The organism is Citrobacter sp. CF971, assembly GCF_006385635.1.
GTDB classification, from domain to species: domain Bacteria; phylum Pseudomonadota; class Gammaproteobacteria; order Enterobacterales; family Enterobacteriaceae; genus Citrobacter; species Citrobacter freundii.
Genome location: NZ_CP041051.1, coordinates 2,590,406 through 2,705,748, shown reverse-complemented (window position 1 = coordinate 2,705,748; position 115,343 = coordinate 2,590,406). Strand labels below are relative to the sequence as shown.

108 protein-coding genes, 2 tRNA genes, 3 other RNA genes, 2 pseudogenes and 1 other annotated feature (1 of these 116 cut by a window edge) are annotated in these 115,343 nt (G+C 50.7%); of the genes and pseudogenes, 65 read left to right on the top strand and 50 right to left on the bottom strand.

Translation table 11 applies throughout. The features are described from left to right. The 3 genes from prs to lolB all read right to left on the bottom strand — a co-directional run. A protein-coding gene (gene prs / locus E6P06_RS16510) for a ribose-phosphate diphosphokinase (RefSeq protein ID WP_001518537.1) crosses the window boundary here: on the bottom strand, positions 1-881 show its 5' portion. It extends 67 nt beyond the left edge of the window; only the first 881 of its 948 coding nucleotides appear in the window; the start codon lies at positions 879-881; its stop codon lies off the left edge, out of view. Between the two features lie 266 nt (positions 882-1,147). Further along, positions 1,148-1,999, bottom strand: a complete 852-nt coding sequence (ispE, locus tag E6P06_RS16505) for a 4-(cytidine 5'-diphospho)-2-C-methyl-D-erythritol kinase (protein WP_032935447.1) — start codon at positions 1,997-1,999, stop codon at positions 1,148-1,150. After that, on the bottom strand, positions 1,996-2,619 hold the full coding sequence (lolB, locus tag E6P06_RS16500; protein WP_032935449.1) for a lipoprotein insertase outer membrane protein LolB: 624 nt from the start codon (positions 2,617-2,619) through the stop codon (positions 1,996-1,998). The genes ispE and lolB overlap by 4 nt, the downstream gene beginning before the upstream one ends. A gap of 211 nt (positions 2,620-2,830) precedes the next feature. Here lolB and hemA point away from each other — a divergent pair, with 211 nt between their 5' ends. The 6 genes from hemA to kdsA are packed head-to-tail and all read left to right on the top strand — an operon-like array spanning position 2,831 to position 8,135. Then, positions 2,831-4,087 carry a glutamyl-tRNA reductase gene (gene hemA, locus E6P06_RS16495; protein ID WP_003020789.1) on the top strand — a complete coding sequence of 419 codons (1,257 nt, stop codon included), beginning with the start codon at positions 2,831-2,833 and terminating at the stop codon, positions 4,085-4,087. A 41-nt stretch (positions 4,088-4,128) separates the two neighbouring features. Continuing rightward, positions 4,129-5,211: a peptide chain release factor 1 gene (gene prfA / locus E6P06_RS16490; RefSeq protein ID WP_003020786.1), complete on the top strand. Its 1,083-nt coding sequence runs from the start codon at positions 4,129-4,131 to the stop codon at positions 5,209-5,211. Then, positions 5,211-6,044 carry a peptide chain release factor N(5)-glutamine methyltransferase gene (prmC, locus tag E6P06_RS16485; protein ID WP_060854807.1) on the top strand — a complete coding sequence of 278 codons (834 nt, stop codon included), beginning with the start codon at positions 5,211-5,213 and terminating at the stop codon, positions 6,042-6,044. The genes prfA and prmC overlap by 1 nt, the downstream gene beginning before the upstream one ends. Further along, positions 6,041-6,433, top strand: a complete 393-nt coding sequence (sirB2, locus tag E6P06_RS16480; RefSeq protein WP_003020779.1) for an invasion regulator SirB2 — start codon at positions 6,041-6,043, stop codon at positions 6,431-6,433. Before prmC ends, sirB2 begins: the two co-directional genes overlap by 4 nt. 2 nt (positions 6,434-6,435) lie before the next feature. Then, entirely contained in the window at positions 6,436-7,245 is an 810-nt protein-coding gene (gene sirB1 / locus E6P06_RS16475; RefSeq protein ID WP_003020775.1) for an invasion regulator SirB1, read from the top strand. A gap of 35 nt (positions 7,246-7,280) precedes the next feature. After that, positions 7,281-8,135 (top strand): 3-deoxy-8-phosphooctulonate synthase, encoded by an 855-nt coding sequence (gene kdsA, locus E6P06_RS16470; RefSeq protein ID WP_003020772.1) that lies wholly within the window; start codon positions 7,281-7,283, stop codon positions 8,133-8,135. Between the two features lie 98 nt (positions 8,136-8,233). On the opposite strand, the gene chaA is transcribed toward kdsA, so the two are convergent. Beyond that, a complete protein-coding gene (gene chaA / locus E6P06_RS16465) occupies positions 8,234-9,334 on the bottom strand; it encodes a sodium-potassium/proton antiporter ChaA (RefSeq protein WP_003020769.1) in 1,101 nt (366 codons plus the stop codon). A 403-nt stretch (positions 9,335-9,737) separates the two neighbouring features. Here chaA and E6P06_RS16460 point away from each other — a divergent pair, with 403 nt between their 5' ends. After that, on the top strand, positions 9,738-10,433 hold the full coding sequence (locus E6P06_RS16460) for a gamma-glutamylcyclotransferase (protein WP_003020766.1): 696 nt from the start codon (positions 9,738-9,740) through the stop codon (positions 10,431-10,433). 54 nt (positions 10,434-10,487) lie between these two features. On the opposite strand, the gene E6P06_RS16455 is transcribed toward E6P06_RS16460, so the two are convergent. After that, complete coding sequence (locus E6P06_RS16455; protein WP_003020763.1) at positions 10,488-10,733, bottom strand: DUF1883 domain-containing protein; 246 nt, start codon at positions 10,731-10,733, stop codon at positions 10,488-10,490. Between the two features lie 262 nt (positions 10,734-10,995). Further along, positions 10,996-11,349: a DsrE/DsrF/TusD sulfur relay family protein gene (locus E6P06_RS16450; protein WP_003020761.1), complete on the bottom strand. Its 354-nt coding sequence runs from the start codon at positions 11,347-11,349 to the stop codon at positions 10,996-10,998. A gap of 175 nt (positions 11,350-11,524) precedes the next feature. Between E6P06_RS16450 and E6P06_RS16445 the strand changes: the two genes are divergently transcribed. Further along, positions 11,525-12,910 carry a YchO/YchP family invasin gene (locus tag E6P06_RS16445; RefSeq protein WP_042270433.1) on the top strand — a complete coding sequence of 462 codons (1,386 nt, stop codon included), beginning with the start codon at positions 11,525-11,527 and terminating at the stop codon, positions 12,908-12,910. A 21-nt stretch (positions 12,911-12,931) separates the two neighbouring features. Here E6P06_RS16445 and narL read toward each other — a convergent pair whose 3' ends face one another. Continuing rightward, on the bottom strand, positions 12,932-13,582 hold the full coding sequence (gene narL, locus E6P06_RS16440; protein ID WP_003020756.1) for a two-component system response regulator NarL: 651 nt from the start codon (positions 13,580-13,582) through the stop codon (positions 12,932-12,934). Next, entirely contained in the window at positions 13,575-15,371 is a 1,797-nt protein-coding gene (gene narX / locus E6P06_RS16435) for a nitrate/nitrite two-component system sensor histidine kinase NarX (RefSeq protein ID WP_016150350.1), read from the bottom strand. Before narX ends, narL begins: the two co-directional genes overlap by 8 nt. Positions 15,372-15,711: 340 nt before the next feature. Here narX and E6P06_RS16430 point away from each other — a divergent pair, with 340 nt between their 5' ends. From E6P06_RS16430 to narI, 5 genes are all read left to right on the top strand, one after another. After that, positions 15,712-17,103, top strand: coding sequence for a NarK family nitrate/nitrite MFS transporter (locus E6P06_RS16430; RefSeq protein WP_003020752.1), 1,392 nt, complete (start codon positions 15,712-15,714; stop codon positions 17,101-17,103). 514 nt (positions 17,104-17,617) lie between these two features. Beyond that, positions 17,618-21,361: a nitrate reductase subunit alpha gene (locus E6P06_RS16425; RefSeq protein ID WP_119174263.1), complete on the top strand. Its 3,744-nt coding sequence runs from the start codon at positions 17,618-17,620 to the stop codon at positions 21,359-21,361. Continuing rightward, entirely contained in the window at positions 21,358-22,896 is a 1,539-nt protein-coding gene (gene narH / locus E6P06_RS16420) for a nitrate reductase subunit beta (RefSeq protein WP_003020747.1), read from the top strand. The genes E6P06_RS16425 and narH overlap by 4 nt, the downstream gene beginning before the upstream one ends. Further along, on the top strand, positions 22,893-23,603 hold the full coding sequence (gene narJ, locus E6P06_RS16415; protein WP_003020745.1) for a nitrate reductase molybdenum cofactor assembly chaperone: 711 nt from the start codon (positions 22,893-22,895) through the stop codon (positions 23,601-23,603). Before narH ends, narJ begins: the two co-directional genes overlap by 4 nt. Then, on the top strand, positions 23,603-24,280 hold the full coding sequence (gene narI / locus E6P06_RS16410; RefSeq protein WP_003020743.1) for a respiratory nitrate reductase subunit gamma: 678 nt from the start codon (positions 23,603-23,605) through the stop codon (positions 24,278-24,280). Before narJ ends, narI begins: the two co-directional genes overlap by 1 nt. 236 nt (positions 24,281-24,516) lie before the next feature. On the opposite strand, the gene E6P06_RS16405 is transcribed toward narI, so the two are convergent. From E6P06_RS16405 to E6P06_RS16375, 7 genes are all read right to left on the bottom strand, one after another. Beyond that, positions 24,517-24,648: non-coding RNA, RtT sRNA (locus tag E6P06_RS16405), on the bottom strand. 44 nt (positions 24,649-24,692) lie between these two features. After that, positions 24,693-24,824, bottom strand: a non-coding RNA gene (locus E6P06_RS16400) — RtT sRNA. A 44-nt stretch (positions 24,825-24,868) separates the two neighbouring features. After that, positions 24,869-24,953, bottom strand: a tRNA-Tyr gene (locus E6P06_RS16395). Positions 24,954-24,989: 36 nt separating this feature from the next. After that, a non-coding RNA gene (locus tag E6P06_RS16390) (RtT sRNA) lies at positions 24,990-25,121 on the bottom strand. A 44-nt stretch (positions 25,122-25,165) separates the two neighbouring features. Further along, positions 25,166-25,250: transfer RNA gene (locus tag E6P06_RS16385), tRNA-Tyr, on the bottom strand. Between the two features lie 156 nt (positions 25,251-25,406). Next, the gene (gene purU, locus E6P06_RS16380) at positions 25,407-26,249 is read right to left on the bottom strand and encodes a formyltetrahydrofolate deformylase (RefSeq protein WP_003020737.1); all 843 of its coding nucleotides are present in this window, start codon (positions 26,247-26,249) and stop codon (positions 25,407-25,409) included. A gap of 55 nt (positions 26,250-26,304) precedes the next feature. Beyond that, positions 26,305-26,760, bottom strand: a complete 456-nt coding sequence (locus E6P06_RS16375; protein WP_016150345.1) for a YchJ family protein — start codon at positions 26,758-26,760, stop codon at positions 26,305-26,307. Positions 26,761-26,871: 111 nt separating this feature from the next. Between E6P06_RS16375 and rssA the strand changes: the two genes are divergently transcribed. The 3 genes from rssA (at position 26,872) to galU (ending at position 30,000) form a co-directional block, all read left to right on the top strand. Further along, on the top strand, positions 26,872-27,783 hold the full coding sequence (gene rssA, locus E6P06_RS16370) for a patatin-like phospholipase RssA (RefSeq protein WP_003020732.1): 912 nt from the start codon (positions 26,872-26,874) through the stop codon (positions 27,781-27,783). 90 nt (positions 27,784-27,873) lie between these two features. Then, positions 27,874-28,887, top strand: a complete 1,014-nt coding sequence (gene rssB, locus E6P06_RS16365) for a two-component system response regulator RssB (RefSeq protein ID WP_139935457.1) — start codon at positions 27,874-27,876, stop codon at positions 28,885-28,887. 204 nt (positions 28,888-29,091) lie between these two features. Beyond that, on the top strand, positions 29,092-30,000 hold the full coding sequence (galU, locus tag E6P06_RS16360; protein ID WP_003020727.1) for a UTP--glucose-1-phosphate uridylyltransferase GalU: 909 nt from the start codon (positions 29,092-29,094) through the stop codon (positions 29,998-30,000). 136 nt (positions 30,001-30,136) lie between these two features. Here the strand turns inward: galU and hns are convergent, their stop codons facing one another. Next, positions 30,137-30,550, bottom strand: a complete 414-nt coding sequence (hns, locus tag E6P06_RS16355; RefSeq protein WP_003020723.1) for a histone-like nucleoid-structuring protein H-NS — start codon at positions 30,548-30,550, stop codon at positions 30,137-30,139. 610 nt (positions 30,551-31,160) lie between these two features. On the opposite strand from hns, the gene tdk reads away from it, so the two are divergent. Continuing rightward, the gene (tdk, locus tag E6P06_RS16350) at positions 31,161-31,778 is read left to right on the top strand and encodes a thymidine kinase (RefSeq protein ID WP_003020720.1); all 618 of its coding nucleotides are present in this window, start codon (positions 31,161-31,163) and stop codon (positions 31,776-31,778) included. 237 nt (positions 31,779-32,015) lie between these two features. Here the strand turns inward: tdk and adhE are convergent, their stop codons facing one another. Further along, positions 32,016-34,694, bottom strand: coding sequence for a bifunctional acetaldehyde-CoA/alcohol dehydrogenase (gene adhE, locus E6P06_RS16345; protein WP_003020717.1), 2,679 nt, complete (start codon positions 34,692-34,694; stop codon positions 32,016-32,018). 487 nt (positions 34,695-35,181) lie between these two features. On the opposite strand from adhE, the gene ychE reads away from it, so the two are divergent. The 7 genes from ychE (at position 35,182) to E6P06_RS16305 (ending at position 43,106) form a co-directional block, all read left to right on the top strand. Next, positions 35,182-35,829 (top strand): NAAT family transporter YchE, encoded by a 648-nt coding sequence (gene ychE, locus E6P06_RS16340; protein ID WP_003020714.1) that lies wholly within the window; start codon positions 35,182-35,184, stop codon positions 35,827-35,829. A gap of 771 nt (positions 35,830-36,600) precedes the next feature. Beyond that, positions 36,601-38,232 (top strand): oligopeptide ABC transporter substrate-binding protein OppA, encoded by a 1,632-nt coding sequence (oppA, locus tag E6P06_RS16330; protein ID WP_003844005.1) that lies wholly within the window; start codon positions 36,601-36,603, stop codon positions 38,230-38,232. Positions 38,233-38,354: 122 nt separating this feature from the next. Next, positions 38,355-39,275: an oligopeptide ABC transporter permease OppB gene (gene oppB, locus E6P06_RS16325; RefSeq protein WP_003020708.1), complete on the top strand. Its 921-nt coding sequence runs from the start codon at positions 38,355-38,357 to the stop codon at positions 39,273-39,275. A gap of 14 nt (positions 39,276-39,289) precedes the next feature. Beyond that, a complete protein-coding gene (gene oppC / locus E6P06_RS16320) occupies positions 39,290-40,198 on the top strand; it encodes an oligopeptide ABC transporter permease OppC (RefSeq protein ID WP_003020701.1) in 909 nt (302 codons plus the stop codon). An 11-nt stretch (positions 40,199-40,209) separates the two neighbouring features. After that, on the top strand, positions 40,210-41,223 hold the full coding sequence (oppD, locus tag E6P06_RS16315) for a murein tripeptide/oligopeptide ABC transporter ATP-binding protein OppD (RefSeq protein ID WP_003833364.1): 1,014 nt from the start codon (positions 40,210-40,212) through the stop codon (positions 41,221-41,223). After that, positions 41,220-42,224 (top strand): murein tripeptide/oligopeptide ABC transporter ATP-binding protein OppF, encoded by a 1,005-nt coding sequence (gene oppF / locus E6P06_RS16310; protein ID WP_003020696.1) that lies wholly within the window; start codon positions 41,220-41,222, stop codon positions 42,222-42,224. The genes oppD and oppF overlap by 4 nt, the downstream gene beginning before the upstream one ends. Before the next feature lie 45 nt (positions 42,225-42,269). Then, on the top strand, positions 42,270-43,106 hold the full coding sequence (locus E6P06_RS16305; RefSeq protein WP_003020693.1) for an ion transporter: 837 nt from the start codon (positions 42,270-42,272) through the stop codon (positions 43,104-43,106). 37 nt (positions 43,107-43,143) lie between these two features. On the opposite strand, the gene E6P06_RS16300 is transcribed toward E6P06_RS16305, so the two are convergent. Together E6P06_RS16300 and cls are read right to left on the bottom strand one after the other, a co-directional pair. Continuing rightward, positions 43,144-43,473: an HI1450 family dsDNA-mimic protein gene (locus tag E6P06_RS16300; RefSeq protein ID WP_003020691.1), complete on the bottom strand. Its 330-nt coding sequence runs from the start codon at positions 43,471-43,473 to the stop codon at positions 43,144-43,146. Between the two features lie 34 nt (positions 43,474-43,507). Next, a complete protein-coding gene (cls, locus tag E6P06_RS16295; protein ID WP_003020687.1) occupies positions 43,508-44,968 on the bottom strand; it encodes a cardiolipin synthase in 1,461 nt (486 codons plus the stop codon). Positions 44,969-45,110: 142 nt separating this feature from the next. On the opposite strand from cls, the gene E6P06_RS16290 reads away from it, so the two are divergent. Next, a complete protein-coding gene (locus E6P06_RS16290) occupies positions 45,111-45,284 on the top strand; it encodes a YciY family protein (RefSeq protein ID WP_003020684.1) in 174 nt (57 codons plus the stop codon). A 50-nt stretch (positions 45,285-45,334) separates the two neighbouring features. Here the strand turns inward: E6P06_RS16290 and E6P06_RS16285 are convergent, their stop codons facing one another. Then, positions 45,335-45,631 carry a YciI family protein gene (locus E6P06_RS16285; RefSeq protein ID WP_003020675.1) on the bottom strand — a complete coding sequence of 99 codons (297 nt, stop codon included), beginning with the start codon at positions 45,629-45,631 and terminating at the stop codon, positions 45,335-45,337. A gap of 215 nt (positions 45,632-45,846) precedes the next feature. Here E6P06_RS16285 and tonB point away from each other — a divergent pair, with 215 nt between their 5' ends. Continuing rightward, positions 45,847-46,575: a TonB system transport protein TonB gene (gene tonB, locus E6P06_RS16280; protein WP_168150127.1), complete on the top strand. Its 729-nt coding sequence runs from the start codon at positions 45,847-45,849 to the stop codon at positions 46,573-46,575. Between the two features lie 64 nt (positions 46,576-46,639). Here tonB and yciA read toward each other — a convergent pair whose 3' ends face one another. The 4 genes and pseudogenes from yciA to E6P06_RS28005 form a co-directional block, all read right to left on the bottom strand. Continuing rightward, on the bottom strand, positions 46,640-47,041 hold the full coding sequence (yciA, locus tag E6P06_RS16275; RefSeq protein WP_003020670.1) for an acyl-CoA thioester hydrolase YciA: 402 nt from the start codon (positions 47,039-47,041) through the stop codon (positions 46,640-46,642). Positions 47,042-47,206: 165 nt separating this feature from the next. Beyond that, entirely contained in the window at positions 47,207-47,746 is a 540-nt protein-coding gene (locus E6P06_RS16270) for a septation protein A (RefSeq protein WP_003020667.1), read from the bottom strand. Positions 47,747-47,800: 54 nt separating this feature from the next. After that, positions 47,801-48,544, bottom strand: a complete 744-nt coding sequence (locus tag E6P06_RS16265; protein WP_003020663.1) for a YciC family protein — start codon at positions 48,542-48,544, stop codon at positions 47,801-47,803. 28 nt (positions 48,545-48,572) lie between these two features. Then, positions 48,573-48,659 (bottom strand): annotated as a pseudogene (locus E6P06_RS28005) (YkgJ family cysteine cluster protein); the annotation flags it as partial. 283 nt (positions 48,660-48,942) lie between these two features. Here E6P06_RS28005 and ompW point away from each other — a divergent pair. Then, entirely contained in the window at positions 48,943-49,581 is a 639-nt protein-coding gene (gene ompW / locus E6P06_RS16260; protein WP_003833354.1) for an outer membrane protein OmpW, read from the top strand. Positions 49,582-50,148: 567 nt separating this feature from the next. Continuing rightward, the gene (locus tag E6P06_RS16255) at positions 50,149-50,865 is read left to right on the top strand and encodes a YebC/PmpR family DNA-binding transcriptional regulator (protein WP_003020658.1); all 717 of its coding nucleotides are present in this window, start codon (positions 50,149-50,151) and stop codon (positions 50,863-50,865) included. Positions 50,866-50,937: 72 nt separating this feature from the next. Here the strand turns inward: E6P06_RS16255 and E6P06_RS16250 are convergent, their stop codons facing one another. Then, entirely contained in the window at positions 50,938-51,375 is a 438-nt protein-coding gene (locus E6P06_RS16250; RefSeq protein ID WP_233622600.1) for a hypothetical protein, read from the bottom strand. A 260-nt stretch (positions 51,376-51,635) separates the two neighbouring features. Here E6P06_RS16250 and E6P06_RS16245 point away from each other — a divergent pair, with 260 nt between their 5' ends. Together E6P06_RS16245 and E6P06_RS16240 are read left to right on the top strand one after the other, a co-directional pair. Then, positions 51,636-51,911, top strand: a complete 276-nt coding sequence (locus tag E6P06_RS16245) for a hypothetical protein (RefSeq protein ID WP_048232137.1) — start codon at positions 51,636-51,638, stop codon at positions 51,909-51,911. Positions 51,912-52,097: 186 nt separating this feature from the next. Then, positions 52,098-53,570 carry a GGDEF domain-containing protein gene (locus E6P06_RS16240; protein WP_032935568.1) on the top strand — a complete coding sequence of 491 codons (1,473 nt, stop codon included), beginning with the start codon at positions 52,098-52,100 and terminating at the stop codon, positions 53,568-53,570. Positions 53,571-53,602: 32 nt separating this feature from the next. On the opposite strand, the gene trpA is transcribed toward E6P06_RS16240, so the two are convergent. The 6 genes from trpA to trpL all read right to left on the bottom strand — a co-directional run bounded on the left by trpA (position 53,603) and on the right by trpL (position 60,271). Further along, a complete protein-coding gene (gene trpA / locus E6P06_RS16235) occupies positions 53,603-54,409 on the bottom strand; it encodes a tryptophan synthase subunit alpha (protein ID WP_003020647.1) in 807 nt (268 codons plus the stop codon). Beyond that, positions 54,409-55,602, bottom strand: coding sequence for a tryptophan synthase subunit beta (gene trpB, locus E6P06_RS16230; RefSeq protein ID WP_003020645.1), 1,194 nt, complete (start codon positions 55,600-55,602; stop codon positions 54,409-54,411). The genes trpA and trpB overlap by 1 nt, the downstream gene beginning before the upstream one ends. Before the next feature lie 10 nt (positions 55,603-55,612). Further along, positions 55,613-56,971 (bottom strand): bifunctional indole-3-glycerol-phosphate synthase TrpC/phosphoribosylanthranilate isomerase TrpF, encoded by a 1,359-nt coding sequence (gene trpCF / locus E6P06_RS16225; RefSeq protein WP_003843991.1) that lies wholly within the window; start codon positions 56,969-56,971, stop codon positions 55,613-55,615. A gap of 3 nt (positions 56,972-56,974) precedes the next feature. Continuing rightward, the gene (gene trpD / locus E6P06_RS16220) at positions 56,975-58,570 is read right to left on the bottom strand and encodes a bifunctional anthranilate synthase glutamate amidotransferase component TrpG/anthranilate phosphoribosyltransferase TrpD (protein WP_003020639.1); all 1,596 of its coding nucleotides are present in this window, start codon (positions 58,568-58,570) and stop codon (positions 56,975-56,977) included. Continuing rightward, positions 58,570-60,132, bottom strand: a complete 1,563-nt coding sequence (locus E6P06_RS16215; protein WP_139935455.1) for an anthranilate synthase component 1 — start codon at positions 60,130-60,132, stop codon at positions 58,570-58,572. The genes trpD and E6P06_RS16215 overlap by 1 nt, the downstream gene beginning before the upstream one ends. A 23-nt stretch (positions 60,133-60,155) precedes the next feature. Further along, positions 60,156-60,250, bottom strand: a sequence feature (Trp leader region). Then, positions 60,227-60,271, bottom strand: a complete 45-nt coding sequence (gene trpL / locus E6P06_RS16210) for a trp operon leader peptide (RefSeq protein ID WP_191229385.1) — start codon at positions 60,269-60,271, stop codon at positions 60,227-60,229. (Overlaps the previous feature by 24 nt.) Before the next feature lie 135 nt (positions 60,272-60,406). Between trpL and rnm the strand changes: the two genes are divergently transcribed. From rnm to rluB, 3 genes are all read left to right on the top strand, one after another. Next, on the top strand, positions 60,407-61,285 hold the full coding sequence (gene rnm, locus E6P06_RS16205) for an RNase AM (protein WP_058842698.1): 879 nt from the start codon (positions 60,407-60,409) through the stop codon (positions 61,283-61,285). After that, entirely contained in the window at positions 61,282-61,902 is a 621-nt protein-coding gene (locus tag E6P06_RS16200; protein ID WP_003020628.1) for an L-threonylcarbamoyladenylate synthase, read from the top strand. The genes rnm and E6P06_RS16200 overlap by 4 nt, the downstream gene beginning before the upstream one ends. Before the next feature lie 100 nt (positions 61,903-62,002). Beyond that, complete coding sequence (gene rluB / locus E6P06_RS16195) at positions 62,003-62,878, top strand: 23S rRNA pseudouridine(2605) synthase RluB (RefSeq protein ID WP_003020625.1); 876 nt, start codon at positions 62,003-62,005, stop codon at positions 62,876-62,878. A gap of 83 nt (positions 62,879-62,961) precedes the next feature. Here rluB and cobO read toward each other — a convergent pair whose 3' ends face one another. Together cobO and E6P06_RS16185 are read right to left on the bottom strand one after the other, a co-directional pair. Then, positions 62,962-63,552, bottom strand: coding sequence for a cob(I)yrinic acid a,c-diamide adenosyltransferase (cobO, locus tag E6P06_RS16190; RefSeq protein WP_003840707.1), 591 nt, complete (start codon positions 63,550-63,552; stop codon positions 62,962-62,964). Continuing rightward, positions 63,549-64,310, bottom strand: coding sequence for a YciK family oxidoreductase (locus E6P06_RS16185; RefSeq protein ID WP_003843987.1), 762 nt, complete (start codon positions 64,308-64,310; stop codon positions 63,549-63,551). The genes cobO and E6P06_RS16185 overlap by 4 nt, the downstream gene beginning before the upstream one ends. A gap of 221 nt (positions 64,311-64,531) precedes the next feature. Between E6P06_RS16185 and sohB the strand changes: the two genes are divergently transcribed. Continuing rightward, positions 64,532-65,578: a protease SohB gene (sohB, locus tag E6P06_RS16180; RefSeq protein ID WP_003843986.1), complete on the top strand. Its 1,047-nt coding sequence runs from the start codon at positions 64,532-64,534 to the stop codon at positions 65,576-65,578. Positions 65,579-65,688: 110 nt separating this feature from the next. Here sohB and E6P06_RS16175 read toward each other — a convergent pair whose 3' ends face one another. After that, a complete protein-coding gene (locus E6P06_RS16175; protein ID WP_003020616.1) occupies positions 65,689-65,940 on the bottom strand; it encodes a YciN family protein in 252 nt (83 codons plus the stop codon). A gap of 398 nt (positions 65,941-66,338) precedes the next feature. Between E6P06_RS16175 and topA the strand changes: the two genes are divergently transcribed. From topA to acnA, 5 genes are all read left to right on the top strand, one after another. Beyond that, entirely contained in the window at positions 66,339-68,936 is a 2,598-nt protein-coding gene (gene topA / locus E6P06_RS16170; protein WP_003840713.1) for a type I DNA topoisomerase, read from the top strand. Between the two features lie 208 nt (positions 68,937-69,144). Then, entirely contained in the window at positions 69,145-70,119 is a 975-nt protein-coding gene (cysB, locus tag E6P06_RS16165) for an HTH-type transcriptional regulator CysB (protein WP_003020610.1), read from the top strand. 314 nt (positions 70,120-70,433) lie between these two features. After that, positions 70,434-70,574, top strand: coding sequence for a YmiA family putative membrane protein (locus E6P06_RS16160; protein WP_213083937.1), 141 nt, complete (start codon positions 70,434-70,436; stop codon positions 70,572-70,574). A gap of 2 nt (positions 70,575-70,576) precedes the next feature. Further along, positions 70,577-70,747, top strand: coding sequence for a hypothetical protein (locus tag E6P06_RS27660; protein WP_008322403.1), 171 nt, complete (start codon positions 70,577-70,579; stop codon positions 70,745-70,747). 308 nt (positions 70,748-71,055) lie between these two features. Further along, on the top strand, positions 71,056-73,731 hold the full coding sequence (acnA, locus tag E6P06_RS16155; RefSeq protein WP_003843985.1) for an aconitate hydratase AcnA: 2,676 nt from the start codon (positions 71,056-71,058) through the stop codon (positions 73,729-73,731). Between the two features lie 49 nt (positions 73,732-73,780). On the opposite strand, the gene ribA is transcribed toward acnA, so the two are convergent. Continuing rightward, the gene (ribA, locus tag E6P06_RS16150) at positions 73,781-74,371 is read right to left on the bottom strand and encodes a GTP cyclohydrolase II (RefSeq protein ID WP_003020601.1); all 591 of its coding nucleotides are present in this window, start codon (positions 74,369-74,371) and stop codon (positions 73,781-73,783) included. Between the two features lie 202 nt (positions 74,372-74,573). On the opposite strand from ribA, the gene pgpB reads away from it, so the two are divergent. The 5 genes from pgpB to yciH all read left to right on the top strand — a co-directional run bounded on the left by pgpB (position 74,574) and on the right by yciH (position 78,227). Then, positions 74,574-75,338, top strand: a complete 765-nt coding sequence (pgpB, locus tag E6P06_RS16145) for a phosphatidylglycerophosphatase B (RefSeq protein WP_003020598.1) — start codon at positions 74,574-74,576, stop codon at positions 75,336-75,338. A gap of 149 nt (positions 75,339-75,487) precedes the next feature. Further along, positions 75,488-75,796, top strand: coding sequence for a LapA family protein (locus tag E6P06_RS16140; RefSeq protein ID WP_003020595.1), 309 nt, complete (start codon positions 75,488-75,490; stop codon positions 75,794-75,796). 6 nt (positions 75,797-75,802) lie between these two features. Further along, positions 75,803-76,972 carry a lipopolysaccharide assembly protein LapB gene (lapB, locus tag E6P06_RS16135; protein ID WP_003020592.1) on the top strand — a complete coding sequence of 390 codons (1,170 nt, stop codon included), beginning with the start codon at positions 75,803-75,805 and terminating at the stop codon, positions 76,970-76,972. Between the two features lie 190 nt (positions 76,973-77,162). Further along, on the top strand, positions 77,163-77,900 hold the full coding sequence (pyrF, locus tag E6P06_RS16130) for an orotidine-5'-phosphate decarboxylase (RefSeq protein WP_003840720.1): 738 nt from the start codon (positions 77,163-77,165) through the stop codon (positions 77,898-77,900). Next, positions 77,901-78,227 (top strand): stress response translation initiation inhibitor YciH, encoded by a 327-nt coding sequence (yciH, locus tag E6P06_RS16125; RefSeq protein WP_003843984.1) that lies wholly within the window; start codon positions 77,901-77,903, stop codon positions 78,225-78,227. It abuts the gene before it with no gap. Between the two features lie 91 nt (positions 78,228-78,318). On the opposite strand, the gene osmB is transcribed toward yciH, so the two are convergent. The 7 genes from osmB to fabI form a co-directional block, all read right to left on the bottom strand. Next, on the bottom strand, positions 78,319-78,537 hold the full coding sequence (gene osmB / locus E6P06_RS16120; RefSeq protein WP_003020583.1) for an osmotically-inducible lipoprotein OsmB: 219 nt from the start codon (positions 78,535-78,537) through the stop codon (positions 78,319-78,321). Between the two features lie 268 nt (positions 78,538-78,805). Beyond that, the gene (locus E6P06_RS16115; protein ID WP_003020580.1) at positions 78,806-79,558 is read right to left on the bottom strand and encodes a DNA-binding transcriptional regulator YciT; all 753 of its coding nucleotides are present in this window, start codon (positions 79,556-79,558) and stop codon (positions 78,806-78,808) included. 95 nt (positions 79,559-79,653) lie between these two features. Further along, entirely contained in the window at positions 79,654-79,836 is a 183-nt protein-coding gene (locus tag E6P06_RS16110) for a hypothetical protein (RefSeq protein WP_003020577.1), read from the bottom strand. Between the two features lie 182 nt (positions 79,837-80,018). Beyond that, positions 80,019-82,010, bottom strand: a complete 1,992-nt coding sequence (gene pdeR, locus E6P06_RS16100; protein ID WP_139935454.1) for a cyclic di-GMP phosphodiesterase — start codon at positions 82,008-82,010, stop codon at positions 80,019-80,021. Positions 82,011-82,274: 264 nt separating this feature from the next. Continuing rightward, on the bottom strand, positions 82,275-84,209 hold the full coding sequence (locus tag E6P06_RS16095) for an exoribonuclease II (RefSeq protein WP_003840726.1): 1,935 nt from the start codon (positions 84,207-84,209) through the stop codon (positions 82,275-82,277). An 89-nt stretch (positions 84,210-84,298) separates the two neighbouring features. Continuing rightward, positions 84,299-85,444, bottom strand: a complete 1,146-nt coding sequence (locus E6P06_RS16090) for a carboxymuconolactone decarboxylase family protein (protein WP_139935453.1) — start codon at positions 85,442-85,444, stop codon at positions 84,299-84,301. A gap of 197 nt (positions 85,445-85,641) precedes the next feature. Further along, the gene (gene fabI, locus E6P06_RS16085; protein WP_003020565.1) at positions 85,642-86,430 is read right to left on the bottom strand and encodes an enoyl-ACP reductase FabI; all 789 of its coding nucleotides are present in this window, start codon (positions 86,428-86,430) and stop codon (positions 85,642-85,644) included. Positions 86,431-86,872: 442 nt separating this feature from the next. On the opposite strand from fabI, the gene E6P06_RS16080 reads away from it, so the two are divergent. Next, positions 86,873-87,562, top strand: coding sequence for an EAL domain-containing protein (locus E6P06_RS16080; protein ID WP_044700140.1), 690 nt, complete (start codon positions 86,873-86,875; stop codon positions 87,560-87,562). Between the two features lie 37 nt (positions 87,563-87,599). Here the strand turns inward: E6P06_RS16080 and sapF are convergent, their stop codons facing one another. The 5 genes from sapF to sapA are packed head-to-tail and all read right to left on the bottom strand — an operon-like array spanning position 87,600 to position 92,882. Continuing rightward, complete coding sequence (gene sapF, locus E6P06_RS16075; protein WP_003020558.1) at positions 87,600-88,406, bottom strand: peptide ABC transporter ATP-binding protein SapF; 807 nt, start codon at positions 88,404-88,406, stop codon at positions 87,600-87,602. A gap of 1 nt (position 88,407) precedes the next feature. After that, on the bottom strand, positions 88,408-89,400 hold the full coding sequence (gene sapD, locus E6P06_RS16070) for a peptide ABC transporter ATP-binding protein SapD (RefSeq protein ID WP_003020556.1): 993 nt from the start codon (positions 89,398-89,400) through the stop codon (positions 88,408-88,410). Beyond that, positions 89,400-90,290: a peptide ABC transporter permease SapC gene (gene sapC / locus E6P06_RS16065; protein ID WP_003020550.1), complete on the bottom strand. Its 891-nt coding sequence runs from the start codon at positions 90,288-90,290 to the stop codon at positions 89,400-89,402. The genes sapD and sapC overlap by 1 nt, the downstream gene beginning before the upstream one ends. Then, positions 90,277-91,242 carry a peptide ABC transporter permease SapB gene (gene sapB, locus E6P06_RS16060; protein ID WP_003020545.1) on the bottom strand — a complete coding sequence of 322 codons (966 nt, stop codon included), beginning with the start codon at positions 91,240-91,242 and terminating at the stop codon, positions 90,277-90,279. Before sapB ends, sapC begins: the two co-directional genes overlap by 14 nt. Beyond that, positions 91,239-92,882: an ABC transporter substrate-binding protein SapA gene (sapA, locus tag E6P06_RS16055; protein ID WP_003843978.1), complete on the bottom strand. Its 1,644-nt coding sequence runs from the start codon at positions 92,880-92,882 to the stop codon at positions 91,239-91,241. The genes sapB and sapA overlap by 4 nt, the downstream gene beginning before the upstream one ends. A gap of 311 nt (positions 92,883-93,193) precedes the next feature. On the opposite strand from sapA, the gene E6P06_RS16050 reads away from it, so the two are divergent. Next, positions 93,194-93,517, top strand: a complete 324-nt coding sequence (locus E6P06_RS16050) for a hypothetical protein (RefSeq protein WP_003840736.1) — start codon at positions 93,194-93,196, stop codon at positions 93,515-93,517. A gap of 8 nt (positions 93,518-93,525) precedes the next feature. On the opposite strand, the pseudogene E6P06_RS16045 reads toward E6P06_RS16050, so the two are convergent. Both E6P06_RS16045 and pspF read right to left on the bottom strand, forming a co-directional pair. After that, positions 93,526-93,813, bottom strand: a pseudogene (locus E6P06_RS16045) (pentapeptide repeat-containing protein); the annotation flags it as partial. 44 nt (positions 93,814-93,857) lie between these two features. Then, a complete protein-coding gene (gene pspF, locus E6P06_RS16040) occupies positions 93,858-94,847 on the bottom strand; it encodes a phage shock protein operon transcriptional activator (protein ID WP_161799276.1) in 990 nt (329 codons plus the stop codon). A gap of 155 nt (positions 94,848-95,002) precedes the next feature. On the opposite strand from pspF, the gene pspA reads away from it, so the two are divergent. The 15 genes from pspA (at position 95,003) to E6P06_RS15965 (ending at position 109,413) form a co-directional block, all read left to right on the top strand. Beyond that, complete coding sequence (pspA, locus tag E6P06_RS16035; protein ID WP_003020532.1) at positions 95,003-95,671, top strand: phage shock protein PspA; 669 nt, start codon at positions 95,003-95,005, stop codon at positions 95,669-95,671. A 54-nt stretch (positions 95,672-95,725) separates the two neighbouring features. Further along, entirely contained in the window at positions 95,726-95,950 is a 225-nt protein-coding gene (gene pspB, locus E6P06_RS16030) for an envelope stress response membrane protein PspB (protein ID WP_003843975.1), read from the top strand. After that, a complete protein-coding gene (pspC, locus tag E6P06_RS16025; RefSeq protein WP_003020497.1) occupies positions 95,950-96,309 on the top strand; it encodes an envelope stress response membrane protein PspC in 360 nt (119 codons plus the stop codon). The genes pspB and pspC overlap by 1 nt, the downstream gene beginning before the upstream one ends. Positions 96,310-96,317: 8 nt before the next feature. Next, positions 96,318-96,548, top strand: a complete 231-nt coding sequence (gene pspD, locus E6P06_RS16020; protein WP_003020493.1) for a phage shock protein PspD — start codon at positions 96,318-96,320, stop codon at positions 96,546-96,548. A gap of 164 nt (positions 96,549-96,712) precedes the next feature. Next, positions 96,713-98,419, top strand: a complete 1,707-nt coding sequence (locus tag E6P06_RS16015; RefSeq protein WP_071891853.1) for a sugar phosphorylase — start codon at positions 96,713-96,715, stop codon at positions 98,417-98,419. A gap of 16 nt (positions 98,420-98,435) precedes the next feature. Further along, positions 98,436-99,728, top strand: a complete 1,293-nt coding sequence (locus E6P06_RS16010) for an ABC transporter substrate-binding protein (RefSeq protein WP_057101435.1) — start codon at positions 98,436-98,438, stop codon at positions 99,726-99,728. A gap of 20 nt (positions 99,729-99,748) precedes the next feature. Then, positions 99,749-100,630, top strand: coding sequence for a carbohydrate ABC transporter permease (locus E6P06_RS16005; RefSeq protein WP_003840754.1), 882 nt, complete (start codon positions 99,749-99,751; stop codon positions 100,628-100,630). Beyond that, entirely contained in the window at positions 100,617-101,459 is an 843-nt protein-coding gene (locus tag E6P06_RS16000) for a carbohydrate ABC transporter permease (protein ID WP_003020474.1), read from the top strand. Before E6P06_RS16005 ends, E6P06_RS16000 begins: the two co-directional genes overlap by 14 nt. A 27-nt stretch (positions 101,460-101,486) precedes the next feature. Beyond that, positions 101,487-102,539, top strand: a complete 1,053-nt coding sequence (locus tag E6P06_RS15995) for a zinc-binding alcohol dehydrogenase (RefSeq protein WP_139935452.1) — start codon at positions 101,487-101,489, stop codon at positions 102,537-102,539. 16 nt (positions 102,540-102,555) lie between these two features. Continuing rightward, positions 102,556-103,344: a sugar phosphate isomerase/epimerase gene (locus E6P06_RS15990; protein WP_044710889.1), complete on the top strand. Its 789-nt coding sequence runs from the start codon at positions 102,556-102,558 to the stop codon at positions 103,342-103,344. A 10-nt stretch (positions 103,345-103,354) separates the two neighbouring features. Then, complete coding sequence (locus E6P06_RS15985) at positions 103,355-104,410, top strand: Gfo/Idh/MocA family protein (RefSeq protein WP_044710888.1); 1,056 nt, start codon at positions 103,355-103,357, stop codon at positions 104,408-104,410. Continuing rightward, positions 104,407-106,683 carry a glycoside hydrolase family 65 protein gene (locus E6P06_RS15980; protein ID WP_139935451.1) on the top strand — a complete coding sequence of 759 codons (2,277 nt, stop codon included), beginning with the start codon at positions 104,407-104,409 and terminating at the stop codon, positions 106,681-106,683. The genes E6P06_RS15985 and E6P06_RS15980 overlap by 4 nt, the downstream gene beginning before the upstream one ends. After that, positions 106,680-107,348, top strand: a complete 669-nt coding sequence (gene pgmB / locus E6P06_RS15975) for a beta-phosphoglucomutase (protein WP_139935450.1) — start codon at positions 106,680-106,682, stop codon at positions 107,346-107,348. Before E6P06_RS15980 ends, pgmB begins: the two co-directional genes overlap by 4 nt. Positions 107,349-107,358: 10 nt before the next feature. Then, positions 107,359-108,441, top strand: a complete 1,083-nt coding sequence (locus tag E6P06_RS15970) for an ABC transporter ATP-binding protein (protein WP_044700116.1) — start codon at positions 107,359-107,361, stop codon at positions 108,439-108,441. 66 nt (positions 108,442-108,507) lie between these two features. Then, entirely contained in the window at positions 108,508-109,413 is a 906-nt protein-coding gene (locus E6P06_RS15965) for an OmpG family monomeric porin (RefSeq protein ID WP_046670756.1), read from the top strand. Positions 109,414-109,445: 32 nt separating this feature from the next. On the opposite strand, the gene E6P06_RS15960 is transcribed toward E6P06_RS15965, so the two are convergent. Further along, positions 109,446-110,456 (bottom strand): LacI family DNA-binding transcriptional regulator, encoded by a 1,011-nt coding sequence (locus E6P06_RS15960; RefSeq protein ID WP_139935449.1) that lies wholly within the window; start codon positions 110,454-110,456, stop codon positions 109,446-109,448. A gap of 228 nt (positions 110,457-110,684) precedes the next feature. Here E6P06_RS15960 and pspE point away from each other — a divergent pair, with 228 nt between their 5' ends. The 4 genes from pspE to tyrR all read left to right on the top strand — a co-directional run bounded on the left by pspE (position 110,685) and on the right by tyrR (position 115,292). Beyond that, positions 110,685-111,002 carry a thiosulfate sulfurtransferase PspE gene (pspE, locus tag E6P06_RS15955; RefSeq protein WP_003020447.1) on the top strand — a complete coding sequence of 106 codons (318 nt, stop codon included), beginning with the start codon at positions 110,685-110,687 and terminating at the stop codon, positions 111,000-111,002. A 142-nt stretch (positions 111,003-111,144) separates the two neighbouring features. Next, positions 111,145-112,542, top strand: a complete 1,398-nt coding sequence (locus E6P06_RS15950; protein WP_003020444.1) for a YcjX family protein — start codon at positions 111,145-111,147, stop codon at positions 112,540-112,542. Next, entirely contained in the window at positions 112,539-113,600 is a 1,062-nt protein-coding gene (locus E6P06_RS15945) for a YcjF family protein (protein ID WP_139935448.1), read from the top strand. Before E6P06_RS15950 ends, E6P06_RS15945 begins: the two co-directional genes overlap by 4 nt. Positions 113,601-113,747: 147 nt before the next feature. After that, positions 113,748-115,292, top strand: a complete 1,545-nt coding sequence (gene tyrR, locus E6P06_RS15940; RefSeq protein WP_032935606.1) for a transcriptional regulator TyrR — start codon at positions 113,748-113,750, stop codon at positions 115,290-115,292. The last annotated feature ends 51 nt before the right edge of the window (positions 115,293-115,343 follow it).

Here is a 115,343-nt window from a genome sequence, read left to right as displayed (position 1 = left end):
CCCGACAGGGTCAATGTACGCACGTTTGGCAGTGCTTTGATTTCGTCAGTCAGTGGAATAGTGTCACAGACAACGACTTCATCAATAACAGAGTTGCGCAGGTTGTTTGCCGCATTACCTGAGAAGATCGGGTGGGTTGCGTAAGCAAATACGCGTTTTGCACCACGTTCTTTCAGTGCTTCTGCTGCTTTGCACAGCGTACCGCCGGTATCGATCATGTCATCAACCAGCACGCAGTCACGACCTGCAACGTCACCAATAATGTGCATCACCTGAGAAACGTTCGCACGCGGGCGACGTTTGTCGATGATAGCCATATCGGTATCGTTCAGCAGTTTAGCGATAGCGCGGGCACGCACGACGCCACCGATATCTGGAGAAACCACAATTGGGTTGTCCAGGTTCAGCTGCAGCATGTCTTCTAACAGGATCGGGCTACCGAATACGTTATCAACCGGTACATCGAAGAAGCCCTGGATCTGTTCAGCATGCAGGTCAACGGTGAGGACGCGGTCAACGCCAACGCTGGACAGGAAATCAGCGACGACTTTAGCGGTAATCGGTACACGAGCGGAACGTACGCGACGATCCTGACGTGCATAGCCGAAGTAAGGAATAACGGCGGTGATACGGCCTGCGGAAGCACGGCGCAGCGCATCAACCATAACGACCAATTCCATCAGGTTGTCGTTAGTAGGGGCACAAGTGGACTGGATGATGAAAATATCACCACCGCGTACATTTTCATTAATTTGTACGCTGACTTCGCCGTCGCTAAAGCGACCTACAGCGGCGTCGCCGAGTGAAGTGTACAGGCGGTTGGCAATACGTTGTGCTAGTTCCGGGGTGGCGTTACCAGCAAAAAGCTTCATATCAGGCACGAGAAGAACCTCAGGCATGCGTCCATTGGTGGAAAGAATCTGCCGAAAACTGTGCGGGCCAGGCAGTATCCTCTCCATGCGGTGTATTAAAGAGCGCGATGCAACGTCTGGAACAGGGTGACGTTGTCACCGCAACTCAGCTTGCCCGGCTTACTCCTTATCCTTCGTGTTTCATGTTCGCTGGCATCAATTCCTCACACCAGTCACATACTTTTGTATGCTCCTGGCGGTTTGTCATTTCGCCATCTTCCTGAAACCAGAAGGATTTAGAGTAACGCTCTGTGCAATGGGGAGAGGTTGACGCCTTTCGCCACAAAGCCTTTGAGCCATTCCGGGGCTTGCTCAAGCACCTGGCGAGCACGAGACTCAGTGTCAAATTCAGCAAAGACACAAGCCCCTGTACCAGTCAGGCGCGACGGCGCGTATTCTAACAGCCAGGAAAGCGCCGCATCAACCTCGCGAAAACGTTTTCTTGCGATAACCTCGCAATCATTGCCGAATTCACATTTTAGTAACGTTTTTATTGACCTTTTTGGCGTGTTGCGCGGGAGGTCGGGATCGTTAAAAATCACCGGTGTCGGAATGCTGACTCCCGGGTGAGCAACCAGATACCACTTTTCTTCAGGCTCGACCGGCGTCAGAATTTCTCCAACACCTTCGGCAAAGGCCGCATGGCCGCGCACGAACACGGGAACATCCGCCCCTAGGGTTAAACCGAGTGCCGCCAGTTCATCAATCGAAAGTCCACACTGCCAGAGATGGTTAAGCGCCACCAGAACGGTTGCCGCATTTGATGAACCACCGCCGAGGCCGCCGCCCATCGGCAGGCGTTTGTCGATACTGATGTCCGCACCGCTCCCTTTGGGAAGGCGATTGCTTTCAGATGCTACCTTCATCAGCAAACGTGCCGCACGGACGATCAGGTTGTCTTCGTGCGCAACGCCTTCCACCGGGGTTAACAGGCGAATTTCGCCGTCGCCACGCAGCGCAATATCTATCGTGTCGCCATAATCAAGAAACTGAAATAGCGTTTGCAGCGAGTGGTAACCGTCCGCACGTTGCCCGGTGATGTATAAAAACAGATTCAGTTTTGCCGGAGAGGGCCAATGAGTCATCATTTCACAATCCAGTTGTCCATTTTCAGCTTAATACGCTGGGAGCCGTCCGACAGCTCCATGTTTGCCGGCATCGCTGGCTGGGTTTTGCTGTCGTAGCCGCTATAGACCACTTTCCAGTTTTTACCGTCTTTGCTGTAATTCACTTCACTTAGACGGTATTGATCATCGAGTTTGTAATCGGTGGCATCTCCCGGCAGACCAAGGATCCACTGGCGCAGGCTATTCAATGGGATAGGCATGCCAGTCAGTTTGCCGATCATCTCTTCAGCGTCGTCGGCAGTGTAGTGCTTGCCTTTGTTATCGACCAGTTCGACGTTGCCCGGCTGCGCATTGAGTTCCAGTTCAGTGCTGCCCAGTGGGTTGGTCAGCAGGAGACGATAGCGATCCTGACCGGTTTGCTGCCAGAAAAAGCGGGCATACACTTTCTGTTGATCGGAAATATAGGCAAACGCACCGCGCGTCTGATATTGGTTCAGGGCGCGTACTTCCTGCTGGTGCTGGCGCCACTGCGGGGAATCGGGGCTTTTGCCGGGACCTTTCGGCGCGTTGAGGGTACAGGCACTAAGAACCAGGGCCGCAAGGGGCAGCAGGCGAATCAGGCGAAAATCAGGCAGGGTCATAATGATGACAAATCCTTGAGATACGTTGCAGTTATAACTCTCAATGCTAGCGCCACCATCTGACATCGTCTACGTTCAAGTTATCTTAAATCGCTTAAATTTGTGCACTAAGCTATTACTCCAAAAGGGGTCAGTCTCTTTTATTGACCGCACGCATCCTGTATGATGCACCCAGTCTAACCTTATCAACGCTGGTACTATTCCCGCACACATGACCCTTTTAGCGCTTGGTATTAACCATAAAACGGCACCTGTATCGCTGCGAGAACGCGTAACGTTTTCGCCGGATACGCTCGATCAGGCGCTGGACAGCCTGCAAGCGCTGCCAATGGTGCAGGGCGGGGTAGTGCTGTCGACGTGTAACCGCACAGAGATTTACCTCAGCGTGGAAGAGCAGGATAACCTGCGAGAAGCGCTGATTCGCTGGCTGTGCGAATACCATAACCTCAATGAAGAAGACCTACGTAATAGCCTGTACTGGCACCAGGACAACGACGCCGTCAGTCATTTGATGCGCGTTGCCAGTGGTCTGGATTCACTGGTGCTCGGTGAACCGCAAATTTTGGGGCAGGTGAAAAAAGCATTTGCGGATTCGCAAAAAGGCCACCAGAACGCCAGTGCGCTGGAGCGCATGTTCCAGAAATCATTCTCTGTTGCTAAACGTGTACGTACAGAAACTGACATCGGTGCCAGCGCCGTGTCGGTGGCGTTTGCCGCCTGTACTCTGGCGCGGCAGATATTTGAATCGCTCTCAACGGTAACCGTGCTGTTAGTCGGTGCGGGCGAAACCATCGAGCTGGTAGCGCGACACTTGCGCGAGCATAAAGTGAAGAAGATGATCATCGCCAACCGTACGCGCGAGCGTGCGCAGGTGCTGGCGGATGAAGTCGGCGCCGAGGTGATTTCACTGAGTGATATCGACGCGCGTTTGCAGGATGCCGATATCATTATCAGTTCTACTGCCAGTCCGCTGCCGATTATCGGTAAAGGAATGGTGGAACGCGCGCTTAAAAACCGTCGCAATCAGCCTATGCTACTGGTGGATATCGCCGTACCGCGCGATGTCGAGCCGGAAGTGGGTAAATTGTCTAACGCCTATCTGTACAGCGTTGATGACCTGCAAAGCATCATTTCGCATAACCTGGCCCAGCGCAAAGCGGCGGCGGTGGAAGCCGAAACGATTGTGGAGCAGGAAGCCAGCGAGTTTATGGCCTGGCTACGCGCCCAGGGCGCAAGCGACACTATCCGCGAGTATCGCAGTCAGTCAGAACAGATCCGTGATGAACTGACCGCTAAAGCGTTGGCCGCTCTTCAGCAGGGCGGTGATGCGCAAGCCATTATGCAGGATTTGGCCTGGAAACTGACCAACCGCCTGATCCATGCACCAACCAAATCACTTCAACAGGCCGCCCGTGACGGGGATAGTGAACGCCTGAATATTCTGCGCGACAGCCTCGGGCTGGAGTAGCAGCACACCAATCTTATTTTTTACAGGGTGCATTTACGCCTATGAAGCCTTCTATCGTTGCCAAACTGGAAGCCCTGCATGAACGCCATGAAGAAGTTCAGGCGCTGCTCGGTGATGCGGGTACTATCGCAGATCAGGATCGCTTTCGTGCGCTGTCGCGCGAATATGCGCAATTAAGCGATGTCTCTCGCTGTTTTACGGACTGGCAACAGGTTCAGGAAGATATCGAGACGGCTCAGATGATGCTCGACGATCCTGAAATGCGTGAAATGGCGCAGGATGAACTGCGCGAAGCAAAAGAGAAATGCGAGCAGCTGGAACAGCATCTGCAGGTCCTGCTGTTACCTAAAGACCCCGATGACGAACGTAACGCCTTCCTCGAAGTGCGTGCGGGAACCGGTGGTGATGAAGCGGCGCTGTTTGCCGGCGATCTGTTCCGCATGTACAGCCGTTACGCTGAATCGCGTCGCTGGCGGGTAGAGATCATGAGCGCCAGCGAAGGCGAACATGGCGGGTTTAAAGAAGTTATTGCCAAGATTAGCGGCGAAGGCGTTTACGGGCGACTGAAATTTGAGTCCGGCGGCCATCGCGTGCAGCGCGTACCTGCGACGGAATCGCAGGGGCGTATTCATACTTCTGCCTGTACGGTCGCTGTCATGCCGGAACTGCCGGATGCCGAACTGCCGGACATCAACCCGGCCGATCTGCGTATTGATACCTTCCGTTCATCAGGCGCGGGCGGTCAGCACGTTAACACCACCGACTCCGCAATCCGTATTACCCACTTACCGACCGGTATCGTGGTGGAATGCCAGGACGAACGTTCACAGCATAAAAACAAAGCCAAAGCGATGTCGGTGCTGGGGGCGCGAATTCGTGCCGCCGAAGTGGCAAGACGTCAACAGGCAGAAGCCTCTGAACGTCGTAACCTGTTGGGCAGCGGCGATCGCAGCGATCGTAACCGCACCTATAACTTCCCGCAGGGTCGTGTGACCGATCACCGCATTAACCTGACACTCTACCGTCTGGATGAAGCGATGGAAGGCAAACTGGATATGCTGATTGAGCCGATTGTCCAGGAATACCAGGCCGACCAACTGGCGGCGTTGTCCGAGCAGGATTAATGGATTATCAGCACTGGCTGCGTGAAGCGATAAGCCAATTACAGGCAAGCGAAAGCCCGCGACGTGACGCCGAGATTTTACTCGAGTTTGTCACCGGTAAGGGGCGCACCTTTATTCTGGCGTTCGGCGAAACGGTGTTAACCGAGGCGCAGCGTCAACGGCTCGATACATTACTGGAACGCCGTCAGCGGGGTGAGCCGGTGGCACATCTGACCGGCGTGCGCGAGTTCTGGTCGCTGCCGCTGTTTGTCTCTCCGGCTACGCTTATTCCACGCCCGGATACTGAGTGTCTTGTTGAGCAGGCGCTGGCTCGTCTGCCTGCCTCTGCGTGTCGTATTCTCGATTTGGGAACCGGTACGGGCGCCATCGCGCTGGCGCTGGCAACTGAGCGTCCGGATTGCGCGGTGACCGCGGTTGACCGCATGCCCGATGCCGTGGCGCTGGCAACTCGCAACAAACAGCATCTGGCCATCGACAATGTTTGCGTGCTGCAAAGCGACTGGTTCAGCGCTTTGCAGGGGCAGCAGTTTGACATGATTGTCAGCAATCCGCCGTATATCGACGAACAGGACCCGCACCTGGCGCTTGGCGATGTACGTTTTGAGCCGCTATCGGCACTGGTGGCGGGCGAGCAGGGTATGGCGGATATCGTGCATATCATTGACCAGTCTCGACACATGCTAACGCCCGGCGGATATCTGTTGCTGGAGCACGGCTGGCAGCAGGGACAGGCAGTCCGCGACGCCTATACTCATGCTGGTTACCAGGCGGTTGAAACCTGCCGCGACTATGGCGGCAACGAGCGAATTACGCTTGGACGCATCCCATCATGAGTACCTTCAGCGTGTTACTCAACGTCCATCTCATCAGCATTGCGCTTTCTGTTGGTCTGTTAACGCTGCGTTTTTGGTGGCGTTACACCGATTCGCGCCTTGCCTGCGCGCGCTGGACGCGCATCGTGCCGCCGGTTGTCGATACCGTTTTATTACTCAGCGGCATAGCGTTAATGGTTAAAGCGCACATCCTGCCATTCACTGAGCACGGGACATGGCTGACTGAAAAGCTGTTTGGGGTTATCATTTACATCGTTTTGGGTTTTATTGCGCTCGATTATCGTCGGGCGCGCAGTCAGCAGGCGCGATTAGTCGCATTTCCGCTGGCACTGGTGGTGCTGTACATCATCATTAAACTCGCCACCACAAAAATACCGTTACTGGGGTAAGCATGAGGTCGTTAGCTGATTTCGAATTTAATAAAGCGCCATTGTGTGATGGGATGATCCTGGCGTCGGAGTCTATCCGTCTGGATTTTCCAACACAAACTGTGTATGACGAACTGGAACGTCTGGTTAGTCTGGCGCAAGAAGAAATTAGCCAGCTCCTGTCTCAGGATGAGCAACTGGAAAAACTGCTGGCACTTTTTTACGGCGAATGGGGGTTTACGGATACCCACGGCGTCTATCGTCTTTCTGATGCATTATGGCTTGACCAGGTACTGAAAAATCGTCAGGGCAGCGCCGTATCTCTGGGCGCTATCTTGTTGTGGATTGCCAACCGACTGGAGCTACCGCTGGTGCCGGTGATTTTCCCGACACAACTCATCCTGCGTATTGAATCGCTCGATGGCGAAATGTGGCTAATCAATCCGTTCAATGGCGAAACGTTAAATGAGCACACGCTGGAAGTGTGGCTGAAGGGGAATATCAGCCCGGTCGCGGAGCTGTTTAACGAAGACCTGGATGAGGCGGATAATGCAGAAGTAATCCGCAAGCTGCTCGACACGCTGAAATCATCGCTGATGGAAGAGCGGCAAATGGAGCTGGCGCTGCGTGCCAGCGAAGCACTATTACAGTTTAATCCTGAAGATCCGTATGAAATACGCGATCGTGGATTAATCTACGCGCAGCTCGAGTGTGAACATGTTGCGCTGACCGATTTAAGTTATTTCGTTGAGCAGTGTCCGGAAGACCCGATCAGCGAAATGATTCGTGCGCAGATTAATACTATTTCGCACAAGCAAATTGTATTGCATTGATTAATGACACTTTACCTACCGTTTAAGGCGATCCTATGAAACAAAAAGTGGTTAGCATTGGCGACATCAACGTGGCAAATGACCTGCCGTTCGTGCTGTTTGGCGGAATGAACGTGCTGGAATCCCGCGATCTGGCGATGCGCATTTGTGAGCACTACGTAACCGTTACTCAAAAGCTGGGTATCCCTTACGTGTTCAAAGCCTCCTTTGATAAAGCCAACCGTTCTTCCATCCACTCTTACCGTGGACCGGGCCTTGAAGAAGGGATGAAAATCTTCCAGGAACTGAAGCAGACTTTTGGCGTAAAAGTGATCACCGACGTTCACGAAGCCAGCCAGGCGCAGCCTGTTGCTGACGTGGTGGATGTGATTCAGCTGCCGGCATTCCTCGCGCGTCAGACCGATCTGGTGGAAGCGATGGCGAAAACCGGTGCCGTTATCAACGTGAAGAAACCGCAGTTCGTAAGCCCTGGCCAGATGGGCAATATCGTGGATAAATTCCATGAAGGTGGTAACGATAAGGTTATTCTGTGCGACCGTGGCGCGAACTTTGGTTATGACAACCTGGTTGTAGACATGCTGGGCTTCAGCGTGATGAAGAAAGTCTCCGGCAACTCACCGGTGATTTTTGACGTTACCCATGCGCTGCAATGCCGTGATCCGTTTGGCGCAGCAAGCGGCGGTCGTCGTGCGCAGGTTACCGAACTGGCTCGCGCCGGTATGGCGGTAGGTCTGGCGGGTCTGTTTATTGAAGCGCATCCGGATCCAGCCAATGCGAAATGCGATGGCCCATCCGCGCTGCCGCTGGCAAAACTGGAACAGTTCCTGACGCAGATTAAAGCGATTGATGACCTGGTGAAAAGCTTCGACGAGCTGGATACTGAGAACTAATTCATTTTGTGTGCCTGATAGAGCTTGCGCTTATCAGGTATACGAAAGGAAATAAGAAGCCGGACCCGACAAGTTATGTCGGTGTCCGGCTTTTTTCATCAGGCAAATATCGTCATCAGATAGGCGATAAACAGCGCCAGATGTGCCGCACCGTTAAGCACATTGGTGCGTCCGGTGGAAAAAGAGATATGGCACAGTACCAGTGAAGAAACCATCACAATCATCTCTGGCGCGCCCAGCGCAAACACCAAATCATTCCCGGTTGCCCATGCGATCAGCGTCACCACTGGTACGGTTAGTGAAATAGTGGCTAATACTGAACCGAAGAACAAATTCATCGCCCGCTGTACCTGATTGCTCAGAACCGCTTTCAGCGCGCCCAGCCCTTCAGGAGAGAGGATGAGTAACGCAACCAGGAAACCGGTAAAGGCCACTGGGGCATTCAGTTCAGTCAGCAAGGTCTCCAGTGGGCTGGCGTTCATCTTGGTTACGGCAATAACGGCGATCAGATGAATGATAAGCCAGGCGGCGTGCCACATATTGCTGTGTGCTGATGGCTTGCCGTGATGCGGGTCGTCATCGTCGCCTTCATCTTCATGCTCGTAAATGAACAGGCTTTGGTGCGTTTTGGTTTGAATCAGTAAAAATACGCCGTACATCGCTGCAGAAATTAATGCTACCAGCAGCGCCTGGGCGGTAGTGAAATTCGCTCCCGGTAACGCCATTGGGAACACCAGTACAATAATGGCCAGTGGGAACAGGGCAATTAAATACTGTTTAATACCAAACAGATTCATATACTGAGTAGCAAATTTACGGCCACCCAATAGTAACGAAAAACCGACCAGACCGCCGGTGACGATCATAATGATTGAGTACAACGTGTCGCGCATGAGCGTAGGTGCAGCATCACCGGTCGCCATTAATGCGGAGATTAAGCTGACTTCGAGAATAACGACGGACAGGCTGAGGATCAGTGACCCGTAGGGTTCGCCAAGTCGATGTGCTAATACATCCGCATGACGGACAACGCTGAATGCGCTGCTTAATATACCAATAAGGGCCAGCGCATTAATACCGATGACCACTGGTAGTGACTGACTGCTCCCCCAGAAGAACAGGACTACCAGCGCCAAAATCGGGAAGACGAGAGAGGTCTCCTTGTGGCGGGTTTTTACCGCCTCATGTACTTGTGTCATTGAACTAATTCTCCATCTCTGCAGGTATTTATAATTATAAAAGTATTAAAGAATGTAAAAAATAACAGATCTTTCGGTATTTCCGATCTAGTTTTACGTAATTTTACGGCATGGACCAATTTTTGCATCCAAGCGGATAAAATTGCATATCTTGTTTATAGAGTATTTAAATAACAAAGCATTAGATTTTAACGTCAACAAAAATTGCTGATACTACTGATACAAATGATAGTGCAGAGCTTAGCAACGCGAGAGGATATAAAGTGCCGTTGACGCTTTGTTGCCTTGCAAGCTAGCGGCGAATTGCCTATTGTCCAGCTATTGGTTTCAAAATGAGCAGTAAAAAAGCCCGGAAGGCGTCAAAAAAGTTGTCGCAGGGAAGCAGCAGTGGCGGAGGTGTAAGGTGTTAACGCGTGATTTTTTATTGAATGCCGACTGTAAGACGGCATTTGGTGCTATTGAAGAATCACTACTCTGGTCAGCGGAACAACGGGCAGCCTCACTGGCGGCCACGCTTGCTTGCCGACCCGATGATGGACCGGTGTGGATCTTCGGTTATGGATCGTTGATGTGGAATCCGGCCTTAGAGTTTGATGAGTCCTGTACCGGGACGTTAGTTGGCTGGCACCGTGCTTTTTGCCTGCGCCTGACGGCGGGGCGAGGAACGGCGGGTCAGCCAGGACGCATGTTGGCCTTGAAAGAGGGCGGACGCACTACCGGTGTAGCCTACCGCTTACCTAACGCATCGCTCGAACAAGAGCTTTCTTTACTGTGGAAGCGTGAAATGATCACCGGATGCTATCTGCCCACCTGGTGCCAGTTGGCGCTGGATGATGGTCGGACGGTGAACGCGCTGGTCTTTATTATGGATCCTCGCCACCCGCTGTTTGAGTCAGACACGCGCGCGCAGGTGATTGCGCCGCTTATCGCTGCGGCGAGCGGACCTTTAGGCACCAACGCCCAGTATTTGTTCTCGCTGGAACAAGAGCTGGTCAAGTTGGGGATGCAGGATGACTGTCTTAACGATCTGGTGATCACGGTCAAACGATTGTTGGGAGAGAATCTGCCGGAAGGCGTTATGCGGCCAGGGTTTGCCTGAATCCAGCCGGGAACTGAATGCCCGAAAGCCAGGCGCTTTTCGGGCAATTAACGCTTAGGCTGCAATATAACTTATTGAATGCTCTAGCGACTGGCTGTGGCTGTCGATCAGCACATTCCAGATGCCGGTGTAGGGCACGGTCAACCATGCGTTATCACGATCCTGCACGCTTAAGATGTCGGACTGCGTGTCTTTGACGTGATTTTTCTCGCTCATCAGATGGATGTGACAGCGCTCGGAACAGCGCACAACCACCGTATCGCCACCAAATAACTTTAAACTTGCCTTCACTAATGCCATTTTTCACCCCGTTCTTGAAAACAACGTACTTTCTGTCGAAAGTGCTGCGTGATGTTGTTCACATTTCACTCATTGCATAACACCAAAGGGGGAGCAACGGGATGCTGATTTTGATCAAAAAATGGCATAACGATTAAACAAAAGTGACAAAATCCCTCAAAAGGATTGAAAGGGCGTGCTAACGTTCAACGCAACCGCGCCCATCTACGATTAAATCCGGAAATTATCGACACTTTCAGTGTGCTTGCCTGAAAGCGGTGTATCAGAAGGTCAGCACTTTATCTGCAGCCAGCGTCCATTGAGCCAGTTCAACCAGCGTGCCGACGGCTACTCCGTCAATTAACGGCAGCGTGGTGATTCCACGGCCATCGGTGCAGGTTTTGCACAGTTTGACCGGCACATTTTGCGCCGTCAGAATCTCCAGCATTTGCTGAATATTGTATCCTTCCGCGGGTTTTTGACCACGCAATCCCGCGGTTACCGCGTCCGACATTAAAAACAAACGCAGATCGAGATCCCCTTCCTGCTCGCGCAAGGCGATAGCCAGACGTAGGCTGTTGAATAACGATTCGCTTCCATAGGCTGCACCGTTCGCGACGATCACTATCTTTTGCATTTTTACTCCTTTTGCTGCATGTGAGCGTTAAAAACTGACACGTATGTTACACCTATTTCTAGATGCCAGGATAATGCCGAAAAAGGAAGGAAGGGCTGAAAATCAATACTGAAGACGTTATGGTTTAAGATAAGTATGCCGCTGTGGCTAATAGATATAAGAAACCACTAACGATTTGAGCCGTATTATTTATTTATCTCTCGCTGTATTTGCACTCTTGCCGTTGGCAGGCGGTACTGCCAGCGCGCAATCGTCATTTATTCACCAGGCGGAAAACCCTTTCGATAACAATAGTGATGGCTTGCCCGATCTTGGTATGGCGCCGGAGTCGCGGGCAGGCGAAAAGCACTTTGCCGAAATGGTCAAAGCGTTTGGTGAAGCCAGCATGACCGATAACGGGCTTGATACAGGTGAACAGGCGAAGCAGTTTGCGTTTGGCCAGGTGCGCGACAGGGTCAGCGAACAGGTGAATCAGCAATTGGAATCCTGGCTCTCTCCCTGGGGAAACGCCAGCGTCGGGTTGCAGGTGGATAACGAAGGCAGCTTTACCGGGAGTCGGGGAAGTTGGTTTATCCCGTGGCAGGACAATCAACGTTATCTCACATGGAGCCAGTTGGGGCTGACGCAACAGGACGGAGGCCTGGTCAGTAATGCGGGGATTGGGCAGCGCTGGGTTCGTGACGGTTGGTTACTGGGTTACAACACCTTTTATGACAACCTGCTGGATGAGAATCTGCCTCGGGGAGGCGTGGGGGCAGAGGCGTGGGGTGAATACCTCCGTTTATCTGCTAATTACTATCAACCGTTGTCCTCCTGGCAGGATCGTTTTGCAACTCAAGAACAACGGATGGCCCGGGGATACGACCTGACCGCGCAAATGCGCATGCCGTTCTATCAACATCTCAATACCAGCGTCAGCGTGGAGCAGTATTTTGGTGACCAGGTGGATCTGTTTCATTCCGGAACCGGGTACCACAATCCTGTGGCGGTGAATCTGGGATTGAGCTATACGCCGGTGCCGCTGATCACCGTGACAGCACAGCATAAGCAGGGTGAAAATGGCGTCAGTCAGAATAACCTCGGATTAACGCTAAATTATCGTTTTGGTGTGCCGCTAAAAAAACAGCTGATGGTAAGCGAGGTGGCAAACAGCCGATCGCTGCGCGGCAGTCGTTATGACGATCCACAACGTAACAATCTGCCGACGCTGGAGTATCGCCAGCGTAAAACACTGTCGGTATTTTTGGCCACGCCCCCCTGGGATCTCAAGCCTGGTGAGACGGTGGCGTTGAAGGTGCAGGTGCGTAGTTTGCATGGGATCCGTCGTCTGGCATGGCAGGGTGATACTCAGGCGTTGAGCTTAACGGCGGGCAGCAATAGCCGAAGCGCTCAGGGTTGGACGATTATTATGCCGAAGTGGGACAACAGAGAAGGTGCGACAAACCGCTGGCGGTTGTCTGTGGTGGTAGAAGATGAGCAGGGCCAGCGTGTCTCTTCCAATGAGATCACGCTATCACTGACCGAACCGTTTATTACCGTTTCGGAAAATGATCCTCGTTAACAATGACGCATGAGCGCGTTATCAGAAAATGCGTTCCTGGTGCACCCATACCGCGGCTTCAACGCGTGATTTGAGCTTCATTTTCTTCAGCATATGCTTCACGTGAACTTTTACTGTGCTTTCGGTGATGTCGAGGCGGCGGGCGATCATCTTATTAGGCAGACCCTGGGCGATGAGTTTAAGAATATCGCGTTCGCGCGGCGTCAGTTGAGTAACATCACGGTCGGATGTTGCGCGATTGGCGCGCAGGCTGGCGGCCAGAACCGGGGTTAAGGCTTCGCTCAGCACCATTTCACCAGCGGCAGCCTGCTGCAATGCTTTCAGTAAATCTTCCGGCTCCATATCTTTCAGCAGGTAACCGTCGGCACCACGCTTCAGTGCGGTAACCACATCTTCTTCATGATTGGATACGCTAAACACAACGATACGGCCCGACAGTGATTTTTCACGCAGCTTATCGAGGGTTTCCAGACCGTTCATGCCGGGCATGTTGAGATCAAGCAGGATCAGATCGGGATCAAGGGATTCAGCCAGCTCGATACCCTGCTCACCATTGCTGGCTTCGCCGACAACGGTAATATCGGGCGCCATGCTGACAAGCTGTTTTACACCGGTTCTCAGCATCGGATGATCGTCGATCAACAGGATAGTTGCCGGTTCCAGATTACTCATGGGTATCTCCTTGGACTTCTGTGAAGTTTGTTTCGGGAATAAAAGTGACAGCAACTTCAGTACCGCCCGTCTCGCGACGGCGTACGCGGCAATCGCCGCGCAAGCTCTGCGCGCGGTCGCGCATTATTATCATGCCGTAGTGGTTACTGCGTTCGGCGTTTTCCGGTACGCCGCAGCCGTTATCTTGCACTGTCAGTTTGACCTGCTTGCCATTTTGCACCACCGTCACGACCACTTCATTGGCCTGAGAGTGTTTAAGTGCGTTGCTCAGGGCTTCGCGCGCAATTTGTAGCAGGTGAATCGCCTGATGCGAAGGGACCAGGCGTGGCGGTAGCTGATAATCCAGCTTAACCGTAAATCCAAAACGGGCGCTGTACTCCTGACAGCTGGCTTCCAGCGCCGGTCGTAATCCAGGTTCCGTGAGCTGTAAACGGAAGGTGGTTAACAGTTCTCGCAGTTGTGCCCATGAAGCATTTAGCTCGTTACGAATCTGGCTGAGCAACTCGCGACAGTTATCTGAAAGCGCATCGCCCTGCATCTGTAAACAGCTAACCTGCATCTTCATACAAGAGAGCGATTGTGCAATAGAATCATGAAGTTCGCGCGCAATGGTGGCACGCTCTTCCATCACAATCAACTGCTGTTGACGCTCCTGATGCCTGTCGAGCGCAAGCGTTGCGGTCAGTTGCTCAACCAGAGTATCAACCAGCTGCTGCTGATCGTGGCTGAGATGGCGTCCGTTCGGCAAGGTGGCGAGCAGAATACCATACTGGGTATGTGCGTCGGTCAGCCGCCATTTCAATGTAATCCCGCCGTCAATCGCGGGCAGCGTTCCGCGAGGACACAGATGGCAACCTTTCTCATCACAACTGGCATTTGACTGACAGGTAAATTCCTGATGATTGTCTTCATCTTCCAGGTCGTAAACCCGGAGCTCAATATCATGCAGCAAGGTCAAATTTTGCAAACCATTCAGTACCGGAGAGAGGCGTTCGCACAACGGCACCTGAGAATGCAGGCGGCGGTTAGCTTGCCACAGAAAAGAAAGAATCTGATTTTTGTGCTCCAGCCCCGCCGTTTTCTCCTGTACTCGCTGTTCCAGCACAGCGTAACTTTCGGCCAGTTCTTCCGACATATTATTTAGCGCCGAGCCCAAAGCCGCCATCTCATTACGACCGCTGATATGCGCGCGTTGGGTAAAATCACGTTGGCTGACGGCTCGCGCCATCGCCAGCAGCTGTTTCCACGGCTCTAACAGGCGCACGCGCAGCCAGATAATGGTGAAAACCAGCAGCAATGCCATAAATACGGCCATCAGGCGATGCAGCAGGACGACGCGTTCAATGCGTAATTCGGTGGTATGGTCAAAGGCGGTAACCAATTTATCCAGTCCGCCCACAAAGCGCGTCACATCCTGCGCTACCGCATCAGGCGTTTGCGCATGCGCAAGTCCCGGCGCAAGTTCAGTGTGCCAGTAATCCTGTAATGCTTTTAACTGCGCCTGTTGTCCGTCTCGTTTTGCGGCACGCGTCAACTCCGGGCTAAACGCCGTTTGCTCCATTTCATCCAGCAGCGGTTGATCGCTAGCGTCCAGCGGTACGGCTGCCAGCAGGCGATAACTCTGCATGCGCAGCGATCCCGCTTTGTTGATTGCATGGGCGCTACCCTGAACGCCCTGAACCAGCCAGCCGGAGACAGCCATACCCGCCACGCCGATGGCTGTGGACAATAAAACAATCAGCGCCACCTGGTTGACCAGCGTAAGCGGGGAGAGACAACGTTTAAACATGGTGACTTGTTCCTTCGGGTTTTCGTCGAACAGAAAACCTTATTGAATGACGATTCTGCTGCAGGCAGTGGCGTTATTCTCGGCGATACACTGGAGTATACCCATACCTCAAACGGGCTACCTCTTAATTGCCAGTGGAGGGAGAGATCCTGGGCGAGGGGGAGTAGGGGGCGACAGAAGCGTGAAAAACCACATCTTTTTTACCGAAGTTATGTACTCATTAAGGGTAATAATAAATTTTAGGCATGAATAATGACACCTTTTCCTTTGATTTATATCAACTTACCTCCAGCTGTAAACCCTAATGTTGCAGGCATCGAAACAAGTATCAGAGGTGTCTATGAGTCACTCATCTGCCCCGGAAAGGGCATCTGGAGCTGTAATTACCGAATGGCGGCCGGAAGATCCCGCTTTCTGGCAGCAGCGTGGTCAACGAATCGCCAGCCGTAATCTGTGGATTTCCGTCCCTTGCTTGCTGCTGGCGTTTTGCGTGTGGATGTTATTTAGCGCCGTGGCGGTGAACTTACCGAAAGTCGGATTTGATTTCACCACTGAACAGCTGTTCATGCTGACGGCATTACCTTCGGTGTCCGGCGCGCTGCTGCGTGTTCCGTACTCCTTTATGGTCCCCCTGTTTGGTGGACGTCGCTGGACGGCATTTAGCACCGGCATCCTGATCATTCCTTGCGTATGGTTAGGTTTTGCGGTGCAGGATACCTCCACGCCGTTTAGTACCTTTATTATTATCTCCCTGCTGTGCGGCTTCGCTGGTGCGAACTTTGCGTCCAGTATGGCAAACATCAGCTTCTTCTTTCCAAAACAGAAACAGGGCGGCGCGCTGGGTCTGAATGGTGGCCTGGGCAACATGGGCGTCAGCGTGATGCAGTTGGTCGCGCCGCTGGTGGTTTCATTGTCAATCTTTGCCGCATTTGGTAGCCACGGGGTTGAACAACCGGATGGCACGCAGCTGTATCTGGCAAACGCTGCATGGATTTGGGTGCCGTTCCTCGCTATTTTCACGCTGGCCGCATGGTTCGGTATGAACGAACTGGCAACCTCCAAAGCCTCGCTGAAAGAGCAATTGCCGGTGCTGAAACGCGGGCATTTGTGGATTATGAGCCTGCTATATCTGGCGACCTTCGGTTCCTTTATCGGTTTCTCTGCCGGTTTCGCGATGCTGTCGAAAACGCAGTTCCCTGAGGTGCAGATCCTGCATTACGCCTTCTTTGGCCCGTTCATTGGTGCGTTGGCGCGTTCTGCGGGCGGCGCAATCTCTGACCGTCTGGGCGGGACCCGCGTCACGCTGGTGAACTTTATTCTGATGGCTATTTTCAGTGCCTTACTGTTCCTGACGCTGCCATCAAACGGTGTCGGCGGCAACTTCATTGCCTTCTTCGCTGTGTTCCTGGCGTTGTTCCTGACGGCCGGACTGGGGAGTGGTTCAACCTTCCAGATGATCTCCGTAATCTTCCGAAAACTGACGATGGACAGAGTGAAAGCTGAAGGTGGTTCAGAAGAGAAAGCGATGCGCGAGGCGGCAACCGATACGGCGGCAGCGTTGGGCTTTATCTCTGCTATTGGTGCGATCGGCGGCTTCTTTATCCCGAAAGCATTTGGCACGTCCCTGGCATTAACCGGTTCTCCGGTCGGTGCGATGAAAGTATTTCTGATCTTCTATGTCGCTTGTGTGGTTATCACCTGGGCGGTATACGGACGTCATTCTAAAAAGTAAAAAAGTGGTATACACAAAATCATTCTAACTGCATCAAGGCGGCAAGTGAGAAATCCCCAGGAGCTAACAGAAGTAAGTGACTGGGGAGAACGAACGCAGCCAACGCGAAGCAGTTTGAAGGATGAAGTGTAAGTTGATTATCCATTGCGCGGTGTTAGACCGCGCTTTTTTTTTACTGTAATTAGTTACAACATACTTTTATATTGTGGCATGACAACAGCCTGTGAGAACGGCGTACGCAACCTGCTAAGCAGGGGGGATACCCCTTAATACCCACTTATAAAGAATTTAACATTTGCATGATAATTGAATTATTAAAAAACCTTTAAATTCAATTTATTACGTTAATTGTCAGTATCCCACTTTGGGGGTATGTAAAAACCAACCCTCATTTTTCATCCCTGCCTGCCTTGATCGTTATCAATTCTCACGCCCTTTCAGAGCGTTACCTTCGCTCTCAATCAAGCAATGTCGATTTATCAGAGAGCCGTCAGGCTCCTACAGGAGAAAACCGATGAGTAAATTCCTGGACCGGTTTCGCTACTTCAAGCAGAAGGGCGAAACCTTTGCCGATGGGCATGGCCAGCTTCTCAATACCAACAGGGACTGGGAGGACGGATACCGCCAGCGTTGGCAGCATGACAAAATCGTGCGTTCAACCCACGGGGTAAACTGCACTGGCTCATGCAGCTGGAAAATCTATGTGAAAAATGGTCTGGTGACCTGGGAAACCCAGCAAACCGATTATCCGCGTACCCGTCCGGACCTGCCAAACCACGAGCCTCGTGGTTGCCCTCGTGGTGCAAGCTATTCCTGGTATCTCTACAGCGCTAACCGTCTGAAATACCCGCTGATGCGCAAACGCCTGATGAAAATGTGGCGTGAAGCGAAAAGACTGCACAGCGATCCGGTAGACGCATGGGCCTCCATCATCGAAGACGCCGATAAAGCAAAAAGCTTCAAACAAGCGCGTGGTCGTGGTGGTTTCGTGCGTTCTTCCTGGCAGGAAGTGAATGAGCTGATTGCCGCTTCTAACGTTTACACCGTTAAAACCTACGGTCCTGACCGCGTGGCGGGCTTCTCACCGATCCCTGCGATGTCGATGGTTTCCTACGCCTCCGGTGCACGATATCTGTCGCTGATTGGCGGCACCTGCCTGAGCTTCTACGATTGGTACTGTGACTTGCCGCCTGCGTCTCCGCAGACCTGGGGTGAGCAGACTGACGTTCCGGAATCTGCCGACTGGTATAACTCCAGTTACATTATCGCCTGGGGTTCAAACGTTCCGCAGACCCGTACCCCAGATGCGCACTTCTTCACGGAAGTTCGCTACAAAGGGACTAAAACGGTCGCCATCACCCCGGATTACGCTGAAATCGCTAAACTCTGCGATCTGTGGCTGGCTCCGAAGCAGGGTACCGATGCCGCAATGGCGCTGGCAATGGGCCACGTCATGCTACGCGAGTTCCACCTTGATAACCCGAGCCAATACTTCACCGACTACGTGCGTCGTTACACCGACTTCCCGATGCTGGTGATGCTCGAAGAGCGTGACGGGTATTATGCGGCGGGTCGTATGCTGCGTGCCGCCGATCTGGTTGACTCCCTGGGTCAGGAAAATAATCCAGAGTGGAAAACCGTTGCCATCAATACCGACGGCGAAATGGTTGCGCCAAACGGTTCAATTGGTTTCCGCTGGGGTGAAAAAGGTAAATGGAACCTTGAACAGCGCGACGGCACGTCCGGTAACGAAACCGAACTGCAGCTCAGCCTGTTGGGCAGCCAGGACGACATCGCTGAAGTCGGCTTCCCGTATTTTGGCGGCGAAGGTACCGAGCACTTTAGCAAAGTTGAACTGGAAAATGTTCTGCTGCACAAACTGCCGGTAAAACGCCTGCAACTGGCAGATGGCTCTACTGCGCTGGTGACTACCGTTTATGATCTGACCATGGCCAACTACGGTCTGGAACGCGGTCTGAACGATGAAAACTGCGCCTCCAGCTACGACGATATCAAAGCGTATACCCCGGCATGGGCAGAGAAAATCACTGGCGTATCGCGCGCTCAGATCGTGCGTATAGCCCGCGAATTTGCCGATAACGCAGATAAAACGCACGGCCGCTCAATGATTATTGTTGGCGCGGGTCTGAACCACTGGTATCACCTCGATATGAACTATCGTGGGCTTATCAACATGTTGGTGTTCTGTGGTTGCGTCGGCCAGAGCGGCGGCGGTTGGGCACACTATGTGGGTCAGGAAAAACTGCGTCCGCAGACCGGTTGGCAGCCGCTGGCGTTTGGCCTTGACTGGCAGCGTCCGGCGCGTCACATGAACAGTACGTCCTATTTCTATAACCACTCCAGCCAATGGCGCTATGAGACGGTTACGGCACAGGAACTGCTGTCTCCGATGGCAGACAAATCCCGCTACAGTGGTCATTTGATTGACTTTAACGTTCGCGCTGAACGTATGGGCTGGTTGCCATCTGCGCCGCAGTTAGGTACTAACCCGCTGTACATTGCGCGTGAGGCAGAAAAAGTCGGGATGACACCGGTGGATTACACCGTTAAATCTCTGAAGGAAGGTTCTATTCGCTTTGCGGCTGAACAACCAGAGAACGGTAAAAACCATCCGCGTAACCTGTTTATCTGGCGTTCTAACCTGCTCGGCTCTTCCGGTAAAGGCCACGAGTACATGCTGAAGTATCTGCTGGGTACTGAACATGGTATTCAGGGACTGGATCTGGGTAAACAGGGGGGCGTGAAGCCAGAAGAAGTGGAATGGCAGGATAACGGACTGGACGGCAAGCTGGATCTGGTCGTTACCCTGGACTTCCGTCTGTCGAGCACCTGTCTGTACTCCGACATCGTGCTGCCGACCGCCACCTGGTATGAAAAAGATGATATGAATACCTCGGATATGCATCCGTTTATTCACCCGTTGTCTGCCGCCGTTGATCCAGCCTGGGAATCGAAGAGCGACTGGGAAATCTACAAGGCTATCGCCAAGAAATTCTCTGAAGTTTGCGTGGGCCACCTTGGCAAAGAAACCGACGTAGTGACGTTGCCTATCCAGCACGACTCGGCCGCCGAACTGGCGCAACCGTTGGATGTTAAAGACTGGAAGAAAGGCGAATGCGATCTGATTCCAGGCGTTACCGCGCCGCACATCATGACAGTTGAGCGTGATTATCCGGCAACCTACGAACGCTTCACGTCCATCGGCCCACTGATGGATAAAGTCGGTAACGGCGGGAAAGGGATTGCCTGGAACACCCAGAGCGAAATGGACCTGCTGCGTAAGCTCAACTACACCAAGGCTGAAGGCCCGGCAAAAGGCCAGCCGATGCTGAATACGGCGATTGATGCCGCTGAGATGATCCTCACCCTGGCACCGGAAACCAACGGTCAGGTGGCGGTGAAAGCCTGGGCGGCGCTGAGTGAATTTACCGGCCGTGACCATACGCATCTGGCGCTGAATAAAGAAGACGAGAAAATCCGCTTCCGCGATATTCAGGCGCAGCCGCGCAAAATTATCTCCAGCCCGACCTGGTCAGGACTGGAAGATGAACATGTTTCTTACAACGCCGGTTACACCAACGTTCACGAGCTGATCCCATGGCGTACGCTGACTGGTCGCCAGCAGCTGTATCAGGATCATCAGTGGATGCGAGACTTCGGTGAAAGCCTGCTGGTTTACCGCCCACCAATTGATACTCGTTCGGTGAAAGAGGTGATGGGCGAGAAATCAAATGGTAACCCTGAAAAAGCGCTCAACTTCCTGACGCCACACCAGAAGTGGGGTATCCACTCCACCTACAGCGATAACCTGCTGATGCTGACGTTAGGCCGCGGCGGTCCGATCGTGTGGATGAGCGAAGCGGATGCGAAAGAACTGGGTATCGAGGATAACGACTGGATCGAAGTCTTTAACAGTAACGGGGCACTTACCGCCCGTGCGGTTGTGAGTCAACGTGTCCCGGCCGGGATGACCATGATGTACCACGCCCAGGAACGTATTGTGAATATTCCGGGGTCGGAGATTACCGAGCAGCGCGGCGGGATCCATAACTCGGTGACCCGTATCACACCGAAACCGACGCACATGATTGGTGGTTATGCCCACCTGGCCTACGGCTTTAACTACTACGGCACCGTAGGTTCGAACCGTGATGAGTTCGTGGTGGTTCGTAAGATGAAGAACATTGACTGGTTGGATGGCGAAGGCAATGACCAGGTACAGGAGAGCGTAAAATGAAAATTCGTTCACAAGTCGGCATGGTGCTGAATCTCGATAAGTGCATCGGTTGCCACACCTGTTCAGTAACCTGTAAAAACGTCTGGACCAGCCGTGAAGGTGCGGAGTATGCCTGGTTTAACAACGTTGAAACCAAACCGGGTACTGGCTTCCCAACTGATTGGGAAAACCAGGAAAAATGGAAGGGCGGTTGGATCCGTAAGATCAACGGTAAACTGGTGCCGCGCATGGGTAACAAAGCGCTGCTGCTGGGTAAAATTTTTGCTAACCCGCATTTGCCAGGTATTGATGACTACTACGAACCGTTTGACTTCGATTACCAGACTCTGCACAACACCCCGGCAGACAGCAAAGCACAGCCGATTGCCCGTCCGCGCTCGCTGATCACCGGTCAGCGTATGGATAAAATCACCAAAGGTCCGAACTGGGAAGATGACCTCGGCGGTGAGTTCGAGAAGCTGGCGAAAGACAAAAATTTCGAGAACATGCAGAAGGCGATGTACGGTCAGTTCGAAAACACCTTCATGATGTATTTGCCGCGTCTGTGCGAGCACTGCCTTAATCCGGCGTGCGTGGCGACTTGCCCGAGCGGTGCCATTTACAAGCGTGAAGAAGATGGCATCGTGCTGATCGATCAGGACAAATGCCGCGGCTGGCGTATGTGCATCACCGGTTGCCCGTATAAAAAAATCTACTTCAACTGGAAGAGCGGTAAGTCAGAGAAGTGCATTTTCTGCTATCCACGTATCGAAGCCGGTCAGCCGACCGTGTGCTCCGAAACCTGCGTCGGTCGTATCCGTTACCTCGGCGTACTGCTGTATGACGCGGATGCGATTGAAAGCGCGGCAAGCACCGAGCATGAGAAAGATCTGTACCAGCGTCAACTGGACGTGTTCCTCGATCCGAACGATCCGGCTGTTATTGAACAGGCGCTGAAAGATGGTATTCCGCTGAGCGTTATCGATGCGGCACAGCAGTCTCCGGTTTATAAAATGGCGATGGACTGGAAGTTGGCGCTGCCGCTGCATCCGGAATACCGCACATTGCCGATGGTTTGGTACGTGCCGCCATTGTCACCGATTCAGTCTGCCGCCGATGCGGGCGAGCTGGGCAGCAACGGTATACTGCCGGACGTTGACAGTCTGCGTATCCCGGTTCAGTACCTGGCGAACCTGCTGACCGCAGGCGATACTCAGCCGGTACTGTTGGCGCTGAAACGTATGCTGGCAATGCGTCACTACAAACGTACGGAAACCGTTGACGGTAAAGTCGATACCCGTGCGCTGGAAGAGGTGGGCTTGAGCGAAGCGCAGGCACAGGAAATGTATCGTTATCTGGCGATTGCGAACTACGAAGATCGTTTCGTGGTACCGAGCAGCCATCGTGAACTGGCGCGTGACGCGTTCCCGGAGAAAAGCGGTTGTGGCTTTACCTTCGGTGACGGTTGCCACGGTTCTGATACTAAATTCAATCTGTTCAACAGCCGCCGCATCGACGCTGTCGATGTGACCAGCAAAACGGAGCCGCACCAATGATTGAACTCGTCATTGTTTCGCGTTTGCTCGAGTACCCGGATGCTGCCCTGTGGCAGCATCAGCAGGAGCTTTTCGATGCACTCGCGTCATCTGAGAACCTGGATAAAGAGGATGCCCAGACTCTGGGCGTTTTCCTGCGCGATCTAATCGCGCAAGACGTGCTGGATGTGCAGGCAAGTTACAGCGAACTGTTTGATCGTGGCCGTGCCACCTCGCTGCTGCTGTTTGAACATGTACACGGTGAATCCCGCGATCGCGGTCAGGCGATGGTTGACCTGATGGCACAGTATGAACAGCACGGTTTGCAGCTCGACAGCCGCGAACTTCCCGATCATCTGCCGTTGTATCTGGAATATCTTGCGCAACTGCCGAAAAGCGAAGCGCTAGGTGGCTTGCAGGATATCGCGCCGATTCTGGCTTTGCTCAGCGCTCGTTTGCAGCAGCGTGGAAGCCGTTATGCAGTACTGTTCGATTTGCTGTTAAAACTGGCGAATACCGTTATCGACAGCGATAAAGTGGCTGAAAAAATTGCGGATGAAGCCCGTGATGATACCCCACAAGCGCTGGATGCGGTCTGGGAAGAAGAGCAGGTAAAATTCTTCGCCGATCAGGGGTGTGGCGAGTCGGAAATCTCCGCTCACCAGCGTCGTTTTGCCGGGGCCGTTGCGCCGCAGTATCTGAATATCACTACCGGAGGACAGCACTAATGCACTTCCTGAATACGTTCTTCTTTGACATCTATCCGTACATCGCGGGTTCTGTCTTTCTGATCGGCAGTTGGCTGCGTTATGACTACGGGCAGTATACGTGGCGTGCGGCCTCCAGTCAGATGCTGGATCGCAAAGGGATGAACCTGGCGTCAAACCTGTTTCACATCGGGATCCTGGGGATTTTTGCCGGGCACTTCTTGGGTATGTTAACGCCGCACTGGATGTATGAAGCGTGGCTGCCGCTTGAAGTGAAACAAAAGATGGCGATGTTCGCGGGTGGCGCCAGTGGCGTAATGTGTCTGATTGGCGGTGTACTGCTGTTGAAACGTCGTTTGTTCAGCCCACGAGTGCGGGCCACCACCACCGGAGCGGATATTCTGATCCTCTCTCTGTTGGTTATCCAGTGTGCGCTGGGTCTGCTGACCATTCCGTTCTCCGCCCAGCATATGGACGGCAGCGAGATGATGAAGCTGGTGAACTGGGCGCAGACAGTGGTGACCTTCCATGGCGGAGCGTCTCAGTATCTGGATGGCGTCGCATTTATTTTCCGTGTGCACCTTGTGCTGGGTATGACGCTGTTCCTGTTGTTCCCATTCTCGCGTCTGGTACACATCTGGAGCGTCCCTGTCGAATATCTGACACGCAAATACCAGATTGTTCGTGCACGTCACTAATCGTATTTCTGTGAAAGATAAACCCTGCTTCGGCGGGGTTTTTTTATGTCTGTTTGCCGGATGGCGGCGCAAGCGCCTTATCCAGCCTACGCAGGTTTAAGCGAGCGCCGTAGGCCTGCGTAGTGCATCAGGCAATTTGTGGGCATGTGTCGAGTTTGTAGCTCTGATAAGCACAGCGCATCAGGCAAATAAAGGGCATTGCAGTTGGTTTGGGGTGTTGATTCTTTATAAAGTGATGGTGGTGGGGGAAGGATTACTCAGCGCTGCGCGCTTCGCCCTTCGGGTCGTTGCCTGCGGCAACGCTTTCTCGCTAACGCTCGAATCGAACCTTGTTCGAAGCTTCTCATCCTTCCCGAATAGGAAGAATTTGGGGCATTGCAGATTGATTTTGTGTTGGTGCTTTATGAAGTGATGGTGGTGGGGGAAGGATTACTCAGCGCTGCGCGCTTCACCCTTCGGGTCGTTGCCTACGGCAACGCTTTCTCGCTAACGCTCGAATCGAACCTTGGTCGAAGCTTCTCATCCTTCCCGAATAGGAAGAATATGGAGCATTGCAGATTGATTATGTGTTGGTACTTTATGAAGTGATGGTGGTGGGGGAAGGATTCGAACCTTCGAAGTCGATGACGGCAGATTTACAGTCTGCTCCCTTTGGCCGCTCGGGAACCCCACCAGGGGTATACTAATTTTGTGAGTCTAAAAGAATGAATGGTGGTGGGGGAAGGATTATTCGTCGCTTCGCTCCTTACCCTTCGGGCCGTTGCCGTTGGCAACGTTCTCTCGCTTTCGCTCGAGTCGAACCTTAATCGAAGGTTCTCACCCTTCCCCGACAAGTGCAAACTTCTGTATTGCTCACCGGGATAACTACATCGCTGTAGTAAAAAATGGTGGTGGGGGAAGGATTCGAACCTTCGAAGTCGATGACGGCAGATTTACAGTCTGCTCCCTTTGGCCGCTCGGGAACCCCACCACGGGGTAATGCTAATTACTGGCCTGCTTCCGTTGGAAGCGGGGCGCATCATATCAAATGATGCGCCCCTGTAAAGCATTCCGTTGATAAAAAAGAACTGGTTGCCTGATTTTTACACGTAAAGATGTAAAGGTAACCAATTAACTTATCAATCGATTACAGAATAATCGTTCGGTTACCGTAAACAAAGACGCGCTGAGCCAGAACCTGATACAGCGCACGGCTTAAAACATTTTTTTCAACGTCGCGACCCGCGCGCATCATATCTTCGGCAGTGTAGGTGTGATCAACATGGATCACGTCCTGCATAATGATTGGGCCTTCATCAAGGTTATCATTTACGTAGTGGGCCGTCGCGCCGATGATTTTCACGCCGCGCTCATAAGCTTGATGGTACGGGCGAGCACCAATGAATGCTGGCAGGAATGAATGGTGAATATTGATAATTTTATTTGGGAAGCGTGAAACAAATGTCGGGGTCAGAACGCGCATGTATTTAGCCAGCACGACATAGTCCGGCTGGTGGGCGTCGATAGCGTCAGCCATTTTCTGATCATGTTCGTCACGTGTTAAACCTTCATGGCTGACCAGCTCAAACGGAATATCAAACCGTTCAACCAGAGGACGCAACGTCTCGTGATTGCCGATCACCGCGGCGATTTCAACATCCAGCCCGCCATAATTGGCCTTCATTAACAGATCGCCCAGGCAATGCGCTTCCTTAGTGACCAAAATGACGATGCGGCGGCGGCCTGCTGGGGTTAATTCACGAATTGAGCCTTCAGGTAAGGCGCTGTCCAGATCGGCAAGCAGCGTGACGTCGTTAAAAATGCCCTCCAGTTCGGTGCGCATAAAAAAGCGTCCGGTGCGGTGGTCCACAAACTCATTGTTCTGCACGATGTTCAGTTCATGCTTGTAACAGATATTCGTAATGCGCGCGATCAGACCTTTTTGGTCCGGGCAAATAGTACGCAGCACTTTTCTTTGTAATGAATGCATTTGCAGCGGTGATCCTGTTGAGAATGTTTGCAAAATTGATACTGTCGGGCGTTGATTAGCCGCAGCACTTTTTAAATTTTTTACCGGAGCCACAAGGGCAGGTATCGTTTCGTCCAATTTGAGGGCGTGTACCGTCTATATAGTACCACTGACCGTTTTCTTTTAAAAAACGAGAGCGCTCGATAATTGCACCTGTTTTACCTTGTTCAGAAAACCGCGCGACAAAACTGACATAGCCGATATCTTCTGTGTCTGCCGTCTCTTGTTCAAAAACGGTCAGTCCGAGCCATTCTGTATGACTAAATCCTGCGATAATGTCGTCGCGAAACGAGGCCGCATGACAATCTGGATGCCAGGTTTTGATCAGGTAATCTGCGTCTTTCATCACAAAAGCACAGTAACGAGAACGCATGAGGTGTGACGGCGTAGGTGCTACTTGCGCGCCGGACACATAACGGTAGCAACATAGGCTATACTCGACAGCGCTACCACAGGGACAAAGCTGAGACACAAAGTACTCCCTGGAATATAAAAACGGCGTAAAAACGCCAGAGTGGCACTATGTTAACTGAGCGGTAGCGATGTTGCTACGTCTGCAAGCCAGGGGAAGTTTGTACGTATAATGAGAAAAATAAAAATTGGGCTGGCGCTAGGTTCCGGCGCGGCGCGAGGTTGGTCGCATATTGGGGTTATTAAAGCCCTTAAGCATATGGGCATCGATGTTGATATCGTGGCAGGGTGCTCCATCGGTTCGCTGGTTGGCGCTGCCTACGCCTGCAACAAGTTGCCTGCTCTTGAAAAGTGGGTATGTTCTTTCAGCTATTGGGATGTTTTACGGCTGATGGATCTCTCGTGGCGCAGGGGAGGTTTACTGCGCGGTGAACGGGTATTCAATCAGTACCGTAATGTCATGCCGGTAGAAGCAATTGAGCAATGCACACGCCGTTTCGCAACAGTTGCTACTAATCTGAGTACGGGGCGGGAGCTGTGGTTTACCGAAGGTGATTTGCATCTGGCTGTCCGAGCCTCCTGTAGTATTCCTGGTCTGATGTCTCCCGTGGCGCATAATGGTTACTGGCTGGTCGATGGCGCGGTGGTGAATCCCGTCCCAGTATCCCTGACTCGTGCGTTGGGGGCCGATATTGTTATCGCGGTCGACCTGCAACACGATGCGCATCTCATGCAACAAGATTTACTCTCCTTCAACGTCAATAGCGATGCCGAATCGGGTAATGATGCTGACGAGCTTTCATGGCATGCCCGCCTGAAAGAGCGATTGAGCAACATTACGGCCAGGCGTGCGGTCACGGCACCGACGGCGATGGAGATCATGACGACGTCTATTCAGGTTCTGGAAAATCGTCTGAAACGTAACCGCATGGCCGGCGACCCTCCAGACATACTGATTCAGCCGTTTTGTCCACAAATATCCACGCTGGATTTTCACCGCGCCAGTGCAGCAATTGCTGCCGGGCAGTTGGCGGTCGAGAAGAAAATGGATGAACTTCTACCCCTGGTGAAAACCAACGTCTAACGCATTTTTTATCAACACTTAAGCAAATTCTGACAGGCGTGAGTGGCAATAGCATGCCACTATTTATTAAAGCCAGTCAGGGGGGAGAATATGACGCAGCCATTGGTCGGAAAACAGATTCTTATCGTTGAGGATGAGCCGGTATTTCGCTCACTCATGGACTCATGGTTTTCCTCTTTGGGAGCGACAACGGCGGTGGCTGGCGACGGGCTTGAAGCACTTGAACTACTTGGACACTTCACACCAGATCTGATGATTTGCGATCTGGCTATGCCAAGAATGAACGGCCTCAAACTGGTTGAGTATCTACGCAATCGTGGCGATCAGACCCCGATACTGGTGATTTCTGCGACGGAAAACATGTCCGACATAGCCAAAGCGCTACGACTCGGGGTGGATGATGTCCTATTGAAGCCGGTGAAAGACCTTAATCGCTTGAGAGAAACCGTCTTTGCATGTCTTTATCCCAACATGTTTAATTCACGCGTGGAAGAAGAAGAGCGGCTGTTTCGCGACTGGGATGCGATGGTGGACGATCCTGCCGCCGCCGCGAAGCTGCTAAAAGAATTACAGCCTCCAGTGTCGCAAGTGATTTCGCACTGCCGCATTAACTATCGACAATTGGTAGTAGCCGACCAACCGGGGCTGGTGCTGGATATTGCGCCGCTGTCGGATCATGACCTTGCATTCTATTGCCTTGATGTGACGCGGGCAGGGGATAATGGCGTTTTGGCTGCATTATTATTGCGGGCGCTATTTAATGGTTTACTGCAGGAGCAACTGACACAACAAAATCAGCGGTTGCCGGAGTTAGGTACGTTATTGAAACAGGTAAATCATTTGTTGCGGCAAGCAAATTTACCAGGGCAGTTTCCCTTGCTGGTGGGGTATTACCACAGCGGATTAAAAAATCTGATTCTGGTATCTGCAGGGCTGAATGCGACATTAAATACAGGTTTCCACCAAGTGCAAATCAGCAATGGCGTTCCGCTGGGTACCTTAGGTAATACGTATCTTAATCAGTTGAGCCAACATTGTGAGTCATGGCAATGCCAAATATGGGGGGCGGGAGGGCGCCTGCGCTTGATGTTGTCTGCGGAATGAACAATTGAGAGGCGTGCAAATGAAATTGGTTCACCCTCCCTGTGCTGTGAGTGCTACTATCAGCGCCAGATTTATTCGTATTTATCTTAATTATACCGACGCGCGTCCTTTTCAGACCAGAAGTTTGTCGCTGTACTGATATACTCGGATGCGATACAGAATGATGAACACGTTCAATACATGAACAGTCCAGGAGAGTTTTAAATGGCTGCCCTTAATTCAAAAGTCAAAAAAGCCGTTATCCCAGTTGCGGGATTAGGAACCAGGATGTTACCGGCTACGAAAGCAATCCCGAAAGAGATGCTACCGTTGGTTGATAAGCCATTAATTCAGTACGTCGTAAACGAATGTATTGCTGCGGGCATCACTGAAATTGTACTTGTAACTCACTCGTCTAAAAATTCTATTGAAAACCACTTCGATACCAGCTTTGAACTTGAAGCGATGCTGGAAAAACGTGTAAAACGTCAGCTGCTGGAAGAAGTGCAATCTATTTGCCCGCCGCATGTGACTATTATGCAGGTGCGTCAGGGTCTGGCAAAAGGTCTGGGCCACGCAGTATTGTGCGCGCACCCTGTGGTTGGCGATGAACCGGTTGCTGTAATCCTGCCGGACGTAATTCTTGACGAATACGAATCTGATTTATCCCGCGACAACCTTGCCGAAATGATTCATCGCTTTGATGAAACAGGTAGCAGCCAGATTATGGTTGAGCCGGTAGAAGATGTTACGGCTTATGGTGTTGTTGATTGTAAAGGCGTTGAATTATCCCCGGGCGAAAGTGTCCCGATGGTTGGCGTGGTTGAAAAACCAAAAGCTGACGTAGCGCCTTCTAATCTGGCCGTTGTGGGTCGTTACGTTCTTAGTGCCGATATCTGGCCTCTGCTGGCTAAAACGCCTCCGGGAGCGGGTGATGAAATTCAGTTGACAGATGCAATCGATATGCTGATTGAAAAAGAGACGGTTGAAGCTTATCACATGAAGGGCAAAAGCCATGACTGTGGTAATAAACTGGGCTATATGCAGGCGTTCGTCGAATATGGTATTCGCCATAATACTCTCGGCGCTGAATTTAAAGCCTGGCTGGAAGACGAGATGGGTATTAAGAAGTAACCTTCTGGCATTATCTGGTCAGAACGGCGCTGTATTAACAGCGCCATTTTTTTATACCTAATCCGGGTAAGGCTGAGCGAAGTACCAGTAAAAAAAATCCCGCCAATGGCGGGATTTTAAGCAAAGTATTTCTGAATTATTCCTTGATCAGGAAATCGTCCAGTTGTTTACCTTGCTCTTCCATCGCTTTTTTGATCACTGCCGGCGTACGACCCTGGCCAGTCCAGGTTTTAGTTTCACCGTTTTCGTCAACATAGCTATATTTAGCCGGACGTGCAGCGCGTTTAGCTTTGGTGCCAGATTTAACAGCAGCCATGCTATTCAGCAGTTCGTTCGGATCAATGCCGTCAGCGATCAGCATTTCACGATATTGTTGCAGTTTACGAGTGCGTTCTTCAACTTCAGCCGCAGCAGCGCTTTCTTCTTCGCGACGCTCGCTAACTACAACTTCTAATTTTTCCAGCATTTCCTCAAGCGTTTCCAGAGTGCATTCTCTTGCCTGCGCACGAAGAGTACGGATGTTGTTCAGAATTTTAAGTGCTTCGCTCATTGTAGTAATCTCAAACTTATATTGGGGTGGTTTGTTGAGCTAATAATAGAGCGATAAATTCAGTTGTGCAATAGCCAGGAATGTAAGGAATTCAAAATTGCGCTTTATTTAGTAACAGAATTAATTCTCCTGTCTTAAATTCCCCATGATGTTGGGCATAAAAAAGGCTTATTGGCGAGGGGGCTTCTCAGCGGTTGAGAGTAGAAATTCAAGATTCAGGTCACATTTTATGGTGTACAAATAGTATCTCTTTGCAGTGATTTCAACCTTTTGTATTAGTTTTGCTTACGTGAATTCGCTAATACATGCTGAGAGTGGGTAGATTCAATAACAATATGGGAAGGGTTTCTTTATTGCCGTATGATGATAAGTGACATTGATAAATTTCATGAGCACTATTTGTGAAAGAGAGTGTATATACGCGTCCGAGCTTGGGCTGTATGGTCGATGGTTGTATGCTCTCTCACAACCTGTTACTGAAATTCAGGCGGCACTGAGCGGGCTTGCCCGCGCATTTATACGCCTTTGGGCGCAACGCTACACCGACACTTTCATGAAATATGATACAATCCCGCGCATATTTATTTCCCCATGTGAGGGCCTTCGGTCAATGGCACAGCTATATTTTTACTATTCTGCAATGAATGCCGGTAAGTCGACTGCATTGCTGCAATCTTCGTACAATTATCAGGAACGTGGGATGCGTGCTGTTGTATATACAGCGGAAATTGATGACCGTTTTGGTGCTGGAAAAGTAAGTTCACGTATAGGTCTGTCGTCGCCTGCAAAATTGTTTAACCAAAATTCATCATTGTACGAAGAGATTCGTGCTGAAAATGAGCAGCAAAGAATTCACTGTGTACTGGTTGATGAGTCACAGTTTCTGACTCGACAACAGGTTTATGAATTATCTGAAGTTGTCGATCGGCTGGATATTCCCGTGTTGTGCTATGGCTTACGCACAGATTTCCGTGGTGAATTATTTGGCGGCAGCGAATACCTGCTTGCGTGGTCTGATAAGCTCGTTGAATTAAAAACCATTTGTTTCTGTGGGCGTAAGGCCAGCATGGTTTTACGTCTTGATCAGTCTGGAAGGCCCTATAACGAGGGCGAGCAGGTGGTTATTGGCGGGAATGAACGCTATGTGTCGGTATGCCGTAAACACTACAAACAGGCGCAGTCTGAGGGCTCTCTGACGGCGATACAAGAACGACACAGCCACGATTAACCCTGCAGGCTTCTGAGCGCTTATAAATACAGGGTAGGCCGGGACATTCGTCAATGTCCTCTACCCTGTCAGACTCTCTTCTGACGGCTATTCTCACATCTTCCTGAATACATCTCTTACCGTGCCATTCTATTCACATGGTTAAATTGGGGATCACTCAATTTTCATAACACAAGACGAAAAAAAACGGTCCCAACTGGGACCGTTTATGGTGAAACTAAAACTTATCTGAGAAAATTAAGCGGATTTCTTCGCTTTCTTTTCTGCTTTCGGTGCAGCTACTGCTTCAGTCTTAGCGGTAGTCTGGCCTTCGCTGTACTCACGACCGTAGTATGTATCCAGCAGGATCTGTTTCAGTTCAGCAATCAGCGGGTAACGTGGGTTTGCACCAGTACACTGGTCATCAAACGCATCTTCAGACAGTTTGTCCACGTGTGCCAGGAAGTCAGCTTCCTGAACGCCAGCTTCACGGATAGACTTAGGAATACCCAGCTCAGCTTTGATTTCTTCCAGCCAGCCCAGCAGTTTCTGGATTTTCGCGGCAGTACGGTCGCCCGGTGCGCTCAGACCCAGATGGTCTGCGATTTCAGCGTAGCGACGGCGTGCCTGCGGACGGTCGTACTGGCTGAATGCAGTCTGTTTAGTCGGGTTGTCGTTCGCGTTATAACGAATAACGTTGCTGATCAGCAGGGCGTTCGCCAGACCGTGAGGAATGTGGAACTGAGAACCCAGTTTGTGCGCCATTGAGTGACATACACCCAGGAAGGCGTTAGCAAACGCGATACCGGCGATGGTTGCTGCACTGTGTACACGCTCACGTGCTACCGGGTTCTTAGAACCTTCATGGTAGGACGCCGGCAGGTTTTCTTTCAGCAGTTTCAGCGCTTGCAGAGCCTGACCGTCGGAGAACTCAGAAGCCAGTACGGAAACGTAAGCTTCCAGAGCGTGAGTGACGGCATCGAGACCACCGAACGCACACAGGGACTTCGGCATATCCATCACCAGGTTGGCGTCAACAATCGCCATATCCGGAGTCAGCGCATAGTCTGCCAGCGGGTATTTCTGCCCAGTTGCATCGTCAGTAACAACCGCAAACGGAGTCACTTCAGAACCGGTACCGGAAGTGGTGGTGACGGCGACCATCTTCGCTTTCACACCCATTTTCGGGAACTTGTAGATACGTTTACGGATGTCCATAAAGCGCAGCGCCAGTTCTTCGAAGTGAGTTTCCGGGTGCTCGTACATAACCCACATGATTTTCGCGGCGTCCATCGGGGAACCGCCGCCCAGCGCGATGATTACGTCTGGTTTGAAGGAGTTAGCCAGCTCAGCACCTTTGCGAACAACGGTCAGAGTCGGGTCAGCTTCAACTTCAAAGAACACTTCGGTTTCAACACCAGCAGCTTTCAGAACGGAGGTGATCTGGTCTGCATAACCGTTGTTGAACAGGAAGCGGTCGGTCACGATCAGCGCACGTTTGTGACCATCGGTAATCACTTCATCCAGTGCGATTGGCAGAGAGCCACGACGGAAGTAGATAGATTTCGGAAGTTTGTGCCACAACATGTTTTCAGCTCGCTTAGCAACGGTTTTCTTGTTGATCAGGTGTTTAGGACCAACGTTTTCAGAGATGGAGTTACCACCCCAGGAACCACAACCCAGAGTCAGGGAAGGTGCGAGTTTGAAGTTGTACAGGTCACCGATACCACCCTGAGAAGCTGGGGTGTTGATCAGGATACGTGCGGTTTTCATCATCTGGCCGAAGTAAGCAACACGTTCTGGCTGGTTGTCCTGGTCAGTATACAGGCAAGAGGTATGACCGATACCGCCCATCGCAACCAGTTTTTCAGCTTTAATGACTGCGTCTTCGAAGTCCTTCGCACGGTACATTGCCAGTGTCGGAGACAGTTTTTCATGCGCAAACGGTTCGCTTTCATCGACAACCGTCACTTCACCGATCAGAATCTTAGTGGTTTCTGGTACGGAGAAGCCTGCCAGTTCAGCAATCTTGTATGCCGGCTGACCAACGATAGCTGCGTTCAGTGCGCCATTTTTCAGGATAACGTCCTGGACTGCTTTCAACTCTTTGCCCTGCAGCATGTAGCCGCCGTGAGTCGCAAAACGCTCACGTACTGCATCATATACAGAGTCAACCACGACGACAGACTGCTCAGAAGCACATATTACGCCGTTATCGAAGGTTTTAGACATCAGAACAGATGCAACAGCACGTTTGATATCAGCGGTTTCGTCGATAACAACAGGGGTGTTACCTGCGCCTACGCCGATAGCCGGTTTACCGGAGCTGTATGCCGCTTTAACCATGCCTGGACCACCGGTCGCAAGGATCAGGTTGATGTCCGGGTGGTGCATCAGCGCATTAGACAGTTCAACGGAAGGTTGATCGATCCAGCCGATCAGATCTTTCGGTGCGCCAGCAGCGATTGCAGCTTGCAGAACGATGTCTGCTGCTTTGTTAGTTGCATCTTTTGCACGCGGATGCGGAGAGAAGATGATGGCGTTACGGGTCTTCAGGCTGATCAGCGATTTGAAGATAGCGGTAGAAGTTGGGTTAGTGGTTGGAACGATACCGCAGATGATACCAATTGGTTCCGCAATGGTAATGGTACCGAAAGTGTCGTCTTCAGACAGCACACCACAGGTTTTTTCATCTTTGTAAGCGTTGTAAATGTATTCAGAAGCAAAGTGGTTTTTGATCACTTTATCTTCGACAATACCCATGCCGGATTCGGCAACGGCCATTTTCGCGAGAGGGATTCGAGCGTCTGCGGCAGCCAGAGCGGCGGCGCGGAAGATTTTGTCAACCTGTTCTTGAGTGAAACTGGCATATTCACGCTGGGCTTTTTTTACGCGCTCTACAAGTGCGTTAAGTTCAGCGACATTAGTAACAGCCATGATGCTCTCCTGATAATGTTAAACTTTTTTAGTAAATCATCTGCTCGATACGAGAGTATAGACAGACCGACGAAAATTTGTGTAACGGTTTGAAAATCAAACGGTTAATTAACGTCCACTTTACTTTGATTTACTAAAAGAGCTTGTACGCTAGTGCCAGTTAACTCTAACGCGTTACCTCCAGGTGGCGTAAGCAAGATTACTCACTTCTGAGTAGTAATTGCGTGATCTGGATCAAAAATTCGCAAAGCTGACACCTTTCAGCAGGCCCTTTTAGCGTTTCTCGTCAAGTGTTAATAAATTGACGTAATGAATGCTAATAACGTTAGCATAATTAATACATATTAATAACACTGAGTATTGGTAGCGTATTTACGTAGATATACGAAGATAGAAGGTGAAGTATGCTGACAAAAGGCGTATCTTCAGCGCGGATTTTATCAATTTTTATGACTCATTTTATCCGGCTAACGCTTCGGAGCTAACCGTGATCCAAACGCTATTTGATTTTCCTGTCTATTTTAAATTTTTCATTGGGTTATTTGCGTTGGTCAACCCGGTAGGGATCATCCCTGTCTTTATCAGTATGACCAGTTATCAAACTGCTGCAGCGCGAAACAAAACCAACCTTACGGCAAACCTGTCGGTCGCTATCATTCTGTGGACTTCGCTGTTTCTTGGTGATGGTATTCTGCAACTTTTCGGTATCTCAATAGATTCGTTCAGGATTGCCGGCGGCATTCTGGTTGTGACTATCGCGATGTCAATGATTAGCGGAAAACTAGGGGAAGATAAACAAAACAAACAGGAAAAATCAGAAACCGCAATCCGTGAGAGTATCGGCGTTGTACCGTTGGCATTGCCGTTGATGGCGGGACCGGGGGCGATAAGCTCAACTATTGTTTGGGGTACGCGATATCACAGTGCGATTAACCTGTTTGGCTTTTTTGTCGCGATTGCGCTGTTTGCCCTGTGCTGCTGGGGGCTGTTTCGCATGGCGCCATGGCTGGTACGACTGTTGGGACAAACTGGCATCAACGTCATTACGCGTATTATGGGGCTACTGTTAATGGCCTTGGGTATCGAATTCATTGTTACAGGTATCAAATCCATTTTCCCTGGTTTGCTGGCCTGATATCTCTCTTCTGTACAAACGGAGTCGGTCCCGGCTCCGTTTCCTTTCATTATCAGTAAAACTTCTCACTAAAGTTGAAAATCAGCATAGTGATAATAAAAAATGCTGATGGTTATTCATTTGTTTATTCATTGATTTTATGAATGTAACGCTCATCCATCTGCCAGAGAGAGCCTGATATCGCTGTTATTTAATTAACATCATACTCTGGGGCTTGCTGAAGGATTATCGAAATGTTATTAGTTATTTCAGCGTTTTTTTCAGTTGAATGTGCTAATTAATAACCAATTGTTAAATTTATGTGCATTTTGACGTGGTGTTGACACCTGACAGGGTAGTTAACACCTGACTTGATGTAATTTATTGTTTTTCATGGGTTTATTATAGAAAACCTTCATTCGTAAGACTTTCTTTGTGAGATTTATTTCCAATAAAAGAGAATTGGTTAACAAATTTGTAAAATGTATTGGCGGTTAAGAAACGCATTTGATATTTTCCGGCCAGGTATTATGCAGAAGAATTCACGTTGATGAGAATCATTTGCAGTTAGTTTCTCTCAACAGGGTAATAGCGTGTTTCCGGCAGGGGAGGCACGTAGATAATCGACGTAAGGCAGTCATACGAACCGCCAGAATAAATAAAGTCGGTGATAGCAAGCAGTAAAACAAAAAACGACCTGACGGCAGAAAATCTCCGGTGCCGTACAGTGATCCTGACAGGATTAACAGTCTGGTTAAAAAACCAGCCATAATAATGAGGGAGTACAACACAATGACTAACATCACTAAAAAAAGTTTAGTAGCTGCGGGGATCTTAACTGCGCTAGTCGCTGGAAATGTTGCCACGGCGGCAGTAGTGCCAGCGGGTGTGCAGCTTGCTGAAAAGCAGACTCTGGTGCGTAATAACGGTTCGGAAGTGCAGTCACTCGATCCCCACAAAATCGAAGGTGTACCTGAATCCAACATTAACCGTGACCTGTTTGAAGGTTTATTAATCAGTGATGTCGATGGCAAACCATCGCCGGGCGTGGCTGAAAAATGGGAAAATAAAGATTTTAAAGTCTGGACATTCCATCTGCGTAAAGATGCTAAGTGGTCTGACGGCACGCCTGTTACCGCGCAAGATTTCGTGTATAGCTGGCAACGTTTGGCTAATCCAAATACTGCATCACCGTACGCCAGTTATTTGCAGTACGGTCACATCGTCAATATTGATGATATTATCGCCGGTAAAAAACCGATCACCGATCTCGGTGTAAAAGCTCTCGACGATCATACTTTTGAAGTCACCCTCAGTGAACCTGTTCCTTATTTCTACAAACTGCTTGTGCACTCTTCCGTTTCACCAGTTCCTAGAGCTGCTGTTGAAAAATTCGGCGAGAAGTGGACCCAGCCCGCTAACATCATTACTAACGGTGCGTATAAACTGAAAGACTGGGTTGTGAACGAGCGCATTGTGCTTGAGCGTAATACCAACTATTGGGACAACGCCAAAACGGTTATTAACCAGGTAACCTACCTGCCTATTTCTTCTGAAGTGACTGACGTTAACCGCTATCGCAGCGGTGAAATCGACATGACCTATAACAACATGCCGATTGAGTTATTCCAGAAACTGAAAAAAGAGATCCCGAACGAAGTCCACGTTGACCCGTATCTGTGCACCTATTATTACGAAATCAACAACCAGAAAGCACCGTTCAACGATGTTCGTGTTCGTACCGCCCTGAAGCTGGCGTTGGATCGTGACATTATCGTCAATAAAGTGAAAAACCAGGGTGACCTGCCGGCGTATAGCTTTACTCCTCCATACACCGATGGCGCGAAACTGGTTGAGCCAGAGTGGTTCAAGTGGTCTCAGGAAAAACGTAATGAAGAAGCGAAGAAACTGCTGGCTGAGGCCGGATATACCGCTGAGAAACCGCTGACCTTTGACCTGCTGTATAACACTTCAGATCTGCATAAGAAGCTGGCTATTGCCGCGGCATCTATCTGGAAGAAAAATCTGGGTGCTAATGTGAAGCTGGAAAACCAGGAATGGAAAACGTTCCTCGATACGCGCCATCAGGGCAACTATGATGTTTCACGTGCGGGCTGGTGTGCGGACTATAACGAACCGACGTCCTTCCTGAATATGGTGCTGTCCGACAGCTCCAATAATACCGTCCACTATAAGAGCCCGGCATTTGATAAGCTGATTGCGGATACGCTGAAAGTGACTGATGAAGCGCAGCGCAGCGAACTGTATTCGAAAGCGGAACAGCAGCTGGATAAAGATTCTGCGATTGTACCGGTTTATTACTATGTCAATGCCCGCCTGGTGAAACCATGGGTTGGCGGATACTCCGGTAAAGACCCGATGGATAATATCCACGTTAAAGACTTGTATATTATCAAGCATTAATGGCAAGACGTGGGGCAATCATTTTTGCCCCACAGTGTCTTTTTTCTTCGAACTATTAATACCGCTTTACCTGAACGTCGGGGTTAAAGAGGTATAAAGGCACACGCCAGAAGGTACGGGCAATGTTAAAATTCATATTACGTCGCTGTCTGGAAGCGATTCCGACGCTGTTTATTCTTATTACGATTTCATTCTTTATGATGCGCCTTGCGCCCGGAAGCCCATTCACCGGGGAACGCGCGTTACCGCCAGAGGTGCTGGCGAATATTGAAGCGAAATATCATCTTAACGATCCTATCTCGACGCAGTATTTCAGCTATCTGAAACAGCTGGCGCATGGCGATTTTGGACCATCCTTTAAATATAAAGACTACACGGTTAACGACCTCGTTGCTTCGAGTTTTCCGGTTTCTGCGAAGCTGGGTGCGGCAGCCTTTATTCTGGCGGTACTCGTCGGCGTTAGCGCCGGGGTGATAGCCGCGCTGAAGCAAAATACACGTTGGGATTACACGGTGATGGGGGTGGCAATGACTGGGGTAGTTATCCCCAGTTTCGTGGTCGCTCCCTTATTGGTCATGATATTTGCCATAACTTTGAAATGGCTGCCCGGCGGGGGCTGGAACGGTGGGGCGTTGAAATTTATGATCCTGCCAATGGTGGCCTTGTCACTGGCCTACATCGCCAGTATCGCTCGTATTACTCGCGGTTCGATGATTGAAGTGCTGCACTCTAACTTTATTCGTACCGCGCGCGCCAAAGGGCTGCCGATGCGGCGGATTATTTTCCGCCATGCGTTAAAACCTGCGCTGTTGCCAGTGCTGTCCTATATGGGACCGGCATTTGTCGGCATTATCACTGGTTCGATGGTTATTGAAACCATCTATGGTTTACCTGGCATTGGTCAGTTGTTCGTCAATGGCGCGTTAAACCGCGACTATTCGCTGGTTCTGAGTCTGACCATACTGGTGGGTACTCTGACCATCGTGTTTAACGCGATTGTCGATGTGCTTTATGCCGTTATCGACCCGAAAATTCGTTACTGATACTGGAGCTCGCTATGATGTTAAGTAAGAAAAACAGCGAAGCGCTGGAGAATTTCAGTGAAAAGCTGGAGGTCGAAGGCCGCAGCCTGTGGCAGGACGCGCGTCGACGCTTTATGCATAACCGAGCTGCGGTAGCAAGCCTGGTGGTGCTGGTAATTATTGCGCTGTTCGTGACGCTCGCGCCGATGCTGTCGCAGTTTACCTACTTCGATACTGACTGGGGCATGATGTCCAGCGCGCCGGATACGGAATCAGGCCACTATTTCGGTACTGACTCGTCGGGACGTGACCTGTTGGTACGCGTGGCGATTGGCGGGCGCATCTCGCTAATGGTCGGCATTGCGGCGGCGTTGGTCGCGGTGGTTGTCGGTACACTGTACGGTTCTCTGTCGGGCTACCTCGGCGGAAAAATCGACTCGGTGATGATGCGTCTGCTGGAAATTCTCAACTCCTTCCCGTTCATGTTCTTCGTGATCCTGCTGGTCACCTTCTTTGGTCAAAATATCCTGCTGATTTTTGTCGCTATCGGGATGGTCTCCTGGCTGGATATGGCGCGTATCGTGCGTGGACAAACGCTGAGCCTCAAGCGCAAAGAGTTTATTGAAGCGGCGCAAGTGGGTGGGGTGTCTACCGTGCGTATCGTTATCCGCCATATTGTGCCGAACGTGCTGGGTGTGGTGGTGGTATACGCTTCATTGCTGGTGCCGAGCATGATCCTGTTTGAGTCCTTCCTGAGCTTTTTGGGATTAGGTACGCAGGAGCCGTTAAGTAGCTGGGGCGCTCTGCTCAGTGATGGTGCCAACTCAATGGAAGTCTCACCATGGCTGCTGCTTTTTCCGGCAGGTTTCCTGGTGGTCACTTTGTTCTGTTTTAACTTTATTGGCGATGGCTTGCGTGATGCCCTCGACCCGAAAGACCGTTAAGGAGTGCAGCCATGAGCGTAATTGAAACCTCAACCGCGCCGCTCGCGCAACAACAGGCTAACGCACTGCTGAACGTAAAAGATTTGCGTGTGACGTTCGCTACCCCCGACGGCGATGTAACTGCGGTCAACGATTTAAACTTTTCTCTGCGAGCTGGAGAAACGCTGGGTATTGTCGGAGAATCCGGCTCAGGTAAATCGCAAACGGCCTTTGCCCTGATGGGCCTGCTGGCGGCTAATGGTCGTATCGGGGGCTCCGCTACGTTCAACGGACGTGAAATTCTGAACTTACCGGAACGTGAACTGAACAAACTGCGCGCCGAGCAAATCTCGATGATTTTCCAGGACCCGATGACGTCTCTCAATCCGTACATGCGGGTCGGGGAGCAGTTGATGGAAGTTCTGATGCTGCATAAAGGCATGAGCAAAGCGGAAGCTTTTGAAGAGTCGGTCAGAATGCTGGATGCGGTGAAAATGCCGGAAGCGCGTAAGCGCATGAAAATGTATCCGCATGAATTCTCCGGTGGTATGCGTCAGCGCGTTATGATCGCAATGGCGTTGCTGTGCAGGCCCAAATTACTGATAGCCGATGAACCGACCACTGCGCTCGATGTGACGGTACAGGCGCAAATCATGACGCTGCTGAATGAACTGAAAAGCGAATTCAACACCGCGATTATCATGATCACCCACGATCTGGGGGTTGTTGCCGGTATTTGCGATAAAGTTCTGGTGATGTACGCCGGTCGTACGATGGAATACGGCAGTGCGCGGGATGTCTTTTATAAGCCCGTTCATCCGTATTCGATTGGTTTGCTGAATGCCGTACCTCGTCTGGATGCAGAAGGGGAAGAGATGCTCACGATCCCGGGCAACCCACCGAACCTGCTGCGTCTGCCAAAAGGCTGTCCCTTCCAGCCGCGTTGCCCGCATGCGATGGAAATCTGTAGCAGTGCTCCGCCACTGGAGGAATTTAGTCCAGGCCGTTTGCGCGCCTGCTTTAAGCCGGTGGAGGAACTGGTATGAATGCGGTAACCGAACAACGTAAAGTGCTCCTTGAGATTGCTGACCTTAAAGTCCATTTCGATATTAAAGATGGCAAACAGTGGTTCTGGCAACCATCTAAAACCCTTAAGGCAGTTGATGGCGTAACCCTGCGACTGTATGAGGGCGAAACCCTGGGCGTGGTCGGTGAATCAGGCTGCGGGAAATCGACCTTTGCCCGTGCGATTATCGGCCTGGTGAAGGCCACCGATGGAAAGGTTGCCTGGCTGGGTAAAGATTTACTGGGTATGAAACCCGATGAGTGGCGGGAAGTACGCAGCGATATCCAGATGATTTTCCAGGATCCGCTGGCATCGTTAAACCCGCGCATGACCATTGGTGAAATCATTGCCGAACCGCTGCGTACTTATCATCCGAATCTTCCTGGTCAGGAAGTCCGCGATCGTGTGAAAGCGATGATGATGAAGGTAGGATTACTGCCCAACCTGATTAACCGCTACCCACATGAGTTTTCAGGTGGCCAGTGTCAGCGTATTGGTATTGCCCGCGCGCTGATCCTCGAACCGAAGTTGATTATCTGCGATGAACCCGTTTCGGCGCTGGACGTGTCAATCCAGGCCCAGGTGGTTAACCTGCTGCAACAACTTCAGCGAGAAATGGGATTATCGTTAATCTTCATTGCCCACGACCTCGCGGTGGTTAAACATATCTCCGACCGTGTGCTGGTTATGTATCTCGGACATGCGGTGGAATTAGGGACCTATGACGAGGTGTACCATAACCCGCTGCATCCTTATACCAAAGCGCTGATGTCTGCGGTGCCGATCCCCGATCCGGATCAGGAAAGGAACAAGGTTATCCAGTTGCTGGAAGGCGAGTTACCGTCCCCGATTAACCCTCCTTCCGGTTGCGTGTTCCGTACGCGCTGCCCGATTGCAGGGCCGGAATGCGCAAAAACGCGCCCGGTTCTCGAAGGAAGTTTCCGACACGCAGTTTCCTGCCTGAAAGTAGACCCGCTATAATTCCGAGGGCTGACAAAAGTCAGCCCTTTTTTTGGTGAGGTATCTGTGCCAGGTTTAGTCTCTTCTGTCCGCCGCGCGCTCTTTCGCAAATTATTCGATTTAAACACCCGTTCAGGGCGTCGCTTTGAAGGTATGTGCGCGCTATTCGCCTTGCTCAGCGTTATTGTTATCTTCATTGAGTCCGGAGTAGGGACGCAATACCATTTAACCTTTGAGGAATGGCGCGTTTTTGTCTGGCTGGAGATCTTTATTACTCTGGTCTTTACTCTCGAATATCTTCTGCGCTTATGCTGTTGGGCCAATCCCGCCAAATATGTGTTTAGTTTCTGGGGGATAGTTGACCTTGCCACCATTCTGCCGCTGTATGTGATGTGGCTATGGCCGGAAATCAGTCTGAGTTATGTTTTCGCCTGGCGGGCGATGCGTGTCCTGCGCGTCCTGCGTATTCTCAAGCTGTTGCGCTTTATGCCTTCTCTACGGGTGTTCTGGAATGCGTTAAAAAGTGCCCGACATCAGCTGATGTTGTTCTATTCCTTTATCGCCATTCTGATGGTGGTTTTTGGTGCGATGATGTATCTGATTGAAGGGCCAAAATATGGATTTACTACGCTGAATGCGTCGGTGTATTGGGCGATTGTTACTGTAACCACCGTCGGCTATGGCGATATCACCCCGCACACCCCGTTGGGGCGAATGGTGGCGTCCGTGCTTATCCTGATTGGTTACTCGGTGATTGCGATACCGACGGGATTGATTACCACGCACATGAGCAGTGCGTTCCAGCATCGCGGGCACCAACGAAAATGTCCCCAGTGTCAGCAGGCGCAGCACGAACATAGCGCGCAGTTTTGTAACCGTTGCGGAAGCAAACTACCGGGCTAAAAATGAAAAAAGCTGCGAGAGCAGCTTTTTTGTTTGATTATTCGCGCCAGAGAATATGGCAGAGCTTATGATCTTTTTCGCGACATAATAAAACGCGCGCAAAAATATCGTTAATCTCGCCGTCTTCTGTATCTGCCAGACCAATCACCACTTCGGCAAAGAAATCAGGGTTCAGGTCAAAATCAACATGCTCCTGCCAGTCTTCTGCCGGATCGAATAACTCGGCACCGCCGCGTTCTTCAAACTGCAAATTGAACAGAATGATATCTGCCGGATCGAGGTTATCCGCAGCCAGTTCGAGAAAAATGTCGTAAGCCTGCTCAAGCGTTTCGTCTTCGGTCAGGCGATTGTTCAAATCCATATCCATAATGACTACCTGTTTACTGTCTGATGGGCACGTTTTACAGCAACGGACTAAAGAAGTAAAACAGTCGCTCTGCTATCCGCTGCCAGAGTGGTCGTTTTACCCACAAACGGGCATCAAGTAGGCGGGAACGCGAAATATAATCATCCTGCACGGCGGCGAGATCGCCGCCGAATCCAGCATCGTCAATGACCAGCGTGATTTCAAAATTGAGCCACAGACTGCGCATATCCAGGTTAACGGTACCGACCAGGCTCAGCTCGCCATCGACCAGTACGCTCTTGGTATGCAGCAGGCCGCCTTCGAACTGATAAATTTTAACGCCAGCTGCCAGCAACTCAGTGAAAAAGGCCCGGCTTGCCCAGCCAACCAGCAGGGAATCATTCTTACGCGGAAGAATGATACTGACGTCGACCCCACGCTGTGCTGCCGTACAAATTGCATGCAGCAAATCGTCGCTGGGAACAAAGTAAGGCGTGGTCATAATTAAATATTCGCGCGCTGAATAAGCTGCGGTTAACAGCGCCTGATGAATCAAGTCTTCTGGGAAACCAGGACCCGAGGCAATTGTGTGAATGGTGTGCCCGCTGGCCTGCTCAAACGGCATGATATTGACGTCCGGTGGCGGGGGCAAAATGCGCTTTCCGGTCTCAATTTCCCAGTCGCAAGAATAGACGATGCCCATAGCGGTGGCTACCGGGCCTTCCATTCTTGCCATTAAATCAACCCATTGCCCAACGCCTGCATCTTGTTTGAAGAAGCGCGGATCGACCATGTTCATGCTGCCGGTATACGCAATGTAGTTGTCGATCATGATCATTTTGCGGTGCTGACGCAGGTCCATACGGCGTAAAAATACACGCATCAGGTTCACCTTCAGCGCCTCTACAACTTCGATGCCTGCGTTACGCATCATCGCCGCCCAAGGGCTGCGGAAGAATGCCACGCTGCCGGCGGAGTCCAGCATCAGGCGACAGTGAATGCCACGCCTCGCGGCAGCCATTAACGACTCGGCTACCTGATCGGCCATACCACCCGGCTGCCAGATGTAGAACACCATCTCTATGTTGTGGCGCGCCAGCTGAATATCACGGATTAATGCCTGCATCACGTCATCTGAACTGGTGAGCAGCTGCAGCTGATTTCCCTTAACGCCGGCGATTCCTTGACGACGCTCGCACAGTTTAAATAAGGAGGAGGCGACGCTGCTGTTTTCCTGCGCAAAAATATGCTTACAGGCTTTAAGATCGTTCAGCCACTTGGCCGTTGACGGCCACATTGCCCGGGCGCGTTCGGCGCGGCGTTTACCCAGGTGGAGCTCACCGAAGGACAGATAAGCAATGATCCCTACCAATGGCAGAATATAGATGATCAAAAGCCAGGCCATTGCGGAGGGCACTGCGCGTCGTTTCATTAGAATGCGTAATGTTACGCCAGCAATGAGTACCCAGTAACCCAGAATGACCAGCCAACTCACCACGGTGTAGAAGGTTGTCATAAATTTAAAAATCCTTTTGAAAGCGTATTGTTAAGAGTTTACGCATCAGGATTAATCTGGCAAATAAAAACACGGGAAAACCGCTGGTCTGCATTCGGTGTGGCGTTATAATGGCCACTCAGTGACTGAAAGAGTAGTAAACATGAAGCGTAGTAGAACGGAAGTGGGACGCTGGCGGATGCTGCGTCAGGCTAGCCGCCGTAAAGCACGTTGGCTTGAAGGACAATCGCGTCGTAATATGCGTATCCACACTATCAGAAAGTGCATTCTCAACCATCAACGCAACTCGTTGCTGTTTGCGATCCACAGCATCTGATCCCAAAAGGGCACCGCTGGCGGTGCCCAATGTCTGCTTTTGTTCTGTTTTTAAAATACTTTTTTGTAAGGTTTTACTGAAACCTGAGCATAAACGCCCGCTGCAACATACGGATCGGCTTCCGCCCACGCCTGTGCCGCCTCCAAAGATTCAAATTCGGCAATCACCGTTGAGCCGGTAAAACCCGCTGCACCGGGATCGTTACTATCGACCGCTGGCATGGGGCCCGCCGTGAGCAAACGACCTTCGTCATGAAGGAGTTGCAGGCGAGCCAGATGAGCAGGGCGCACGGAAAGACGTTTTTCGAGAGAGTCTGCGATATCTTGGGCGTAAATAACATACAGCACGGGTAGAACTCCTTGAACGGTAAAAGTCGTTAATAACGTTATTGGAAAGGCCTAACAACTGCAACGGAAAGATAACTGATATGTTAAGGCCATACTCTGAAAGTGGTTTTTTATCATAAAATCGCGTTCTAAATGTCAGTTACCGCCACGGGCTTATTGAATATGATTGCTATTTGCATTTAAAATCGGGGCCTGGTTTTTTTACTGAAACGATTATGACTTCAATGACCCTTGATTTACCTCGTCGCTTTCCCTGGCCAACGTTACTGTCTGTCGGCATTCATGGTGCCGTGGTGGCTGGTTTGCTGTATACCTCGGTACATCAGGTTATTGAACTGCCTGCGCCAGCGCAGCCGATCTCTGTCACGATGGTCGCGCCTGCCGATCTCGAACCACCTCAGGCCGTTCAGCCGCCGCCGGAACCCGTTGTCGAGCCTGAACCGGAACCAGAGCCGATTCCAGAGCCACCAAAAGAGGCGCCGGTGGTGATTGAAAAACCGAAGCCCAAGCCTAAACCGAAGCCAAAACCGGTGAAAAAGGTGGAAGAGCAGCCGAAACGCGATGTTAAACCAGCAGAACCGCGGCCGGCCTCCCCGCTGGAAAATACGGCACCTACGCGCACAATGACCAATACCGCGCCGGCAACTACCAGCAAACCGGTGGTCAGTGCGCCATCGGGCCCACGCGCTTTAAGCCGTAATCAGCCTCAGTATCCGGCGCGAGCTCAGGCGCTACGCATTGAAGGGCGGGTAAAGGTCAAATTTAATGTAACGCCGGATGGTCGGGTTGAAAATGTGGAGATCCTGTCTGCACAGCCTGCCAATATGTTTGAGCGTGAAGTGAAAAACGCGATGCGTAGATGGCGTTATGAAGCAGGTAAACCCGGTTCCGGACTCGTGGTGAATATTGTTTTCAAATTAAACGGCACAACGCAGATCGAGTAAGCATCAGGCCGTCCGGCAATGATCAAGAGTGATGATTGCCGGATAGCATTACTGGCGTGTGCTATCAGGCCAACGTGGGGATTGGACGCGGTTTCCCGTCTTTATCAACGGCAACGTAGATAAACAGAGCTTCGGTGGCCTTATAACGCTGGCCAATAGGTTCAGAAGCGACTTTCTTCACCCAAACTTCAATATTGATGCTGATTGAGGTTGTCCCGCGTTTCACACAGCGAGCATAGCAACACACTACATCACCTACGGCGACCGGGCGCAAAAAGCTCATTCCTTCAACCCGCACCGTTACCACACGACCATGTGCGATCTCTTTGGCCTGAATCGCGCCACCTATATCCATTTGTGACATCAGCCAGCCGCCAAAAATATCACCGTTCGCGTTGGTATCGGCAGGCATGGCCAGAGTGCGTAAAACCAGTTCACCCTGGGGAGTGTTATTCGTTGTTGTCATTGTAGAACCGACTATAGAGAAAGATTACAGGCGCGATGCTACTAGAATTTGTGCGTCGAGAACAGAGGGGATGCGGCATGCAGAGCAGATGTAAGTCAGGTTGTCAGCTCTATGGAACGCGAGGGGATAAAAATTCGCCAGATCCGCAGATCTGGCGAGCATGTATTACGATTTATCTTCTTGCGGCAGATGACGGTAAATATAGACTCCACTCAGCAGCGTAAAGAATAAAGTCAGGGCGGTCAGGCCGAACACTTTGAAGTTGACCCAAATGTTCTGCGGTAGCCAAAATGCAATATAGATATTCGCCAGACCACACAGGATGAAAAAGACTGCCCAGGCTAAATTTAGTTTCGACCACACTGGCTGCGGCAGGGTCAGTTCTTTACCTAACATGCGCTGGATCAGCGGCTTTTTCATCACCCACTGGCTTACCAGCAATGCACCAGCAAACAGCCCGTAAATCACCGTTACTTTCCACTTAATGAATTCATCGTTGTGGAAAAAAATAGTCAGGCCACCAAATACGGCCACCAGGACAAAGGTGATTAACGCCATCTTCTCGACCTTGCGATAGCGAACCCAGCTGTAAATCAACACTACAGCCGTCGCGACAATCAGCGCCGAGGTCGCCGCATAGATGTCGTAAAGCTTATAAAAAGCAAAAAAGACAACCAGCGGTAAAAAATCAAGAAACTGCTTCATTCTTCGATTCCGTCATCAAAAGCACCGGGTACAAGCCCGGAATGCGTTCAGGGTTTATTGGCGAATCAGCATGTACAGGCGGAACAAATAGATCAGCAACACCGCGGAGATCATATTGCTCAGCGTATTCGCCAATACCGCGCCTACATTCGGCGTAAGTACTGCAAAACTTGGCGCAAAAAGCAACAGCAGCGTTTTTGCCAGCAACCAACCGATTACTGCCGGCGCAACCAGTCGCATATTCGACCACGCCAGACGCATACTGTTGCGCATCGCGGCAAAGACACCCATTTTGTCCTGTACCAACATCACAGGTGCGAGTGCCAGCAGGATGGCCAGCAGAATACCGGGAACAACAACCAGCATAATACCGATTTGCACCAGCAGAGTAGTCAAAAAAATCAGAATAAACAGCTTTGGCAACACTGGCGCACTGGCGCCGATGGCACGTAATGCGCTGACCCGATGACCTGCTGAAATCAGCTGAATCATCAGGATGACACCACCGGCGAGGATGGCATTACCAATCAGACCGGAAAACGTAGACGCCGCGGAAGCGCGTAGCAAAATTTGCTGTTGCTCCGGGGTCATGTTTTGCACCAGATCGAACAACCCCACGCTGCTGGTTAACTGATCGCCTTCACTGAGTTGCGCAATTTGTGCGTCAGTGGGGGAAAAGGCATGCCCTAACACCACTGTGATAAACGCGCACAACAACGATACCAGCAAGATGGTAATGAATTGATTACGGAAAAAGTTTCCCGTGTCACGGTAAACGGATTTCGCCGTGATAGACATGCACTCTCCTTGAGTTTTGCAGGTGTTCATTTGCGGGCAATTGTACCCTGGATAACTCTACAGTGGCAGCATCGCGCGATGTATGGAAAAGCATATCTTTGTAAAGCTGCGGTAATTTTTGGCTATGACTTCAGCGTCGTGCATGAACGCTGTTTGTTATCTGCGCATCGCGTGCAGATAACAATCACCCATCAGCAATGAGCAGGAGGTACTTGCACATTGAAAATATATCAAAATTGATCTGAATTAATTTAACCAGGATTTTGAATGCAAGTTCTAACTTAATCTGGATCAATAAATGTTAAATTATCAAAGTCAATGTGATCCATGTTAGATCATTTATTACTCCAAAGTAGGTATATTCATTCCGCTTTTATAACCATAACGATGGAGCGGACATGAAAAAATTAACAGTTGCAGCATTGGCTTTAACAACTCTTCTCTCTGGTAACGCATTTGCGCATGAAGCTGGAGAGTTCTTTATTCGTGCAGGTTCAGCCACCGTCAGACCGACGGAAGGTGCAGGTGGTACGCTGGGCAGCTTAGGTGGCTTTGATGTCAGCAATAACACGCAGTTGGGTCTGACATTTACCTACATGGCAACCGACAATATCGGTGTTGAATTACTGGCGGCTACACCGTTCCGCCATAAAATTGGTACTGCAGCAACGGGTGATATTGCCACCGTACATCATTTGCCGCCGACGTTAATGGCACAGTGGTACTTCGGTGACTCCAGCAGTAAACTGCGTCCGTACGTAGGTGTTGGTGTGAACTACACGACCTTCTTCGATGAAGGCTTTAACGATAACGGTAAAGAAACAGGATTATCGGACCTGAGTCTGAAAGATTCCTGGGGTGCAGCAGGGCAAGTCGGTATGGACTATCTGATTAACCGCGACTGGCTGATTAACATGTCGGTCTGGTACATGGATATCGACACCACCGCAAGCTATAAAATGGGTGGTGTCCAACAGCGAGACAGCGTACGCCTCGATCCGTGGGTATTTATGTTCTCAGCGGGTTATCGTTTTTAAGTTCTTCTGCAAAACTCTTCTGCAAAACTGGTCATTAAATGACCAGTTTTTCCATTCTTTACCACGCGTATCGTTGTTTTGACCCGTCGTAGTCAACTGAGTCACGTGTGCTTCTGAACGCATCCGCCAGAGATGCTGATTGTACCGCTCCACCCATTTAGCATTTCCCTTTGTTGTAGTGGTGGAGTAAATATAGGCTAAGTATCTTGTCCCGGTGCTAAAGGAACACACTATCAAATAAGGCGCTGTGCAAGATGACTTGTAGCGCTCTCTTTAAGCAGTACCGCGGTAACTATAATAGCCTGTGTGTTTATCTGGAATATCGCTTTTGTTTCTATTCTCTTATGCATTATTGCTGCGGCTCATTTATTACGTACAAAAAAGAACCTGAAGATAATCAGGGGATAACTTATCCAAAATGTTAACTATTGATAAAATTAAAGTAACATATCGTAAAATTTGGATATTTTATTTTTCATGGACTAAGGTTTATACATCATGATATAATGTGATGGCAGATTATTTACCATTCAATAATGTAAATGAATTTTCGAGGAGATCATTCCAGTGGGACGTAAGTGGGCAAATATTGTTGCTAAAAAAACAGCTAAAGACGGTGCAACGTCTAATGTATATGCAAAATTCGGTGTAGAAATTTATGCTGCTGCTAAACAAGGCGAACCAGACCCAGAATTAAATACATCTTTAAAATTCGTTATTGAACGTGCGAAACAAGCTCAGGTTCCAAAACACGTTATTGATAAAGCCATTGATAAAGCCAAAGGCGGCAGCGATGAAACGTTCGTGCAAGGGCGTTATGAAGGCTTTGGTCCCAGTGGCTCACTGATTATCGCTGAAACATTGACTTCAAACGTTAACCGTACGATTGCTAATGTCCGCTCAATTTTTAATAAAAAAGGCGGGAATATCGGAGCGGCGGGTTCTGTCAGCTATATGTTTGACAATACCGGAGTAATTGTATTTGAAGGGACAGACCCTGACCATATTTTTGAAATTCTGCTTAATGCTGAAGTAGATGTTCGTGATGTAACCGAGGAAGAAGGAAACATCGTTATTTATACTGAATCTACAGATCTTCATAAAGGCATTGCAGCTCTAAAAGCAGCAGGAATTACTGAGTTCTCAACTACAGAATTAGAGATGATCGCTCAATCAGAAATTGAACTTTCACCAGAAGATTTAGAAGTCTTTGCAGGGCTTGTTGATGCTCTTGAAGATGACGATGATGTTCAAAAAGTATATCATAACGTTGCAAATCTCTAATGATAGATTAAAGAAATCTGTCATTATGGCAGATTTTTTTAACTCATAAAGTTGTAATGAGAGCACTATTTATTACAAACTCGGATATTTTCCATCATCATCAACTAAAAATATCTGAGATAGGTACCAGGTATCATTCTCTTTGGACAATTGATATTCATAAATAGGTGAATAATACTGCCTCGATAATCTGGTCGTCACGGTCGCTACTTTTTCAGAAATATGAACCGATATGATGTTCTCTTGCTCAGGATCATGACTAGACTCAGAACCAAAAGCTATAGGCTCGCCCTGAAAACCAGGTTTTGTATATTTATTCAAAAGCTCATTCCAACCCTTCTGGGCCAGGAGCATAACTTCTTGCTTTCCGTAGTTCTGATTTCTCTGAAATGACTGGTCATTCCAATATTTATAATCCCTCTGGAAAGCGGTGATTACCTGTTCCGGAGTATTTGCCAGTATGTCCCCAGCGCTTAAAAATCCAACGCTTAACATAACTAATTTAATCAACAGATGTCTCAACAAGTTCACCCATATTTGGCATGCTTTACTTCAGTGTCTCGCAAGGGACTTTTTGAAGTCAACTTCATTAATGGTTGCACAACCAAAACGACTGAACTGTATAGATTCCGGGCATACCTGCCCGTGGTTAGCAGCCAGGAAAAATTCCCCTCGTTCTTCATTTAAAAAATTCTGGGGAAAACATCCTGCCTTTCTCCCCTTTGATGTAGTGCTACTCTTTAAGCAAACCAACTTTGAGGGTATTGCTGATGATGTTGACCCGCCATCTGCTACAGCAAAAAATCACACTTCTGGAACCGTTCTACGAGGATCAAACGGCAGCGTTTGCCGTGAGTGTTGCACGTGAATTATTGCTTTACATGGATAAAATTGAGGCGCTGGAGAAACTTATTGCGACTCCGGTTACACTACCTTATTGCAGCGCAAGTCCGGTTTGTGAGATTGAGGCGGGCTATGCCGCAGGCGTAAACGACTGCCGCGAGGCCATCCGGCGGGCAGGGTATCCTATCGAAGGTGATGATTAGTTTGCGTTTATGTTAACAAATATGCGCTTTTATTGTATAAATCTGTAACCTAAGCGCGCGATTGCGGGCTACATCAACGTACCTGCTTCGGAGTGGCAAACATTCTCTATCAACGTACAACGCTGTTATGCAACAACATAAACGGGTAACCGATTTGGCAATACTGTTAACTATCAGGGTGGACTCGTGAAGATTGTGCAGGATAAGCTCAGAAACAGGCAGGCTCTGCTGGTATCCGGGCTCATTACGTTGATTTTTACCTCGTTGTTTCTGTTTATCATTTATGAACAGCGTATGGCGGCCGCCAGTGAAGGCGTTAGCCGCCTGCAAGCTCACATGTTGGACATTTTTAACGATAATGAACTGATTGCCGATGCGATTGGCGAGCGTTATTACCACATCAAAACCGGCGAACAGTGTGGTGTTATGGCGCAGTTTGTTCCGCGAAACAAAGATGAATGGGGAATTAACGCCGACCCAAAGCGGGTTCATTCTGCAACGGGGACGATTATTGCTCAGCAACCCAGCCATAATGCGCTGTGTATGTATACTGCGGCGGAGTTCATTCGCGGAATGGTTAATGAGCTAAATCCAGGCAGCTTCGATGCGCACCGTTACATTATCGCCAGCAATTCAGATTATTTTTATTGGTTTATGGCTTCTGACTCGCGCAATTTCAGTTTTTCTGACTCCGAAATGGCGATGGATATAACGCATTTTTTCTATCCGCCCACCGATTTCTATACCCGGTTGTTGCAAAAAAACGTCAAAAATAAAGCTCTCAGTTCAACAAACTTCTATACCGATAAAATTACCGGTGAAAAAGCCTACAGCGTAGTGAGCTATATCTACGATCTGTCGGGTAAGGAGATATCAGACCAAATCGTTGCCTATCTGGTCTATGATCATTCGAAGCCTGAGCTGCAGGAAGCGTTAGCCGAGGCGTTTGATAATCAAATCCTTCCCGGATTGAACGTGGAGTTAGTGAATCTGACCAACAAAGAGAGCCTCTGCTTATCCGGCAAATGTGCGGGGCAATCCAGCTATTTGGTGCGCAATTTTTCGGAGAAATATGCGCTGCACTATTCGCTTTCATTAGGCCGTTTTATGGCGCGCGATACACATGCCGGGATTGTTATCCTGCTGGCGCCGTTCTTTTTCATCATCATTAGCTTCTCGTTAAAGTCATGGCTAAACGAAAGCGACCTCAAGGTTTATATCGATACTCTGACCGGCTGTTTTAACCGCCGAATACTCGACATTATCAAGCGTCGGGATTTATCACACTGTTCGGTGGTGCTACTGGACTGCAATAAATTTAAGGCCGTCAATGATACCTGGGGCCACGCGGCAGGCGATCGCGCGTTGCAAATTATCGCCAACAGGATGCTGTCAAACACCCGCACCAGCCACGATATTGTGATTCGTACCGGCGGGGATGAATTTATGATCCTGCTGTTTCGATCGCAGGCAACTGACGCCATAGCAATCGCGCAACGTATTAGCGGGCAGGTGACCAGTCATGTGTTTGTGGTGGATGGGCATACCGTGCCATTGTCAGTATCGTGGGGAATTGCAGAGGTGAACGGTGAACTGGATGTGGCCATTCAGAATGCGGATAGCGCTATGTATAGAATGAAGCACACGGAAGAGGGGTGAAACCGCCAGACGTCTCTGGCGGTTGATTTAACTTACTGGTGGGTGGCGGCTTTCATCGTGCTGACAAACGCTTTCAGCTCAGCCAGCATCTGTTCCGGTGCCGCAACATTTTTCTCAATGATTTTCACAATTGCCGAGCCGGAAATTGCACCGGCAGCACCGGCTTCAATAGCTCCGGCTACCTGTTCAGGCGCAGAGATACCGAAGCCCTGTAAAGAAGGCGGAGCATCATATTGTTTCAGCTTTTCAACCAAATGATGCAGCGGTAATGCCGCACGATTTTCGGCACCGGTCACGCCTGCACGTGAAAGCAGATAAGTGTAGCCGCGACCGTAAGAGGCAATCTGGCGTAGCAGTTCTTCATCAGCATTCGGCGGGCAGATGAAAATCGGTGCGATGTTGTGACGCAGTGCAGCAGTTCTGAATGGCGCAGACTCCTCAACAGGGACATCGGCTACCAACACAGAATCCACACCCACTTTTTCGCACTGGGCGTAAAACTCGTCAATGCCCTTGCTGAAGACCAGGTTGGCATACATCAGCAACCCAATGGGAATCGTCGGATGCTTCTGGCGAATCAGCGCCAGCATTTCAAAGCATTGCGATGGTGTGACGCCGGCGGCAAACGCACGCAGGGTGGCTTCCTGAATGGTTGGGCCATCGGCCAGCGGATCGGAGAACGGAATGCCGAGCTCAAGCGCGTCGGCACCGGCTTCAATCAGCGTATCAATGATTTTCAGTGACTGTTCAACAGACGGATCGCCCAGGGTTACGAAGGGGACAAAAGCACCTTCTTTGCGGTCCTTCAGCTGTGCAAACAGGTTTTCGTAACGTTCCATCAGATTTCCCCTCGCGCTTTCAGAATATCGTGTACGGTGAAAATGTCTTTGTCGCCGCGACCGGAGAGATTAACCACCAGTAACTGCTCTTTTTCCGGATTTTCACGCATCATTTTCAACGCGTGCGCCAGGGCATGGGAGGACTCCAGTGCCGGAATAATCCCCTCGTGCAGACACAGCGTTTTGAAGGCTTCCAGTGCTTCATCATCGGTTATTGAAACATAATCGGCGCGACCAATGCTGTTCAGGTACGCATGCTGTGGCCCGACCGACGGGAAATCGAGTCCGGCGGAAATAGAGTAAGACTCTTCAATCTGTCCTTCTTCGGTCTGCATCATCGGGGACTTCATGCCGAAGTAAATCCCGACACGACCATGTTTCAACGGCGCGCCGTGTTCTCCAGACTCAATCCCGTGACCGCCTGGCTCTACGCCAATCAAACCGACGCTGGTTTCATTAATAAAATCGGCGAACATACCGATGGCGTTAGAACCGCCGCCCACGCAGGCGATAACGGCGTCCGGCAGACGACCTTCTTTTTCCAGAATCTGCGCCTTGGTTTCTTCACCGATCATCCGCTGGAACTCACGCACAATAGTCGGGAAGGGGTGCGGACCTGCCGCTGTACCGAGCATATAGTGCGCGGTATCGTAGCTGCCAGACCAGTCGCGCAGCGCTTCGTTACAGGCATCTTTCAGCGTTGCGGAACCGCTGTGAACGGGGATAACTTCTGCACCCATCAAACGCATACGGAAAACGTTCGGCGACTGACGTTCAACATCTTTCGCGCCCATGTAAATACGGCATTTCAACCCCAGCAGTGCGCTGGCGAGAGCAGATGCAACACCGTGCTGCCCCGCGCCTGTTTCGGCGATAATTTCCGTTTTACCCATGCGCTTCGCCAGCAACGCCTGGCCCAGCACCTGGTTGGTTTTGTGCGCGCCGCCGTGCAGTAAATCTTCACGCTTGAGATACAGCGTCGTGTTGGTGCCTTGAGTAATGTTCTGGCACTTGGTCAGTGCGGTTGGGCGACCCGCATAGTTTTTCAGCAGGTCTGTAAACTGCGCCTGAAATTCAGGATCTTTTTGCGCGCTGACAAAAGCTTCTTCCAGCTGGCGCAGGGCAGGCATCAGAATCTGTGGCACATACATACCGCCAAATTCACCAAAATACGGATTGAGTAATGTTGTCATGTCCTTTTCCTTAATATGCGCGCAGCGTCTGAAAGACCGAAGCCAGAAGACGTGCATCTTTGATGCCCGGCTGTGACTCTACGCCAGAATTGAAATCGAGACCGGCACAGCCGGTTTTTGCCGCGTCAACGCAGTTATCTGCGCCAAGTCCGCCAGCCAGTAATACGTTATCCAGCGATTGTCCGCCTAAAAGTGACCAGTCGAAGCGTTGCCCGCTGCCGCCCTGACCGTTGTCGAAGACGTATTTATCGACATGCTGATAATCCCGGGCTGGCAACTTATCGCTGACGCTGAGCGCCTTCCAGATTTGTACTTGTGCGGGTAGCGCATTGCGTAGCGCGTCTATGTAGGCTTGATCTTCGCTACCATGCAGTTGCACGGCAGTGAGTCCCAGAGCAGCCGCTGTTTCACGTACGTCGATAATATCTGTGTTGCGAAACACCCCGACATATTGCAGCGGCGCGCCGGTCATGACCTCTCGCGCTTGCTCAACGCTAACCGCGCGTGGCGATGTGGGTACAAAAATCAGTCCGCCATAAATCGCGCCGGATTTATACGCCGCGTTGGCATCCTGAGCCCGGGTTAAACCGCAGACTTTATTCTCGCCGAGCAGTACGCGACGCACGGCAGCGTGCAGATCATCATGCGACATCAGCGCGGAACCAATCAGAAAACCGTTGGCGAAGTGGCTGAGTTCGCGCACCTGTCCATAGGTGTTGATCCCGGACTCGCTGATGACGGTCACACCGTGGCCCAGTCGCGGCGCAAGCTGGCGGGTGCGATTCAAATCAATCGACAAGTCGCGTAAATCGCGGTTGTTGATACCAACGACTTTGGCACCCAGTGCGATAGCACGCTCCAGCTCTTCTTCGTTGCTGACTTCGGTCAGTACGCCCATTTTCAGGCTGTGGGCGACGGCGGCGAGTTGACGATATTGTTCATCATCGAGGACCGACAGCATCAACAAACAGGCGTCCGCCTGGTAGAAACGCGCCAGGTAAATCTGGTAAGGATCGATAATAAAGTCCTTACACAGAACAGGTTGCGGCGCGATGCGGCTGACGATAGGCAGGAAATCAAAACTGCCCTGGAAATATTTCTCATCGGTCAGTACGGAAATCGCGGAAGCATAATGTTTATATACGCCCGCAATCTGTGCCGGATCGAAGTCATCACGGATCACGCCTTTTGACGGAGATGCTTTTTTACATTCCAGAATAAAGGCGGTGCGCGCACCTTGCAGCGCATCGTAGAAATCACGAGAGCTGGGTTGAACATCATTTTGAAAGCTTGCCAGTGGTTGTTGCTGTTTGCGGGCTTCTACCCAAATCGCCTTGTCTGCGACAATTTTCGCTAAAACGGTTTGCATCATTTACCCTCTTGCTGCCAGTGCAGTGACACGGTCATAGGCCGCACCGCTGCGCAGTACATTAATCACGGTTTGCGCATTGGCTTTTAAATCTTCTTCACCGTGCAAGCGCATTAACATGGCGACATTCGCGGCAACAGCGGCTTCATGAGCGGCTTCACCTTTACCTTGTAACAAGCGACTAAGAATGTCACGGTTTTCTTCCGGCGTGCCGCCAGCCAGCTGTTCCTGGTGGTAAGGCGTCAGGCCAAAGTCTTCTGCCGTCAGTTGATAACTCTTGATTTCCCCATCGTGCAGCTCTGCCACAATGGTCGGTGCATGCAGCGAAACTTCGTCCATGCCACCACTGTGCACTACGGCTGCCCGCTGATATCCGAGCACGCGCAGCGTTTCGGCAATCGGCAGCACCAGCTCCGGGCTGTAAACGCCGATCAGCGCCAGCGGCGGATGTGCCGGGTTAATCAACGGGCCGAGCACGTTAAACAGCGTGCGGGTTTTCAACTGCTGGCGTACCGGCATGGCATGGCGAAAACCGGTGTGGTATTTCGGCGCAAACAGAAAACACACGCCGAGATCGTCAAGCGCCTGACGTGATTTGTCGGCGTTCATATCCAGATTGATGCCAAATGCCGCTAACAGATCCGAAGAGCCTGACTTGCTGGAGACGCTGCGGTTGCCGTGTTTGGCAACTTTCAGTCCGCAAGCCGCTGCAACAAAGGCGCTGGCGGTAGAAATATTGATGCTGTTGCTGCCGTCGCCGCCGGTACCGACAATATCGGCAAACAGATAATCAGGACGCGGGAACGGAGCGGCGTTTTCCAGTAGCGCGGTTGCCGCACCGGCAATTTCATTCGGGTGTTCACCACGAATTTTCATGCTCACCAGCGCCGCAGCCAGTTGTTCCGGCTTCAGTTCACCGCGTACCACGGCGGAGAACAGCTGGTGGCTTTCCTGCTGAGACAGCGTCTGCGCCTGGTACAGTTTCTCCAGAATTGGTTGCAGCGTATTGGTTTGTTCAAGCTTCTGTTGCGCCCAGGCCAGCGTTTGTTCCAGCAAACGCGCGCCCTGGGTGGTCAGAATGGACTCCGGATGGAACTGGAAGCCGCAGACGCGATCGGTATCGTGACGCACCGCCATCACCATGCCGTTAAAGTGGGCGTTAATGGTTAATCCTGCCGGAACGTTGCTGCCAACCAGCGAATGATAGCGTGCCACCGGCAGCGGATTAGCCAGACCAGCAAACATTGCCTGACCGTCGTGTTCAATGCTGGACGCTTTGCCGTGCAGGATTTCTCCAGCCTGGCCCACATATCCACCATAGGCCTCAACAATGGCCTGATGTCCCAGACAAATGCCGATGATTGGCAGCTTGCCTCGCAGACGGGTTAACAGCTCCGGCATGCAACCTGCTTCGCTTGGCGCACCTGGGCCTGGAGAGAGCATCAGCACAGGATTTTTCATCGTTGCTAAGCGGTCAATCAACGTCTGGGCCGGAATATGGTTGCGGTAAATCACCACGTTGTGACCATTAGTACGCAGCTGATCCGCCAGGTTATAGGTAAAAGAGTCGATATTATCGAGCAGCAGAATGTCAGCCATTAGAAGGTCTCCTGTGCGTGGTGCGCGGTGGCGATAGCACGCAGAACCGCGCGCGCTTTATTACGGGTTTCATCGGCTTCAGACTGCGGTACAGAATCCAGAACAATTCCGGCACCGGCTTGTACGGTGGCAATACCGTCTTCCACGAGGGCGGAGCGAATGACAATACAAGTATCCAGATCGCCATGAGCCGTGAAGTAACCTACCGCGCCGCCGTAGCTGCCACGGCGACGACCTTCTGCCTCGGCGATAAGCTGCATAGCGCGAACTTTTGGCGCTCCGCTTAACGTGCCCATATTCATACAGGCGCGGTAAGCGTGCAGCACATCCAGATCGCTACGCAGCTCGCCGACCACGCGCGAAACCAGGTGCATAACGAAGGAGTAACGATCGACTTTGGTGAGGTCAGCAACATAGCGGCTGCCAGGCGTACAGATGCGCGCCAGGTCGTTACGCGCAAGGTCAACCAGCATCAGGTGCTCAGAAAGCTCTTTATGGTCGGTACGCATCTCCAGCTCGATACGGCTGTCAAGGTCGCGGTCAAGTGAACCGTCCGCACGACGACCGCGCGGGCGAGTGCCGGCAATCGGGTAGATCTCAATCTGGCGGCTGGAGGCATCGTATTTCAGCGAGCTTTCCGGGGAGGCGCCAAACAGCGTGAAATCGTTGTCCTGCATGAAAAACATGTATGGGCTGGGGTTACTTTTCTTCAGCACATAGTAGGCTGCCAGCGGTGACGGGCAGGGCAGCGAGAAACGGCGGGACGGAACCACCTGGAAAATTTCGCCCGCGCGAATCGCTTTTTGCATGCCACGCACCACGGCGCCAAACTCTTCATCGCTCTGATTGCATTCGCAGCGCATCTGCGGGACTTCAGTAACGGGCAGCGGCGGCGCAGGCTCGGTAAGCTGTTGGCTCAGCTGCGCCAGACGGGCGTTAAGACGCTGTTTCTCCGCATCATTGGGGGTAAAAACACTGGCCTGAATTCGGGTGCTTTTTTTCTGGTGGTCGATAACCATCAGCGTTTCTGCCAGATAGAAGCAGTAGTCAGGACAACGGTTGCCCGCTTCAAGCTGAGGTAAATCTTCAAAACCGGCAACCAGGTCGTAGGAAAACAGACCGCCGAAGAACATCGCTTCACGTTCTTGCACAGGAACATTCACCAGCCCCTGCAGTAAGCGAAAAGCATCAAATACGGAAAGAGAACATAAACGGGCGTCTTCATCCAACAGCGGGCTGACGGCAGGGAATCGCAGATGACGACCATTCGGCTGTTTTTCATTCTCAACGCCAGCGGGCAGGGCTGCATCCAGCAAGGGCAGCAGCGATGCACCGTTTGTGGATAACGCCTGAATAGTGACAGTGTCACCGAGAGCGGTAATGCGCAATGCGCTGTCGACTAGCAGCAAGCTCTTCAGATCGTCTTTGCTGTCGATATCTGCAGATTCCAGCAGCAGCGTTGCCGGACGTGCGCCACATACCTGATGAAACAGCGACGTCGGATTCTCACGGTAGGCGGCATCGCAGGCAAGCAGTTCGAGTATCGGTTTTTGTGTTTGCATCGTTATTCTCATTAATTTTGTTCAAAAAAAAGCCCGCTCATTAGGCGGGCCGGGTATCTGGTTGCAAATTGCAGACGTAAGACACTGCCCGAAATCAGGAAGTGCGCCACCAACCGTGCAGAAAAAATGTTGCTTTCATTGCAGATACCTTCTTCATGTGAACTTGCGTACTAGTTAACTAGTTCGATGGGATAAAGTCAACACCTGATTTCAGTATATTTGCCGAAACCGCTATGATGGGCGTGTTACGACATTTATTGAAACGGGAGCCGCCTTGAGCGACACGAATTACGCAGTGATTTATGACCTGCATAGTCATACTACAGCCTCCGATGGGCGATTAACCCCAGAAGCCTTAGTACAACGTGCGGTAGAGATGCGAGTCGGTACACTGGCGATCACCGATCATGACACCACGGCGGGCATTGCGGCGGCAAGAGAAGAAATTTCACGTTCGGGTTTAGCGTTAAATTTGATCCCTGGTGTCGAGATATCAACTGTCTGGGAAAACCATGAGATCCATATAGTGGGTCTGAACATTGATATCGCCCATCCCATGATGTGCGAGTTTCTGGCGCAACAAACGGAACGTCGTCAGCAGCGTGCGCGCCTGATTGCCGAACGACTCGACAAAGCGCATATCCCCGGCGCGTGGGAAGGGGCGTTGCGCCTGGCTGATGGCGGGGCGGTTACGCGGGGCCATTTTGCGCGTTTCCTGGTGGAATGTGGCAAAGCCACAACCATGGCGGATGTCTTTAAAAAATATCTTGCCCGTGGGAAAACCGGTTACGTTCCGCCACAGTGGTGTACAATAGAACAAGCTATTGATGTCATTCATCATTCTGGCGGTAAGGCTGTTCTGGCTCATCCTGGGCGGTACGATCTTAGCGCTAAGTGGCTGAAAAGACTGGTTGCACATTTTGCTGAACATCGCGGCGACGCGATGGAAGTAGCGCAGTGTCAGCAGTCTCCCAATGAACGCACCCATCTGGCGACGCTTGCGCGTCAGCATCAATTGTGGGCATCGCAAGGGTCTGATTTTCATCTACCCTGCCCATGGATTGAGTTGGGTCGTAAACTTTGGTTGCCCGCAGGCGTAGAAGGCGTCTGGCAACTTTGGGAGCAGCCCGAGATCACAGAGAGGAAAGTATGAGCCAGTTTTTTTATATTCATCCCGAAAACCCGCAGCAGCGCCTGATCAATCAGGCCGTTGAAATCGTGCGTAAAGGTGGGGTGATCGTCTATCCAACCGACTCCGGCTATGCGTTGGGCTGCAAAATTGAAGATAAAGGCGCAATGGAGCGCATTTGCCGCATCCGTCATCTGCCGGACGGGCACAACTTTACGCTGATGTGCCGTGACCTGTCTGAATTGTCGACCTATTCGTTTGTCGACAACGTGGCCTTCCGTTTAATTAAAAACAACACGCCGGGCAACTACACCTTCATCCTGAAGGGGACGAAAGAGGTTCCGCGCCGCTTGTTGCAAGAAAAACGTAAGACCATCGGCCTGCGTGTACCCTCAAACCCGATAGCACTGGCGCTGCTTGAAGCGCTGGGCGAGCCGATGCTCTCCACGTCACTGATGCTGCCGGGTAGCGAATTTACCGAGTCAGATCCGGAAGAAATTAAAGACCGCCTGGAGAAACAGGTGGATTTAATTATCCACGGCGGATATCTCGGCCAGCAGCCGACCACGGTCATTGATTTAACCGACGATTCTCCGGTGGTGTTGCGTGAAGGCGTCGGTGACGTTAAACCTTTCTTATAAGGGCGCGAACCGCTATACTACGCGGCCTTAAAATGGCGCTGATTGGCGCCGTTGATTCTCCTGTTCGACGCCTGTGAAGGCGACACCTAAAGGAAGCTCTATGAGCGAAAAGTTACAAAAAGTGCTGGCGCGTGCTGGCCACGGTTCTCGCCGTGAAATCGAATCTATTATTGCCGCGGGTCGCGTGAGCGTTGATGGCAAAATTGCCACGCTCGGCGATCGCGTTGAAGTCACTCCGGGTCTGAAAATCCGTATCGACGGTCATCTGATTTCGGTTAAAGAGTCTGCGGAGCAAATCTGCCGTGTTCTGGCCTATTACAAGCCAGAAGGCGAACTGTGTACCCGAAACGACCCAGAAGGTCGTCCGACCGTGTTTGATCGTTTACCAAAACTGCGTGATGCGCGCTGGATTGCCGTAGGGCGTCTGGACGTGAATACCTGCGGTTTACTGCTGTTTACCACCGATGGTGAACTGGCTAACCGTCTGATGCACCCAAGCCGCGAAGTTGAGCGTGAATATGCGGTACGTGTGTTTGGTCAGGTTGATGATGCAAAACTGCGCGATCTGAGTCGTGGCGTGCAGCTGGAAGATGGTCCGGCGGCATTTAAAACGATCAAGTTCAGCGGTGGTGAAGGGATCAACCAGTGGTATAACGTCACGCTGACCGAAGGGCGTAACCGTGAAGTCCGCCGCCTGTGGGAAGCTGTAGGTGTACAGGTAAGCCGTCTGATTCGTGTCCGTTACGGTGATATCCCGCTGCCGAAAGGCCTGCCGCGTGGTGGCTGGACAGAGCTTGATCTTGCTCAGACCAACTATCTGCGTGAACTGGTGGAGCTGAAGCCGGAAACGACCTCTAAAGTGGCCGTCGAGAAAGATCGTCGTCGCATGAAGGCGAATCAGATCCGTCGCGCGGTGAAGCGCCACTCTCAGGTTGGCAGCAGCCGTCGTCCGGGTGGTCGCAGCAACAACGGTTAGTCATAACCAGGCCTGATAAGCAAAGCGCCATCAGGCGTTAGCGTGGAGCCGGATACAGCGCAAACGCCTTATCCGGCCTACACTCAATAATCGATCCCTGGTTGGGCTTTCACGCCCGCTTCAAACGCATGCTTGACCGGGCGCAGCTCGCTGACCGTGTCAGCCAACTCCAGAATATCGCGATGACATCCACGGCCGGTGATAATGACCGTTTGATGGGCTGGGCGCGCGTTCAGTGCATTGATGACCTCTTCAAGCGGCAGATAGTCGTATGCCACCATGTAGGTCAGCTCATCCAGTATCACCATATCCAGTTCATCGTCGGCCAGCATCCGCTTGCCGTGTTCCCACACGGCCATACAGGCTGCGGTGTCAGACTCGCGGTTCTGCGTTTCCCAGGTAAATCCTGTCGCCATAACCTGAAACTCTACGCCGTGGGGTTCAAGTAAGTTACGTTCTCCGTTTGGCCACGTACCTTTAATAAATTGTACGACGCCGACTTTTTTACCATGGCCCACCGCGCGCGTGGCGGTACCGAATGCGGCGGTGGTTTTACCCTTACCATTTCCGGTGAACACGATGATAATTCCGCGCTCATCTTTCGCTGCGGCAACGCGTGCGTCAACCCGATCTTTTACGCGCTGTTGACGTTGCTGATAGCGTTCTTCACTCATTGGGCAATTCCTGGTTTACGGCCCGGCTGGGCATCAAAAGTCATACCGGTTTTACGGCGGCTGTCATCGCCCATCAGCCACAGGTAGAGCGGCATAATATCGGCGGGAGTTTTCAATTTTTGCGGATCTTCCGTTGGGAATGCGCTGGCTCGCATGCCAGTTCGCGTCCCGCCAGGATTGATACAGTTTACGCGCAGATGACGGTTTTGATACTCATCAGCCAGAACCTGCATCATCCCTTCGGTCGCAAATTTTGAGGTGGCATATGCTCCCCAATTGGCGCGTCCCTGGCGACCGACACTGGAAGAGGTAAAGACCAGCGATCCGGCATCGGATTTGAGTAACAACGGCAGCAATGCCTGAGTCAGCATAAAAGTGGCATTTACATTTACCTGCATCACATCCTGCCAGACCTGCGGGTTTTGTTCACTCATTGGACAAATATCGCCGAGTAATCCGGCGTTATGCAGTACGCCATCCAGACGCGGGAAATGTGCAGCAATGCGCTGCGCAAGCTGGTGACATTCTTCAGAGGTACAGGTTAGTAGATCCAGTGTAAACCACTGTGGTTGTGTTCCGTTCTCATCGGCGATAGTGCGGGCAACCTGACGCAGTTTTTCTTCGTTACGCCCAAGCAGGATAACGGTCGCGCCATAGCGTGCATAGGTCTGCGCGGCTTCGCGTCCGATACCATCGCTGGCACCGGTGATAAGAATAATGCGGCCCTGTAGAAGGTCTTGTTTAGGTTGGTAATGCACGGCTACTCCTCGGCGACGTCCTGGATATCTCGTTCGCGATAACTTTTGGGCTTTATGCCTTAAACCCTGTACTTTTTCAATCAGCCAAAGGCAATAACACCGCAAAATGAACGCTTTGTCATGCTTTTTACTGATTCAGCACTGGATGTATGAAGCAAGACGAGGTGACACGCCTGTTGTACACTGAGCGGAAGTCGCGTTGTTTAACCAAGGTGGGTCTCGTGGAATTGTTGTCTGAATATGGGCTGTTTTTGGCAAAAATTGTCACTGTCGTGGTGGCTATTGCAGTGGTGGTGATGCTGATCGTAAACGCGACACAACGCAAACGTCAGCGTGGGGAATTGCGGGTTATTAACCTCAGCGATCAATATAAAGAGATGAAGGAAGACCTGTCGCTAGCCTTATTGGATGGGCATCAGCAAAAATTCTGGCATAAGGCGCAGAAAAAGAAACAAAAGCTGGAGGCGAAAGCGGCTAAGGCAAAAGCGAAACTGGGTGACAGTACGTCATCAGATAAACCTCGTGTATGGGTGCTTGATTTTAAAGGCAGTATGGATGCCCATGAGGTCAGCGCATTACGCGAAGAGGTGACGGCTGTGCTGGCGGTTGTTAAACCTCAGGATCAAGTGGTGGTTCGTCTGGAAAGTCCGGGTGGTGTGGTACATGGTTATGGCCTGGCTGCGTCCCAGTTACAACGTCTGCGCGATAAGCAGATCCCGCTGACCGTTACGGTAGATAAAGTCGCTGCGAGTGGCGGATATATGATGGCCTGCGTGGCGGATAAAATTGTCTCGGCGCCGTTTGCTATCGTCGGCTCAATTGGCGTGGTGGCGCAGATCCCGAACTTTAACCGCTTCCTGAAAGGGAAAGATATTGATATCGAACTGCACACCGCCGGACAGTATAAGCGTACGTTGACCTTACTCGGTGAAAACACGGAAGAAGGGCGGCAGAAATTTCGCGAAGATCTGAACGAAACGCATCATCTGTTTAAAGATTTTGTGCAGCGCATGCGTCCGACTCTGGACATTGAGCAGGTTGCCACCGGTGAACACTGGTTTGGTCAACAGGCGCTGGCAAATGGGCTGGTGGATGAGATCAATACCAGCGATGAGGTGATCCTCGGGCTGATGGAAGGTCGTGAAGTGTTGAACGTTCGCTATCTGCAGCGTAAAAAGCTGATGGATCGTTTTACCGGTAGTGCGGCGGAGAGCGCCGATCGTTTGCTGATGCGCTGGTGGCAGCGGGGGCAGAAGCCACTGATGTAGAATTGTCATTGCCGGATAGCGATGCTCACATATCTCCTATCCGGCCTACAAATATGCATCAATATAGGCTGGATAAGGCGATGCCGCCATCCGGCAAATTATTACTCGTGTTAATCGATCAAGTGATACTTTTCGGAAAGTACGTGCGCCAGGTGTTTAAACATATTAAACACCGCCGTACTTTTGGGCGTTGGTAGCCCTTGCTCGTCTAAAAAGTAATCTCCGCTGAAAACCAGCACGCCGTTTCGCTGCGTAACGCCGGTGGCGACAATCCCCGCCAGCGTGTCCTCATGCTCACGAATGATTTTGTTGGCTTCAATCAGCAGTGTTTCGCGATCGATGGGTTGAGTGTCTTTATGCATGATTTACTCCTTAAACAAGGACATTAGTCTACGCTGAGCCCGCCTTATGGGCAAATATTCCCTGACATAAATGAAGGTTTTACGACAGTGTTACAACTGGCGAGATTTGTTTTTGCATGCTAATAAAGTTGCGTAACGCATTTTATCAGGTACAGTGTGACGCTTTCGTCAATCTGGCAACAGATTTGCTTGACATTCGACCAATACTTCGTCGTGCTAGAGCGTTTGTGAGAAAAAAAGCCTGTTAACTCAGTTACATGAGAGTTACATTACAAGCGCGAATCAGTTTAAAGGGTTGATATCCGCCGACGCAGAGACCATATCGATGTCTCGTCGCCAGTGGAAGGTGAATCAACGTGCGACGCATTCTGGAAGAATCAAATTAGGTAAAGGTGAATATGGGTAAAGCTCTTGTCATCGTTGAGTCCCCGGCAAAAGCCAAAACGATCAACAAGTATCTGGGTAATGACTACGTGGTGAAATCCAGCGTCGGTCATATCCGTGATTTGCCGACCAGTGGCTCAGCAACTAAAAAGAGCGCCGACTCAACCTCCACCAAAACGGCTAAAAAGCCCAAAAAGGATGAACGTGGCGCTCTCGTCAACCGTATGGGTGTTGACCCGTGGCACAACTGGGATGCGCGCTATGAAGTGCTGCCTGGTAAAGAGAAAGTTGTTTCTGAACTGAAGCAACTGGCTGAAAAAGCCGACCACATCTATCTCGCAACTGACCTTGACCGCGAAGGGGAAGCCATTGCATGGCACCTGCGGGAAGTCATCGGTGGCGACGACACCCGTTACAGCCGCGTGGTGTTTAATGAAATTACCAAAAATGCTATTCGCCAGGCGTTTGAAAAACCGGGCGAGTTGAACATCGATCGTGTTAATGCGCAACAGGCGCGCCGCTTTATGGACCGTGTTGTGGGCTATATGGTGTCGCCACTGCTGTGGAAAAAAATTGCACGCGGTCTGTCAGCTGGTCGTGTACAGTCTGTGGCTGTGCGCCTGGTGGTTGAGCGTGAACGCGAAATCAAAGCATTTGTTCCAGAAGAGTTCTGGGAAATTGATGCTAATACGACCACGCCGGGCGGCGACGCGTTGCCGCTTGAGGTGACGCATCAAAATGATAAGCCGTTCCGTCCCGTAAATCGGGAACAAACGCTTGCCGCTGTTAGCCTGTTGGAAAAAGCGCGCTATAGCGTATTGGAACGTGAAGATAAACCGACCAGCAGCAAGCCGGGCGCACCGTTCATTACTTCCACGCTACAGCAGGCTGCGAGCACGCGTCTCGGCTTCGGTGTGAAGAAAACCATGATGATGGCGCAGCGTTTGTATGAAGCGGGTTACATCACTTACATGCGTACTGACTCAACCAACCTGAGCCAGGATGCAGTGACCATGGTTCGCGATTACATCAGCGATAATTTTGGTAAAAAATATTTGCCGGAAAACGCGAACCAGTACGCCAGCAAAGAGAACTCGCAGGAAGCGCACGAAGCTATCCGTCCTTCTGATGTCGCCGTACAGGCGGAATCGCTGAAAGATATGGAAGCTGATGCGCAAAAACTGTATCAGCTGATCTGGCGCCAGTTTGTTGCCTGTCAGATGACCCCAGCTAAATATGATTCCACCACGCTCACCGTGGGTGCGGGTGATTTCCGCCTGAAGGCGCGCGGTCGTATTCTGCGCTTCGATGGCTGGACGAAAGTGATGCCAGCGTTGCGTAAAGGCGATGAAGATCGCATCTTACCGGCGGTGGACAAAGGCGATACGCTGACGCTTATCGAACTGACGCCAGCACAGCACTTTACTAAACCGCCTGCGCGCTTCAGTGAAGCTTCGCTGGTTAAAGAGCTTGAAAAGCGTGGTATTGGTCGCCCATCTACCTATGCGTCGATCATTTCTACGATTCAGGATCGCGGTTATGTTCGCGTTGAAAATCGTCGCTTTTACGCTGAAAAAATGGGTGAAATCGTCACCGATCGTCTGGAAGAAAACTTCCGCGAACTGATGAACTACGATTTTACCGCGCAGATGGAAGATAGCCTCGACCAGGTGGCGAATAAAGAAGCCGAATGGAAGGGCGTACTCGACAACTTCTTCACTGATTTTACTCAGCAACTGGATAAAGCCGAGAAAGATCCTGAAGAAGGCGGTATGCGTCCGAACCAGATGGTGCTGACCAGCATTGATTGCCCGACCTGCGGACGCAAAATGGGTATTCGTACCGCCAGTACCGGCGTTTTCCTTGGTTGCTCCGGCTACGCACTTTCCCCGAAAGAGCGTTGCAAAACCACCATTAACCTGGTGCCGGAAAACGAAGTATTGAACGTGCTGGAAGGCGACGACGCGGAAACGAACGCATTGCGCGCCAAACGCCGCTGCCAGAAGTGCGGTACGGCAATGGACAGTTATCTTATCGATCCTAAGCGTAAATTGCATGTGTGTGGTAATAACCCAACCTGCGACGGCTACGAGATCGAAGAGGGCGAGTTCCGTATCAAGGGATATGACGGTCCTATCGTCGAGTGCGAAAAATGTGGTTCTGAAATGCACCTGAAAATGGGACGTTTCGGCAAGTACATGGCGTGTACTAACGACGAGTGCAAAAACACCCGTAAGATCCTGCGTAACGGTGAGGTCGCTCCGCCGAAAGAAGACCCAGTTCCGTTGCCGGAACTGCCGTGTGAAAAATCTGACGCGTATTTCGTGTTACGTGATGGTGCTGCAGGTATCTTCCTGGCTGCAAATACGTTCCCGAAATCACGTGAGACTCGTGCGCCGTTGGTGGAAGAGTTGTACCGCTTCCGCGATCGCCTGCCGGAAAAACTGCGTTATCTGGCAGATGCGCCGCAAACTGATCCGGATGGTAACAAGTCCATGGTTCGTTTCAGCCGTAAAACCAAGCAGCAATACGTTGCCGCTGAAAAAGACGGTAAGGCGACTGGCTGGTCCGCGTTCTTCGTTGACGGCAAATGGGTAGAAGGGAAGAAATAACAGCGTTTCGGCTGAATTTTTCCTCAAAGGGTCGCGTAAGCGGCCCTTTTTGTTTCTCGCATATTATTTTTTGTCATACCTATACAGCGTACATAGAAATGATATAGTGGTTATAGTTAACAGACTTTTTATTATTAAATCGTATTAGCAGCGCCCGCGAGCCTGCACTGAAACGATGATTTGATGGCGCGAATCGGGATGGCATAACATGAAATTACAGCAGCTTCGCTACATTGTTGAGGTGGTGAACCACAACCTTAATGTCTCCTCAACAGCGGAAGGGCTTTATACCTCGCAGCCCGGTATCAGTAAGCAAGTTCGTATGCTGGAAGATGAACTTGGCATCCAGATTTTCGCCCGTAGCGGTAAGCACCTGACGCAGGTTACGCCAGCAGGGCAGGAAGTTATTCGTATTGCGCGAGAAGTTCTGTCGAAGGTGGATGCCATTAAGTCTGTTGCTGGCGAACATACCTGGCCGGACAAAGGCTCGTTATATATCGCCACTACGCATACTCAGGCGCGTTACGCTTTACCGAACGTGATTAAAGGTTTTATTGAGCGCTATCCTCGCGTTTCATTGCATATGCACCAGGGATCGCCGACGCAAATCGCCGAAGCCGTTTCGAAAGGAAATGCAGATTTTGCTATCGCGACGGAAGCTTTGCACCTGTATGACGACCTGGTGATGTTACCTTGCTACCACTGGAACCGCTCGATCGTCGTCACGCCGGATCATCCGTTGGCGGGAAAATCTTCGGTTTCTATTGAGGAACTGGCACAGTATCCGCTGGTGACCTACACGTTTGGTTTTACCGGACGCTCGGAGCTGGACACCGCGTTTAACCGCGCGGGTCTGGAGCCACGTATTGTCTTTACCGCGACCGATGCTGATGTCATTAAAACCTATGTCCGTCTGGGCCTTGGCGTGGGTGTGATTGCCAGTATGGCGGTTGATCCTGTTTCCGATCCTGACCTGGTACGCGTGGATGCTCACGATATCTTCAGCCATAGCACCACCAAAATTGGTTTTCGTCGCAGCACCTTCTTACGCAGTTACATGTATGATTTCATTCAACGTTTCGCGCCGCATCTGACGCGTGATGTGGTGGATACGGCGGTGGCGCTGCGTTCCAACGATGATATTGAAGCCATGTTTAAAGATATTAAATTGCCTGAGAAATAATAACGACTGTAACCTCGTCGGTATCCATAAGCATAAAGCGATACCGACGGGAAACACTGAATTAATTGATAATTTACCGTGGATAAATTAACCATATATAGCTTGTGGAAAAAGTTCTCTAAAGTAGTTTCAAATTAGTCAGCTTGCCAAAAATTCCTTTCAAATATTTATAACCGATCAAACAATCGATTTATTTATCAGGACGAGTCTGAAAATTAACTGGCTTTTTTTCGCCTTTTTTATTAGGATTCCTCCTATCTGATGATTAATTGTACCGATTGTTTGGTGCCTAAATGATAAGTGATTTCGATAGTATGAGGTTAGCGATGCCTTCAGGAAACCAGCCAGCACGCAGGGATCCGGTGATGAAACGTAAAGCCTGGTTCGCCGTATTTCTTGGTTCTGCGATATTCTGGATTATTGTCGCACTCGTGGCCTGGAATGTGTGGGGGTAAGTATGTCCGCACCAGAGCAGCACTCTACCGAAACGCTATCGCCTCATGACCATGAACAAGAGAGCAAAACCGTCGCAGAGAAGGGGCAGAAGGTACCCGAATCCTGGAACCTTTCTCCTGAACAACGGGCGTTTATTGATCTGTTAACTGATGATGATGAACAGAAACAATAATTCGTACGTATTTTATAATAATAACGATTACCTTGTGCCCTTGAATATCGAATCATTTATCCATGTAATCGTCATCAACAACCTAATCAACGTATTATCCATTGCTCTATTGCCTGCTGAATATTCATCCTATTAATCTACACGGCTAGACCTTCCTCCTTACCATCGACCTCAGTTCGCGCTTTTATATCGCCCGCTACTTTTATCATTTTGAGTTGTTATCAAAGCGTTACATTTTGTTTGTGTTATCTTTAATACTAACCCTGAGGAAAATCAGGGGATCCAACCCTGTCATTTAAGGAGGAGCTATGTCGTCGACCCTACGAGAAGCCAGTAAGGACACATTGCAGGTTAAAGATAAAACCTACCGCTACTACAGTTTACCTCTGGCTGCTAAATCACTGGGTGATATCACCCGACTACCCAAATCGCTAAAAGTGTTGCTGGAAAACCTGCTTCGTTGGCAGGATGGTAATTCCGTTACCGAAGATGATATTCATGCTCTCGCACATTGGCTGAAGACCGCCCACGCCGATCGTGAAATTGCCTATCGACCCGCTCGTGTTCTGATGCAGGATTTTACCGGCGTTCCGGCGGTGGTCGATCTTGCCGCCATGCGCGAAGCGGTGAAACGTCTGGGGGGAGATACGGCAAAAGTGAATCCGCTTTCGCCAGTGGACCTTGTCATTGACCACTCGGTAACGGTGGACCGTTTTGGTGATGATGATGCTTTCGAAGAAAACGTTCGCCTGGAAATGGAACGTAACCATGAACGTTATGTGTTCCTGAAATGGGGACAGCAGGCATTTAGTCGCTTCAGCGTTGTACCGCCGGGAACGGGGATTTGCCACCAGGTAAACCTTGAATACCTTGGCAAAGCCGTCTGGAGCGAGTTACAGGACGGTGAGTGGGTGGCTTATCCCGATACGCTGGTCGGTACCGATTCCCATACGACAATGATTAATGGTCTCGGTGTGCTGGGATGGGGCGTTGGAGGCATTGAGGCTGAAGCAGCAATGCTGGGTCAACCGGTCTCTATGCTTATCCCGGATGTCGTAGGCTTTAAACTAGTGGGCAAACTGCGGGAAGGTATCACCGCTACCGACCTGGTTTTAACCGTTACCCAGATGCTGCGTAAGCACGGCGTGGTCGGTAAATTTGTTGAATTCTATGGTGATGGCCTCGACACCTTACCGCTGGCCGATCGGGCAACCATTGCGAACATGTCACCGGAATACGGCGCAACCTGCGGTTTCTTCCCGATCGATGGCATCACTCTTGAATATATGCGTCTGAGTGGACGCAGTGAGGAGCAGGTTGAGTTGGTCAGCGCCTATGCCAAAGCGCAGGGAATGTGGCGTAATCCAGGGGATGAACCCGTATTTACCAGTTCACTGGAGCTGGATATGGGCAGTGTGGAAGCTAGCCTTGCCGGACCGAAGCGCCCGCAGGATCGGGTGGCACTGGCTGATGTTCCGAAAGCGTTTTCGGCGAGCAATGAACTCGAAGTAAATAGCTCGCTGAAAGACCGTCAGCCCGTGGACTACACCATGAGCGGCCAGCAGTATAAGCTGCCGGACGGTGCGGTGGTGATAGCAGCTATAACTTCCTGTACCAACACCTCTAACCCAAGCGTATTAATGGCGGCGGGACTGCTGGCGAAAAAAGCAGTGACACTTGGTCTGAAACGTCAGCCTTGGGTGAAAGCCTCGCTGGCGCCAGGTTCGAAGGTGGTGTCTGATTATCTGGCGCAGGCTGGGTTCACGCCGTACCTTGATGAGCTGGGATTTAACCTTGTAGGTTATGGCTGTACCACCTGTATTGGTAACTCGGGTCCGTTACCCGATCCTATCGAGACAGCCATCAAAAAAGGCGATCTCACCGTTGGCGCCGTACTTTCCGGCAACCGAAACTTTGAGGGGCGTATCCATCCGCTCGTGAAGACCAACTGGTTGGCGTCTCCGCCGCTGGTGGTGGCCTATGCGCTAGCAGGGAATATGAATATCAATCTGACGAAAGATCCGTTAGGCCATGACAAAAAGGGCGATCCCGTTTATCTGAAAGATATCTGGCCGACGGCTCAGGAAATTGCCCGTGCCGTGGAGCAGGTTTCTACCGCCATGTTCCATAAAGAGTACGCTGAAGTCTTTGAAGGCACGCCAGAATGGAAAGCTATCCAGGTTGATCGGGCTGATACCTATGGTTGGCAGTCTGACTCAACTTATATCCGCTTGTCGCCGTTCTTCGATGGTATGCAGGCTACGCCGGATCCGGTCCAGGACATTCATGGTGCGCGTATCCTCGCAATGCTTGGGGATTCCGTCACCACCGACCATATTTCTCCTGCCGGCAGTATCAAGCCGGATAGCCCGGCAGGTCGTTATCTGCAAAGCCACGGCGTTGAGCGTAAAGATTTTAACTCCTATGGTTCACGACGCGGGAATCATGAAGTGATGATGCGCGGTACCTTTGCCAATATTCGTATTCGTAATGAGATGGTACCCGGCGTGGAAGGTGGGATGACGCGTCATTTGCCGGGAACCGAGGTAGTGGCTATCTATGATGCGGCTATGCAATATCAACAGGAGAATATCCCCCTGGCGGTTATTGCCGGGAAAGAGTATGGCTCTGGCTCCAGTCGCGACTGGGCGGCAAAAGGCCCGCGCTTGCTGGGGATTCGCGTGGTTATCGCTGAGTCCTTTGAGCGAATTCACCGTTCTAACCTGATTGGTATGGGGATTTTGCCGCTGGAATTTCCGCAGGGCGTCACGCGCAAAACGCTGGGACTAACAGGTGAGGAAGCGATCGATATTACGGACCTGCAAAACATCAAGCCGGGCGCAACAGTACCGGTGAATATGGTTCGCTCAGATGGACGTAAAGAGGTGATTTTATGCCGCTGCCGTATCGATACCGCGACGGAGCTAACTTACTACCAAAACGATGGTATTCTGCACTACGTGATTCGTAATATGTTGAATTAAAATGTATAAAGCCTGCGAGAGCAGGCTTTTTTATCGGCGGTAACAACCATTACTTGCCCAGCAAATGCCCCATCTTGGCGGCTTTGGTGTCCAGGTAATGTTCATTGTTCGGGTTACGACCCACAATCAGCGGCACGCGTTCAACAATATTGATTCCCGCTTCGGTCAGAATTTCCACTTTTTTCGGGTTATTGGTCAGCAAACGAACTTCGTCCACGCCCAGCAGCTTGAACATATCCGCACACAGCGTGAAATCACGCTCATCTGCCGCAAAGCCCAACTGATGGTTAGCCTCAACGGTATCATAACCCTGGTCCTGCAACGCGTAGGCGCGGATTTTATTGAGCAGGCCGATATTGCGTCCTTCCTGACGATGATAAAGCAGGATACCGCGCCCTTCTTCAGCAATGTGGGTGAGAGCCGCTTCGAGCTGGAAGCCGCAATCGCAACGCAGGCTAAACAATGCATCGCCAGTCAGACATTCGGAGTGGACACGCGCCAGAACAGGCGTTTGACCAGTGATATCGCCAAAAACCAGTGCGACGTGATCGTGTCCGGTTGCCAGTTCTTCAAATCCCACCATCAGGAAATCACCCCAGGGGGTTGGCAGTTTGGCTTCTGCCACACGTTTAAGCTGCATGTAATTCTCCAGATTATGCTGGCACTGTCGTGCCGTCGCCTGTTGGCTTCTTGTTCTGTATTGCACTATTTTGCCATAAGGCAACGATGTTCACCTAATCGCGACAACGGATTCGCCTTTGGAATGGCACAAAAATGTCAATTTTCCCGGCATGCACTTTTTTCAGTTATGATTGTGAGACTTATCGACGAAAGGAGAGGCAATGCTGTCAATTGCAAAGCGCACTGCGGTCGGGGCCGGGCTGCTACTTATTATGCCGGTTGCTGTATGGGTATCGGGCTGGAGCTGGCAGCCGGGACACAACGTTTGGTGGCTAAAATCTCTGTACTGGGTAACGGAAACGGTGACGCAGCCGTGGGGGATTATCACTCATGTTGTGCTCTGCGCATGGTTTCTGTGGTGTCTGCGTTTTCGTCTGAAAGCTGCGGTAATGCTGTTTGCGATCCTGGCCGCGGCAATTTTAGTCGGTCAGGGTGTGAAGTCCTGGGTTAAAGACAGGGTGCAGGAACCTCGGCCCTTTGTCGTATGGCTGGAAAAAACGCACCATATCCCGGTTGATGAGTTCTACACTTTAAAACGTAAAGATCGTGGCAACTTAGTTAAAGAGCAATTGGCCGAACAACAGGATATTCCGACGTTTCTACGTAAGCACTGGCAAAAAGAAACGGGTTTTGCCTTTCCGTCAGGACATACGATGTTTGCTGCCAGTTGGGCTTTACTGGCAGTAGGGCTGTTATGGCCACGCCGACGTACGCTGACGATTGTGTTTTTGCTTATCTGGGCGACAAGTGTTATGGGTAGCCGCTTGCTGTTGGGCATGCACTGGCCGCGTGATTTGGTCGTTGCAACGCTGATTTCATGGCTGCTGGTAACGCTGGCGACCTGGCTCGCGCAGCGAGTATGCGGACCACTTACGCCGCCTGTGCAGGAGGCAAAAGAAATCGCGCAACGCGAGCAAGAAAGCTAGCTATGATTGATTTTTCAAATTTTGCCCTTAAATCAGAAAGCGGAAAGCGCTTTTCCATTTCGCACTCGTTGTGAAAATGGTAATTTAAAGGGCTCAACGCGGTAAGTTGTACACGATTTATTCGCTTAAACCACATAACGGGAAGTAATGTGAAATATTTACTCATTTTCTTACTGGTGTTGGCGATTTTTGTTATTTCGGTGACATTAGGTGCGCAAAACGATCAACAGGTTACGTTTAATTACCTGCTGGCTCAGGGTGAGTATCGTATCTCTACGCTGCTTGCTGTATTGTTTGCCGCAGGTTTTGCGATTGGTTGGTTAATTTGCGGCCTTTTCTGGCTGAAGGTTCGTGTGTCTCTTGCGCGCGCCGAACGTAAAATCAAACGACTGGAAAACCAGCTTACGCCTGCGACCGACGTTGCGGTTTCTGCCGATTCGTCGGTTGTGAAGGAATAATTATTTATGTTGGAGTTGTTGTTTCTGCTTTTACCTGTAGCCGCTGCCTATGGGTGGTATATGGGTCGCAGAAGTGCGCAACAAACCAAGCAGGATGAAGCTAACCGTCTTTCCCGTGACTATGTCGCCGGGGTTAACTTCCTCCTGAGCAACCAACAAGACAAAGCGGTGGATCTGTTCCTCGATATGCTAAAAGAGGATACGGGCACCGTTGAGGCTCATCTCACTCTCGGAAACCTGTTTCGCTCGCGCGGTGAAGTCGATCGCGCAATCCGCATCCATCAAACGTTAATGGAAAGTGCTTCGCTGACCTACGAGCAGCGTTTGTTGGCCGTACAACAGCTGGGGCGCGATTACATGGCCGCAGGTCTGTACGACCGCGCGGAAGACATGTTCAATCAGCTTACCGATGAAACAGATTTTCGCGTCGGTGCATTACAGCAACTGCTGCAAATTTATCAGGCGACCAGCGATTGGCAGAAAGCCATTGATGTCGCAGAACGTCTGGTGAAGCTAGGCAAAGATAAACAGCGTATTGAGATAGCCCACTTCTACTGCGAACTGGCCTTACAGCAGATGGGCAGCGACGATATGGATCGTGCCATGGCGCTGTTGAAAAAAGGGGCTGCGGCAGACAAAAACAGTGCCCGGGTTTCCATCATGATGGGCCGTGTGTACATGGTGAAAGGCGAGTACGCGAAGGCCGTTGAAAGTCTGCAACGCGTGATTTCTCAGGATAAAGAACTGGTCAGCGAAACGCTGGAAATGCTGCAAAGCTGCTACCAGCATCTGGGGAAAACCGATGAGTGGGCAGAGTTTTTACGTCGGGCCGTTGAAGAGAATACTGGCGCCGCCGCCGAGCTGATGCTGGCCGATATTCTTGAAGCGCGTGAGGGGACTGATACCGCTCAGGTTTATATTACCCGCCAACTACAACGCCATCCTACGATGCGCGTTTTCCACAAATTAATGGATTACCATCTTAACGAAGCAGAAGAAGGGCGCGCGAAAGAGAGCCTGATGGTTCTGCGCGATATGGTCGGGGAGCAGGTGCGCAGCAAGCCGCGCTATCGTTGCCAGAAGTGCGGATTTACCGCATATACACTGTACTGGCACTGCCCATCTTGTCGCTCATGGTCAACCATTAAGCCTATTCGCGGACTTGATGGGTTGTAATTTTTAAAAAAATCTTACTTTAGTTACAACATACTAATGATGAGTAACAAAGCCATCCTCAGCCACCGTTGCCAAATTCGCCTGGCAGAAATGGAATCGCGCCTGTTAATTTTCTATTACCGCAGGTAGAATGCACGCCGTTTACCCATTTCGCGCTACTGTCGGCGCCCATCCTCAAGAAGGTCTGGTCATGACGTTTACTGCTTCATCTTCTTCTCGTGCTGTTACTGATTCTCCTGTCGTTGTCGCTCTCGATTATTCCAATCGTGATAAAGCATTAGCTTTTGTCGACAGAATTGATCCTCGTGATTGCCGTTTGAAAGTGGGCAAAGAGATGTTCACGCTTTTTGGACCTCAGTTGGTTCGCGATTTACAACAGCGTGGTTTTGACGTTTTTCTTGATTTGAAATTTCATGATATTCCCAACACTACCGCGCATGCCGTTGCGGCAGCGGCTGAGCTTGGCGTGTGGATGGTTAACGTTCATGCTTCTGGTGGGGCGCGTATGATGACCGCCGCACGTGAAGCCTTATTACCTTTTGGCAAGGACGCACCGCTGCTGATTGCGGTAACGGTTCTGACCAGTATGGAAGCCAGCGACCTCGCCGATCTCGGCGTGACGTTGTCACCTGCAGAGCATGCTGAAAGGCTGGCGCGCTTAACCCAACATTGTGGTTTGGATGGTGTTGTATGCTCCGCGCAGGAAGCGGTGCGATTCAAGCAGGCGTTTGGCCAGGCATTTAAATTGGTTACGCCGGGTATTCGTCCTGAAGGCAGCGAGGCGGGCGATCAGCGTCGCATTATGACGCCGGAACAAGCACAGTCAGCTGGTGTGGATTATATGGTTATTGGTCGTCCGGTCACGCAGTCGGCAGATCCGGCTCAGACGCTGAAGATGATTAATGCCTCACTGAAACGAGGTGCGTAAATGAACGACTCAAACTCTCGCCTGGTCTACTCAACCGACTCCGGGCGCATTGATGAACCAAAAGCTGCTCCTGTGCGCCCACAAGGCGATGGCATTGTTCGTATCCAGCGCCAGACCAGTGGCCGCAAAGGTAAGGGCGTGTGTTTGATTACCGGTATTGATCAAGACGATGCCGAACTGACCAAATTAGCTGCGGAACTGAAGAAAAAATGTGGTTGTGGCGGGGCAGTGAAGGATGGCGTGATTGAGATACAGGGTGATAAACGCGACTTGATTAAATCGCTGCTGGAAGCCAAAGGAATGAAAGTTAAACTGGCTGGCGGTTAATAAAAAAAGCCACGGAATATTTCCGTGGCTTTTTAATAATACAGACCTGAAAAAGTAAACGTATTATTATATCGAGCCGTTCAACCGTAGATTATTTACCCACCTGGTGGCCAATGATACCACCTACTGCAGCACCACCCAGCGTACCCAGCGTGCTGCCGTCAGTCAGGACTGCACCACCTATTGCACCTGCACCAGCACCGATTGCAGTGTTACGATCGCGTTTGGACCAGTTAGAGCAGGCGCTCAGCGACATTGCCAGAGTAATCGCCAGAATGGCAGCGGTCATTTTTTTGCTCGTTACTAACATAATACTTTCTCCTGAATTATTGATTCACGGAATCCAGTGTTCTTTAAGAATAGCGCTAAATTTAGGCTAACGAAGATATTTCCGTGAAACCGTTTAGCGAAGGCATTACAAACACTATCCTGAAGTTGGAGGTTCGTTCCTGTTATATCGCTAACATTAATTTTACGACTTAATCCTGTTAACGACAGGTAAAAAGTCTTAATTGGACTGTCAGATAACTCTCAGAGAGGAGATGATTTGCCAACTGACAAATCATCTGCTGAAGATGTTACGCGTGGGCATCAATGATATTGACGGTTAATCCGGAATGCTCAAGCTGCATTTGTACGCTGGCGCTAAGCCTGGAGTCCGTGACTACGCGGCTGAATCGCTCTAATGGACCCAGCGTGTACGGGTGAATGGCTTCGAATTTTGAGCTGTCAGTAAGCACAATAACTTCTGCACCTTTTTCCAGCACCGCGTTAACCACATCAGAACGCATCATGTCGCGTCCGGTGAAGCCAGTGTCAGCCTGCCAGCCATCAATGCCGATAAAGGCCTTGCTGAAGTGTACCTGCTGGATAAACTGGCGAGTTAAGGGCCCAACCATACTTTCGCTTTTTTTCTGATAGATGCCGCCAAGGAGAATCACTTCGCAGGGGGTTTCTTTCAGCAGATGGGCTATATAGCTGCTGACGGTAATGATGGTGACATCTTTTTGCTCCGCGAGCGTTCTGGCTAAGAGCGCATTGCTGCTGCCGTTTTCAATGAATACGGACTCACCTGGGCTTACCAGCGATGCGGCGAATTCAGCCAGCTCACGCTTCAGCGTAAAATTAGTCATCATGCGCGTTTCCACATCATCGCTGTTCAATGAAACAGCAAAACCGTGCGCACGGCGTAAATAACTCTGTTTTTCCAGTGTGTTCAGATCCTGTCGAATCGTCACTTCTGAGACACCGGTGATTTTTGCCAGTTCGGCAACGCTCATCTGACCTTTATCAGTCACCATCTGCAAAATAGATTGTTGTCGGGAATTCATAATATTAATTTTATTGCGATATCGTATCGGAAATTAAACGGAAACTGCCTCACGTGCAGTTTGCTTATAGCAGCGACATTAAAGGGTTAATGTCATCAGATCTCCCAGGGAGCCTTGTGCTTTTTGGGCAAGGATTCGGCATCTTCTTTGGTCATGTTTAGCAGCTCAGCCTTCAGAATTTCGAGATTATGGATAGCTGAGTGGTAATCACCTGCAACGAGGATATCCAGCACAGTATCAATGCGTTCGGCCAGACGCTGAGCGTCGATATCAGACATGGTTATCATCCTAATGGCAATAGAGTTTGAATTTCATGATGCAGAATTTCATGGCAAAAGAGAAGGGAAAAATAGTATTAACTTCAACGATAGAAGAATATTATATATTCTGTGATTACATGCAGATAGGATCGTTACGTAATGTCCATTTATGGCTATTTTCAACGTTTGATCCCACTGCATTAGCGTGTTTTTTTATTGAGGTGCCGTCGATACCAACGCTCAAACGCGGCGGCTGGCATTGGTTTAGCAAACAAAAAACCCTGACGCTCGTTGACGCCATTTTTGGTTAAAAACGCATCCTCTTTCGCGCTTTCAACACCTTCGGCGATGACCTGCAGGTTGAGTGCCTGTGCGACCGCAACAATGGCACGTACCAGCGACTGCGAAACAGGTTGTTTGTGTACATCCCTGACAAAGGTTTGATCCAGTTTAATTGCATCAAGTGGGAACCGGGCCAGTTGAGACAGTGACGAATAACCGGTACCAAAATCATCCAAATGGATTTGCGCCCCCATCTGGCTAAACTGCTGAATGACGGACAGTGCCAACTGCTCATTTTCAATTAAACTGCTTTCCGTTAACTCGACATCGATGGGGCAATATTCAAAGTCGAGTTCATGAAGCACCTGCTTGAGATCGGTAAATAGCGTCTGATCGGCGAGCTGCCGGGCAGAAACGTTTACCGCCACGCGCAGATTGATTCCCTTTGCGCGCCATTTTGCTATCTGACGCACAACGTCCAGAATAACCCAGCGACCCAGAGGAACGATAAGCCCTGATTCTTCGGCGTAGGAGATAAATTCCAGTGGTGGAATGAGGCCACGTTCCGGAGACTGCCAGCGAACCTGCGCCTCCAGGCTGCGCACTTCGCCTCGCCAGGTTATCTTTGGCTGATAATGGATAACCAGTTGATCGTTTTCCAGCGCCTTGCGCAGATTAGTATCCAGCCACAGATATTCAAATACCCGCTGATTCATTTCCGGAGAGAAAACACAAAACTGTCCACGGCCACCTTCTTTTGCGGTGTACATGGCCGTATCGGCGTTACGAATGACGCTCTCGCAGTCCTGACCATGTTGTGGGGCGAGGGAAATACCAATAGAGCATCCGGTATAGATTTCAATCAGGCCGATGCGAAAAGGTTGACGCAGGCGTGTCAGAATACGCGACGCGGTGGCTTCCAGTGAACCCTGGGATGTTTCGGTGGCAAGGACAATAAACTCATCGCCGCCAAACCGTGCCAGTAACTGGTTTTCGCTAAGGCAACTGAGTATTGCCAGCGATACGCTTTGCAATAGCTGATCGCCAAACATATGCCCGTAGGCATCGTTTACCTTTTTGAAGTTATCCAGATCGAGGTACACAATCCCGACCTGCGTATCGCCCGCGTTCTCAATCGCATTGCTGATCAGATTATGAATAGCGTTGCGATTGGGTAATCCAGTGATCGAGTCAGTATTCGCCAACACCCGCAAACGCTCCTGGGCGCGGCGTTCTTCAGTGATATCGGTCCCGGAACAGATCAGAAATATTTCGTTCTTGCCGCTACCGTTATGCACAAATTTATTACGAAATAAAAACAGACGCTGTCCTTTGCAGGTCTTCACCCAGCGTTCAACTTCATATGAGTTACCTTCGCGAAAAAAGACCTCGATATTGCGTCGTGACGCGGCAGCTTCACGTCGACTCATAAATAATGTGAATACACTTTGGCCAATGACTTCACGTTCTTTGAGTCCGGTATACTCTTCGCACAGTCGATTAAACCGCTGAATGTTGCCCATGCGATCAAGAATGACAATGACTGAGTTGGCTTCAGAAACCACCTGTTCGGCAAAAGAGAGGCCATGAGCCAAGTCACGGGCGACGGAAGGGGTGTCATCCCAGGCGGATGCGCTACCGGCCCATTCACGCTTATTGATTTTTCGGCCGACCAGATGCACGGGAATGTTGTCATCTTCAATCGGTAACGTCATTAATAAACTTGACGTAATTACCGTCATCTCGCGAATGCGTTCGGCTTGTTCCGGGGATAATTCGATGGTCTGATCGGTCTCTGACGTTTCTTCGACAGAGAAATGCAGGATGTTGCAATCCTCTGACAAACGCCAGTAAGGGTTATTAGTGCCAACATAGCTATACAACGTAATCAGCTCCCGGACGTCTTTCATGATGTGTACTATCCCGTTTAAAGCGCATAGAGCCTCAAAAGTATGGGTAGCCATGATTCATTCAGGGTGATTATGGCTGAACGTATTGTTTTTTTTATATATTTATGTGTAATCCAGAATCCGTAAAAAGCAAAGCCAACGGAGCTGAAAAATAGTAAATAAATTTTTTGACTGGATGAAAGAAGTGTAGTGCGCGGTTGAAATTTGGGAGGTAAAAAGAAAACGACCTTTCAAAAATGAGAAAGGTCGCTTGATTTATGCGTGTTACGCGGCTGGACGCGCGATAACGCTGCGGGTTTCCATCCGTACTTCAGCGATAGTTACGTCAATCACATCTGTGACTTTGTAAACCACTTCACCTTTAATTTGCACGGTGCCGCTTTCCTGGCTGCATACCAGTTCATCACGAACGGCGTGCAGGAAGGGAGCAGGAATAAAGGCAACAGCGCCATTATCAACTAAGCGCACGCGCATGCCACCGCGGCTGACGTCAATGATCTCGGCCGCAAAGCGGGTGTCGGTACCGGCTTTATCACTCAGGAAACGGGCGTAAAGCCAGTCACCCACGTCACGCTCAGCCATCCGGTTCAGGCGACGACGTTCTGCCATTTGCACGGTGGTATCATCCTGAGGTCGGGCGATGGTTTCGCCTTTGATGACAGCCTTAAGCAGACGGTGGTTGATCATATCGCCATACTTACGGATTGGGGAAGTCCAGGTGGCATATGCCTCCAGACCCAGCCCAAAGTGTGGACCTGGCTCAATACTTATTTCAGCGTAAGACTGGAAGCGGCGAATTCGGCTGTCGAGGAAGCCTGATGGCTGAGCATCCAGTTCGCGGCGCAGTTTGCAGAAACCTTCCAGAGTCAGGACTTCTTCGGCATCGACGTGCATACCGTGGGTTTTCAGCAGCGCGGCCAGAGCGTCGGCGTTGGCCGGGTCGAATCCCATATGGACGTTATAAATACCGAAGCCCAGCTTGTCGCGAAGCACACGGGCGGCGCAAATATTTGCCGCAATCATGGATTCTTCCACGATACGGTTTGCGATGCGACGTGGTTCAGCGACGATGTCCAGTACTTCACCTTTTTCACCGAGAACGAAACGGTAATCCGGGCGATCTTTAAAGACCAGCGCGTGGTTATGGCGCCACTCTCCTCGGCTCAGACAAATACGATGCAGCAGACGGATCTGTTCCGCAATCGCGTCGTTTTCTGGTTGCCACTCGCCTGTACCTTCCAGCCAGTCGGAAACATTGTCATAGGCCAGCTTCGCTTTTGACTCAATTGTCGCAGCGAAAAAGGTGATGTTGTCTTCAATCGCGCCATCGGCGGTAATGCTCATACGACAAGCTAAAACCGGGCGCACTTCGTTCGCGCGCAGAGAGCAGAGATCGTCAGACAATTCACGTGGCAACATCGGGATATTGAACCCCGGTAAATAATTGGTGAACGCGCGAATTTTTGCCGTTTTATCCAGCTTACTGCCTTCTGCAATCCAGGCTGTTGGGTCGGCAATGGCGACGGTTAATTGTAGCGTGCCGTCAGCTTGTTCTTCAGCATACAGCGCATCGTCCATATCTTCGGTGCTGGCGCTGTCGATGGTGACGAAATTAAGGGCGGTTAAATCTTCACGAACCAGGCCTTCGTCCAGCATTTCGGTTGCTACGCCGTCCGGTGCTTCTTTTTCCAGATTATGGCGTGCCAGTGTGACCCACCACGGGACAAAGTGGTCATCAGCAAAAGTGATAAATTGGGTTAACTCGGCGTAGAAGGTGCGATCGCCTTTCAGCGGGTGACGGCGCATTTCTGCAACTGCCCAGTCGCCTTCTTTAAATTCATGTTCAACGCCACGGGTGGCACGACAAGGAATAGCATCTTTCAGTAACGGATGATCCGGCACGATGGACAGACGATCATTTTTGCCCTGAACTTTACCCACGAAGCGCGTCAGGAAGGGTTCGATCAGTTCTTCCGGCTCTGCAGACTCACGATCTTTTTCTGTATGGATAACCGCAACAATGCGGTCGCCATGCATCACTTTTTTCATCTGCGGCGGTGGAATGAAATAGCTTTTTTGTGCATCGACTTCCAGGAAGCCAAAGCCTTTTTCCGTGGCTTTTACCACCCCTTCAGCACGTGGCGTCTGGGAATGTAGTTGCTGTTTAAGCTGCGCTAGCAGCGGGTTGTCCTGAAGCATAATTGTCTATTTTCGTGGCTAAAAGAGCGGCTGACAGTTTTACGCGATTCTGCCAGTGGCAGCAAGCGCTCTTTCAGTAAGTGGATCGGTTAATCAGTGTCGCCCAGCGCGATTTTCAAGCGATTCAACCATCCGCACAATCCACTCCAGGCTAGCAGGTTGATAGCCTGCTCTGAAGAGATTCCCTGATCGAACAAAGACGTTAACAGTGCGGTGCTAAAGCGGTCGGGCGCCCGGGTCAGCCATTGTACCGCCTGTAGGGTGACGCACTCAACCGGATGTCGTTGTTCCCAACGTTGTAATTCACGTTCATCCAGGCGAAGCAGGGCGATAACGTCGACTAATTCATTTGCTGTATGCGCCTGCTCGTTAAAGCAGGCCACGCTGCCGTTAATTCGTGACGTCACCAGCGCTGCCAGTGAAAATTCCTGTACTGATACAGTGCTGCGCCGGACAGCGGAAATCAGCGTCGTGAGTAAATCTAAAATGACCGGTGAATGTATCAATAATGGCACCAACGCTTGCAGTTCATCGGGATATCCTCTGGCAGAATTCTCAGCATGGGGGGGATATTTTTCGATCGGGAATGGTGCAGCATGCCAGGTTGTCTTTGTGGCGTTAAATAACGAAGCGTGAGCAAATTGCTGAATATCCAGCCCCGGTATTCGGCGTACCGGATGACCAGACCAGGCCTGAAACAGGGCCACGGTTCGGGCCTGAAAACCGACGAAGCCGATGATTTGATTCATCAGAATATTATCGCTGGTGGTCAGTCCGACCGCTTCCAGATGCTGACGGTCGCGTTCGCCTATCACGGCAGGAGAGCTGGCAAGTTGGCGAGCATATTGGGTGATTTGTGCCAGTCGATGGTTACTTTCCCGCGAGGAGTCCGGACCGGGAAGCGGTGTTAAACGCGCGGCATAGTGATTACATAATCGCTGCACACCATACACCTGAGCGACGGTCAGGGCTGTACTCATTCGTTCATAGGCACTGAACGTATGCATCTGATTCAGGTTTACATGAGCCGGGAAGAGCGTCTGGGCAAGTTTACGGGCAGGGGTTAACCAGGATTGAAAGGGCGAAAGAGCGTCATCAGGTAATGCCAGATCCAGTAAAAAACTGTCGTCGACATGAGCGGCTTCCGGGACCAGCGGCAGAACATCTTGCGGATACATGCTGGATTGCGTCTCATGATACCAGTGGCTTTTGCCTTCAATTCGGCGTTGTTCCATGGGCGTTCCTTGGTCTAAAAGTGGCGACCCGGACTCGTCGTCATACTACTACGCCGGATCGTTTGCGCTGCAATATCCTGACGTAAGCAGATGAGGGGATGAAAGATTGTTACGTGATAATAAATATCAGAAAGGCATATGTGGTAGCTGAGAGGAGTGTCATGGGCGGCGCAAGACCGCCCATCGAGGTCTTAGGATTATTTAAGTTCCAGCTCGTTCATTGCGGCGATGCTGAAGCCACCGTCAACGTGTACGACTTCACCAGAGATACCGGCAGAGAGATCGGAGCACAGAAATGCTGCGGAGTTACCCACATCTTCAATGGTAACGGTGCGGCGAATCGGTGTAACCGCTTCACAGTGCGCCAGCATTTTACGGAAATCTTTAATGCCAGAAGCGGCGAGTGTACGGATTGGACCTGCGGAAATGGCATTCACACGCACGCCTTCAGGTCCCATCGCATTAGCCATATAACGGACGTTCGCTTCCAGGGAGGCTTTCGCCAGGCCCATGACGTTATAGTTAGGGATTGCACGCTCTGCGCCCAGATAGGACAACGTCAGTAGCGCAGAACCAGGGTTTAGCATGGAACGACATGCTTTTGCCATCGCAACAAAGCTGTAAGCGCTAATGTCATGCGCAATTTTAAATCCTTCGCGGGTAACTGCATTCACATAATCGCCATCCAGTTGGTCAGCAGGTGCGAAGCCGATTGAGTGTACGAAACCGTCGAATTTCGGCCAGGTTTTGCTCAGTTCAGCAAACATGGCGTCAATGCTGGCATCTTCAGCCACATCACACTGCAAAACAATGTTGGAGCCTAATTGCGCTGCAAATTCTTCCACACGACCTTTCAGCTTGTCGTTCTGGTAGGTGAACGCCAGTTCAGCACCTTCGCGATGCATCGCCTGAGCGATTCCCCATGCGATAGACAATTTACTGGCAAGGCCTGTCACCAGAATACGCTTACCTGATAAAAAACCCATGGCTTTAATCCTTTTTGTTAACACTTATCTTTTACCAATCAATGAATTATGATTGACGCGTTAAGCTCACTCGAAATTGGTCTGAAATTATATCCCACGCCTTTTCCCTGAGGAATGGTTATCAACCTCACGTGACCAGTCACTTCATTGCATGTGGGGAGTATATCATTCCCCTCCGGTTATGCTTCGTTCAGGCATTTAACGTCGGTGAATCAGAGAAAATGCAAGGTTTCAAAGGCATTGAAATGGTATTATTTCATTGCTAGCTGATGTTAATAAACATAGCAAGGTAGGAACTTTCTTAAAACAAAAAATATGACAATATTCAGCTTGTTATGATATATTGTTTTTATCGATCAATATCGACACATTGATCGATATTATTGATTGATTGTGATTAGAAGTGCATTATCATGACGTTATGATCAATTGGAGTGGTCTTATGCACTATCATTTCATCGCGGAAACGATGAGAGACACAACAGATAAATTACTGGGCGTAGAGATCAACGCCCGGTTTACTTCAGATACGGTTCAACCGTTGCATCCAGATTTCATCATTTCAGCGTGGGATAGCGAACAAAAGCGTAATTTCATGCTCGAGCAAATTCGATTAATTGCCGAAAAGCGTGACTGGTTTGAGCGCAACAACCTTATTTGTACCCTGAAACTCATTGACGAAATGGCGCTGTTGGCGATTGGTGATCCAGCCATCAAGTCGGCCTTACAGGCACTACCATTTATTGCGCTGGAACTTTCAGAACGTTTTTTGACGAATACCGTGTGCCTGAATAGTCTGTTGATTAATTCACTTCGCGGCGGCCCAAACGCATTGTGGTTAGGCGATCTTGGCTCCGGCAGCGTAGGGGCCAGCCCGCTGGTTTGCGGTCATTTTGACGTTGTTAAACTGGATCGCGGTTTCTTCCTGGAACAGGTAGAAAAACCGATGTTCCCGGTGCTGATCAAAAATATCAGGGAATATTGCAACCGTGTTGTAGTGAAGGGAGTCGAAACAGCACAACTTGTCGACGAGGCCAGTGCTGCAGGTGTCTGGGCAATGCAGGGTGCCCTTTACCCGTCAGTCACGTTTACCGAAGTTGATACGCTGCTCTTACCTACGTTGTGTCACTGATGGCAGAATGCCCCCCGGTTAAGGGGGCATTCGTTTGTTAGCGATCTTTCCGCCAGGCGTCGGCGGTAAGCGCTTCGCCGAAATGACCTGCAATCAGGCGACGGGTAAGTTCATGCAACGGGGAGGCCAGAACGTCCGCTGTACTGCCGCGCTCAACAACTTCGCCCTGATGCATGACTAATACCTGGTCGCTGATGTGCTTCATCATGCCAATATGCTGAGTCACATAGATATATGAAATCCCCTGTTTTTCCTGTAATTCCAGCATCAGATTGATGAGCTGCGAACGCATCGACATGTCCAGAGAAGCCAGGGCTTCGTCGGCGATAATGACTTTGGGTCGTAAAATGAGTGCACGGGCAAGGCCCAGACGCTGTTTTTGCCCCGGCGCTAACATATGCGGGTAATAGCTTACGTGATCCGGCAGCAGTCCGACCATGCGCATGGTCTCCACGATCTGTTTACGACGCTGCTCAGGCTCGAGGTCGGTATTCAGTCGTAGCGGAAAATCGAGGATCTGCGAGATACGTTGCCGAGGATTAAGCGATGTTGACGGATCCTGGAAAATCATACGGATCCGCTGACTACGAAATGAATAATCACCATATTTTAACGGATGATCGTCAATCAGCAGCTCACCGCTGGTAGGTTCAATCATACCCGCTAACATTTTTGCCAGCGTAGATTTCCCTGAACCGTTTTCACCAATGACGGCGAGCGTCTGACGTTCGCGCAGGGTGAAACTCAGGGGCTTGACGGCCTCAACGGTCTGGCGGCGAAATAAACCTGTCCGGTAGCGAAAGGTTTTGCTCAGATTACGAACTTCGAGCAGGGTTTCTACCATCTCACTCTCTCTCCATGTTCAGCGGGAAATGACAGGCGTAGAGATGATTCTTTGCTCCGGTCAGTCTTGGGGTTTCAATACATTCGCGTTGTGCATAAGGGCAGCGCGGCCCCAGACGACAGCCGATGGGTAATTGTTCCAGCAATGGAATTGCTCCTGGCATGGTATTCAGGCGGCTTTTGTGCGGCATTGCGCTACCAAAATCAGGAATAGCGCGAATCAACGCTTGAGTATAAGGATGATGCGGAATGGTCACCAAATCTTTACTTGGCGCGGTTTCCACCGTTTGTCCGCAGTACATCACGTTGATTTTGTCAGCCCACTGGCTGAGCATTTGCAGGTCATGGCTTATCAACAAAATGGTGGTATTGCTGTTTTGATTCAGACGGGTTAGCAGACGGAAAATTTGCGCCTGGGTGGTTGGCTCCATCGCGTTCGTCGGCTCATCGGCAATCAGCAAACGCGGCTGATTCGCCAATGCGATAGCGATCATGACCTTCTGGCATTCGCCGTCGGTTAGCTCATATGGGAAGCTGCGCATGGCATCTTTATGGTCTTTTATCCCGACGCGGTGTAAGAGTTCAATCGCACGGCGTTTGCGCCAGCCAATGCGCTGCCACCAGCGGCCCTTGTAAGTCCAGGCGGGAATATTTTGCATTAGCTGCCGTCCGATCCGCTCGGACGGATCGAGACATGACTGTGGCTCCTGAAAAATCATGGAGACGTTATGGCCGACCAGTTTGCGTCGTTCACGCGCGGAAAGACGTAGCAGATCGATATCATCAAAACGCATACGGTCTGCGGTTACGCGCCAGTTATCTTTAGCGACGCCGCAAATGGCCTTAGCGATCAGACTTTTGCCGGAACCAGACTCGCCGACCAGCCCGCGGATTTCACCCTCGTTGAGGGTCATGCTGACGCGATCAACTGCCTTAACCCAGTCGTCACCGGTTCTGAATTCAATCGTCAGGTTGCGGATATCCAGTAATGGCATTATTCCACCCCCGCAATAATTGCGCGGCGCACGCCGTCACCCAGTAGGTTAACAAGCAGCACGCTTATCATAATCGCTGCGCCTGGCAGCATGACCGTCCACGGAGCGACATAAATCAGCTCCAGCGCGTCGCCGAGCATGGCCCCCCATTCCGGGGATGGCAGCTGTGCGCCAAGGTCGAGAAAACCCAGCGCGGCGATATCCAGAATCGCCATCGACAGTGCGCGGGTGATTTCAGTAATCAGACCGGCGGTAATATTGGGCAGAACGGCAAACCACAGAATATTCAGTGTGGTTGCACCATCCAGGCGAGCGGCAATGACGTATTCTTTCTCCAGCTCGTCATGCACCATGCTGTAAACGGAACGCACCATGCGCGGTAGCAAAGCCAGCCAGACGGCAAACATGGCGTGTGTCAGATGCGGTCCGGCAAAGGCCACCACAATAATCGCCAGCAGCAGAGAAGGGATCGACAGCAGGGTGTCCAGAATGTGGTTCAGCACTGCGGAGCGCAAGCCGTGCGTCGCACCGGCAACTACGCCCAATACAAGGCCACACAGTGTGGCGGCAAGAGTGACGACAAACGCGCCTCCAACGGTCGGGGCCGCGCCGCTGAGCAGACGACTTAAAACGTCTCGTCCCAGATCGTCAGTTCCGAGGAAGAAAGAGACTTCGCCATAGCGTGACCATGACGGCGGTAAAAGCTGATAGCCGAGAAATTGCTGATCGATGCCGTAAGGGGCAAACCAACCACCAAAAATACACAAAACAGCCAATCCCGCGCAGCCGTACAGGCCGATCATCGCAGTTGCATCACCATAGAAATTGCGCCATGCGGTGCGCAACGTACCTGGCGGGCGTTTTTCGCTATAGACGCTATCGTAAGGCATACCATTCCTTATGTTTCAGAGGGTTAGCCATAGCACCCAAAATATCAGAGATAACGTTGACGATGATAACCAGTGAGCCAATAACCATAACGCCTGCTGAAATCGCCGCGTAATCCTGCTGGCGAATCGCGTTAATCAACCAACGGCCAAGACCAGGCCAGCTAAAGACCATCTCGGTGATCATCGCCAGCGTCAGCATGGTGGAAAACTGTAAGCCCAGACGCGGGATCACCGGCGGGAGGGCGTTGTGCAGAACGTGACGGCGCAGAATCGTTAAGCGTGACAAACCGCGTGTGGCCGCCGCTTTGACGTAGTTCTGATCAAAGACCTCAATGGTGCTGATACGCATCAGGCGGATGACTTCGGTGGTGGGCGCAACGGAGAGCGTTAGCACCGGGAGCACCATATGACGGATAGCGCTGACCAGCATTTCATCGCGCCAGGGTGAGTCGGAGATCCACGCATCAATAATGGCAAAACCGGTAACGGGTTTCACCTCGTAGAGAAGATCAAAACGCCCGGAAACGGGTAACCAGCCGAGGGTCAGTGAGAAGAGCAATGTCAGCAGCAGAGCCAGCCAAAAAACGGGGATAGAAAACCCCATCAGAGCCAATGCGCTGATGCAACGATCCTGCCATTTGTTGCGCGTGATGCCTGCCAGCATACCAACGGGGATCCCGACCATTAGTGCAAAACCAAAGGCAAGAATGCACAGTTCCATTGTGGCCGGGAACACCTCTTTCAGCTGTTCTGAGATCAACTGACCATTGATACTGGATACGCCGAAATCCCAGTGAATGAGACCATTGAACCAGAATACCCAAGCGTTCCACAACGATGCGCCCTGTAACGGCGCATGAGGTGTGAAGTAGCTCAGGCTGAATCCAATAAAGGTCAGAAAGAACAGGGTGACCAGCAGCAACAAAAATCGACGCAGGGTGAAGATAATCATGGTTTTTTCACCTCATCTTTCTTTTCCCGGGACACCCCGGCAAAAGAGGAATTGCCGAACGGACTGAGCACCAGCCCTTTGATGTCGTAGCGGTAAGCCTGTAGACGCAGTGAAGAGGCCAGCGGCAGGATCGGTAACTCTTGCGCTAGAATATTTTGCGCTTCGTCATAGGCATCTATTCGCGATGAAAGCTGCTGCGAAGAGAGGGCTTTGCGCAGAATGCTGTCAAACTGCGGATTACACCAGTGGGCAAAGTTGGTCTGCGAATTGATGGCGGCACAGCTGAGCAACGGCCGGAAAAAACTGTCAGGATCGTTACTGTCCGTCGCCCAGCCGGATAACGTCAGATCATGGTTCATATCCATTAATCTTGCCTCCTGAAAACGGCCTTCTACCGGGATGATCTTCACTTTCACACCCACCTGAGCCATATCTGCCTGAATCAGCTCTGCGGTTTTCAGCGGACTGGGGTTCCAGGCCTGAGAGCTGGTAGGAACCCAAAGTTGTAACGTCAGATTCTCCAGCCCCAGCGCTTTTAGCTGCTCGCGCGATTTTGCCGGGTTGTACTCTGTAATTTTAGCTTCGTTATCATAAGCCCACGAGGCGCGAGGCAAAATAGATGCCGCGGTCTCTGCCGTCCCGTAGTAGATAGACTGCATTAACCGTTGGTTGTTGATCGCTAGCGCCAGCGCATGCCGCGCTGCAGGGTTATTCAACGGCGGTTTATTGGTGTTGAACGCCAGGTAGGCAATGTTCATCCCCGGGCGCAGCGTCAGACGCAGGCGAGGGTCATCACGCAATATGCTGAGCTGGCTGGCGGCAGGCCAGGCTAAAACGTCACATTCGCCGGTCAGTAACTTTGATAACCGTCCGGTTCCGCCAGAACCGAGGTCCACTACCACCTGCGGCATCAGAGGAGTACCACGCCAGAATTTTTCATGCCGCTGCAACCGAATATATTGGCCGGCACGATTCTCCGAAAGTTGGTACGGTCCTGTGCCGACAGGTTGTCTGTCGAGCAGTTCCTGACGATCCTGTTTTGCCAGGTTAGCCGCATATTCCGCCGACATTACGGAGGCATAGTGTGTGGCAAGATGCCACATAAAGGAGGCATCAGGTTGAGTTAAGCGGAATTCAACGGTGTTGTTGTCCAGTTTGCGCACACTTTGGACGTTATCGGCGAACTGCAGGCTGTCGAAGTAGGGGAAATTGCTGCCGTTCACATTGTGCCATGGATGGTGGCGATCAAAGATGCGCTCGAAGGTAAACACCACATCGTCTGCATTCAGTTTGCGGGTGGGAGTGAACCAGGCGGTCTTTTGAAACTGTACGTCACGACGCAGATGGAAGCGGTAGGTTGCGCCGTTATCCAGCACCTCCCAGCTTTCAGCCAGCTCAGGCACCAGTCGATAGGTGTAGGGATCTACATCAAGCAGTCGGTCATACAATTGGGCCGCTAACGTGTCGACGATGAGACCACTGCTCGTTTTTTGCGGGTTGAACGTATTGACCTGCCCGCTGACGCAATAGACAAACCCACTGTCACGGATATCAGCGTGCGAAGCTTGCTCAGGCGCAGCAGCAGCCTGACCACTCAGAAATCCAGCCATCACGATCAGAGATGATAAAACCAGGCGCATAATTTTAATGGATTATATAAAGAGGCTATCTTACTAATACTTAATGACATTTGCCATTACCGTTTGTTTTTGGGAGCAACAGGTTCGATAAGCGCGAGTTCAACACCGCGTCATGGTCAAAATTCATACCTGCTATCCACTTTGAATCTACTCTGTTAACTATCTTAGCATTTTCATGCCCCATCTGACTTGCTATAAACGCGGTGCAGGATGTGGACAGTTGGCGTAATTTGTTACGGTTTCCTCGCTGTGACAAAATGCGTAAGCGATTATAATGCGTTAGTGTACGAATCAACGGGAATATTTAATAAATGAGCAACTTAGCGGATTATGTCAATGCTATAAAAATAGGCAAAAATGTTATTTGTATTGAGGATGTCAGTAAACGGGATGACATGGCTGAAGTTGAGATTATAAATAAGACATGGCTTCATGATTCGGGAGTGGTTATTCGTTGTTCTCGCGAAAATGAATTGGTTAAATATTCATCAAATGCCTGTCCAGAATGCAGCATTAGATGGCATGTCGTTGATGCGGCAGGTCAGGATATTCGTCCACTGGAGAAAACGTTTCACAATGCTTGCCAGGAGTCGTACTGGTTAAAAGTAAATCGTCAAACGCATCTCCCGGTGTAAACGCTGGGCTAACCAATCACAGCGATACCAAGCAGCTCCATGAGCAACGATGCCTGGTAGTTGTCTAACTTAACGCCTTGTAAATCAACACCCCGAATATCTAAGTCACCTAACTCCGAATTGGTCAGATCGCAATGTGCGAAGTTTGCTGCTTGCCAGTCGAAAGTAGAAAACTTGCCGCCGGAGAGATCTGAGCCACTGAATGTCGCACCCAGTACCTGAGTCCCCATCCAGCGGTTCTCCCGCAGCTCACACTTTTCCAACACGACTTTCGAAAAATTGGCGTAGCTTAGATGAGGTTATGCGTCAAACCCGCCAGTATGACACTTGCAAATGCGTGCTAGATCTGGTGCTTCTTCAGCAAGGCTCGTAGCTGATGATAAGTGAGACCCAGTAATTCAGCGGCTTTTTTCTGGTTAAATTTAGCCAGCAGTAAGCTGGTTTGTAGAAAGTCTTTCTCTTGTTGCTGCTGGAATTCACGAAGATCCAGCGGTAATGCTACAGATGTTGGTTTTGCTTCCTGCACCTGAGATTCCACGACATGACGGCGGAAGGGATCAATGATTATCTCATCCAGCGGGTAATCACTGGTCCCATGTCGATAAACGGATCGCTCCACGACGTTTTTCAGTTCACGAATATTACCCGGCCAACGGTAGTGGAGGAGCGTTTCTCTGGCTTCGGCACTAAACCCTGGAAACAGTGGTAACCCGATCTCGCGGCACATCTGAATGGCAAAATGCTCGGCCATTAACATTATGTCGCTTTGGCGTTCGCGTAACGGTGGGAGTTGCACTACGTCAAAGGCCAGACGATCCAGCAGGTCCGCGCGAAAAGTGCCTTCGTTGACCATGCGAGGTAAGTCGGCATTGGTTGCACAAACAAGTCGTACGTTAACTTGCAACGGCTGGCTGCCGCCAACACGTTCCAGCTCTCCATATTCAATAACGCGCAGCAATTTTTCCTGCACCAACATCGGGGCGGTTGCCAGTTCATCGAGAAACAGCGTACCGCCGTCGGCGCGTTCGAAACGTCCAGGATGGCGTTTTTGAGCGCCGGTAAAGGCACCTGCTTCGTGACCAAACAGTTCGGAATCAAGCAAGTTCTCGTTGAGCGCTGCGCAGTTAAGCGAAATAAACGGGCCTTGCCAACGGGTGGAGAGATAGTGCAGGCGGTTGGCAATAAGCTCTTTCCCAGTACCTCGCTCACCGATAACCAGGACAGGCTTATCCAGCGGCGCCAGATGAGAAACCTGCTCCAGCACTTCAATAAAGCTGTTTGCTTCACCCAGAAGATTATCTTTGTATCCTGCCATGATGAAATTCACCATTTGTTAGTGTTATTCACCAATTTACCCTAATTCTCTCGCCAGGTAAAATTAGATATAATTATTAAAATCAATTAGATAAAAAGTTGGCACGCCAAGTGCATTACGAAATCAGCAGGGCATAGCCCGATATCAGAACAGTAAGTGAGGATTACATTATGGGTATTTTTTCTCGTTTTGCCGACATCGTGAACGCCAACATTAATGCGTTGCTGGAAAAGGCTGAAGATCCGCAGAAGCTGGTGCGGTTAATGATCCAGGAAATGGAAGATACGCTGGTTGAGGTGCGTTCAAACTCCGCACGCGCTCTGGCAGAAAAGAAACAATTATCTCGTCGTATCGAACAGGCCAGCGCGCAACAGGCAGAGTGGCAAGAAAAAGCTGAGCTGGCGCTGCGCAAAGAGAAAGAAGATTTGGCGCGTTCTGCGTTAATCGAAAAACAGAAATTGACTGACCTGATTGCCTCTCTGGAGCATGAAGTCACGCTGGTTGACGATACGCTGGCGCGTATGAAAAAAGAGATTGGTGAGCTGGAAAATAAACTCAGTGAAACCCGTGCTCGTCAGCAGGCGCTGATGCTACGTCATCAGGCAGCGAGTTCTTCACGTGATGTTCGTCGTCAGCTGGACAGCGGTAAACTTGATGAAGCGATGGCGCGCTTTGAATCTTTCGAGCGTCGTATCGATCAGATGGAAGCTGAGGCTGAAAGCCATAATTTCGGTAAACAGAAGTCCCTGGATCAGCAATTTGCTGACCTGAAAGCAGATGATGAAATCAGCGAGCAGCTGGCGCAACTTAAAGCCAAAATGCAGCAAGACAAGCAATAATAACATCTGGCGGCGCCCGAACGCGCCGCCGCTCATCACCTGTAAGGAGTACTCATGAGCGCGCTATTTCTGGCTATCCCGTTAACCATCTTTGTGCTGTTTGTTTTACCGATTTGGCTCTGGCTGCATTACAGCAACCGTTCCAGTCGTGGCGAACTGTCGCAAAGTGAACAGCAACGTCTGGTCGAACTCAAGGATGACGCACAGCGGATGCGTGAGCGCATTCAGGCGCTGGAAGACATCCTTGATGCTGAACATCCAAACTGGAGGGACCGCTAATGGGAGGCGTTAATCTGAACAAAAAACTGTGGCGTATTCCGCAGCAGGGCATGGTTAAGGGGGTTTGTGCGGGTATTGCGCATTATCTCGATGTGCCTGTGAAGCTGGTACGGATCCTGGTGGTGCTGTCAGTCTTTTTTGGTCTGGCCTTTTTCACCTTCGTCGCTTACATCGTGCTGACGTTTGTATTGGATCCGATGCCGGATAATGTGGTTTCCGGCGAGCAGCAGCCATCAAGCGGTGAACTGTTGGATGCTGTCGATCGCGAGCTGGCGGCTAGTGAAAAGCGTTTGCGTGAAATGGAACGTTATGTGACGTCCGATACTTTTTCCTTACGTAGTCGTTTCCGCCAATTGTGAGGTTAGAAATGAACAATCGCTGGCAACGTGCCGGGCAAAGGGTTAAGCCGGGCTTTAAAATAGCAGGTAAGCTGGTGCTTTTAACGGCGCTTCGCTACGGCCCGGCGGGGGTAGCAGGGTGGGCGGTGAAATCCGTCGCCCGACGCCCGCTAAAAATGCTGCTGGCGTTGGTTCTGGAACCGGTGTTGAGTCGGGCAGCGGCAAAATTGTCGAAACGATATTCCGGTAATCGAACCTGATATTTGAATCAGTAAAAGCAAGCAACAATTAATCAACATTCCCTCAGTTAATTTGCGGCAGCTCACAAATACGATTTTTTGGCTGCCAAAATTCTTTTTTTACCCCCCTTCAGACCACCTCAGCTAATTGACAGCTTATTTTACGCAGAGTAGTCTCTTGGCTCATGGGACCGCTACCACGAGAATCGAAGGTGAACCAAAAAATCCAAAAATGCCTGACAGAAGTTTATGGTCATACATTTACTTCATGCCACTATGAAGCGCTGTTTGCACGTTTAGAGAAATCACAGGGATTAATTAAAAAAATCCGTAAAGCGCATTGGGACGAGGGCGATGTGGTGCTTATTACCTACGCCGATCAATTCCACGGGGTTGGTAAAAAACCGTTGCCGACGTTTAATCAGTTTTATAATGAATGGCTTAAGTCGACATTTTCTCATGTGCATCTTCTGCCATTTTATCCGTGGTCATCGGATGATGGTTTTTCCGTGATTAATTACCATCAGGTTGCCGAAGAAACCGGTGACTGGAATGATATTAAGGAATTAGGTGAGTCCAGTCGACTGATGTTTGATTTTGTTTGTAACCATATGTCAGCTAAAAGCGAGTGGTTTAATAATTATTTGCAACAACTTGACGGTTATGAAAATTTCTTTATTGCAATGGATCCTGATACGGACCTGAGCAACGTCACACGTCCACGCACATTACCGTTACTGACACCATTTACGCTAAAAGATAACACCGTGCGCCATTTATGGACGACGTTCAGCGATGACCAGATCGATCTCAATTATGCCAACCCGGTGGTGTTACTGGCGATGGTCGATGTGCTGCTGAGCTATCTTGAGCAGGGCGCAGATTATGTTCGCCTGGATGCGGTTGGCTTTATGTGGAAAGAGCCTGGAACGAGCTGTATTCATCTGGAAAAAACGCATCAGCTTATCAAACTATTCCGCGCTATTGCGGACTGCGCGGCGCCTGGTACGGCGATTATTACCGAAACCAACGTCCCGCATAAGGATAACGTGTCCTACTACGGTAATGGCCATGATGAAGCGCATATGGTGTACCAGTTCTCGCTGCCGCCGCTGGTGCTGCATGCGGTACAACGCCAGGACACGTCGATATTGTGTCAGTGGGCGCAATCACTGGAGCTGCCGTCTGGTGAGACAACCTGGTTTAATTTTCTCGCATCACATGATGGCATTGGTCTCAACCCATTACGCGGTTTGTTGCCTGAAGACGAGATCATGCGGCTGGTGACAGAACTACAACAGGAAGGTGCGCTGGTTAACTGGAAAAATAACCCTGATGGCAGTCGCAGCCCGTATGAAATTAACGTGACATATATGGATGCGCTAACCCCTGGTAATTGTAGCGATGCCGAACGGTTTTCTCGCTTTATTCTCGCACATGCCATTTTGCTGAGTTTTCCAGGCGTGCCGGCGGTTTACATTCAAAGCATACTTGGATCACGCAATGATTATAAAGGTGTTGAGACGTTCGGTTATAACCGCGCGATCAACCGCAAAAAATATCAGGTGAGACAAATAGAAGCGGAGCTGGCAGATGAAACCAGTTTGCGTCACGCTATTTATCATGAGTTATCCCGACTAATTGTAATACGTCGTAATAATAAAGCATTTCATCCTGATAGTGATTTTCAAATTAACAGTATTACACCGGCCGTAATGCAAATTAAACGTACTGCGGAAACAGGTGAGGAAATTACCGGGTTATTTAATGTCAGCGGTCATACTCAAACCATTCGTATTGATATAGAAAATGGAGTTGATTTGATTAGCGGTAAAACTATTTCCGGTAAGGAATTAACGTTGTACGCCTGGCAGGTCATGTGGGTTAAGTAATAAAAAGGAACATTTCATGCTTAAAGCTAAAATTGTGCTGATTTCAGCACTGGTTTCCTGCGCCCTGGTTTCCGGGTGTAAGGATGATAAAAAGTCCTCTGTCGCGATTGAATTTATGCACTCTTCTGTTGAGCAGGAGCGGCAGGCGGTCATTGCAAAACTGATTGAGCGTTTTGAAAAAGAAAACCCGGGCATTAGCGTCAAACAGGTTCCTGTGGAAGAAGATGCTTACAACACCAAGGTCATCACCCTGGCGCGCAGCGGTTCACTACCTGAAGTCATTGAAACCAGCCATGACTACGCGAAAGTTATGGATAAAGAATCCCTCATCGACCGTAAAGCGGTAGCGCAGGTCATCAACGGTGTAGGTGAGGGTGCTTTTTATGATGGTGTCCTGCGTATTGTACGCACTGAAGACGGTAGTGCATGGACCGGGGTTCCGGTCAGCGCCTGGATTGGCGGGATCTGGTACCGCAAAGATGTGCTGGCAAAAGCCGGACTGGAAGAGCCAAAAGACTGGCAGCAATTGCTAAACGTGGCGCAGAAGCTCAACAATCCTGGCAGTAAGAAATACGGCATTGCGCTGCCGACGGCAGAAAGCGTTTTGACCGAACAGTCATTCTCCCAGTTTGCGCTCTCTAACCAGGCCAACGTTTTTGATGCGCAGGGAAAGATTACGCTCGACACACCTGAAATGGCGCAGGCGTTGCAGTATTACCGCCAACTTGCCATGAACACTATGCCTGGCTCGAACGACATCATGGAAGTCAAAGATGCTTTCATGAACGGCACGGCGCCAATGGCGATTTATTCCACCTATATCCTCCCGGCGGTGATCAAAGAGGGCGATCCTAAAAATGTTGGCTTTATGGTGCCGACGGAAAAAAATTCCGCTGTTTACGGCATGCTGACGTCGCTGACCATTACCGCAGGTCAAAAAACCGAAGAAACAGAAGCGGCAGAGAAATTTGTCACCTTTATGGAGCAGGCAGACAACATTGCGGACTGGGTCATGATGTCGCCAGGGGCGGCGCTGCCGGTCAACAAAGCGGTGGTGAATACTTCGACGTGGAAAGATAACGCTGTTATCAAAGCGCTGGGTGAATTACCCGATCAACTGATTGCCGAACTGCCAAATATTCAGGTCTTTGGCGCCGTCGGAGATAAGAACTTTACCCGCATGGGCGACGTAACCGGCTCCGGCATCGTGAGTACCATGGTGCACAACGTCACGGTAGGAAAAGCTGACCTTTCATCGACCATCAAGGCAAGCCAGACAAAACTGGATGACCTCGTTGAACAGCGCTAATGGGGAAATGGAAAGCCGTGATGAATAAGTTCTTTTCAGGTCGATCTGATATGCCATTTGCCATGCTGCTGCTGGCGCCCAGCTTGCTGTTATTGGGCGGTTTAGTGGCGTGGCCAATGATATCTAACATCGAAATCAGCTTTATGCGTTTGCCGCTTAATCCGCAAATTGAGTCTACGTTTGTCGGGCTGAGCAACTATATCCGTATCTTATCCGATCCCGGATTCTGGCATTCGCTGTGGATGACGGTCTGGTATACCGCGCTGGTTGTGGCAGGGAGCACGGTGCTGGGGCTGGGAGTGGCGATGTTTTTTAACCGTGAGTTTCGTCTGCGGAAAACTGCGCGCTCACTGGTCATCCTCTCTTACGTAACGCCATCAATTTCGCTGGTGTTTGCCTGGAAATACATGTTCAACAACGGCTACGGCATTGTGAACTACCTCGGCGTGGATCTGTTGCATCTCTACGATCAGGCTCCGCTGTGGTTCGACAATCCCGGTAGCAGCTTCGCGCTGGTCGTGTTGTTCGCCATCTGGCGCTACTTCCCGTATGCCTTTATCTCGTTTCTGGCGATTTTACAGACTATTGATAAATCGTTGTATGAGGCGGCAGAAATGGATGGCGCGAACGCCTGGCAACGGTTTCGCATCGTCACGCTGCCAGCGATCATGCCGGTACTGGCGACCGTAGTCACGCTGCGTACGATCTGGATGTTTTATATGTTCGCCGATGTTTATCTGCTGACCACTAAAGTCGATATTCTCGGGGTCTATCTCTATAAAACAGCGTTTGCATTTAATGACTTAGGTAAAGCAGCCGCGATTTCTGTTGTCCTCTTCGTCATCATTTTCGCTGTTATCCTGCTGACCAGAAAACGGGTGAACCTCAATGGCAACAAATAAGCGCACGCTGGGCCGCATTGGCTTTTACTGTGGATTAATTGTCTTCCTGGGCATCACGTTATTTCCATTTTTTGTGATGCTGATGACCTCATTTAAAAGCGCAAAAGAGGCGATTTCGCTGCATCCGACGCTGTTACCGCAGCAATGGACGCTGGAACATTACATCGACATCTTCAACCCGATGATTTTCCCGTTTGTTGACTACTTCCGTAATAGCCTGGTGGTATCGGTGACTTCTTCGGTGGTGGCGGTATTTCTGGGCGTGCTCGGGGCGTATGCGCTTTCCCGCCTGCGTTTTAAGGGACGAATGACCATCAATGCCAGTTTTTACACGGTGTACATGTTTTCGGGGATCCTGCTGGTGGTGCCGTTATTCAAGATCATTACGGCACTCGGCATCTACGACACCGAAATGGCGTTGATTATCACTATGGTCACCCAGACGCTGCCGACCGCAGTGTTCATGTTGAAAAGCTATTTCGACACCATTCCGGATGAGATCGAAGAAGCCGCGATGATGGATGGGTTGAACCGTCTGCAGATCATCTTTCGTATTACCGTGCCGTTGGCAATGTCTGGTCTGGTTTCGGTCTTTGTGTACTGCTTTATGGTGGCGTGGAATGACTATCTGTTTGCTTCGATTTTCCTTTCCAGCGCCAGCAATTTTACCTTACCGGTCGGTCTGAACGCGCTGTTCAGTACACCTGACTATATCTGGGGACGCATGATGGCTGCATCGTTAGTCACTGCATTGCCGGTGGTCATTATGTATGCGCTTTCCGAACGTTTTATTAAAAGTGGTTTGACCGCTGGCGGCGTGAAAGGCTAAGCGGCCAGTTTAATTAAGGAGTTGTAAATGAAGAAGTTAGTTGCCATAGAACCGCGCGTTGCAGCGCTGGTGGAATATGAAGACAAAGCGGTATCCGCCAATGAAGTTAAAGTTCGCGTTAAATTTGGCGCGCCGAAACATGGCACAGAAGTGGTCGATTTTCGTGCTGTCAGCCCGTTTATTGACGAAGATTTTAACGGTGAATGGCAAATGTTTATGCCGCGTCCGGAAGGGGCACCACGCGGGATCGAATTCGGTAAATTCCAGCTTGGCAATATGGTGGTGGGCGATGTTATTGAGTGTGGCAGCGATGTGACCGAATACGCCGTTGGCGATTCAGTTTGCGGCTACGGTCCTCTGGCTGAAACGGTTATTTTTAATGCGGTGAACAACTACAAACTGCGCAAAATGCCTGAAGGCAGTTCGTGGAAAAATGCCGTGTGCTATGACCCGGCACAGTTCGCCATGAGCGGTGTGCGCGACGCCAATGTGCGCGTCGGTGACTTTGTGGTCGTCGTGGGCTTAGGCGCAATTGGCCAGATTGCCGTGCAACTGGCTAAGAAAGCGGGAGCCTCAGTGGTCATCGGCGTGGATCCGATTGCCCATCGCTGCGATATCGCGCGTCGCCATGGCGCGGATTTCTGTCTGAATCCGATTGGCACCGATGTAGGCATGGAAATTAAGAAGCTGACCGGTAAGCAGGGCGCAGATGTGATCATCGAAACCAGTGGCTATGCAGATGCGCTGCAGTCGGCGTTACGCGGTCTGGCCTATGGTGGAACCATTTCCTATGTCGCTTTCGCGAAACCTTTTGCTGAAGGTTTCAACCTGGGGCGTGAAGCGCACTTCAACAACGCCAAAATTGTCTTCTCTCGCGCCTGCAGTGAACCGAATCCAGATTATCCGCGCTGGAGCCGCAAGCGTATTGAGGAGACCTGCTGGGAACTGTTGATGAACGGTTACCTGAACTGTGAAGAACTGATCGACCCGGTAGTGACTTTCGCCAGCAGCCCGGAAAGCTATATGCAGTATGTCGATCGCCATCCGGAAAAGAGCATCAAAATGGGTGTGGCGTTTTAATTAAGGAATGCAGAAGATGAAAATTGGAACACAGAATCAGGCTTTTTTCCCGGAAAATATTCTCGAGAAATTCCGTTACATCAAAGAGATGGGATTCGACGGTTTTGAAATTGACGGTAAGTTGCTGGTCAATAACCTTGATGAAGTAAAAGCGGCGATCAAAGAAACAGGTTTGCCTGTTACCACTGCCTGTGGAGGATATGACGGTTGGATCGGTGATTTTATCGAAGAGCGTCGTTTAAACGGGTTGCGGCAGATTACCCGCATTCTCGAAGCGCTGGCCGAAGTTGGCGGACAAGGCATTATTGTACCTGCTGCATGGGGCATGTTTACCTTCCGCCTACCGCCGATGACCTCTCCGCGTAGCCAGGAAGGCGATCGTAAAGCTATCAGTGATTCATTGATTTATCTTGATAAAGTTGCCCAGCGTACGGGTACGGTGGTGTATCTGGAACCGCTCAACCGCTATCAGGATCATATGATCAACACCCTGGCGGATGCCCGTCGCTATATCGTGGAAAATAATCTAAAGCATGTGCAAATCATTGGTGATTTTTACCATATGAATATCGAAGAAGACGATATGGCACAGGCGCTGCACGACAATCGCGATCTGCTGGGTCACGTCCATATTGCGGATAACCATCGTTATCAGCCGGGAAGCGGTACGCTGGATTTCGCTGCACTGTTTGACCAGTTACGTGAAGATAATTATCAGGGCTACGTTGTGTACGAAGGGCGCGTACGAGCAGAGAATCTGCCGGAAGCGTATCGTCAGTCACTGGCCTGGCTGCGTACTTGCTAAGAGGATTTCCGTGAAAAGTGCACTGACAAGCGCTCCGTTACGTGTCGCCATTATTGGTGCCGGGCAGGTGGCGGATAAAGTTCATGCTTCGTACTACTGCACCCGCAACGATCTGGAACTGGTGGCTGTCTGCGACAGCCGCCTGTCACAGGCGCGGTTGTTTGCAGAAAAATACGGTAATCCGCAGGTTTGGGACGATCCGCAAACGATGTTACGCGAAGCTAAGCCAGATATCGTCAGCATCTGCTCGCCCAATCGCTTTCATTATGAACACACCATGTTGGCATTGAACGCTGGATGCCATGTGATGTGCGAGAAACCTCCGGCAATGACGCCAGACGAGGCGTTGGAAATGTGTAAAACGGCGCGTCGGGTGGGAAAAGTACTGGCTTATGATTTTCATCATCGTTTTGCGCTGGATACGCAACTGCTTCGTGAGCAGGTGATGGCCGGTATTCTGGGTGAAATCTATGTCACCAATGTCCGCGCTTTGCGCCGCTGCGGCGTGCCCGGCTGGGGAGTGTTTACCAACAAAGAACTGCAGGGCGGCGGGCCGCTGATTGATCTCGGTATTCATATGCTTGATGCCGCCATGTATGTGCTGGGGTTCCCGGCGGTAAAGCGTGTTAACGCGCACAGCTATCAACGCATTGGCACGCTTAAAAACAGCGGTCAGTTTGGGAAATGGGATCCCACTACATATACCGTGGAGGATTCTTTGTTCGGCACGATTGAATTTCATAACGGCGGTATCCTGCGCCTGGAAACCTCTTTCGCGCTGAATATTCCTGAACAATCGATTATGAACGTTAATTTCTGCGGCGATTTGGCGGGGGCGACGTTATTCCCGGCCCAGGTTTACACCGACCGTGATGGTACGCTTGACGTGCTGCTTGCGCGCGAGATGGCTGATGACAACCGTCATTATCGCAGCATGGAAGCCTTCGTTAACCATGTCCAGGGCGAGCCTGTCACTATTGCTGACGCAGAGCAGGGCGTCGTTATTCAACAACTGGTTGCCGCACTGTACCAATCGGCTGAAACAGGGACCTACGTAGACTTATGACGAAGCCAGTAATGCTAACTGAACCGGCTTTTTGCCCACACAGCCTGAATAAATATGCGTCACTCATGACGACCGGTAACGGGTATATGGGAATTCGCGCCAGCCACGAGGAAGCTTACACCTTACAGACTCGTGGCATGTATCTGGCTGGGTTGTATCACCGTGCGGGTAAAGGCGAAATTAATGAACTGGTTAATCTACCCGATGTAGTCGGAGTGGAGATCACGCTTAATGGCGAGATTTTCTCGCTAACCAGCGGCGTGATTGAAAGCTGGCATCGCGAACTGGATTTTGCCAGCGGGGAATTGCGCCGTGCGCTTATCTGGCATGCGCCTGGCGGGGCGCGTTTCGCTATTGAGAGTCGGCGGTTTGTCTCAGCACAGAAGCTGCCGCTGTTTGCTATGGAAGTGGTCGTAACGCCACTGGATGCCGATGCCAGCATTGGTATCTCAACCGGTATTGATGCCACGATCACCAATCATGGTCGTCAGCATCTGGATGAAACACAGATTAGAGTATTTGGTCAGCATCTTCTGCAGGGCATTTACACAACCCAGGACAATCGCAACGATATCGCGATCACCTCATATTGTGACGTCGACGGCGCAGCGCTGCGCTGCTTCACCGCGAAAGAACGTCGGTTGTTACAACACAACACCGTGCAGGTGCAAGCCGGGCAGCGCGTCACGCTGACGAAAATGAGTTGGGTTGACTGGACGAGCGAACGCAACCTGTCGCTTGAGACCTGGGGATGCCAGTCGCTGCGTAACATTGAAGCATGCGCGCAACAGGGATATGACGCTCTGTTGGCTGAGTCGAGCGCCAACTGGCATGCCTGGTGGCAAACTCGTCGCGTTCAGGTTACCAGCTCTGATATTAGCGATCAGCGTGCGCTGGACTATGCGCTCTATCATCTGCGTGTGATGACCCCAGACCATGATGAGCACAGCAGTATTGCGGCCAAAGGTCTGACGGGGGAAGGGTATAAAGGCCACATCTTCTGGGATACTGAGGTCTTTTTGTTACCGTTTCACTTGTTTACCGAACCGAAAACCGCGAGAGGTCTATTGCGTTACCGCTGGCATAATTTGCCGGGCGCGCGTGAGAAAGCCCGCCGTAACGGTTGGCAGGGCGCGTTGTTCCCGTGGGAAAGCGCTCGCAGCGGTGATGAGGAAACGCCTGAATTCGCGGCGATCAACATCCGTACCGGGCTGCGGCAAAAAGTGGCCTCCGCACAGGCTGAACATCACCTCGTGGCGGATGTTGCCTGGGCGGTAATCAATTACTGGCATGCCACAGGGGATCTAAACTTCATGACCCGTGAGGGCATGACGCTACTGCTGGAAACGGCGAAGTTCTGGATTAGCAGGGCTGTCATGGTCAACGATCGTTTAGAGATCCACGATGTGATTGGCCCGGATGAATACACTGAGCATGTGAACAACAATGCGTTCACCAACTACATGGCCAGGTACAACGTAGAGCAGGCGCTGGGTTTTGCCCGTCGGTTGGGCTGTGGCGATGACACGTTTATTCATCGCGCAGAGCATTTTTTACAGTATCTCTGGCGACCGGAAGTGCAGCCCGATGGCGTGCTTCCTCAGGATGATACCTTCCTGAACAAACCGGTTATCGATCTGTCGCAGTACAAAGCCAAAGCGGGCAAGCAGACCATTTTGCTCGATTACTCCCGTGCAGAAGTCAATGAGATGCAAATTCTCAAACAGGCTGATGTCGTGATGCTGACCTACATGTTGCCGGAGCAATTTAGCCCGCAAACCTGTCTGGCTAACCTGCGTTATTATGAGCCACGTACGATTCACGACTCCTCTTTGAGTAAGGCGATTCACGGGATTGTGGCTGCGCGTTGTGGTGATTCGGCTCAGGGGTATCGGTTTTGGCGCGAAGGTTCGCTAATCGATCTCGGGGATGACCCGCACAGCTGCGATGATGGTATTCATGCGGCGGCAACGGGCGCAATCTGGTTGGGCGCTATCCAGGGATTTGCCGGAGTGAATGTTCGCCATGGGGAGTTACATCTTGCCCCTGCATTACCGGAACATTGGCAAACACTGTCTTTCCCACTGCGCTGGCAGGGTATCGATTTGCAGGTAACCATCAATACAACTGAAATCCGCATTAACAGCGCCGAGCAGATTACTCTTTGGGTAAAAGGGGAAAAGATCTCTTTTCAGGGGGAGATAGTTATCTGCAATGACGCCATTATTTCGCCCACTTATGGGACCGCTACCACAGAAAGGGGTGATGAATGATCCTCAAACCACAGGCCATCATTTTTGATTTAGATGGCGTGATTACCGACACTGCACATCTGCATTTTCTCGCCTGGCGGCAGGTAGCCGGTGAAATAGGGATTGCGATTGACGAGGCATTTAATGACAGCCTGAAAGGGATTAGTCGCGGCGAATCGCTACAGCGTATTTTGCAATATGGCGGGAAAGCGGGGGAGTTTACACCTGAGGTTTGCGCACAATTGGCTGAGAGAAAAAACAGACTATATGTCCATTCTTTGCGCCAGTTGACGGTGAACTCGGTATTGCCGGGAATACGTGAGCTGCTGATGACGTTGCGGGAAGAACGGATTCTGGTGGGGCTGGCCTCTGTGTCGCTCAATGCCCCTGCGATTTTACAAGCGCTTGATCTTAAATCTTATTTTGATTTCTGTGCGGATGCCGCGTTAATTTCTCGCTCGAAACCGGATCCGGAGATTTTTCTGGCAGCCTGTGCGGGCCTTGGCGCTGACCCACAGCAGTGCATTGGCATAGAAGATGCTCAGGCGGGTATTGATGCGATCAACGCCTGCTGCATGCTCTCTGTTGGCATTGGTACGGGGCTGAACGGAGCAAGCTTGCAACTTCCTTCAACCGAATTTCTGACGTGGCCGTGCTTATCGGCTCTCTGGCAACACGACAAGTAAAGGATTCAACATGGCACAGCTTTCGTTGCAACACATTCAAAAAATTTACGACAACCAGGTACACGTCGTTAAAGACTTCAATCTGGAAATTGAAGATAAAGAGTTTATTGTTTTTGTTGGCCCTTCAGGCTGTGGGAAGTCAACGACGTTGCGCATGATCGCCGGTCTGGAGGAGATCAGCGGTGGCGATCTGCTGATTGACGGTAAACGGATGAACGATGTGCCGGCGAAATCGCGCAACATTGCGATGGTCTTTCAGAACTATGCGTTGTACCCGCACATGACAGTCTATGACAACATGGCGTTTGGCCTGAAAATGCAGAAAATTGCCCCTGCAGTGATTGAGGAACGTGTCAACTGGGCGGCGCAAATCCTTGGCCTGCGCGATTATCTGCAACGTAAACCGGGTGCGTTATCCGGTGGTCAGCGTCAACGTGTGGCACTTGGGCGTGCGATTGTTCGTGAGGCAGGGGTCTTCCTGATGGATGAACCCTTATCGAATCTCGATGCCAAACTTCGCGTACAGATGCGGGCAGAAATAAGCAAGCTGCATCAGAAACTCAATACCACCATGATATATGTTACCCACGATCAAACAGAAGCCATGACGATGGCGACGCGTATTGTGATTATGAAGGATGGTATTGTTCAGCAGGTTGGTGCGCCGAAAACAGTTTATAACCACCCAGCCAATATGTTTGTCGCCGGATTTATTGGCTCACCGGCCATGAACTTTATTCGTGGCGCGATTGACGGTGATAAGTTTGTTACTGAAACACTAAAATTAACGATTCCAGAGAATAAATTAGCACAATTAAAAACGCAGGGTTATGAACATCAGGCGATCACGCTGGGTATTCGCCCTGAGGATATCCATCCGCAGCTTAATAATGAAAATAGTGTATCGGCAAAAATTAGCGTTGCAGAACTCACTGGCGCTGAATTTATGCTTTATACCATTGTTGGGGGGCATGAGTTGGTGGTCCGTGCCGGTGCAGTGAATGATTATCACGCAGGAGAAAATATCACTATTCATTTTGATATGGCGAAATGCCATTTCTTTGATGCTGAAACTGAAGTGGCTATTCAATAAAATTTCGGGGGGATATCCCCCCCAAGCCTTGGGGCATTTTTGCGAGTATTTTAACAAGGAATAATAATGAAAACCCTACTGTCCGCGACTGCGCTGATTATGAGCGCAGGAATGGCCTGCGCGCAGGCTGCTGAAAAGAATGACTGGCACTTTAATATCGGAGCTATGTACGAAATAGAAAACGTTGAAGGTCAGGGCGAAGATATGGATGGACTGGCTGAGCCGTCCGTCTATTTTAATGCGTCCAATGGACCGTGGAAAATATCACTGGCCTATTACCAGGAAGGACCGGTTGATTACAGCGAGGGTAAGCGCGGTACGTGGTTTGACCGCCCTGAACTGGAAGTCCGCTATCAATTCCTTGAAAGCGAGAATGTTAATTTCGGCCTGACCGGTGGCTTCCGTAATTACGGTTATCACTATGTCAATGAACCCGGAAAAGACACAGCTAATATGCAGCGCTGGAAAGTGCAGCCAGATTGGGATGTTAAACTTACCGATGATCTGCGCTTTAGCGGCTGGTTTGCGATGTATCAATTCGTTAATGATTTGAGCACCACTGGCTACTCTGATAGCCGCGTCGAAAGTGAGAGCGGGTTGAATTATACGTTTAACGAAACAGTAGGGTTAACGGTCAACTATTACCTTGAACGTGGCTTTAATCTGGCAGATTCGCGTAATAATGGTGAGTTCTCAACCCAGGAAATTCGGGCTTATCTGCCTCTGTCCTTCGGCAATACAACCCTGACGCCGTATACCCGTATCGGGCTTGATCGCTGGTCAAACTGGGACTGGCAGGATGATCCTGAACGCGAAGGCCATGATTTCAATCGCCTCGGTTTATTGTATGCGTATGATTTCCAGAACGGTTTATCAATGTCTCTGGAGTATGCTTATGAATGGGAAGATCATGACGAAGGTGAAAGCGACAGGTTCCATTATGCTGGCATAGGCGTGAACTACGCATTCTAAAAATGAACAGGGGCATTATTATGCCCCTGTTTTTACACCAGTGAGTCCGCCAATGATATTTGCGTGCTCACCGTGATATTCTGTAATCCTTTTTCACCTGCAATCAGATTAAATAATAAATTACAACTTTGTTCACCCAATTGCTGAGTAGGTACATCAATTCCACCAGGAACTGGTGTGAGCATAAAAGAAAGGAGCTCATTACTATAGCCTACAACGGCAAGTTGTTTTGGGATGAAAATATTTTTCTCGGCCGCTACGCGATATAAACTCATTAACTTTAAGCTGTCTGTCGCAAATACGGCATCGGGTAACGGTTGCTGACTCAGTAATTTTCGAGAAGCAAGTAGGGCGGTTTCATGAGTATACCCCCCGTCAATAACCCACTCATCGCGCATTTTAATGTTATGTGCCTGAAGGCTGGCTTTATAACCGTTAACGCGATCGATAGAAACATGAACGTCAAGCGGTGCATGCAAACAGGCTATATTACGGTGGCCACTCTCAATCAGTGCATTTGTCAGCGTAATACTGTCGCGATAATTATCGGTGTCTACAGAATAGACATTAGTGTAGTCACCTTCAACCTTCCCGATAACCACAACCGGGACGTTGTATTTATCCAACCGAGCAAAAAATGATTCATCGGCAGGAGAGCTCAGCATAATGATCCCTTTGATCAACTTCTGCTTAATTTTGCTCTCACATTTTTGTAAATCATCTTCGGTGCTTCGCGACGTCTGCAATATGACATCAAAACCGACTTCTTCAGCCTTGGCAGTAATTGCATGCAATACTTCAGAGAAAAACGGATTACCGGCAGTTGTTTTTGCAGAACGGGTAGATATCACCATTATTGCATCAAATCCGGAAGAGGTAAGCGCGCGAGCTAGTTTATTAGGCTGATACTGTAACTCATCAATTGCGCGCAGCACCTTTTCAAGCGCCTCCGGCGAGATGTTGGTTTGCTTATTAAGCACGCGCGATACCGTGGATTTTGATACACCAGCGGCTCGTGCAATATCATAAATGGTAGGAGACATAGATCCCAAGCTCCGTCCGAGAGTCAATGGCGGACATATTATGGAGTTAAGTGGCGAATGACAACAATCTCGGAATGCGAGTTGGAAAATCAAAAGGCTAACCGCACTATGTGCGTGCTGAGGAACAATCGTCCACGGGTGCGGACGGTGATAATGCGGTCGCAATATTTTCTTAAGAACTGGCGTATAGTGTAAGGGTTAAATCCAACTATCAGTCAGGAAGATATTATGTTGAAGAAAAGCGTATTAGCGTTGGCACTGGTTATTGGCATGCCGGTTTATGCTGCCGAGCACTGGATTGATGTTCGCGTTCCTGAACAGTACCAACAGCAGCATATTCAGGGGGCTGTCAACATCCCGTTAAAAGAGATCAAGGCGCGTATCGTAACTGAAGTTCCAGATAAGAACGATACCGTGAAGCTCTATTGCAACTCCGGGCGTCAATCAGGGCAGGCGAAAGATATGCTGACTGAAATGGGCTACACGCAGGTGACCAACGAAGGTGGCATCAATCAGATAGCGCTTCCTAAAGTAGAGAATAAATAAACCGCCCACATTCATTCTGCTACAGGCGGTAAGAATAATGCCGCCTGATACAGCTCAGGTAGTTGATAAGTAAGAATTGCCCCCTATCTTTACTTCCTGTTTGTTATAATTTCTTCGGTTCCTTCAGCAAAACGGGATGGCGATGAAGCGACTTAAAAATGAATTCAATTCGCTGGTTAATCGTGGCGTAGACCGGCATTTGCGCCTGGCTGTCACCGGACTTAGCCGGAGTGGTAAGACGGCGTTTATCACCGCAATGGTTAATCAGTTACTCAATATTCATGCCGGTGCGCGTTTGCCGTTGCTCAGTTGCGTGCGCGAAGAGCGTCTGCTTGGTGTGAAACGGGTTCCACAACGCGATTTTGGTATTCCGCGCTTTACCTATGATGAAGGACTGGCGCAGCTGTATGGCTCTCCGCCGACCTGGCCGACACCAACGCGCGGTGTGAGTGAAATTCGTCTGGCGCTGCGTTACAAGTCTAATGACTCATTACTGCGACACTTTAAAGACACCTCCACGCTGTACCTGGAAATCGTCGATTATCCGGGGGAGTGGCTACTCGATTTACCGATGCTGGCCCAGGATTATTTGAGCTGGTCGCGGCAAATGACCGGATTATTACAGGGGCAGCGTGGCGAATGGTCGGCAAAATGGCGGCAGTTAAGCCACGGGCTGGATCCACTGGCACCTGCTGACGAAAACCGTCTGGCGGAAATCGCTGCTGCCTGGACGGAGTATCTGCATCAATGCAAGCAGCAGGGACTGCACTTTATTCAGCCGGGCCGTTTTGTTCTGCCAGGAGATATGGCGGGCGCGCCTGCGTTGCAATTCTTCCCGTGGCCGGACGTTGATGCCTGGGGAGAATCGAAGCTGGCGCAGGCAGATAAACACACCAATGCGGGCATGCTGCGCGACAGGTTTAATTACTACTGTGAAAAAGTCGTGAAGGGATTTTATAAGAATCACTTCCTGCGCTTTGATCGTCAGATTGTGCTGGTCGATTGCCTGCAACCGCTCAACAGCGGGCCACAGGCGTTTAACGACATGCGTCTGGCGCTGACCCAACTGATGCAAAGTTTCCATTATGGACAGCGCACGCTGTTTCGTCGGCTGTTTTCTCCGGTGATCGACAAACTGCTGTTTGCCGCCACCAAAGCTGACCATGTCACGGTCGATCAGCACGCCAATATGGTGTCGCTTTTACAGCAGTTGATCCAGGATGCCTGGCAAAACGCTGCGTTCGAAGGTATCAGCATGGATTGTCTGGGCCTGGCATCGGTGCAGGCAACCACCAGCGGCCTTATCGATGTGAAAGGTGAAAAGATCCCCGCGCTGCGTGGTAATCGTCTGAGCGATGGCGAACCGCTAACCGTTTATCCGGGGGAAGTGCCCGCGCGTTTACCTGGACAGGCATTTTGGGACAACCAGGGCTTTCAGTTTGAGGCGTTTCGCCCGCAGGTGATGGATGTCGATAAGCCCTTACCGCATATCCGTCTTGATGCCGCGCTGGAGTTTTTAATAGGAGATAAATTGCGATGAGCGAGCCGTTAAAACCGCGTATCGATTTCTCAGGTCCGCTGGACGTGGAACAAAATGCGGCGTTTAAAGCGCAGCAGATGTTTAACGAAACGGAGGCGCAAACTTTTTCTCCGGCGACAGTGGATGAACCACTGGAAGACGAAGGTCAGGCAGAAGCCGTTATTGATGCGGCCCTTCGCCCTAAACGTAGTCTGTGGCGTAAGATGGTGATGGGTGGCGTGGCGCTGTTTGGCGTGAGCGTTGTCGCTCAGGGTGTGCAGTGGACCATGAATGCCTGGCAGACTCAGAACTGGGTCGCGCTGGGAGGATGTGCCGCAGGCGCATTGATTATCGGTGCAGGGGTTGGATCGGTGGCGACCGAATGGCGTCGGCTATGGCGATTGCGTCAGCGCGCGCACGAGCGCGATGAAGCGCGAGATCTGCTCCACAGCCATGGAACCGGAAAAGGCCGTGCATTTTGTGAAAAGCTGGCGCAGCAGGCGGGCATCGATCAGTCTCATCCGGCATTGCAGCGCTGGTATGCCTCAATTCATGAAACGCAGAACGATCGTGAAGTGGTTAGTCTGTACGCCCATCTGGTGCAGCCGGTGCTGGATGCGCAAGCCCGGCGTGAGATTAGCCGTTCAGCGGCAGAATCCACACTGATGATTGCCGTCAGTCCGCTGGCGCTGGTGGATATGGCGTTTATCGCCTGGCGCAATCTGCGGCTGATTAATCGTATTGCTTCGCTGTATGGCATTGAGCTGGGTTATTACAGCCGCCTGCGTTTGTTCCGTCTGGTGCTGTTGAATATCGCTTTTGCCGGGGCCAGTGAACTGGTGCGGGAAGTAGGAATGGACTGGATGTCGCAGGATTTAGCCGCCCGCTTATCAACGCGTGCAGCTCAGGGCATTGGCGCGGGGTTATTAACGGCACGTCTGGGCATTAAAGCTATGGAACTTTGCCGACCATTGCCGTGGATCGATGATGATAAGCCACGGCTGGGCGATTTCCGCCGCCAACTGATTGGTCAGGTGAAAGAGACCTTACAAAAGAATAAATCTCCGCGCGAAAGTTAACTATAAAACAGGCGCCGATCGTTTAACTTTACGCCCCGGCGCCCAATTTTCCAGCTCGCTGTCAATATTTGTTGACAGAGTTCTTCCTGCAAACCAAATACTGGCTTATCATTTAACACATAATCCCTTGTCCAGGTGAAGGTTCCTATGCGTTTGGAAGTCTTTTGTGAAGACCGTCTTGGTCTGACCCGCGAACTGCTCGATTTACTGGTGCTGAGAAGCATTGATTTACGCGGTATCGAGATTGACCCCATCGGGCGAATTTACCTTAATTTTGCGGAGCTGGAGTTCACCAACTTCAGCAGTCTGATGGCTGAAATCCGCCGTATATCAGGCGTTACGGATGTGCGTACTGTACCCTGGATGCCTTCAGAGCGTGAACATCTTGCGCTGAGCGCGCTGCTTGAGGCGCTACCAGAACCGGTCCTTTCTCTGGATATGAAAAGCAAAATCGAGATGGCGAATCCTGCGAGCTGTCAGCTTTTCGCCCACAGTCAGGAACGGATGCGCAATCATACCGCTGCCCAGTTAATCAATGGGTTTAACTTCCAGCGCTGGCTGGAAAGCAATCCGCAGGATTCCCATAGCGAACATGTCGTGATTAACGGACAGAATTTCCTGATGGAAATTACGCCTGTCCATTTGCAGGGCGAAAATCAGGAGCAGATGCTGACCGGTGCGGTGGTGATGTTGCGCTCCACTATCCGAATGGGACGCCAGCTGCAAAATATGACTACGCAGGATCTCAGCGCGTTTAGCCAGATTATTGCCGTCAGCGCCAAAATGAAACATGTGGTGGAACAGGCGCGTAAGCTGGCGACGCTGAGCGCGCCGCTGCTGATTACAGGTAATACCGGCACCGGCAAAGATCTCTTTGCTCATGCCTGCCACCTGGCAAGTCCGCGTGCGTCGAAACCGTATCTGGCGCTGAACTGCGCGTCAATTCCTGAAGATGCGGTTGAGAGCGAGCTGTTTGGCCATGCGCCGGAAGGTAAAAAAGGCTTCTTTGAGCAGGCGAATGGCGGTTCGGTTCTGTTAGATGAAATTGGCGAAATGTCGCCGCGTATGCAGACCAAATTGCTGCGTTTTCTCAATGACGGCACGTTCCGTCGTGTGGGAGAAGATCACGAAGTTCATGTTGATGTTCGCGTGATTTGCGCAACGCAAAAGAACCTTGTGGAACTGGTGCAGAAAGGACTTTTCCGTGAAGACCTCTATTATCGTCTGAATGTACTAACGCTAAACCTGCCGCCGCTGCGCGATTGCCCACAAGATATTATGCCGCTTACCGAACTGTTTGTGGCGCGTTTTGCCGACGAGCAGGGCGTGCCGCGTCCGAAACTGTCCGCAGATCTCAGCACGGTACTAACTCGTTATGGTTGGCCGGGCAACGTGCGTCAGCTTAAAAATGCGATCTACCGGGCTCTGACCCAGCTAGAAGGCTATGAGCTGCGACCACAGGATATTTTGCTGCCGGATTACGATGCGGCAACGGTTGCTGTCGGAGAAGAGGTGATGGAAGGGTCGCTGGATGAAATCACCAGCCGCTTTGAACGCTCCGTGTTGACGCAGCTGTATATGAATTATCCCAGCACGCGCAAGCTGGCCAAGCGCCTAGGTGTTTCGCATACTGCGATTGCTAACAAATTGCGTGAGTATGGACTGAGCCAGCAGAAAAAAAGCGAAGAGTAATGCCGTAAATGAAAATGCCTCCATGTGGAGGCATTTTTGTATGCAGACGCA

What these genes read in the sequence shown, in the direction of transcription:
- narJ (WP_003020745.1), top strand. Translation starts at nt 22,893, where the DNA reads ATGATTGAACTCGTCATTGTTTCGCGTTTGCTCGAGTACCCGGATGCT.
- ispE (WP_032935447.1), bottom strand. Translation starts at nt 1,999, where the DNA reads ATGATGACTCATTGGCCCTCTCCGGCAAAACTGAATCTGTTTTTATAC.
- sapC (WP_003020550.1), bottom strand. Translation starts at nt 90,290, where the DNA reads ATGCCTTACGATAGCGTCTATAGCGAAAAACGCCCGCCAGGTACGTTG.
- trpD (WP_003020639.1), bottom strand. Translation starts at nt 58,570, where the DNA reads ATGGCTGACATTCTGCTGCTCGATAATATCGACTCTTTTACCTATAAC.
- E6P06_RS15945 (WP_139935448.1), top strand. Translation starts at nt 112,539, where the DNA reads ATGAGCGAGCCGTTAAAACCGCGTATCGATTTCTCAGGTCCGCTGGAC.
- narL (WP_003020756.1), bottom strand. Translation starts at nt 13,582, where the DNA reads ATGAGTAATCTGGAACCGGCAACTATCCTGTTGATCGACGATCATCCG.
- E6P06_RS16200 (WP_003020628.1), top strand. Translation starts at nt 61,282, where the DNA reads ATGAGCCAGTTTTTTTATATTCATCCCGAAAACCCGCAGCAGCGCCTG.
- E6P06_RS27660 (WP_008322403.1), top strand. Translation starts at nt 70,577, where the DNA reads ATGTCCGCACCAGAGCAGCACTCTACCGAAACGCTATCGCCTCATGAC.
- E6P06_RS16175 (WP_003020616.1), bottom strand. Translation starts at nt 65,940, where the DNA reads ATGCATAAAGACACTCAACCCATCGATCGCGAAACACTGCTGATTGAA.
- E6P06_RS16290 (WP_003020684.1), top strand. Translation starts at nt 45,111, where the DNA reads ATGAAGCGTAGTAGAACGGAAGTGGGACGCTGGCGGATGCTGCGTCAG.
- pspD (WP_003020493.1), top strand. Translation starts at nt 96,318, where the DNA reads ATGAACAATCGCTGGCAACGTGCCGGGCAAAGGGTTAAGCCGGGCTTT.
- ribA (WP_003020601.1), bottom strand. Translation starts at nt 74,371, where the DNA reads ATGCAGCTTAAACGTGTGGCAGAAGCCAAACTGCCAACCCCCTGGGGT.
- trpCF (WP_003843991.1), bottom strand. Translation starts at nt 56,971, where the DNA reads ATGCAAACCGTTTTAGCGAAAATTGTCGCAGACAAGGCGATTTGGGTA.
- pgmB (WP_139935450.1), top strand. Translation starts at nt 106,680, where the DNA reads ATGATCCTCAAACCACAGGCCATCATTTTTGATTTAGATGGCGTGATT.
- osmB (WP_003020583.1), bottom strand. Translation starts at nt 78,537, where the DNA reads ATGTTAGTAACGAGCAAAAAAATGACCGCTGCCATTCTGGCGATTACT.
- E6P06_RS15990 (WP_044710889.1), top strand. Translation starts at nt 102,556, where the DNA reads ATGAAAATTGGAACACAGAATCAGGCTTTTTTCCCGGAAAATATTCTC.
- hemA (WP_003020789.1), top strand. Translation starts at nt 2,831, where the DNA reads ATGACCCTTTTAGCGCTTGGTATTAACCATAAAACGGCACCTGTATCG.
- E6P06_RS16015 (WP_071891853.1), top strand. Translation starts at nt 96,713, where the DNA reads ATGGGACCGCTACCACGAGAATCGAAGGTGAACCAAAAAATCCAAAAA.
- narI (WP_003020743.1), top strand. Translation starts at nt 23,603, where the DNA reads ATGCACTTCCTGAATACGTTCTTCTTTGACATCTATCCGTACATCGCG.
- pgpB (WP_003020598.1), top strand. Translation starts at nt 74,574, where the DNA reads ATGCTGTCAATTGCAAAGCGCACTGCGGTCGGGGCCGGGCTGCTACTT.
- rluB (WP_003020625.1), top strand. Translation starts at nt 62,003, where the DNA reads ATGAGCGAAAAGTTACAAAAAGTGCTGGCGCGTGCTGGCCACGGTTCT.
- E6P06_RS16110 (WP_003020577.1), bottom strand. Translation starts at nt 79,836, where the DNA reads ATGTCTGATATCGACGCTCAGCGTCTGGCCGAACGCATTGATACTGTG.
- pyrF (WP_003840720.1), top strand. Translation starts at nt 77,163, where the DNA reads ATGACGTTTACTGCTTCATCTTCTTCTCGTGCTGTTACTGATTCTCCT.
- E6P06_RS15965 (WP_046670756.1), top strand. Translation starts at nt 108,508, where the DNA reads ATGAAAACCCTACTGTCCGCGACTGCGCTGATTATGAGCGCAGGAATG.
- cysB (WP_003020610.1), top strand. Translation starts at nt 69,145, where the DNA reads ATGAAATTACAGCAGCTTCGCTACATTGTTGAGGTGGTGAACCACAAC.
- E6P06_RS16090 (WP_139935453.1), bottom strand. Translation starts at nt 85,444, where the DNA reads ATGGAACAACGCCGAATTGAAGGCAAAAGCCACTGGTATCATGAGACG.
- E6P06_RS16000 (WP_003020474.1), top strand. Translation starts at nt 100,617, where the DNA reads ATGGCAACAAATAAGCGCACGCTGGGCCGCATTGGCTTTTACTGTGGA.
- oppC (WP_003020701.1), top strand. Translation starts at nt 39,290, where the DNA reads ATGATGTTAAGTAAGAAAAACAGCGAAGCGCTGGAGAATTTCAGTGAA.
- E6P06_RS16450 (WP_003020761.1), bottom strand. Translation starts at nt 11,349, where the DNA reads ATGCAAAAGATAGTGATCGTCGCGAACGGTGCAGCCTATGGAAGCGAA.
- lapB (WP_003020592.1), top strand. Translation starts at nt 75,803, where the DNA reads ATGTTGGAGTTGTTGTTTCTGCTTTTACCTGTAGCCGCTGCCTATGGG.
- adhE (WP_003020717.1), bottom strand. Translation starts at nt 34,694, where the DNA reads ATGGCTGTTACTAATGTCGCTGAACTTAACGCACTTGTAGAGCGCGTA.
- sapB (WP_003020545.1), bottom strand. Translation starts at nt 91,242, where the DNA reads ATGATTATCTTCACCCTGCGTCGATTTTTGTTGCTGCTGGTCACCCTG.
- E6P06_RS15970 (WP_044700116.1), top strand. Translation starts at nt 107,359, where the DNA reads ATGGCACAGCTTTCGTTGCAACACATTCAAAAAATTTACGACAACCAG.
- oppD (WP_003833364.1), top strand. Translation starts at nt 40,210, where the DNA reads ATGAGCGTAATTGAAACCTCAACCGCGCCGCTCGCGCAACAACAGGCT.
- topA (WP_003840713.1), top strand. Translation starts at nt 66,339, where the DNA reads ATGGGTAAAGCTCTTGTCATCGTTGAGTCCCCGGCAAAAGCCAAAACG.
- tonB (WP_168150127.1), top strand. Translation starts at nt 45,847, where the DNA reads ATGACTTCAATGACCCTTGATTTACCTCGTCGCTTTCCCTGGCCAACG.
- rssB (WP_139935457.1), top strand. Translation starts at nt 27,874, where the DNA reads ATGACGCAGCCATTGGTCGGAAAACAGATTCTTATCGTTGAGGATGAG.
- acnA (WP_003843985.1), top strand. Translation starts at nt 71,056, where the DNA reads ATGTCGTCGACCCTACGAGAAGCCAGTAAGGACACATTGCAGGTTAAA.
- rssA (WP_003020732.1), top strand. Translation starts at nt 26,872, where the DNA reads ATGAGAAAAATAAAAATTGGGCTGGCGCTAGGTTCCGGCGCGGCGCGA.
- chaA (WP_003020769.1), bottom strand. Translation starts at nt 9,334, where the DNA reads ATGACACAAGTACATGAGGCGGTAAAAACCCGCCACAAGGAGACCTCT.
- E6P06_RS16430 (WP_003020752.1), top strand. Translation starts at nt 15,712, where the DNA reads ATGAGTCACTCATCTGCCCCGGAAAGGGCATCTGGAGCTGTAATTACC.
- pspB (WP_003843975.1), top strand. Translation starts at nt 95,726, where the DNA reads ATGAGCGCGCTATTTCTGGCTATCCCGTTAACCATCTTTGTGCTGTTT.
- E6P06_RS16270 (WP_003020667.1), bottom strand. Translation starts at nt 47,746, where the DNA reads ATGAAGCAGTTTCTTGATTTTTTACCGCTGGTTGTCTTTTTTGCTTTT.
- ompW (WP_003833354.1), top strand. Translation starts at nt 48,943, where the DNA reads ATGAAAAAATTAACAGTTGCAGCATTGGCTTTAACAACTCTTCTCTCT.
- sapF (WP_003020558.1), bottom strand. Translation starts at nt 88,406, where the DNA reads ATGGTAGAAACCCTGCTCGAAGTTCGTAATCTGAGCAAAACCTTTCGC.
- narH (WP_003020747.1), top strand. Translation starts at nt 21,358, where the DNA reads ATGAAAATTCGTTCACAAGTCGGCATGGTGCTGAATCTCGATAAGTGC.
- yciA (WP_003020670.1), bottom strand. Translation starts at nt 47,041, where the DNA reads ATGACAACAACGAATAACACTCCCCAGGGTGAACTGGTTTTACGCACT.
- trpA (WP_003020647.1), bottom strand. Translation starts at nt 54,409, where the DNA reads ATGGAACGTTACGAAAACCTGTTTGCACAGCTGAAGGACCGCAAAGAA.
- pspC (WP_003020497.1), top strand. Translation starts at nt 95,950, where the DNA reads ATGGGAGGCGTTAATCTGAACAAAAAACTGTGGCGTATTCCGCAGCAG.
- E6P06_RS15950 (WP_003020444.1), top strand. Translation starts at nt 111,145, where the DNA reads ATGAAGCGACTTAAAAATGAATTCAATTCGCTGGTTAATCGTGGCGTA.
- E6P06_RS15960 (WP_139935449.1), bottom strand. Translation starts at nt 110,456, where the DNA reads ATGTCTCCTACCATTTATGATATTGCACGAGCCGCTGGTGTATCAAAA.
- oppF (WP_003020696.1), top strand. Translation starts at nt 41,220, where the DNA reads ATGAATGCGGTAACCGAACAACGTAAAGTGCTCCTTGAGATTGCTGAC.
- tyrR (WP_032935606.1), top strand. Translation starts at nt 113,748, where the DNA reads ATGCGTTTGGAAGTCTTTTGTGAAGACCGTCTTGGTCTGACCCGCGAA.
- E6P06_RS16010 (WP_057101435.1), top strand. Translation starts at nt 98,436, where the DNA reads ATGCTTAAAGCTAAAATTGTGCTGATTTCAGCACTGGTTTCCTGCGCC.
- trpB (WP_003020645.1), bottom strand. Translation starts at nt 55,602, where the DNA reads ATGACAACATTACTCAATCCGTATTTTGGTGAATTTGGCGGTATGTAT.
- kdsA (WP_003020772.1), top strand. Translation starts at nt 7,281, where the DNA reads ATGAAACAAAAAGTGGTTAGCATTGGCGACATCAACGTGGCAAATGAC.
- prfA (WP_003020786.1), top strand. Translation starts at nt 4,129, where the DNA reads ATGAAGCCTTCTATCGTTGCCAAACTGGAAGCCCTGCATGAACGCCAT.
- tdk (WP_003020720.1), top strand. Translation starts at nt 31,161, where the DNA reads ATGGCACAGCTATATTTTTACTATTCTGCAATGAATGCCGGTAAGTCG.
- pspE (WP_003020447.1), top strand. Translation starts at nt 110,685, where the DNA reads ATGTTGAAGAAAAGCGTATTAGCGTTGGCACTGGTTATTGGCATGCCG.
- E6P06_RS16050 (WP_003840736.1), top strand. Translation starts at nt 93,194, where the DNA reads ATGAGCAACTTAGCGGATTATGTCAATGCTATAAAAATAGGCAAAAAT.
- cobO (WP_003840707.1), bottom strand. Translation starts at nt 63,552, where the DNA reads ATGAGTGAAGAACGCTATCAGCAACGTCAACAGCGCGTAAAAGATCGG.
- E6P06_RS16455 (WP_003020763.1), bottom strand. Translation starts at nt 10,733, where the DNA reads ATGGCATTAGTGAAGGCAAGTTTAAAGTTATTTGGTGGCGATACGGTG.
- cls (WP_003020687.1), bottom strand. Translation starts at nt 44,968, where the DNA reads ATGACAACCTTCTACACCGTGGTGAGTTGGCTGGTCATTCTGGGTTAC.
- E6P06_RS16115 (WP_003020580.1), bottom strand. Translation starts at nt 79,558, where the DNA reads ATGAATTCCCGACAACAATCTATTTTGCAGATGGTGACTGATAAAGGT.
- E6P06_RS16300 (WP_003020691.1), bottom strand. Translation starts at nt 43,473, where the DNA reads ATGGATATGGATTTGAACAATCGCCTGACCGAAGACGAAACGCTTGAG.
- lolB (WP_032935449.1), bottom strand. Translation starts at nt 2,619, where the DNA reads ATGACCCTGCCTGATTTTCGCCTGATTCGCCTGCTGCCCCTTGCGGCC.
- E6P06_RS16245 (WP_048232137.1), top strand. Translation starts at nt 51,636, where the DNA reads ATGATGTTGACCCGCCATCTGCTACAGCAAAAAATCACACTTCTGGAA.
- E6P06_RS16160 (WP_213083937.1), top strand. Translation starts at nt 70,434, where the DNA reads ATGAGGTTAGCGATGCCTTCAGGAAACCAGCCAGCACGCAGGGATCCG.
- sirB2 (WP_003020779.1), top strand. Translation starts at nt 6,041, where the DNA reads ATGAGTACCTTCAGCGTGTTACTCAACGTCCATCTCATCAGCATTGCG.
- narX (WP_016150350.1), bottom strand. Translation starts at nt 15,371, where the DNA reads ATGTTTAAACGTTGTCTCTCCCCGCTTACGCTGGTCAACCAGGTGGCG.
- E6P06_RS16215 (WP_139935455.1), bottom strand. Translation starts at nt 60,132, where the DNA reads ATGCAAACACAAAAACCGATACTCGAACTGCTTGCCTGCGATGCCGCC.
- sapD (WP_003020556.1), bottom strand. Translation starts at nt 89,400, where the DNA reads ATGCCATTACTGGATATCCGCAACCTGACGATTGAATTCAGAACCGGT.
- purU (WP_003020737.1), bottom strand. Translation starts at nt 26,249, where the DNA reads ATGCATTCATTACAAAGAAAAGTGCTGCGTACTATTTGCCCGGACCAA.
- prmC (WP_060854807.1), top strand. Translation starts at nt 5,211, where the DNA reads ATGGATTATCAGCACTGGCTGCGTGAAGCGATAAGCCAATTACAGGCA.
- E6P06_RS16425 (WP_119174263.1), top strand. Translation starts at nt 17,618, where the DNA reads ATGAGTAAATTCCTGGACCGGTTTCGCTACTTCAAGCAGAAGGGCGAA.
- E6P06_RS15980 (WP_139935451.1), top strand. Translation starts at nt 104,407, where the DNA reads ATGACGAAGCCAGTAATGCTAACTGAACCGGCTTTTTGCCCACACAGC.
- fabI (WP_003020565.1), bottom strand. Translation starts at nt 86,430, where the DNA reads ATGGGTTTTTTATCAGGTAAGCGTATTCTGGTGACAGGCCTTGCCAGT.
- sapA (WP_003843978.1), bottom strand. Translation starts at nt 92,882, where the DNA reads ATGCGCCTGGTTTTATCATCTCTGATCGTGATGGCTGGATTTCTGAGT.
- pdeR (WP_139935454.1), bottom strand. Translation starts at nt 82,010, where the DNA reads ATGAAAGACGTCCGGGAGCTGATTACGTTGTATAGCTATGTTGGCACT.
- sirB1 (WP_003020775.1), top strand. Translation starts at nt 6,436, where the DNA reads ATGAGGTCGTTAGCTGATTTCGAATTTAATAAAGCGCCATTGTGTGAT.
- E6P06_RS16080 (WP_044700140.1), top strand. Translation starts at nt 86,873, where the DNA reads ATGCACTATCATTTCATCGCGGAAACGATGAGAGACACAACAGATAAA.
- E6P06_RS16095 (WP_003840726.1), bottom strand. Translation starts at nt 84,209, where the DNA reads ATGCTTCAGGACAACCCGCTGCTAGCGCAGCTTAAACAGCAACTACAT.
- hns (WP_003020723.1), bottom strand. Translation starts at nt 30,550, where the DNA reads ATGAGCGAAGCACTTAAAATTCTGAACAACATCCGTACTCTTCGTGCG.
- pspA (WP_003020532.1), top strand. Translation starts at nt 95,003, where the DNA reads ATGGGTATTTTTTCTCGTTTTGCCGACATCGTGAACGCCAACATTAAT.
- E6P06_RS15995 (WP_139935452.1), top strand. Translation starts at nt 101,487, where the DNA reads ATGAAGAAGTTAGTTGCCATAGAACCGCGCGTTGCAGCGCTGGTGGAA.
- oppB (WP_003020708.1), top strand. Translation starts at nt 38,355, where the DNA reads ATGTTAAAATTCATATTACGTCGCTGTCTGGAAGCGATTCCGACGCTG.
- galU (WP_003020727.1), top strand. Translation starts at nt 29,092, where the DNA reads ATGGCTGCCCTTAATTCAAAAGTCAAAAAAGCCGTTATCCCAGTTGCG.
- yciH (WP_003843984.1), top strand. Translation starts at nt 77,901, where the DNA reads ATGAACGACTCAAACTCTCGCCTGGTCTACTCAACCGACTCCGGGCGC.
- E6P06_RS16265 (WP_003020663.1), bottom strand. Translation starts at nt 48,544, where the DNA reads ATGTCTATCACGGCGAAATCCGTTTACCGTGACACGGGAAACTTTTTC.
- pspF (WP_161799276.1), bottom strand. Translation starts at nt 94,847, where the DNA reads ATGGTGAATTTCATCATGGCAGGATACAAAGATAATCTTCTGGGTGAA.
- E6P06_RS16005 (WP_003840754.1), top strand. Translation starts at nt 99,749, where the DNA reads ATGAATAAGTTCTTTTCAGGTCGATCTGATATGCCATTTGCCATGCTG.
- oppA (WP_003844005.1), top strand. Translation starts at nt 36,601, where the DNA reads ATGACTAACATCACTAAAAAAAGTTTAGTAGCTGCGGGGATCTTAACT.